Raw genomic sequence first — 112,027 nt, 5'->3', positions numbered from 1 at the left:
TTTCGAGGCAAAAAGATTGCCATTTTAGAGAGGGATAAAGTCTAGCGAATCTATCCCTCAGCCAGCGTCGCGAACCCTGGTCAACGCCACCGAAAGCTTGTCCTGCGCGTCGCGGTATTCGGCGAGCTTTTCACGCTCGGCGTCGACGATCTCGGCCGGCGCGCTGGCGACGAAACGTTCGTTGGACAGCTTCTTGTGCAACCGGGCGATTTCCTCGGTCACCTTGGCCAGTTCCTTCTGTAGCCGGGCGGCCTCGGCGGTGAGATCGATCAGGCTGCCGAGCGGCAGGCAGATCGTCGCCTCGTTGAGGACGATCTGCGCCGAGCCTTTGGGGGCTGTGTCGGCCAGCGAGATGTCGCCGACGCGCGCCAGCCGCTTGATCGCGGAGTCCTCGCGAAGCAACCGCTCGCGCGTGACATCATTGGCGCCGACCACGACCAGCGGCGCGATCGCCGCCGGCGGCACGTTCATCTCGGAACGCACCGAGCGGATGCCGGAGACGAGGTCGACCAGCCAGTTGATGTCGGCGGCCGCTTCCGCGTCCTCGAAGTCCGGCGACGGCCAGGCGGCGTGGCAAAGCAGCGAGGAGCGCTCCTTGCCCTCGCCCGCCGTCTGCGCCCACAGCTCTTCCGTCATGAACGGCATCATCGGATGCAAGAGCTTGTAGATCTCGTCGAGCACGAAGGCGACGCAGGCGCGGCTTTCGGCCTTGGCAGCCTCGTCCGTGCCCATGAACACCGGCTTCAGCAGCTCCAGATACCAGTCGCAGAACAGGTTCCAGACAAAGCGGTAGGCAGCACCGGCCGCCTCGTTGAAGCGGTATGAGGTGATGCCGTCGGTGATCTCGCGTGCGGCTCGCGTGAGCTCGGTCAGGATCCAGCGGTTGACCGCAAGTTTGGCGTCGTTCAGCCAGAATTCGTCATTGCGGGCGACTTCGTTCATCTCGGCGAAGCGCGTCGCGTTCCACAGCTTGGTGCCGAAGTTGCGGTAGCCGGCGATGCGCGCCGGGTCGAGCTTCACGTCACGCCCCTGGGCCGCCATCACCGTCAAGGTGAAGCGCAGCGCGTCGGCGCCAAACTCGTCGATGAGATCGAGCGGATCGATGACGTTGCCTTTCGACTTCGACATCTTCTGCCCGTTCTTGTCGCGCACCAGCGCATGCACATAGACGGTGTGGAACGGCTCCTCATCCATGAAATGCAGGCCCATCATCATCATGCGGGCAACCCAGAAGAAGATGATGTCGAAGCCGGTCACCAGCACGTCGGTCTGGTAATAGGTTTTCAGTTCCGGCGTCTGGTCCGGCCAGCCCAAAGTCGAAAACGGCCACAGCGCCGACGAGAACCAGGTGTCGAGCACATCCTCGTCACGGGTCAGGATCTCGCCAGGTTTGTAGTTCTCGAGCTTGTCCTCGACCCAGCCCTTCCACGGCCCTTCCAGCGCCAGATAGTATTCGATCGCCGCGCCCAGCGCCTCTTCCTCGGTCTTCTCGACGAAGACGCGCCCGTCCGGCCCGTACCAGGCCGGGATCTGGTGGCCCCACCACAGCTGGCGCGAGATGCACCAGGGCTGGATGTTCTCCATCCAGTCGAAATAGGTCTTTTCCCAGTTCTTCGGCACGAAATTGGTGCGGCCTTCGCGCACCGAGGCGATCGCCGGCTTGGCGAGTTCGGCCGCATTGGCATACCACTGCTCGGTCAGGAATGGCTCGATCGGCACGCCGCCGCGGTCGCCATGAGGCACGGCGTGGCGATGCGGCTCGATCTTTTCGAGGAAGCCGCCGGCCTCCATCAGCTCGACGATCTTCTTGCGTGCGACGAAACGGTCGAGGCCGTTAAGCTCATCCCAGACAGCCTGGCGTTCCGGCGTCACCTCGAGCCCGGCGAGGAAATCCTCATTGTCCTTGAGGTTTATCGCAGCCTCGATGGTGAGAATATTGATCGCCGGCAGCTTGTGCCGTTTACCGACCTCGAAGTCGTTGAAATCATGCGCCGGCGTGATCTTCACCGCGCCGGAGCCTTTTTCCGGATCGGAATACTCGTCCGCCACGATAGGGATTTTTCTGCCGACGATCGGCAGCACGACATTCTTGCCCACCAGATGCCGATATCGCTCGTCGTCCGGATGCACGGCCACCGCCGTATCGCCCAGCATCGTTTCCGGGCGCGTCGTCGCGACGGTGATGAAGGTTTGCAGATTTTCCGCGTCGAAGGTCTCGCCCTCGATCGGATAGCGGAAGTGCCAGAGATTGCCGTTGACTTCCTGCGGCTCGACCTCGAGGTCGGAGATCGCGGTCAACAGTTTGGGGTCCCAGTTCACAAGGCGCTTGTCCTTGTAGATCAGGCCTTGCTTGTAGAGGGTGACGAACACTTCGAGCACGGCCTTGGACAGGCCCTCGTCCATGGTGAAGCGTTCGCGCGACCAGTCGGCCGAGGCGCCGAGCCGCTTCAGCTGGTTGAAGATGGCACCGCCGGATTCGGCCTTCCACTCCCACACTTTCTCGATGAATTGTTCGCGCGTGAGATCGCGGCGGTGGATCTGCTTTTCCATCAGCTGGCGCTCGACCACCATCTGCGTGGCGATGCCGGCATGGTCCATGCCCGGCTGCCACAGCACGTTCTTGCCGCGCATGCGCTCGAAGCGCACCAGAATGTCCTGCAGCGTGTTGTTGAGCGCGTGGCCCATATGCAGCGAGCCGGTGACATTGGGCGGCGGGATGACGATGGTGAAGGCTTCAGCCCCCTCCTCGGCGCCTGCGCCGGCGCGAAATGCGTCGGCCTCTTCCCAGACTTTGGCGATCTTCGGCTCGACGGTCTTGGCGTCGTAGGTCTTTTCAAGCATGGGAAAATGGTCCGCGCTGTCGGGATTTTTGCTGGTTCGGTGTAAATCGGAAGGTCTGGGCCAAGTCAACCGCAAGGGCCGCCTCGGTTCATGAGAAGCAAATAGGCGTGGCCCTGCTTATTTCAACGGAATACCGTGTCCGCACTCGGCGCAAAACTTCGCTCGCGGCGTCCGGTAGGGCTTTGCGCAGGACGGGCAGTCGGGGCCGTAGTCGGAACGGCGGACATGCAGGAGCCATAAAGTATGATGAAGTGTTACTCCGGTCCGCTCGCGATAGCGATCGGCCGCCGGATGCTTCATTTCTGTCCATTGTCCGTGCCGGGAAATGAACCTATTGACCTGAAAATATAGCGCTGCTGGGTCGCCGACGACATCCCGATACTCTTCATCGGTCAGCATCGGAACCATCGCCCGCAATCGGTAGCTATACGTCAACTGTCGGTTCATCGGCCAAAGGGAGCAATCGTACATGGCTTTAAAAGGGCAATCTTTTTGCCATGATTGTCGCGAGCCGACCCTGCCAACAAAAACGCCGCCAAGGAGGCGGCGCTTTGTCAGAGGGATGGGCTGTGGGCCTTACTGGGCGCCGCGCGCGACGCGCTCGATTTCCTCGCGCACCAGTCTTTCGACCAGCGTCGGCAGATTGTTGTCCAGCCAGTCCTGCAGCATCGGCCGCAGCATCTCTTCGGCCATCTCGTCGAATGTCTTCTTGCTGCGGCTGGCAAAGGCATCGGAAAGCTCGCCAAAGGCCGCTGCCACCTGCCTGCCCGTATGTTCGGAAAGGATTGCGGCGCGGACCGCGGGCGCTTCATTTGCCGCACGTGCCTGCGCGGTGGGTGCCGGAGCCTCGCTTGAAGAAGGCCGCTCGACCGCTGCCTCCACCACCGGTTCGCTCGTTGGCGCCTCGAACTGGGGCGCCACGAGCTGGGGCACCTCGGGTTGGGCGGCCGGCCTGCGGACGCTCCTGTCCGGTATGGCTTTCGCCTGCTCTCCGACTGCCGCGATCTCGCGCCGCCAATCGGCAACGATGGCATCGCTCGTCGCGCTGGCCTGCGGTGCCCCAGCCTGCGGAACCATTGCCGCGTCGGCCCTGACGGCGGGCACCGGCTCGGCGGCGATCCTGGCGCTGACCTCGGCAAGCGTCATCGACGGCTTGGCAGGCACTGGATCGGCACGCGTCTGCGATTCCATATGCACGGGCTCGGGGCGCGTGGGCTCTGGCGAAGGCGCCTGGACTTCCGCGAGCGCAACCGGGTTCCTGACTTCGGGGGCAGCATGTAGCTCGGCGCGAAACGCATCGACATCGGCGGCCGGAGCCTCGCTCGGCGATGGCTCCAGGTCCTGGCGCAGCTCATCAGCCTCGCCCGGCTGCTTGCGGCCGGTGTCGCTATCCTCGATGATCCTCCTGATGGAAGCCAGTATCTCTTCCATGGAAGGTTCGCGCTGTGCGCTGCTTGCCGTTGCCATCGTCACATCCGCCGCCCTTGTGACCTCTGTGGTCTTCCGCCGCCGGCACCAGCCGGATTCGAATCATGGCGACAGCGTAACCGACGGATCGCCGCACGAGAATCCCCAATCTGGGGACATGTGGGATTTCAACAGATTAGAGCGCGAAGCCGAAGTTTCGAAAAATCGCGTCCTGCGTGGACACGAGACTTCCAACCGGCGGCCTAGCGGCCGTCCGGGGTGCGCAGGCCGATCCACTTGTCCTTGACGGCATTGTAGTGCTCTTCGGGCTTGTACTTGGTCACCGCCAAGGCAAGCCGGTCGACCGACAGGCGGCCCACCGCCGACAGGATGGCATAGCTCGCCACCACCACATCGTGTTCGGAATTGGCCATGTTGATCTTGGCTGTGATGACGGTGGCCTGCGCGTTGAGCACATCCAGCGTGGTGCGCTGGCCGACATTGCGCTCTTCGATGACACCGTTCAGCGCCAGTTGCGCCGCGTCGATCACCTGCTTGTTGGCCGAGACGCTCTGTTGTGCCGCGGTATATTGCGACCATGCCGTGGCAACAGCCTGGCGTACCTGGTCGCGGCTGACATCGACCTGGATGCGGGCCTCGCCCAACGATTCCTTGTTCTGCCGCACGAGCGCCGACTTCCGTCCGCCCGAATAGATCGGAATGGTCAATGTCGCGCCAATATTGGCCGAGGTCGAATTGCCGTTCTGTCCGGCATTCGGATTGCGGTTGAGATAGTCATCCGAGATGCCGGCCGAGGCGGTAAGCTGCGGCAGCAGTGCGCCTTCCGCCGACTTCACCGAAAACGCGGCGGCGTCGACCAGATGCTGGGTGGAGAGAATGGCCGGATGTTCGGCCGAACCAATGGCAATCGCCGAATCGAGGCTCGACGGCAACAGCTTCGCCAATGGCGCAGCCGGCTTGAGTTTACCCGGCTCGTCGCCGACCACCTGGTGATAGGTCGCGGCGCTGGCCAATGCCTGCGCGCGGGCGGCACTGAGCGAGGCGACCGCCGAGGCGCGCGACGCGTCGGCCTGGGCGACGTCGGTGCGCGTGCCTTCGCCAACCTCGAAACGCGAGCGCGCGGCGCGCGCCTGCTCGGTCAGGAATTGCAGGTTCTGTTCGGTCAGCACAGCGATCTGCCGGTCGCGGATCACGTCCATATAGGCGGTGGCCGCATTGAACAGGGTGTTCTCTTCGGTGTTGCGCAGGCTCTCCACCGAGGCTTTCACCTGGGCTTCCGCAGCCGCAACATTATTCCGGGTCTGAAAACCGTCGAACAGGCTCTGGTTGATGACAATACCGACACTGGCCGATGATGTCTTGCTGTTGGCACCGCTGGCGCGCGTGTTCACATAATTCGCGTCGGCAGTTCCGGTGATGGTTGGGCGCCCGGTCGACTTGGCAATGGCCACGCCCTCGTCGGTGACGCGCACACCGGCGCGGGATAAATTGAGCGAGGAATTGTACTGATAGGCCTTGGCGAGTGCGCCGGAGATGGTTTCCGCCGAGGCGGTCAGGGGGGACAGCGCGGTCGCGGAAACGAGGACAGCGGCAAAAAGGGTCTTGGACACAGACGGCACGGGTATATCCCTCATTCGTTTTCCATGGGAACCGCGCCGCGCCAGCTTCTCACAGGAGTAGCCGGAGTGGCGTGTTTTAATGTTCCCTGTCGCTCGGTCCCAAAGTGCCCCCAGTCTGGGATCAGCAACGATTGTTCAAATGCAAGCGACCATGACAAAGCCTCTGCTGCAAGGCCAAATCATTCAGAATTCGAAAGCATGCTCACGTTCGAATCCGGGTAGTGGCTTAATTGCCGCATTAAATGCCCGTCTCCCGGTTACAACCCCCCCCCCCTTGAAAAAAAGTCGCGCCACGGCGGAATTGCCCTGCCCTTCGACTGCGACCAGGCGGCCGCCCTCGGCAAGCTGATCGAGCAGCGCCGCCGGCACTTTCTCGACGCTGCCGCCGACAAAGATGACGTCATAGGGTGCCTTGGCCGCATGCCCCTGCGCCAGTGCGCCCTGGACCACGGTCACATTGCCGCAGCCAAGGCCGGAAAGGGTCGATGTTGCGGTTTGCGCCAGCGCCGAATCGTTTTCGAGCGCGACGACGGACCTCGCCAGCCGCGACAGGATGGCCGAGGCGTAGCCGCTGCCGCAGCCGACATCGAGCGCCGAATCGGTCGGGTTGATCTCGGCCAGTTGCATCAGCTTGGCCAGAGGCGAGGCTTCCATGAGATAGCGCGCGCCATCGGCGCCGTCGGCAATGCGGATGTCTTCGTCGATATAGGCAAGATCGCGCTGGCGCTCGCCGACGAAAGCCTCGCGCGGCACGGAAAGCATGGCGTCCAGCAGCGGGGCGCTGGTCACGTCGGTGGTGCGAACCTGGCCATCGACCATCTTGACGCGAAGCTCGGCAAAATCAGCGCTCATGTTCAAACCAATCTGCTTGCCGCGTCAGAACCGCGGTTCATTTCGATGAGAACGTCAGGCTCCGGCGCTGAGCGCGCGGGAGCCCGGGTATTGGAGGCCTCGCCCGGAATCGAACCGGGGTGCAAGGATTTGCAGTCCTCTGCGTAACCACTCCGCCACGAGGCCTCGTTGCTCCCGGCGTTCCACCCGGTTCCAATAGGTTGCGGCGAAAATGGCGTCAAGCGGCCACCACGCATTCCGCGCGGTTTCCTCATGAATGAATCCCATCCCTGCGCATCGAGGGTCGTGGCCACAGCGGTCATGACGCACATTAGCAGACTGTTAAGGATAGCAGGAGGTCAGGAGAAACTCCACGCCCCGGCCACCGTTGAGAAACGAGGAGGACTGCGCCATGCGGCCGGCAAGCCCGAACGACGGAACGAGCGCCTGGGACGGCCTGTCGCGAGCGGGCTGCGAGGCATTGCTGCGCCATGCCATCGATTGCCTGGCCATAGACGGCACCGCCAGGCTTTCGCCGCGCGATCGCGCGGCGCCTTGCCTCGGCTGCCGCCGTTCTCAAGGAAATCCGCGAGGATCTCGGGAGACGTGCGAACCAAAAAGCCGATTCGCGAAAATCCGGAACCCGAACAAGGGCATAACGCAAGGGAAGGATGGCGCGGTCAAAGGCGCGGCTTGGTGCCTGTCGTTGCATCCGGCCGTCGCCGCCGCTCCCACCAGACGACGAAGCGGCGCCGGTGGCGGCGCACCATGGCGAATTCATAGGAAAGCACTAGCAGTCCGATCGGCACCATCCAGAAGCCGAGAATCGGCAGAAAGCCGAGAATGCCGCCGATGGTCAAAAGAATGCCGATCGCGATTCTGAGACCTCGCGACTGCGGCATGGTGAACTCGCGCCCGAAAATCGAGATCTTTCGTGCCGGTATCCGGTTTTCGTCTGCTGCCGTCATCGCCAATGGCTGCCTGTGTGGTCGCTTGTCTGGTCGCTCGAAAATATCATTTTACGAAAGCCGCGACCGCCCTTTCGGTTCCGCGCCCGTCGCCAAGACGGCTAATATGAGGGCGCACGCCGCCGATTGCGAGAAACGCCTGAGCGAAAAAGTCTCGGAAAAAAGCGAAATGCTTCTTTGCAAAGCCGAAAGGTGTTTGCTATAGGCTGCGCCACTTGCTCAAAGAGCCTCCGTTCCCCGGTAGCTCAGTGGTAGAGCAACCGGCTGTTAACCGGTTGGTCGCTGGTTCGAATCCGGCCCGGGGAGCCAAATCTTTTCACACACTTAGCAATCTCGTAAAACCGGAGATTTTTCGGTTATGCACGGCAGATGTACGCGAATTGCCCAGCCTCCGGGAATCGACACGAAAGGCGTTTCGTTCCAGCGAGACCAAATCAAGCGATTGAAGGTGGCGGATCACGAGGCCCGATAGCCAGAAGGTAACCCGAGAGACTGCCGGCCTCTTCACCTTCGAACGAATGTCGGCTTCCAGTCGCGGTGTTGCGCGTGCAGCCCGTTTTTGTAAATGCGCGTGAGCACGTCGCGAGCAGACTCGGCGCGCTCCCGGGTGCAGCCGATCAGTATTTTCCCGCCCAAGTTTGCCGGCTCGCCGGTGACTTCATCCCAAACCGTCCAGTCGCCTGTCGGCTCGAGAAAGCAACTAAATCTACCTGGGCTTTCTTCCATCGCCCCATTCCCCAATATGGGCGGAGCGTTTCATTATATTAGCAATCACGCAAGTAATGACTGGCGATAGATCACTGCCTCCTTCGGTCAAGGTTAATTTGCGAAACGGTGGGAAGCTTAGCACTTCTTCACCTTGCCGCCGATCTCCTTGGCCATATCGAAGGCCCCCTGTTCGTCCTTGGTGGTCAGCACCGTGCGCCAGTGCGGTTTCTCCAACACGCTCAAGATGCCGGTTGTGGCTGGCTTGTCGGCCGCGTGTTGCCTTACATCACCTTTCAAACCCTGCGCAGCTTTAATCACGGCCTTGCGGCTGTTACCGTGTTTTAGGATTAACTCCCAAGCCAGGTCCGGCGTTAAACCGTTCTCTGAGGCGAAATATTCGACCTGATGGTCGTGAATAGCATCCTGCCTGCGCTTGTCGCCGGCCATTTGAGCCTCCGCGCTGTCCAGTTTGAGCTACGAGCGCCGGTTTGGGTGAAGCGAGCCGCACCGGCCATAGCGGGTCAGTCCTTTTGGATCGTCCCGGCATTGCCCAAGCTAAATGTATATTAGCAATAGCTCAACTAAGACTGAAGTCCCTAAGGTTTCCATTCGCGATTACGCTCCCGCTGAATCAGGAATGCATGTGAAGAACACCGGCCGACGATGGTGGCCAGCGGCCTTGCAATCCGAGCGGCCGAATAGCCCGACGATATCCTGATGCATTGAGGCCAACAATTCCAAAAAGTCCAATCTGGCAGTATCCACAAGTGCTTGGCAGTGCTTGCGCGAACTTGTCCGCCGAGCGATAGATGCGTCGGTTCAGGGAGGAATCATGCGCAAAATCCTGGTTTCGGCACTCTTGGCCGCTGCTACACTTTATGCAAATTGCGCTCTGGCGCTCGACAGCGGCGGCACGCCTGTCGTCGTGACACCCCTAGCATCACGCACGACCACCGCGTCCGGCCAGCCGATCACGCTGCCGCAGAAGAATGTGCAGGTGCTGGTGTCGACCTATGACATCGCGGTCGGCGCAACCTTGCCGGTGCACAGGCACCCTTTCCCGCGCTACGCCTATGTCGAGGCTGGAACGCTGAAGGTCACCAATGTCGAGACCGGCAACAGCAACACCTACAAGACGGGCGATTTCATCATCGAAATGATCGGGCAGTGGCATCAGGCCACCAATATCGGCGATGGTCCGGTCAAGCTCCTGGTCATCGACCAGGTCGAGGAAGGCGCCAAGAATACGGAATTGCGCCAGTAGCCACCAAGGCTATGCCTGAGGGCGGGAAGGCAATGTGCCGCCCGCCTTCATGCGCTGTAGTTGATAACCACCCTGCCCCAGGCGTGTTCAGCCCCAGGTGCCGACCATCTGGCGGGTCGTCGCGTTCAGCCGGTTGAAGGCGTTGATCAGGGCGATCTGGACGACCAAAACGGCAAGCGCCTTTTCGTCATAGTGACGGGTGGCTTCGTCCCAGACATCGTCCGGCACGGCGTCCGGGCGGTCGGCGAGCCTCGTGCCGGCCTCCGCCAGCGCCAGGGCCGCCCGTTCGGCATCGGTGAAGTATGGTGTCTCGCGCCATGCCGCCAACGCGAAGATGCGCTCGTCCTTCTCGCCGGCCGTCTTCAGTTCGCGCGCGTGCATGTCGACGCAAAGGGCGCAGTTGTTGATCTGGCTGGCGCGCAGATGGATGAGTTTGCGCGTGATATAAGGCACATCGGCCGCCTCCGTCGACTTGTCCAGCGCCAGCAGCGCCTGCAGCGCGCCTGGGATCAGCATCACCGGATTCTTGATTCTCGCTTGCATGGTCTTTCTCCTTTCGAGGGCGTGTTTTGCCGAGCCCGGAGGCAGCGCATCCAGGTTTCAGTAGATGGGATTTTCGGCTGTCGCCGCGACGCCAACGATCAATCAATAACCTGTCAGCTATGGGTTAACTCATAACCAAAGAGTTATAGGACTGTCAAGCCGGGAAATGTCGCCTGGTCCAAATGGCGGTGCACCGTTCACGCTTTCGCGCCAGCCGCCCGGGTGCTAGGGCTTTGCGCAACATCATGAACTGGATAGCCCCTTGACCACGGAAAACCGCCCGCCCCTGATCGAAATTTGTGTCGAAGGCATTGATGGCCTGCTCGCCGCGCAGGCGGCCGGCGCCGACCGGGTCGAACTGTGCGCCAGCCTTATCGAAGGCGGCATCACGCCGAGCCTTGGCACGGTGCGTGCCGCGCTGGATCAGGCAACGGTGCCGTTCCATGTCATGGTGCGGCCGCGCGGCGGCGATTTTCTCTACAGCGAGACCGAATACCGCTCGATGCTCGCCGATGTCGCAGCACTCAGCGATCTCGACGTACCCGGCGTGGTGTTCGGCTGCCTGAACGCCGACGGCACCATCGACGAGAAGCGCATGGGCGAACTGACGGAGGCCGCCGGCTCCCTGAACGTCACCTGCCACCGCGCCTTCGACATGACGCGCGATCCGGCCGAGGCGCTGGAAGCGCTGATCCGCTGCAAGGTCGGCCGCGTGCTGACCAGCGGCCAACGCGACACCGCGATCGAAGGCCTGCCGTTGCTGGCGGATCTGGTGCGGCAGGCCGGCGACCGCATCATCATCCTCGGCTGCGGCGGGCTCGATCTCGCGAACATCGCTGAGGTGCGCAGAAAGACCGGACTGGCCGAAATGCATTTCGCGGCGCTGAAGGACGTGCCGAGCACCATGCGCTACCGCAATCCCAAGGTCGGCATGGGCGGTTCCGATCTTGATCGCGAATACCGCAACACATTGACCGACACGCCGCTGGTGGCGGCGACGATCACGGCAGCCAAGGCATGACCTCTGAGATAGACCGCATAGCGCAAGCCGACGAAGCCGACATATTGGCGCTCAACAATGAGCATGCCGCTGAACTGTCCTGGCTCGAAGCCGAGCGGCTGTCGTTCCTGCTTAGCGAAGCATTCTATGCGCGCCGCATCGGCGATCTCGAAGCCTTCATCATGACCTTCGACCAGGAGGCCAACTACGACAGCCCGAACTTCGTCTGGTTCCGTGAGCGCTACGAACGCTTCGTCTATGTCGACCGCGTCGTCGTGGCGGCACACGCACGGGGTCGCGGCCATGCGCGCCGGCTCTATCAGGACCTGTTCGAGCATGCTGAACGCGCCGGCCACAGGCTGGTCACCTGCGAGGTCAACGCCGACCCGCCCAACCCCGCCTCGGATGCCTTCCACGCCGCTCTCGGCTTCACTGAGGTCGGCGACGCGGTGATCCATGGCGGCAAGAAAGCGGTGCGTTACTACGTCAAGCAGATCGTCGCCTGATCGCTGGCTACACAAAGAAGCCGCCCCTAATATAGGCGTTCCGCCAACCGGAGGAACCGCGATGCCAAGCAACGTCTTCCGCTTCGACGAAAGCTGGAAGATTCCCGAAGGCACGCCTCGGCAAGTGTGGGACGTGCTCTCCGACGCCGAATTGCTGCCGCTGTGGTGGGGCGACGTCTACAAGGAAGTGGTGCCGCTCGACGGCAAGGGCAAGGCGTCAGTCGGTTCGCGGGCAAGGGCACGGGCGCGCGGCGCCCTCCCCTATGAGCTGAACTTCATCATCGAGGCCGCCGAACTCGAACCCAGCCGGCTGGTGGTGGTGAAAACCTTTGGCGATTTCGACGGGCTGTGGCGGGCCGAACTGTCGCCGTCGGGCACCGGCACCCATGTCCAGTTGACCTGGCAGGTCACGGTCGAGAGGCCGATCCTCAAATTCCTCGCGCCGCTGCTGCGGCCGGCCTTCGCCTGGAACCATCGCTGGACGACGCCGCGCGGCGAAGCCGGCCTGAGGCGCTATCTCGGGGCACGGAAAAACAGCCCCTCGTCCTGATGATGCCGATGGCACTTACCAGTTGCGGTTGAGCCATTCCCGCGCCGGCCGCTCGATGAGGTAGTAGCTGCAGAGCGCGCAGGCAAAGACCCCGGCCAGCATCGGCCATGGGTTGCTGCCTTGCTCGTAGACGAATTTGTAGAAGGGCTGCTGCCAGAGGTAGAGCGAGTATGACCACAGGCCCAACGTCGCCATTGGCCAGGACGACAGCAAATTGGAAAAAATCGGCGTGCTGAAATCAAGCGCGTTGACGGCCAGCGCCAGCAGCGGCACCGCCAGGAGATAGTGGATTGGCGTCGGCACCGGGTCCATGAACAGCAAAACCGCGGCGATCGCCGCGGCCAGCGCGACATAAGGGCCCTTCAGCACGGCCGGCAGCCGGCCTTCGGCCTTGAGCAGGCAGATCGAAGCCGACAGCAGGATCGAAGCGATGTGCACATCGGTGCGCCAGTAAGTGGCCTCGTAGTCCAACTTGAACACCCAGTACGAAATCGCGCCGTTGGCCATGGCGAGCAAGGCCAGCGCCACCAGCAGCGGGATGACGCGGTTGCGGCTGGAGACGAGTGCGCTGATCAGCGCCAGGATGATGTAGGCATGCTCCTCGACGCAAAGCGACCAGATATGGTCCAGCGCCCCGGCCCGGGTGACAAGAATTCCGGCGTAGTTGTAGGTGAATGTCAGCGCCGTCAGCGCCGCCTTCCACTTGAAGGCGATGAACGTGCCGGAGAGCGCGACCATGGCAACGATGACGAACACCAGTAGTGCCGGGTAGATGCGCGAGAAACGGCGCTTGAAGAACTTCTTCAGCGGGTAGCGCTCGATGAACAGGATTTCGCCCATCAGCCGGCCGCTGAGCACGAAGAAGAATTCGACGCCCAGCACGCCAAGATTGATTCCCGGAACAGGAAAAAAGTGCCCGATCAGCACCAGGGCGATCGACAGGCCGCGCCAGCCATCGAGATAGGCCAGTCTTGTCCGGGCCGATCTGTCGACGACGGATCGGGACGGAACCATATGGGTCGCGGAAATTTCGGACATGCCGATCCCTTCGCATTGGCATGCGAAAGGGCACGGCGATACGCTCTCCGAACCCAGCTCGCATTCCCGCCCAAAATCATATTGCAGTGCAATATTTGTTTGTGCAAGTGCGAGATTGCCGCTGATGCAGTTTCCGGACGAGCACGCGCCGGAATTGCTTCAAGCAACGGGATGGGGCGCTGAGGCGATTCCACCAGGAATTGGGTGGCTACAGGTCGCCACAGACGAAAAAGGGGCCACTACGGCCCCTCTCCTTGTCCACGACTGCTGACTCGCGTCAGGCGTTGGCAGCTGCCACGGCACGCTTGGCCATGACCGCGATCAGATTGGCGCGGTAGTCGGCGGAAGCGTGGATGTCGCTCATCAGGTTCTTCGCCGGCACTTTCACGCCGGCGAGCGATGCAGCGTCGAAATTCTTCGCCAGTGCCGCCTCGATCTCCTTCGAGCGGAAGACACCGTCATCGCCGGCACCGGTGACGGCTACGCTGACGCCATCCTTGCCCTTGGCCACGAACACGCCGACGATCGCATAGCGCGAGGCCGGGTTACGGAATTTTTCGTAGGCCGCCTTTGCCGGTGCGGTGAAGGTAACAGCCGTGACGATCTCGCCATCCTTCAATGAGGTTTCGAACAGCCCCTTGAAGAACTTGTCTGCTGATATTTCGCGCTTGTTGGTGACGATGGTGGCGCCGAGCGCCAGAAGTGCCGCCGGATAGTCCGCCGCCGGATCATTGTTGGCGATCGAACCGCCGATCGTGCCTTTGTGGCGCACTGCCGGATCGCCGATTAGCGACGCCAGATGGGCAAGCGCCGGACAGGCCTTGCGCAGCTTCTCGTCATTGGCAACGTCGAAATGCGTGGTGGCGGCGCCGATGGTGACCGTCTTGCCCGACACTTTTATCCCCTGCAGATCCTTGATGCGTGACAGATCAACAAGGTCGGAGGGCGCGGCAAGCCGCGTCTTCATGGCGGGGATCAAGGTCATGCCGCCGGAGAGCAGCCTGGCGTCGCCGCTCTTCACGAGCTTGGCGGCGTCAGCGACCGAGGCGGCACGGTGATAGTTGACCGAGTACATGGCTTTTCCTCCTCAGTGCTTCGTCGTGGCGCGGATCGCTGCCCACACGGTGGATGGCGATGCTGGCATGGCGAGATCGTTGCTGCCGATGGCATCGGTGATGGCGTTGATCACCGCCGGCGGCGAGCCGATGGCGCCGGCCTCGCCACAGCCCTTGATCCCCAACGGATTGCCCGGACATGGCGTGTTCGAGGTCGAGACCTTGAACGACGGCAGGTCGCCGGCGCGCGGCATGGTGTAATCCATGTAGCTCGCCGTCAGCAGCTGTCCGCCGGCGTCGTAGTGAGCGCCTTCCAGCAGCGCCTGGCCGATCCCTTGCGCGATGCCGCCATGCACCTGGCCTTCGACGATCATCGGATTGATGATGTTGCCGAAATCGTCGGCCGCCACGAACTGCACGATCTCCGTCGTTCCGGTCTCCGGATCGATTTCGACCTCGCAGATGTAGCAGCCTGCCGGGAAGGTGAAATTGGACGGATCGTAAAAGGCCGTTTCCTTCAGCCCGGGCTCCATGCCTGCCGGCAGATTGTGGGCGGTATAGGCGGCAAGCGCCACCTGGAACCACGGCACGTTCTTGTCGGTACCGGCAACCTTCAGCGCGCCGTTCTCGATGACGATGTCGCCCTCGTCGGCCTCGAGCAGGTGGGCTGCGATCTTCTTGGCCTTGGCCTCGACCTTGTCGAGCGCCTTGACGATGGCCGACATGCCGACCGCGCCCGAGCGCGAACCGTAAGTGCCCATGCCCATCTGCACCTTGTCGGTGTCGCCATGGACGATCGAAACAGAATCGATCGGCACGCCGAAGCGCTCATTGACGAGTTGCGCGAACGTCGTCTCGTGGCCCTGGCCATGGCTGTGCGAGCCGGTCAGCACCTCGATCGTGCCGACGGCGTTGACCCGCACCTCGGCCGATTCCCACAGGCCGACGCCGGCGCCGAGCGAGCCGACCGCCGCCGACGGCGCGATGCCGCAGGCCTCGATGTAGCAGCTCATGCCGATGCCGCGCAGCAGCCCTTGCTTGGCGGCGGCAGCCTTGCGCTTGGCAAAGCCGGCATAATCCGACGCCTTCATCGCGGCATCGAGAGAGGCCGCGTAGTCGCCGGCATCATAACACATGATGACCGGCGTCTGGTGCGGGAAGGTGGTGACGAAATTCTTGCGCCGCAAGTCCGCCGGCGAAACGCCGAACTGGCGCGCGGCGGTTTCCATCATGCGTTCCATGACGAAAGTTGCTTCCGGCCGCCCTGCCCCGCGGTAGGCATCGACGGGTGCGGTGTTGGTGTAGATCGCCTTCACATTGGCGTGGATCGCCGGGATGTTGTACTGGCCCGACAGCAGCGTCGCGTAGAGATAGGTCGGGGTCGCCGACGAGAACAGCGACATGTAGGCGCCGAGATTGGCCTTTGTTTCGACCTTGAGGCCAAGGATCCTGTGGTCCGCGTCGAAAGCCATTTCGGCATGGGTGTGGTGGTCGCGGCCATGCGCGTCGGTGAGGAAGCTTTCGGTGCGGTCAGCCACCCATTTCACCGGAACGCCGGTCTTCTTCGAGGCCCACAGGCAGACGATCTCTTCCGGATAGATATAGATCTTCGAGCCAAAACCGCCGCCGACATCCGGCGCGATGACGCGCAGCTTGTTTTCCGGCGCGACATTGTAGAAGGCGCTCATCACCAGCCGCGCGACATGCGGGTTCTGCGACGTCGTCCAGCAGGTGTAATGGTCCTCGGCCTTGTCATAGTGGCCGAGAGCCGCGCGCGGCTCCATGGCATTGGGAACCAGCCGGTTGTTGATGATGTCCATCTTGATGACATGGGCTGCCTTCTTGAACGCGGCGGCGGTGTCGTCGGCATTGCCGATGTCCCAATCGAAGATCAGGTTGTTTTCGGCCTCCGGATGGATCTGCGGCGCGCCCTTGTCCATTGCTTTGGAAGCATCGACGACGGCCTTCAATTCCTTGTAGGTGATCTCGACCGCCTCGGCCGCATCGCGTGCCTGGCCCTTGGTCTCGGCGACGACGATGACCACTGCGTCGCCGACATAGCGGACCTTGTCGAAGGCCAGTGGCGACCACGCGCCCATCTTCATCGGCGAACCATCCTTGGAATGGATCATCCAGCCGCAGATAAGGTTGCCGATGCCGTCGGCCTTGAGTTCCTTACCGGTCAAGACACCGATGACGCCAGGCATGGCTTGCGCCTTCTTGACGTCGATCTTCTTGATCTGCGCATGCGCGTGCGGACTGCGCACGAAGGCCGCATGCTTCATGCCGGGAACCACCATGTCGTCGACATAGCGGCCGGCGCCGGTGATGAACCTTTTGTCTTCCTTGCGCGCGACCCGAGCGCCAACACCTTCAATACCCATAGAAATTCCTCCCGAGATTGTAGGGGGAGTAGGTGAGTAGGGCAGTACGGCAGTGGGGAAAAATTGGTTCCGGTTCCCTACTGCCCTACTGCCTTACTGACCTACTGCTTCGTTCACGCAGCTTGTTTCGCTTTGGCCTTGGCGGCCCCCTTCGACATCGTCTTCGATGCGGCGAGGATCGCCTTGACGATGTTGTGGTAGCCGGTGCAGCGACAGATGTTGCCTTCCAGCTCGGCCCGCACCGTCGCCTCGTCGAGGCCCTCGGGATGGCGGGCGATCATGTCGGTTGCCGTCATGATCATGCCTGGCGTGCAGAAGCCGCATTGCAGGCCGTGATGTTCCTTGAAGGCGGCCTGCACGGGATGCAGGTCGGCGCCGTTGGCAAGGCCTTCGATCGTTACGACGGTCGACCCTGAGGCCTGGATGGCGAGCATCGAGCAGGACTTGACCGCCCTGCCGTCGACATGAACGACGCAGGCCCCGCATTGCGAGGTGTCGCAGCCGACATGCGTGCCGGTCAGGCCGAGATTCTCGCGCAGGAAGTGAACCAGCAGCGTTCGATCCTCGGCGACCCCGCTGACCCTTCTCCCGTTCACCATCAACGAAATATCAGACATGAATCCTCCCTGGGTATCAACCTTGGTCATCACGCTGCCGACGCGCCGCTGGCACTTCGGCCATGCGTTATTCGTACACCGCACAACGCACAAAAAACAGCGCGACGGAAAAGGCGGATCATTGTACTTTCGGTCATGGCCACGGCCAAAGGCGCGTTCCCCTCGCCCCATTGCCAAAACGCCTATTGGAAGCAACAATACCCTTCGACGCCCGCGCGCCAGAAGCTTGAAAAACAGCGCATAAAACAGCGTCGGAGGAAATGCGGGAGAACGCCGCTGACCAGTTCAACGACGCGCTACGCCTGCGGCTTGTCGGCGCTGACCACGGACGAGCCCGACCCGGATGTTTTCGCACGCGCGGTGGCCGCCGAGGCTGCCGCTATCGACGCCGGCTTCGCGCTCCTGTTCTTTTCCCAGAGCCTCGTCGAGGCAGGCGCCCTGTCACAGGCACTCTCGGCGCATGCGCCGGCGCTCCACCATGCCGGCTGTTCCACCGCCGGCGAGATCACGCCGCAGGGCCTCGAGGAAGGCCATATGCTGGCGATGCTGCTTCCCTCGGCCTCGTTCACCGCGGTCAGCACCATGGTCGACAATCTGTCCTCGTCGGGCATGGACAGGATCACCGGCGAGGTCGAGGCCTTGCGGCGCACGCTACGCGGCCGGCTTGGCTGCGAGCAGACCAGCAACACCTTCGCGCTCTGCTTCATCGATGGACTGTCCTATGCCGAGGAAGCGGTCAGCTCGGCCATCCACTGGGGTCTTGACGACATACCGCTGCTCGGCGGCTCGGCCGGCGACGATTTGAAATTCGAGACGACGCGCCTGATCTCGAATGGCGCCGTCACCTCGGACAGCGCCATCATCGTGCTGATATCGACGGAAATTCCGTTCCACGTCTTCAAGACCGACAATTTCGTTCCGACCGACGAAAAGCTGGTGGTGACGGCGTCCGATGCCGATCACCGCATCGTGCGCGAGTTCAACGCCACCAATGCGGCGGAGGAATATGCCGCTTCCGTCGGCATCCTGCCGCAGACCCTGACGCCGCTGAGCTTCGCCTCGCATCCGGTGGTGGTGAAGGTGGGCGGCGAATATTACTGCCGCTCGATCCAGAGGATGCACGCGGATGGCTCGCTGTCGTTCTTCTGCGCCATCGACGACGGCGTCGTGCTGTCGATCGCCCAGCCCAAGGACATGGTGGAATCGACGCGCGCGGCGCTGCGCGAGGTCGAGGACAGACTGGGCGGTATCGACCTGATCCTCGGCTTCGACTGCGTGCTGCGCCGGCTCGATGCGCGCAACCGGCAGGTCTTCCGTGACATTTCGGAGCTCTACCGGGTCAACAATGTCATCGGCTTCGGCACCTATGGCGAACAGTACCGGTCGATGCATCTGAACCAGACCTTCACCGGCATTGCCTTTGGCGAACGGCAAGCGGCGGAATAGGGGGCCGCGGAATAACAAGATGCCGCTCAAGGACATAAACGACCTCGAAAAGCTGAAGAAGATCAACGCCGCCCTGGTCAGCCGCGTCGAGCGGTCTATGGACCAGCAAGGCAATGCCTTCTCGCTGTTCCAGACCGCGATCTCGCTCGAGAACCGCGTGCGCACGCGCACCGAGGAACTGCATTCGACGCTGCGCCGGCTGGAGCAGTCCAACATCGATCTCAGCGCCGCCAAGGAAAATGCCGAGCTGGCGAACCTGTCCAAGACCAGGTTCCTCGCCGCCGCCAGCCATGACGTGCTGCAGCCTCTGAACGCGGCCCACCTCTCCGTCTCGGCGCTCGCCGAGGTGCAGACCAGCGACGAAGGCAGGAAGCTGGTTCGCCAGGTCGAGCGCTCGCTCGAAACGATGGAGGACCTGCTGCGCACCCTGCTCGATATTTCAAAGCTCGACGCCGGCGTGGTGCAGCCCGATATCGGCGACGTCAGCCTCGAGGCGCTGTTCTCGTCGCTGCGCTCGGATTTCCAGCCGGTCGCGGAAATGAAACGGCTGTCGCTGAAATTCCGGCCGGTCAATGCCGTGGTCCGCTCCGACCGGACGCTGCTGCGCCGCATCCTGCAGAACATCCTCTCCAACGCGTTGGGCTATACCCGTTCCGGTGGCGTCCTTGTCGGCACCAGGCATCGCGGCGACACGATCCGCATCGATGTCGCCGACACGGGCTGCGGCATTCCCGAGGACCAGCGCGAGGCTGTGTTCGAGGAGTTCCATCGCGGCACCTCACCGGCCAGTTCGGAACGTGACGGCAACGGCCTCGGGCTCGGGCTTGCCATCGTGCGCCGCATGGCCGGCGCGCTCGGCCATCCCGTGACCTTCTCGTCGAAGGTCGGGCGCGGCACGATCTTCCACATCGATGTCCCCGTCGGCATCGGCGCCCCCGCCGACGCCATCGCCAGCGCCACCAGCCTGGAGCGGTCGCGCGGCTACGGCCTGTTCGGCACCAAGGTGCTGCTGGTCGAGAACGACATCGAGGTGCTGGAGGCCATGACCTTCCTGCTCGAGCGCTGGCAGTGCCTGGTGCGGTCCGCAACCTCGACCGACGACGCAATGGACCTGCTCGGCGACACCGACTGGGTGCCCGACATCGTCATTGCCGACCAGCATCTCGACGGCGGCGATCTCGGCACCGCCACCATATCGGAAGTCCGAGACTATCTCGGCCGCGCCGTACCGGCGCTGATCGTCACCGCCGACAGTTCCGAGGAAGTCGCCAAGGCAGCCCGCGCCGGCGGCATCGAACTGATGCGCAAGCCGCTGAAGCCAGCGCAGCTAAGGGCGCTGCTGGCGCATTTGTTGGCTTAGCTCCATACCCTCCCCTTGATGGGGAGGGTCGGCGCGCAGCGCCGGGGTGGGGTGCGGCGCCAAGCTCCCCCACCCCGCTCCGCTTCGCGGATCGACCCTCCCCACAAGGGGGAGGGTAAAAGCTCAAAACCCCGCCTGATCCCGAAACAGCTCGGCATTATCCAGCTTCGAAACCTCGATGACAGCCTGCGTGCGGCTATACACATTGAGTTTGCGCAATATCTCCGAGACATGCGCCTTCACCGTCGTCTCACCGACCTGCAGCTCGTATGCGATCTGCTTGTTGAGCAGGCCCTGGCGCAGCATCTGCAGCACGCGCAGCTGCTGTGGCGTCAGCTTGGACAGGCGCTGGACCATGTCGGCGCGGTCGATGCTGTCGGCGTCCGCCGGCTGTCCTTCATAGGTTTCCGGCACATAGATCGCACCATCCATCACCGAGCGGATGGCGGCGGCCAGATCGCTCTTGCGCGCCGATTTCGGGATGAAGCCGGCAGCACCATAGGACAAGGCCTCGGAAATGATCCGCGGTTCCTCGTAGCCCGACACGATCACCACCGGCAGCCGCGGATAGCGCGTCCTGAGCTGCAGCAGCCCGTCAAAGCCATGCACGTCGGGCATGTTGAGATCGAGCAGCGCCAAATCGAACGGCTTTATCCCTGCCAGGAGATCGAGCGCCTCGGCGATCGAGCGCGCCTCGACCGTGTCGACTTCCGGATAGGCCATCTGCACCGCGCTGTGCAGCGCCTCGCGAAACAGCGGATGGTCGTCGATGATCAGGAACCGGGCGCGATCATTGGATACTGTCATGTGGCTCGTTCCGGTTTACCCGCCACACCATAGTCCTGTGACCATGGCCGGATTATTGGCAAATAGTCTATCGCCAGTTGATAGGATGCACTGCTGCAAAAGTGATGGGAACCCTGAATTCCTTGTACAGCATGGGCAAAGCCCGTGCTTTATGAAAAGCGACGCCTTGTCCGGTCCCCGAAATCGGTCAAAGGTGCCATCGGCATCCCATATTCAACGCAGAGACCGTCATGACCGCCTTCGTCCTTCCCGTGCCGCCAACGCCTTCCGTCGCCATCAGCGGGTCGCCAGAGCGTTTTGCCGTGCGGCGTATTTTCTGCGTCGGCCGCAACTATGCGGCGCACGCGCGCGAACTCGGCAATGATGAGCGCGATCCACCCTTCTTCTTCACCAAGCCGGCCGATGCGGTGGTCGATTCCGGCACAGAGATCCCCTACCCGCCGCTGACGGCCAATCTGCACCATGAAATCGAACTGGTGGCCGCGATCGGCAAACCGGGCTTCCGCATTGCGCGAGACCGGGCGCTCGATCATGTCTGGGGTTATGGCGTCGGCATCGACCTCACCCGCCGCGATCTCCAGGATGAGGCCAAGAAGGCGGCGCGACCTTGGGACTGGTCGAAAGCCTTCGACCGCTCCGCCCCTTGCGGCCCGCTGGTTCCCGCGCAGGAATCCGGGCACCCAACGAAGGGGCGTATCTGGCTCGCCGTCAACGGCGCGGTGAAACAGGATGCCGACCTCACCGAGTTGATCTGGCCAATTGCCGATATCGTCTCGATCTGCAGCGAGGCGATGGAATTGCAACCCGGCGACCTGATCTTCACCGGCACGCCGGCCGGCGTCGGCGCGGTCAAGCCGGGCGAAACGATGACCGGCGGCGTCGACGGCATCGGGACGATCGAAGTGACCATCGGCCAACCGAAGTGAGCCCATGAGCGAACTCATCCTGCACAACTACTATCGCTCCTCCACTTCTTATCGGGCGCGGATAGCGCTTGAGATGAAGGGACTGAGCTATGACTATGTCCCGCATCATTTGCGCCACGGCGATCATCTGGAACCGGCCTATCTCGCGGTCAATCCGCAGGGGCTGGTGCCGGCATTGGTGCTCGACGACGGCACGCTTTTGACGCAGTCGCTGGCAATCATCGAATATCTCGACGAGATCCAGCCGGCGCCGCCGCTACTGCCCAGGGACGCACTTGGCCGGGCGCGCGTCAGAATGCTGGCGCAGATGATTGCCTGCGACATCCATCCGGTGAACAATCTGCGCGTGCTGACCTCGCTGCGCACCTTGTTCGGCGCCGGCGACGAGGACATCACCAACTGGTTCCGCCACTGGGTCAACGAAGGCTTTCAGCCGCTTGAAAAGATTCTGGCTTCCTCGTCTGAGACCGGAACATTCTGCCATGGCGAAGCGCCGGGGCTCGCCGACATCTGCCTGGCGGCGCAAATCACCAGCAATGCCCGCTTCGGCGTCGATCTGACGCCCTACCCGACGATCACCCGCATCAACGCCGCCTGCATGGCGCTGCCGGCTTTTCAGAAAGCAGCACCGCAGAATCAGATCGACGCGGAGTAGATCTTCATCGGGCCACGCGCAGCGTCAGCGCCCAGAACGCCAGCGCCAACAGGCCGATGCCGCCGCCCAACATACAGACGCCACTCCAGCCCATGGCGCCATAGACCATGGTCGAGGCGATCGAGCCGAGCGCGCTGCCGAGCGAATAGAAGATCATGTAGCCGCCGACCAGACGGCTGCGCGCATCCGGCCGGCGGGCGAAAATCAGGCTCTGGTTGGTGACATGGACGGCCTGGATCGCCAGATCCAGCATGACGATGCCGACGACAAGCAGCCACAGCGACTGGCCCATGAAGGCGATCGGCAACCAGGCGGCCGTCATCAACAACAGGCTGAGGCCGGTGACCAGTTGGCCGCGCCCGCGATCGACAAGGCCGCCCGTCCAGCGGGCACCGAGAGCGCCTGCGACACCGGCCAGGCCGAACAATCCGATCTCGGTGTGCGAAAGTGAAAACGGCGCGGCACTCAGCGGCAGCACCAGCGGCGCCCACAGCACATTGAAGGTGGCGAAGATCAGCATGGCGAGCACGGCGCGCACGCGCAACAGCGGCTCCTGCACGAACAACAGCACCACCGAGCCCAACAGGCGCGGATAGGATGTGCGTGGCCGCTCCGCCTCGTGACGTGGCAAGATGAGGAAGAGAACCACCGCCATGACGAGCGTCAGCGCCGCCGAGATCAGATAGACCCAGCGCCAGCCGGCAAAGTCGGCGACGACGCCGGCGACGAAGCGAGCGAGCAGGATGCCAAGGATGACGCCGCTGGTGACGGTGCCGACCGCCCGCCCGCGCTCGGACGGCACGGCGAGATCGGCGGCGTAAGCCACCAGCACTTGAACCACCACGGCAAGCAGCCCGACAACCGCGAGGCTTGCCAGCAGCATCGCGGCATTCGGCGCAATCCCGACCGCGATCAGCGCCACGGCCGAAAGGATAGCCTGACCGGCGATCAGCTTGCGGCGATCGAACAGGTCGCCAAGCGGCACGATGAAGAACAGGCCGAGCGCATAACCGATCTGGGTGACCGTCACCACGATGCCGACCGAGGCCGGCGCGATGGCAAAATCATGGGCCATGGCATCGAGCAGCGGATGGGCGAAATAGACATTGGCGACGCTCAGGCCGCAGGCGACGGCGAAGACCAGCGCGGTCATTGCCGACAGTCCCGGTGGTGACGCCGGCGTGACCTGCGGCAGTCCATCAGAGCGCTCCGCGCCTGTTGCGTCGCTGTTCACCACCCGCACATTCATGTCGCTCTCCGCAAAAGGTTTCAACTTGAAACCACTTGCTGGATAGACGGAAGGGTTTTATCTTGCAACCGAAACAACAATCCTGGACCAACGATTGCCATGGTGAAACGAACGAGCCACCACGAAGCGGATTGCCTCATCGCCCGGCCGCTCGACGCGATCGGCGACTGGTGGTCGCTGCTCATCGTGCGCGATGCTTTCGACGGATTGCGCCGCTTCGGCGAGTTCCAGAAGAGCCTCGGTGTCGCCAAGAACATCCTGTCCGCGCGGCTGCGCAATCTGGTCGCGCACGGCATCCTGGAAACGGTTCCCGCCCCCGACGGCAGCGCGCACCATGAGTATGTTCTGACGCAAAAGGGACGCGGCCTGTTCTACGTCCTGGTAGCCTTGCGGCAATGGGGCGAAACCTATTTCTCCGGACCGGGCGAGCCCTACACTTTCATGGTCGACATCGAGAGCGGCCGGCCGATCAGGCGCCTGGAAGTGCATGCCGAGGATGGACGGTTGCTCGTTCCCGGCGACACACGGCTCGCCGATTTCCGCAACCAGGAAAACAGCTGACCGCCCTTGCTGGTTCGGCGGACCGGTCTGCCTGGCGGAGTCGATTTCCGCTTGACCGGACAGGGAATCGGCTATCGTTTCTGATAGCGCATGCTGTTTTAGGGTGGAGTAACCAATGAAAGCCGTCGTCTTCGAGAAATTCGGCGAAGCGCCGACGATCCAGACCGTTCCCGATCCGAAGCCGGCGGCCGATGGAGTCGTCATCAAGGTCGAGGCGACCGGGCTCTGCCGCAGCGACTGGCATGGCTGGATGGGCCATGATGACGGCATCACCTTGCCGCATGTCCCGGGACACGAGCTGGCCGGCGTCGTCGTCGCCGCCGGCAAGCAGGTCAGCCGCTGGAAGGCCGGCGACCGGGTAACCGTGCCATTTGCCGTGGGCTGCGGCCGCTGCTTCGAATGCACCTCGGGCAACCATCAGGTCTGCGAACACCAGACGCAGCCCGGCTTCACCGGCTGGGGCTCGTTCGCCGAATATGTCGGCATCGAGCATGCCGACACCAATCTGGTGCGCCTGCCGGAAGAAATGGAATATGCCACCGCCGCCAGCCTCGGCTGCCGCTTCGTCACCTCCTTTCGCGCCATCGTCGACCAGGGGCGGGTCAAGCCCGGCGAATGGGTGGCGGTGCATGGCTGCGGCGGCGTCGGCCTGTCGGCGATCATGATCGCCAGCTCGATGGGCGCCAATGTCATCGCCATCGACCTCACCGACGAGAAGCTGGAATTTGCCAAAAAGATCGGCGCGGTGGCGACCATCAACGCGTCAACGACGCCGAATGTGGTCAAGGCCGTCAAGCAGATCACCAATGGCGGCGCGCATATGTCGATGGACGCGCTCGGCCACCCCACCACCTCGTTCAACTCGATCGCCAATCTGCGCCGGCGCGGCCGCCATGTGCAGGTCGGCCTGATGCTGGGCGAACACGCCCGCCCGCAAGTGCCGATGGACAAGATCATCGCCTTCGAACTCGAAATCCTCGGCAGCCACGGCATGCAGGCCTATCGCTACCAGGCGATGATGGACATGATCCGCAACGGCAAGCTCAAACCCGAGCTTCTGGTCGGCAAGAAGATCAGCCTCGACGAAGCGCCCGCGGCGCTAATGGCGATGGGCGGTTTTGAGGGTATCGGCATTGGGGTGGTGACGAAGTTCTAGGCGCGGGATTCGCTTACCGAACTACCGCGCAAACTTCTTCGCCCCGAACACGCACGCGACGACGCCGAGCGTAACCACCACCATCAGCGGGCTGACCTGCTCGTGCAGCAGCGTCGCCGCCAACGCGAGGCCGAAGAAGGGCTGCAGCAGTTGCAACTGTCCAACGGCGGCGATGCCGCCCTGGGCGAGGCCGCGATACCAGAAGACGAAGCCGATCAGCATGCTGAACAGCGAGACATAGGCGAGACCAATCCAGGCATGCGAGCCGACGGCGGCAAAGGACGGTGGCAGCGTCGCAACGGTCAGCACCAGCATGATCGGCAGTGACAGCGTCAGCGCCCAGCAGATCACTTGCCAGCCACCGAGCCTGCGCGACAGCGCGGCTCCCTCGGCATAGCCCAGGCCGCAGACGACGATGGCGGCCAGCATCAGGCCATCGCCAACCGGCGAGGCCGTCACGCCTTGCATCAGCGCGAAGCCCGCGACCAACGCGCTGCCGATGCAGGAAAACAGCCAGAACGCCGGTCGTGGACGCTCACCGCCGCGCAGCACGCCGAAGATCGCGGTTGCCAGCGGCAGCAGGCCGACAAAGATGATCGAGTGGGCGGAGGTGACGTGCTTGAGCGCCAGCGCGGTCAGCAAGGGAAAGCCGACCACCACGCCCAGCGCGACGATCACCAGCGACAAGAGATCGCCCCGCTCCGGGCGTTTCTGCCGGAACAAGAGCAGCATTGCCAGGCCAAGCAGTCCTGCAATCGCGGCGCGGGCCGATGTCACGAATGTCGGGTCGAAGTCCATCACAGCCACGCGCGTCGCCGGCAGCGAGCCGGAGAAGATCAACACGCCGATAAATCCGTTCAGCCAGCCGCTCGTGCTCTTGTCCATTCCAGGCTCCATGTCTTTCGCCCTCTATCGGGCAGATGCCATGGCGCAGCCAGCGACAATGGGGTACAATTCAGCGAAACTGTAATGGAAGACTGAGCAGTACAGATTGCGGACTTAGCCTTGGAAACCGACGGTGCACGAACCCTGGGCGCCCCCACCCTCGTCGAAAGCGTCATGGCGACCATCCGCCAGCGGATCGCCGCGCGCAGCCTGACACCGGGAGCCCGACTGCCCTCAATCCGCGCCTTCGCCCAATCCATGCAGGTGTCGAAATCCACCGTGGTCGAAGCCTATGAGCGGCTTGCCGCCGAAGGCACGATTCGCTCCCGGCCAGGGTCCGGTTTCTATACCGCCGGCTCGCTGGCGCCGCTGTCGCTGGCCGAGATCGGTCCCCGGCTCGACCGCGCCGTCGACCCGCTCTGGGTCTCGCGCCAGTCGCTGGATGCCGGCGACGAGACCCTGAAACCCGGCTGTGGTTGGCTGCCGGCCGCCCGGATGCCGCAGGCCGGGCTGCGCCGGGCGCTGCGCACGGTGGCGCGTGCCGACGATGTCGCGCTGGCCGATTACGGCACGCCGCTCGGCCTGCCGCCGCTGCGGCAGCTGCTGGCGCGGCGCATGGCCGGGCACGGCATCGAAGTCTCGCCCGAGCAGATCATGCTGACGGAATCGGGCACGCAGGCCATCGACCTCTTGTGCCGGTTTTTGATCGAACCCGGTGACACCGTGCTGGTCGACGATCCCTGCTATTTCAATTTCCACGCTCTGCTGCGCGCCCACCGGGCCAAGGTCGTCAGCGTGCCCTACACACCGTCGGGGCCCGATATCGAGCTGTTCGCGCAGGCGCTCGCCGAGCATCGGCCGCGCCTCTACATCACCAACTCCGCCATCCACAACCCGACCGGCGCCATCCTGTCTCCGGTCACCGCGCATCGTTTGCTGAAGCTCGCCGACCAGTCGGACCTGACCATCGTCGAGGACGACATCTTCGCCGATTTCGAACATGCCCCTGCCCCGAGGCTCGCGGCCTTCGATGGCCTCAGCCGCGTTGTGCAGATCGGCAGCTTCTCCAAGACGCTGTCAGCATCGATCCGCTGCGGTTTCATCGCCGCGCCGCGCGACTGGATTGAAGGCCTGACCGACCTCAAGATCGCCACCACCTTCGGCGGCGGACGGCTGGCGGCCGAACTGGTGCTGACGCTGCTGAAGGACGGCAGCTACCGCAAGCATATGGATTTGCTGCGCGCCAAGCTGGCGCGCGCCATGGCCGAGACCGGCACCCGGCTGAAGGCGCTCGGCATCACGCCGTGGATCGAGCAGCCGGCCGGCCTGTTCCTGTGGTGCAGCCTGCCCGATGGCGTCGACGCGGCCGAAGTCGCACGCCGGGCGCTTACCGATAATGTCGTGCTGGCGCCCGGCAATGCGTTCAGCCTGTCCCAGACGGCCAGCCGCTTCCTGCGCTTCAACGTCGCCCAATGCGAAGACAAGCGGATATTTAAGGTGCTTGAGGCGGCGATGGCGCGCTGATCTTAGCGCCCCGCACAGACCTCCCGCACACAGTCGCGCAACCAGCGTTGCGCGGGATCGGCATCGAGGCGCGGATGCCAGAGCATGGAGATGGTGACCTCCATCGTGGCGACCGGCAGCGGAAAACTATGCATGCCTGTGCGGGCACCAGCCGTGTGCCGCTCCGGCACGCTGGCGATCAGGTCCGAGGCGCGCGCCATGGCGAGCGCGGCCGAGAAACCCGAGACCATGCACGCAACCGTCCGCTGCAGGCCAAGCCCGCTCAAAGCCTGGTCGATCGGCCCCTTCTCGCGGCCACGCCGCGAAACACTGATATGCCGGCAAGCCGCATAGCGCTCGGGCGTCACCGTGCCCTTGCTCAGGGGATGACCGGCTCGAACGGCGCCAATGAAGCGATCGCGAAACAGCGCCTGGATGCGCACTTCGGGCCCGGTTTCACCGGCAACGCCGATTTCGAGGTCAATCGCCGCTTCGCGCAGCGACATCACATCCTTGTCGGATTTTGGCGCGAAACGCAGCCGCACTCCTGGCGCATCGGCCTCGATGCGGGCGACCAGACGAGGCCCGAATTCCTCGACGAAGCCCTCATTGGTGCGCAGCGTGAAGACCCTGTCCAGGCTAGCGGGATCAAGCAGCTCGGCAGGGCGCAGCAGCGCCTCCGCATCCTGGACGACAGGGCCGACCTGCCGCCGCAATTCCTCCGCGCGCGGCGTCGCCACCAGGCCGCGCCCAGCGCGGACCAGCAAAGGATCGCCCGTTGCCTCGCGCAGCCGCGCCAGTGTCCGGCTCATCGCCGAAGGGCTGAGACGCAGGCGGCGCGCGGCGCGGGCGACGCTGCCTTCCTCCAGCAAAACGTCGAGGGCGAAAAGCAGGTTGAGATCGGGCGATGTCATCAGCGGACCATAGCATGATGTGGCGTTTGATACACGAATATGATGCAAATGCTGCGCCTTCCGCCATATCGATCACAAGACTAGATCTCCGACAGTTCCGGTTCCGGAGCCAATAAAAAGGAGATCGCCATGGAAGTCGCCGCGCAAAATAGGCTGACATCAGCGCCGCAACAGAAGGAATCCGCCGGCTGGGCGCTGGCAAGCCTGTCGCTCGCCACACTGCTGTCGTCGCTCGGAACCAGCATTGCCAGCGTCGGCCTGCCCTCGCTGATGCAGGCGTTCGGGGCGTCGTTCCAGGCCGTGCAATGGGTGGTTCTCGCCTATCTCCTTGCCATCACGACGCTGATCGTCAGCGCCGGGCGGCTGGCCGACATGTTCGGGCGCCGCCCCTTGCTGCTTGGCGGCATCGCGCTGTTCACAGCGGCGTCGGTGCTCTGCGGCTTGGCGCCGACGCTGTGGCTGCTGATCGCGGCACGGGCCGTGCAAGGGCTCGGCGCGGCGCTGATGATGGCGCTGACGCTGGCCTTTGTCGCGGAGACGGTAAGCAAGGAGCGGACCGGCAGCGCCATGGGCCTGCTCGGCGCCATGTCGGCGATCGGCACGACGCTCGGCCCCTCGCTCGGCGGTCTGCTGATCGCCGGCCTTGGCTGGCGGGCGATCTTCCTCGTCAATGTGCCGCTGGGCCTCCTGACCTTTGCCCTCGCCTGGCGCGCCTTGCCCGCCCACGGCAAGAGCGCGCAGGCCGCTCAAGGCAAGTTCGACGCGACAGGCACTGTCCTGCTGGCCCTAACGCTCGCCGCTTATGCACTGGCCATGACGCTTGGTCGGGGTAATTTCGGTCCGCTCAACATCGGCCTGCTGGCCGCGACCGCTGCCGGCATCGGTCTATTCGTCATCGCGCAGAGGAGCGTGAAGAACCCCCTGGTCCAGCTTGCCAGCTTCAGGGATCCGCGGCTCAGCGCCAGCCTCGTCATGAGCCTGATCGTTGCGACCGTGATGATGGCGACCCTGGTGGTTGCCCCTTTCTATCTGTCGCGGGGGCTGGGGCTCGATGCCGCGATGGTCGGCGTGGTGCTTTCGACCGGGCCGCTCGTCTCGACCTTGTCGGCGCTGCTGGCCGGGCGGCTTGCCGATCGATTCGGAGCCAACAGGATGATGGTCGCCGGCCTGTTCAGCCTCGCCATAGGCACATTCCTTTTGTCACTTGCCCTGACCAGACTCGGCATTGCCAGCTATGTCATTCCCATCACCGTCACCTGCTTCGGCTATGCCCTGTTCCAGACCTCCAACAATGCGGCCGTCATGAGCGGTGTCGGCGCCGGCGAGCGCGGCGTCATATCAGGCCTGCTCAACCTGTCGCGCAATCTCGGCCTCATCACCGGCGCATCCCTGATGGGCGCCATCTTCGCGGTGGCATCGGCCGGTGCTCGGCAAGGGGTTGGCCAGGAGCTTCTGAGTTCCGGCGCGGCAGCGCGCGGGATGCAGGTCACCTTTCAGGTGGCGACAGCGCTGGCCGCGATTGCGCTAATCCTTGCGCTGCTTTCGGCAAATACGGCAGTCAGGCGTCAACGATCCGAGCAATCGCCATGAAAGTCCTGACGTCGAGGCCACAGCTCAAGGCAGTGCCGCTCAGGCCCCTGCCCGCTTGCGGCGCTCATAAAGCATGACCAGCGTTTCCGCTATCAGTGCCGGCTTTTCCTCACCTTCGATCTCGACCGTGTTGGCTGCCTTCATCAGATACTGGCCCGGCCCCCTGTCTTCCATGGAGAGCAGGACCGTGCGCAGCCTGATGCGCGCACCGACCCTAACCGGCGCCAGGAAACGCACCTTGTCGAAGCCATAGTTGAACGCGGCTTGGGTGTTTTCCGGCACGATGCCCATGCCGAGCGCCAGTGCACCGATGATCGACAGTGTCAGATAGCCATGCGCGATCGTCGTGCGGAACGGGCTTTGCCGCCGCGCCCGTTCGGGGTCGACATGGATCCATTGATGGTCGCCAGTGCATTCGGCGAACTGGTTGATGCGGTCCTGGTCGACCGTTGTCCATTCCGAGACACCGAGCTCCTGCCCGGACATCGTTCTCAACTGCTCGTAGGTCGGCGGCGTTTTAGGCCGTACTTCTGTCATTCCTGCTTTCCCGATAGCTTGCCGCGCCTCCGGACCACGAACGGACGGCCCCTGTCAATTCGCCCTGCGTGAATCCGTTCCGCCGAATTCCGGCTGAATCGTGCCATGCCTTACCCAGCAATGGCAGACCGAATTCGGATTCTTGGACGTTCCAAGACTGCCGGGAGCCTATCCGTGGCGCGAATGCAACTATGGGCAAGGTTGCAAAGTCGGGAGGCCGCGTGCCCTGCGAAGGCGAAACGGCAGGCTGCAAGAGCCTATTTCTGCCCATAGCCGGCGCGCACTTCCTCCATCGCCTCTTTGATGCGCGCGCGCAGGATTTCGATCGATTCGGTGCCGGATTTCCGGGCCAGTTCGGCCACCTCGCCGGCATTCTTCAGCGCAGCCTCGAAGGATTTGCGGGCGAACTCCGTCTGTTTGGCCATCAACTCCTGCGGATTGCCCGGCGCCCGGTAGCTCTGCGCCATGTCGGCAACCTCGCGCAGCGTGTCCTGCAGCAGTTCACGTTGCCTCGACAACAGCGAGGTTGCGCCGGCGGCGCCGGCCCGCGCCGATTTCTCCAAGGCTTCGAGGTTCTTTCGGTGGTGGGCAAGGATCGCCTCGACATCGACATTGGGCACCTTCAGGTCACGGCCAAACCTGCCGAACATGTCCATGAAGGAATCGGATTCCGGTTGTTTTGCCATGATGTCTTCTCCCCTTTGCCGCAAATGCGGGTGCCCTCGCCGGGGAGCATAGCACTCGCGTGCCGCGTGTCCATTTCGAAGCTGGCGATCGATGCGCATCAATGGACCGGGAGCAGCAGTTCGATCGTGTAGAGCACGATACCCGCCAGCCCGCCGATGATCATGCCGTTGAAGCGGATGTATTGCAGGTCCCTGCCGATGTTCATCTCGATCAGCCGCGTCAGCTGCGCCAGGTCCCAACGCTTGACCTGGTCGGCGATGAATTTCGACACGCCGCTCTTCTGGCTCTCGACGAAGGAGGCCAGCGCCACGACGAAGCCCTGGTTCATGTCGGCCCGGATCTGCGCATCACCGGCGAGATGACGGCCGACCTCGACGAACATGTTGGCGAGATGCGCGCGGATCACCGAATTCGGCGCCTTGGCGTCCTGCTCGATGAACAGGCTGAGGCTCTCCCACATGTCGCCGGCCAATCCCTTGACCTCCGGCCGAGCCAGAAAATCCCGCTTCATCTGCTCGGCGCGTTTGGCATATTGCTTCGATGTTCTGAGTTTTTCGATGAAGCCCTGCGCGAAACGGTCGAACTCGGCGCGCATCGGATGGTCGGGATCGGCCCGCACCTCATCGAGCAAGGAACCCGCCGAAGCGACGATCTTCTTCAGGAGGTAGGCGTCGGCCCGGAACAGGTTGAACAGCGACGGCAGCTCCTCGCGGATCTTTTCGCGCATTGTCGCCAGTGCCTGTTCGTCGTTCAGGAAGCGGCCGATCACCTTGGTGAACTCGTCGAACAGCTTCTGGTGGCGGCGGTCGTCGGTAAGCGCCGACAACAGTTCCGCCGCCAGCGGGGCCAGCGGCACTTTTTCGATCTGCTCGAGCATGCGGCTGGTGACGAAGCCGCGCAGGCCGGATTGCTCGACCGCGGCAAGCGTCTGCGGCACCAGCCGCACGACGAAACGCGACAGGCCGGCGGCACGCTCGGCATCGGCCAGCCAGTCGGCGACAAGTGCCGCAAAATCGACCTCGGCAAGTTTCTCGCGCACCGGCTCCGGCGCCAGGAAATTGGCCTCGATGAAGCGGCCGAGATTATCGGCGATGCGGTTCTGGTTTTCCGGAATGATGGCGGTGTGCGGGATCGGCAGCCCGAGCGGCCGCCTGAACAGCGCCACCACCGCGTACCAGTCGGCCAGCCCGCCAATGGTCGCCGCCTCGGCGAAGGCAGCGACGAAGCCCAGCCATGGGTAGGAGCCCTCGAACGACTTGGCCAGGGCAAACACCAGCACGAAAAACGCCAGCGCGGCCGTGGCGATGAATTTGGTGCGCCGCAGCGCGGAGAGCTTGGCGGCCCCGTCGGCATCGAAACGGACAGGCGCCAGGGACGGAGCCGATTGTGACATAGATGAACTGTTCCTCGTCGAACTCTGGTCGACCTCTGGTCGATCTCGGGGCTATCTCGGACCTATCTAGTGCCTCGACCGCCGAAATGCCCGTGACAGCCCGCTTTCCCGGCATTTTGCCGGGTTGCGCACATAAAGTTGACGAGAATATTCATCTATCACGCCCGGCTAGTCTGGAATTATTCCAAGGTATAGGCCATATTCGCCTCAGGCCAGTGTGGCGAATCCGAAATTCCGGGTCAGAGCCGCGCCAGCAAAGTTCTGGAATCCGGCGTGGTTGCACCGCGCCGGCCCCTAGTGAGGACAAAAATGCGGCTTACACGCCAGACCAATTATGCCATGCGCATCCTGATGTATTGTGCCGCCAACAATGACCGGCTGAGCCGCATTCCCGAAATCGCGGCCGCCTATTCGGTGTCGGAACTGTTCCTGTTCAAGATCCTGCAGCCACTGGTCGAGCATGGCTTGGTGGCGACGGTGCGCGGCCGCAATGGCGGCGTCCGGCTTGGCCGTGCCGCGGAGGCGATCAGCCTCTTCGACGTCGTGCGCGTGACGGAAGAGAGCTTCGCCATGGCCGAATGCTTCGAGAACGATGCGGCCGAATGCCCGCTGGTCGACAGCTGCGCGCTGAATTCAGCGCTGCGCGAGGCTCTCAATGCCTTCTTCGCCGTGCTTGCCCGCTACACAGTCGCCGACATGGTGGCGGCGAGGCCGAATGTCCGAAACCTGCTCGGCATCGACATGCTGGAGCGCCGCGCCCCGGCCGCCTGACCTGGACAGGCCGGCCCCACTCGGAACGTCAACCGACCGACGATTGCGGCAAGACGAAGGGAACGTTCCCTGTCGGCAGCACGCCGACCCTGAGCCGGCAGTCGAACACCTTTTCGATCAGATCGTCGCTCAGCACATCCAGCGGCGACCCGGTCGCGGCCAGCCGGCCGCGATGCATGACGAAGATGCGGTCGGCATACATCGCGGTCAGATTGAGGTCGTGCAGGATGGCGACCACGCCGCCGCCCCTTCGGGCAAAATCGCGGGCGATGTTCATGATGATCAGCTGGTGCTTGATGTCGAGGCTGGAAACCGGCTCGTCGAGGAACAGATAACGCGGCTTGCCGTCGAGCACCGGCGCCCAGACCTGGCACAGCACGCGTGCAAGCTGGACGCGCTGCTGCTCGCCGCCCGAAAGCTCCTGGTAGAAACGCCCGGCAAAACCATCGAGATCGACGCACGCCAGCGCCCGCTCCGGCAACCGCGCATCCTCGCCCGGTAAGGCACCCGAGCGTCCGCCGACAAGGCCAAGCTTGACCACCTCGCGAACCGTGAACGGGAAGGACAGCGTCGTCGCCTGCGGCAGCACCGCGCGATGCACCGCAATTTCGACCGGCTTCATTGTCGCAAGATCGCGTCCGTTGAGTGCGACGCGTCCGGTATAGGCGAGCTCGCCCGACAAGGCCTTGAGGAAAGTCGTCTTGCCGGAGCCGTTGGGGCCGACGATGGCCGCGATCTCGCCGGGCCGCGCATCGAAATCGACCCCGCCGACGATGCGCTTTCCAGCAATCGCCACGGAAACGTCCCTTGCCTCGATCATCCCAGCCTCACAAAAAGTCTCACAGATCCAGAGCTTTACAGATCAACGACACCGCGCTTGCGCAGCAGGATCCACAGGAAGAACGGCGCGCCTGATATCGCGGTGACGATGCCGATCGGCAATTCGGCCGGCGCCACGATGGTGCGGGCGACAGCATCCGCCAACAACAGCAGCGAGGCACCGAGCAGCGCCGAGGCCGGCAGCAGGTAGCGGTTGTCCGGACCGATCAGCAGGCGCAGCAGATGCGGCACGACAATGCCGACGAAGCCGATGCCGCCACTGACGGCGACGGATGCACCGACCGCCGCCGAGACACCGATGATGGCCGTGTATTTCAGCCGCTGCACCGGAATGCCGAGATGGCCGGCGGTCGCCTCGCCCAATGCCAGCGCGTTGAGGCCCCGCGCCAGGAACGGCAGCGCCGCCAGTGCCAGTATGATGATCGGCCCGACAGAACCGATCTTCTGCCAGGTCGCGCCGCCGAGCGATCCCAATTGCCAGAAGGTCAGGTCGCGCAGCTGGCGATCGTCGGCCATGAAGATGAGGATGCCGGTCAAGGCCATGGCGAGCGCCGCCAGCGCGATGCCGGCGAGCAGCATGGTGGCGACCGAGGTTTGCCCCCGTCGCGTGGCGACCTGATAGAGCACCAGTGTCGTGGCAAGGCCGCCGAAGAAGGCGGCCAGTGGCAGCGCGAGCGTGCCGAACAAGGCTGTCACCGGCGCCAGCACCGTGGTGCCAAGCACGATGACGGCGACCGCGCCGAGGCTGGAGCCGGCGGAAACGCCGATCAGGCCGGGATCGGCCAGCGGATTGCGGAACAGCCCCTGCATGACGGCGCCGGACACTGCGAGGGCCGCGCCGACCAGCATGCCGAGGATGATGCGCGGCAAGCGGATGTCGTAGACGATCAGGCTGTCACGCGCGTTCAGCGCCGCATCACCCGGGACGGCTCCAAGCAGCCAGTCCCTGAGAACGTTGACGGCCGAAGCATCCGATGCCCCAGACGTGAGCGACAAAAGCGCGGCAGCCGTGAGCCCCAGGCACAGCAGCAGGATGACGATGCGGGCGCGACCCGAGCGGTCGCCTTCAGATGCACTCGCCATCGCCTTCACCGGGCCGGCGATCGATTGGTCGACCATGATGCTCAGTCCGTGACTTCAGCGCCATAAAGCGAGACAGCGAGGTCGTGGATGGCTTCAGCCGTGCGCGGCCCGAAGCCGAGCAGATAGCCGCCATCGATGCGGATCAGCTTGCGTGCGGTTCCGGCCGGCGTCGAGGCAACAGACGGATTGCCGAACAATTCGTCCTCCGACACCGGCGGACCGGCGTTGCTCATCATCAGGATCACATCCGGCCTGGCGGTGATGATCGCCTCGTCGGACATCTGCTTGTAGCCGGAGAAGCCTTCGACGGCATTGACCCCGCCCGCCAGCTTGACCATGCCGTCGGCTGCGGTATCGCCGCCGGCCGCCAGGATCTTGCCGCCCTGTATCGAGAGCACGAACAGGATGCGCTTGCGCTCCTTGATCGAGGCGGTCTGCTTTTCGGCCGATGTCAGCTTGGCATCGAGCTCTTTGGCCAGGATCTCGGCCTTGGCGTCGACGCCGAGCGCTTTGCCGACGATGCGGACCTTATCGAGGATGCCTTCGTGGCTATAATGCTCGGGCACTTCGATGAACGGAACGCTGCTCTTCTTCAGCACGTCGACGGCTTCCTTGGGACCGCTGCCGTGCAGCGCCAGGATGCCGGTCGGATTGACCGACAGCACACCTTCCGGCGACAGCGCGCGCATGTAGCCGACATCGGGCAGATCGAACGCCGCCTTCGGATAGCGGCTGCTGGAATCGCGCGCCACCAGATGTTTCTCTTCGCCAAGCGCATAGACGATCTCGGTGATCGAACCGCCTATGGCGACGATCTTCGAGCTGTCCGTGAAAATCGAGACGCCTTCGGTGGCGGCAGCCGGCTGCGGCATGGCAAAAACGAGGGAGAGGCCGACCATTGCGCCACGCACGGTCGGCGATTTCGAAAGAAAAGACATCGTTTTGTTCCTCAGGCTGCCGTCGGGTTCGGGATGCGCGGCAGGTTCTCGGCCAGGAAGCGCCAATCGTCGCGCTCGCTTTCGCCTTCATGGCGCTTGCCGAAGAACTGGATGATCATCTCGCCATTGGCGGCATAGACCTCCAGCGAGGTGACATGGCCGTCCTTGGTCGGCTTGCGCACCGCCCAGACTTCATGGATGTGGTCGGTGCGCAGGTGCAGGTGGAAGGTCTCATCCAGCACATTGATCCACGGCCCCATCGGCTTGATCGACTTGACCGGTCCGGAATGGATCTGGATGCAGCCGCGGTTGCCGACGAAGCACATGATCGGCATCTCGCCTTCGGAGGCATGGTGGAACATGGCCCTCACAGCATCATTGTCGAGCAGCCAGGCATAGTCCGTTCCGACCATGCGCACCGCCTGGCGGCGACTGAGCTTGAGCGTTTTCAGCATGCCGAAGAACTGGTGCACGTCAGTCAGCCGGCTCCAGCGGTCGCGCAGATCGTCAAGGTTGGCGGTCGTCGCCGTGGCTTCGCCCTCATCGTCGAAGGCTTGCCCTGTAATGGCGACCGTCGGTTCCTGGTTGGACGATTCCAGCGCGGCGACCAGCTTCTGGTAGGCATAGAGGCTGGAGGCCGGCCGCAGATGCACCTTGTGCACCGCCTCGCCTGCCGCATCGAAGAACTGCAGGCTGCGGCGGATGTCGTCGCCCTCGCGCTTCTCCACGGCAAAGCCATGCGCCCAGACCTTTGGGAAGATGCGCAGGTCGATGTTCTCGCCAAGCACCATGGCATTGTGGTTACCGGTGACGACCTTGTCGTAAACGCCGATCTTTTCGTGCACCGCGCTTTCGTTACGGGTCAGCGCCATCACCTCACCGACGGCCTCGAGACCGGTCAAGAGGTCGTTGACGCGCGGCTCGACGCGGATGACGCCGTCGCCGCAATGCGCGGCGACCAACTCGGCTTCCGAAATGCCGAGTTGGGCGGCCAGGTCACGCTCGCGCGTTTTCGGATTTTCCGTCCGTGCCCGCCGGACTTCATGCGGGGCGGGTTTTACGCGCTGGTCCATGTCTCGTCCCTACTGCCATACCTTACTTGCTGAAATGGGCCTTACTTGTTGAGAATGAGCTTGCCCTGGCGGGTGATCTTCAGCCGGTAGAGCGCGCCGTGATGCTCGATGCCGATCTCATGCTCGCCCTGGAACAGCGTGTTGCTGGACAATGTTCTGACCGCCAGCGGAACCCGATCGAAACGGGTGACGGGCGCTTCGTCGGAACGGCGGACGCGGTAGCGAAAGTCATTGGGATTGTGCGTGTTCATCTGGGTCGATCCCTTTCCTGTGCCGGGCGTCTGGCTAGGCGTTGCGAAGATCCGATTCATTTCTTGACTTTAATAATCATGTTTACTAGTCAGTGCAATACCGGATTAAATGAGTCAACATTTAACACGCCGGACACGATCAAAAATGCCAGCGAGCCACGGGCCAGCCAGCACGAAACCTGGAATCTGGAGTTGGGGCATGGGGTTGTTGGTGAACTGGGAATGGCGCGGCCGGTCGGCGGCGAACGGTGTGGCGGCTTTGTTGGCAAGCGTGGCGGCGATCGCCCTGTCCGCGCCATCGGCGCATGCCCAACAGGCAACACAGCCGGCAGGCGAGCAGACGGATCAATCGAAGAAGGCTGACCAGGAGAAGGCAGCCCCTGCAGGCGCGACGCTGCTCGACAAGATCCTGGTGCTCAGCCGCACCGGCGAAACAGCGATCGAATCGCTGGCCTCTGCCAGCCATGTCGACCAGGAACAGCTCGACCGCCGCATGGCGACGACGCCGAACGAGATGCTGCTGGGTGTGCCCGGTGTCGCGACACAGGCCGACGCCAGGCGCGTCAGCACCAGCATCAACATTCGCGGCCTGCAGGATTTCGGCCGCGTCGCGGTCATCGTCGACGGCGCGCGCCAGGATTTTCAGCGTTCCGACCACGGCACGCAGTCGACCTTCTACATCGACCCCGAGCTCGTCAAATCCGTCGACGTGATCCGCGGTCCTGTCGCCAACACCTATGGCTCGGGCGCCATCGGCGGCGTCGTCTTCTTCGACACCAAGGACGCCGCCGACTTCCTCAAGCCGCAGGAAACATGGGGCGCTTCGGTAACCGGACGCTATGAGAGCAACGGCAAGGGCTGGACCACCAGCGCCACCGGCGCCTACCGCGTCAACGAGAACTGGGACGTCTTGGGCAACATCGTCTACCGCAACTATGACGACTACAAGGATGGCGGCGGCGACACCGTCAAAGGCACAGGCTTCGACGTATTGAGCGGCCTGCTCAAGACCACCATCCGCCCGACCGACAACAGCGAGCTGAAGCTCGGCTGGGTCGGCTCAAGCGACAGCTGGGACGAAACCAGCAGCGGTGTGCCGGTGAATGACGTCGACCTGAAGTCGAACACCTTCACCGCTCGCTACAACATCACGGACGAAGACAAGAGCTGGCTCGATCTCCACATCAACACCTCCTACAACAAGACCAATCTCGACCTGACCAGCCTTGTTCCGCAAAACCGCTTCGATCCGGTCACAGGTCTTCCGGTGGTGCTGCCAACAGGCTCGACGTCGACTTTCGATGTCGGCACGGCCGCAATCGACATCTGGAACACCTCGCGATTCGAGACCGGTGGCGTTGCGCACGAATTGACCTATGGCGGCGACTGGGTGAATGACGACGTCAAGACTGGCGGCACCGCCGGCGGCGACAGTTTCTACACGCCGTCGGGTAAGCGGAATGTGTCCGGCGCCTATGTCCAGGACAAGCTCACCTGGGATTGGCTCGAGGTCATCGCCGGGCTGCGTTACGACAGCTACAACCTCAGGGATGACACCCACGATACATCGGGTGACCGGTTGTCGCCGCGCATCACCGTCGGCGTCTCGCCCTTCGACAACGCCAGCCTTGCCGGCTTGCAATTCTATGGCACTTACGCGGAGGGCTACCGTTCGCCCTCGCTGACGGAGACGCTGATCAGCGGCAACCATCCGGCGGGTGTCACCTTCCCATTCCTGCCCAATCCGAACCTGCGGCCTGAGACCGGCAAGACGACCGAATTCGGCATCAACTACAAACAGAACGATATATTGGAGGCTGGCGACGCACTCCGCATCAAGGCGGCCTATTTCAACAACGACGTCGACGACTATATCGAAGGCGTGACACTGTCGCCGTTCGCCCCAGGCAGTGGTTGCCCGTTCGGCCCCGGCATTCCGATCTGCTATCAGTACCAGAATTTCGCCAAGGCCAAGATCCACGGCTTTGAGTTTGAAAGCGTCTACGACGCCGGATGGGGCTATGCCGGGCTGTCGGCATCGATCACGAATGGCCACACCATTTCCTACAAGGGTGTGGAAGCCGATCTCGCCACAATCCCCTCTTCGGAGGTCACCGCCCAACTCGGCCTGCGCTTCCTCGAGGACAAGCTGACCGTCGGCGGCGAGGTGCAATACAACGGCAAGCCGAAAGGCAATGCGGTGGCCGAGGACTACACGCTGGTCAATGCCTTCGCCAGCTACCAGGCGACCGATAATCTGAAGGTCGATTTCCGCGCCGACAATCTGTTCGATGTCAAATACGCCAACCCGCTGAACGGCACCACGACGGTCGCGGTCTACGAGCCGGGCATCACGCTGAAGCTGGCGGCGACCATGCGGTTTGGAGGCTGATGGCCATGACGAGCTTGACGACATCCCTTCGTCTGCTGACCTCGACGCTGGCGATGTCGCTTGCGATGGTTCCGGCGTGGGCTGAAGGGTCCGCGCCGGTCCCCGCGCTGACCTTGGAGCTTAATGCCGCGCAACCTTCCGATAAGGGCTGCCGGCTGACCTTCCTGGTCAACAACAATCTTGGCGCCGACCTCTCCAAGGCGGCGTTCGAGATCGCCCTGTTCAACGAGACCGGCGTCGTCGACCGGCTGACCGTGCTCGATTTCAAGGATCTGCCGGCAGGCAAGACCAAGGTGACACGCTTTGATCTGGCCGGCACCGACTGCGCCAAGATCAGCCGCGTGCTGATCAACAGCGCGACGGAGTGCACCGGCAGCGGCGTCGAACCGGCGGCTTGCATGCGCAAGCTGAAGACAGACACCAAGACCGGCATCGCTTTCGGCGTCTGAGAACGGCGTTGGGACTGCATCCCGCTTTCACAGGAAAGACCGTGGCTTGGTCGCTGGCCGGCCACGGTTCGTCGATACCGGGGGCAACCGATCTTGATTTGACTTTTGCCCGCTGGTCACTGCAATTTCCGGCCCGCGACATGCAGGAAATCAGTCCCCTCCCCGACGCCGGCAGCGAGCTGGCGATAGCGCCGGCCGAACCGCTTGCGCAAACTCGACTATCTGCGGGGAATGGCAAGTGGACAGCGGCGATCGTTATTTCCTGCGTGCTCCATGCCGCAGTAGCGGCGGCCTTTCTGATCTCGCCCGCCGGCAGATTCGCTTCCCAGGACACCATGCAGTCGGAAGGCAGCGATCAAACCGGCGACAAAGTCGCCGGCAGCGCGCTGGACAAGGACCCGGCGGCAGTGAATGTCCGGCTGGTGCCCAATCCGCAGCCGCCGACAAAACCTTCGCAGCCTGAGCGGCAAGCTGCCGAACCCATCCAGGAAGCAGCCAAGCCTTTGCCGGAAGCTGTCAAGCAGCCAGCGGTAACGCCGGACATACTGGTGGCTGCAAGCCCGCGCCCTGATAATCAGAGCGTGCCTGCAAAGGTCGAAGCGTCGGCACAGCCGAGTGTCCAGGTTGAGAGCACCCAGATGCCCGTCGCTGTCCCAGAGCAACCGCCAATCCCAAGCGCCAGGCCAACGCCGGCGGCGGTCCCTTCAAAAGCAGTGGCCGAGAAGCGCGGCACAGCGGACGGCAACGAAACCAAGGCGGCAATTGCGAGCAAGGGCCGAAAGCAAGCCGATACCGGGAACGCGGCGGCGTCCCGCTATAGCGGCGAGGTAGCCAGCAAGTTGGCTCGCGCCAATCGCCGCGTATCGAAGTCCGCGCAGACGACAGCCCGCAACAACGCGTTGGTGGCGTTTGTCGTGCTGGCCAATGGAAACATTGCCGACCTGCAGCTTGCCAAAAGCTCAGGCTCGCCCGAACTCGATCAATTCGCTTTGGAGCTGGTGCGAAAACAGGCACCGTTCCCGCCGATTCCTCCCGAGACCGGGCTGATGAACTGGCGTTTCAAAGCGCCAATCGGCCCCTTCTCGCCGTGACCGCTCAGGCAACTACCCAAACATCAACGCTCGCGAAGAGCCGAAAGGAACCGCATGTACATCGCCATGAACCGCTTCAAGGTGCAGAACGGCTCGGAGGCCGATTTCGAGGCCGTGTGGAAAAACCGCGATTCCAGCCTTGCCGAGATGAAGGGCTTTCGGGAATTCCATCTGCTGCGCGGCCCGGTCAACGAGACCGAAGGCTACACGCTCTTTGCCTCACACACGGTATGGGCGAGCCAGGACGATTTCGTCGCCTGGACCAAGTCTGAAAACTTCCGCGCCGCCCACAGGAATGTCGGCACGACGAAAGTCCACTATCTCGGCCATCCGCAATTCGAGGGTTTTTCCGTCGTCGAGGGCGCGTGACAAATGGCATCGCTGGCAGAGGATCCCGCACGCAGCATCCCGATCCTGCCCTCGCCCGACATTATGGCGACCCGTGATTTCTACTGCGACGAACTCGGCTTCGGTGTCGTCGGGCCGGAGATGGACGACTATCTGATCGTGCGCCGGGGCGAGATCGAGATCCATTTCTGGAATAGCGACGACCGCAAGCTGCCCGAAGTCTCGTCCTGCTATATCAGGGGCGGCGAAGTGCCGTCGCTGCACGCCGAATTCTCGGCGCGCGGGGTCAAGGCGCTCAGCCCGTTCACCGTGCGGCCCTGGAACATGAAGGAATTCTACATCCGGGATCCGCACGGCAATCTGCTGAAATTCGGCTGCGCCCCGGAAGAGGTGTAAGACAAAGCGCGCCGGACGGACGCGAGCCGCCGCTCACCCAATCCACAGGCAACAAAGGCGGGCCACAGGCAACAAAGGCGGGCCACAAGCGTCGCCGGCTGGCTGGCCAGCGACGCTTGCGCCAATCAGCTATCCTGGAACTGGTTCTGTTCGGTGAACACCACCGTACGGTCGGTCACGCCCTGGAAGACCACCTGGAAGGCATTGGACGAGGTGGCCGTGTCGATAACTTGGCCCTGAACGAACGAGCCGGCAATGATGTAGTAGGTCGGCTTCGGCGTGAACTGGTAAAGCAGGTTGGGCAGTGCCTGCACGGCGATGGTCGGCTTGGCATTCATCGCGATACCGACATTGACGCTGACAGACTGGCTCGCCTGAACGATTGCCGTCGGGATCGTGCCATCCGACTGCACGCCGATCAGGCCCGCCTTGCCGTTCGTCGGGCCGGCCGGAAAGGCCGGCGCACCGTAGGGGAACGGCCCGAGATACGTAACGCCGATCGAGTTCTGGGTGTTGATCATCACGTCGGCGTTGGACGCCGTGGTGAAGCGTCGGGGGTTGGTCGTTGTTCCCTGATCCTGGATGTAGCCAGTGTTGACCTGGTAGTTGATTTCCCACGAAAATACCGACTGGCTCGGATTGCTGATGCTGCCGGGTGCTGCCCCGCCGAGCATCCACGCCAGGGACACCGGATTGACCGAGGGCCCGACGATATCCGGGATCGTCTGGAAAAGGGCAAACTGCTGGAATTTGCTGTTCTGGTTAAGGACGGTCAGCGAATAAGGCTGCCCGGCCTCGACCTTGGCATTGACCATGGTGCCCATCAAGAATCTCATTCTGGTAGCTCCTCGTTGTTGGGTTTGACCGCGGTGTCACCGGCGGCCGATGCAGCCAGTCCGGTCACTTTGGGTGCAATCCGCCACAATCGAAGATTGCGCAATCTGGCTTGCACAAGAACAAGGTATTCAAAGTTATACTATTTACCTGTATCCTAGGTGACACAAAAATATTCTTTTTCAATACTAAACTCGCCATGTATATTTATGTTGTCTAAAGTTAAATCTCGCTGACATAGGTCGGGCATACATGTCGTATAGCGCGAAGAATGCGGTTCGGATCTCGGGGCTTCTATCCGCCAATATCTTTGGGGACTTCGATCAGAGCCAGCTAATGGAAATCGCGCAAACGGCCCACGAATACCGTTATGAATCGGGCCAGGTGATTTTCCAGCCGGGTGACCCGTGTAACCAGCTCTCGATCATCACATCCGGAAGCGTCAATGTTTCCTTCAATTCTGAAGACGGCAAGGAAGTGATCGTTGCCGAATTGCAGGTCGGCGATACGATCGGCGAGACGGAACTGCTTTCGAATTCGAGACGGCTGACCAATTGTGTTGCCAGCCGCAAGACGCATCTCCTTGCACTCGACAAGCCGATCTTCGAAGGGCTGCTGACCAATCCGGCCTTTACCAAGGGGCTTCTCGAAACGATCTGCCGGCGGCTTCAGCAATCGCTTTTGTTTGCCGAGGGCCTGTCAATTCATTCCCTGGAGACGAGGCTCGCTCGCCTGCTGGTTTCCATGAGCGAGACACATGGCCGACGTGTCGGCGATGGCGTTGTCATCGACCGCGCCATATCGCAAAGCCTGATCGGTCAGATGATCAACGCCAGCCGACCGAGGATCAACGTTCAACTTCAATCCTGGAAACAGGAAAAGCTTATCCGGCTCAGCGGTAACCGTATCACCATTCTCGATGAAGGGGCGATACGAACCATTTCGCGATCGCCCCTAGCCGGCAGCTAGAACCTCTCAGTTGCACCCGCCCTTGACGAAGGCGATCATCGCCTCTGTGGTCGCGGTAAGGGCCGGACCAGTCATCGCCAGCGTCTTGCCCTGCATGATCTGCGCGGACACCACGCTGACGAGGCTGTTGTCGGGCGTGAACCATGCCCCGCCACTGGCCCCCGTTCCGAATTCAGTTGGCGCGGCGAGATAGGTGCCGCCAACTTGCGCCAGCTTGGTCGAGTCCTGCTTGTACATGTACTTCCCGTCGCCAAAATTGCCGGGATACCCAATCATGCTGACGGCGGTGAAACTGCCATCCTGGCTGAGCACGAACTTTCCGGCATCTGAGTTTGCCGTGGTACGCAGCGCGGCGTAGTCGAGAGCGCTTTTCTCCGCGCTTGGTGGATTGGGGCTGATCGGAATCCAATCCGTCAGCACCGCGGCCTGGTCGACGACAAACCTCACCCCGGCGCCGTCTTCATAAGCGCGGTAAAACACGACATTCACCGCATGCTTGTCGCCGCGCCACATGCTGTGCGCCGCGGCAAGCAGAACGTTGTCTTCCGAGGCGAATTGCGCGCTGGACGTATAGTCGACTCCGTCGCGGGTGTAGAAGAGCTTGCCGCCATATTCATAGGGCGGCTGAGTCACGTCGACCCGTGCTGTGGCCGCAAGCCCCTCAGGTTTGGGTGTGGTCAGATTGCCGCCGTCGTTTTCGGAAACGGCCCGGTCGCGCCGCTCCTTTGTCCAGTAGCCTTCACCCGCGGCATCAGCAGCCAACAGCGTCTTGTTGGGTTGCCAGCAAGCGAAATCGGCGGCCTCGGCACCGTTGCAAAAAATCAGCCCGCCCAGCAACGCCAATGAGCCTGATACGATCGACCTTGAAGCCATCTTCGTCTCCTCGTCCTTGCCTCAACCGGATTGGCGCCCCATCGCGATCTGGCGATGGGAAACCCCGGTTGGTGTCGGACCATCCGACATCGACAAGACTAGGTGGGGACCGAGACGATCGGCAGTTCCGCAGGCTACATCGGAAACGAATTTCGGGTCTTGCATCCGAAGTCGCCAAGCCGGCAACGCTTTATGTTTGCCGGCTTCTCTCCTTGCGGAGCCAAATAACCGCCGGCTCTCTAGCAGCAAGGCGCAGAGCGGCTCGGAGGCCGATTTCGAGGCCGTGTGGAAAAACCGCGATTCCAGCCTCGCCGAGATGAAGGGTTTCGGGAATTCCATCTGCTGCGCGGCCCGGTCAACGAGACCGAAGGCTAACACGCTGTTTGCCTCGCACACTGTGTGGGCGAGCCAGGACGATTTCGTCGCCTGGACGAAGTCGGAGAATTTTCGCGCCGCGCACAGGAATGTCGGCACGACGAAAGTCCACTATCTCGGCCACCTGCAATTCGAGGGCTTTTCCGTCATCGAAGGCGCCTGACGTGGCTTTGCCGGAGTAAATGCAGGTACCTCCGGCACCCTCGTCATGATCGCGTGGAACCGCGCCCACCCAGCCGACGCAGCCACTGGGCAAAATGCAGGCGCAGCCATTGCCAGGGCCGTCCCCGGGTCAGGTGTCGCATCAGCCGCGGATCGTCGGCCAGTTCCCTGAACTGACGCACATGCTGCGTCAGGAATGTGGGTATGAATTTGCGCCCGTTGACATCGCCGAGCCAGGCTGAATTCTCCAGCACATAGTCGGCGACATCCGCCGCCAATGTGCTCCTGTAGGCCCGGTAGGCAGGCGTTTGCCGCACATGGCCGCCGGCAAAGCCAGCGCCGGTGGAGGAGACGTTCGACCCATGCAGGCGATAGAGGCCGAGGCCTTCGGACAGGATGAGGCTGCCGCCGGCCAGATGCGCGCACGTGGCTGTCAGATAATCCGTCCCCACCCTGGCCTTGAACGGGAAGGACAAGACCGACTCCAGCGCGCCACGCCGGTACATGATCGCCGAGCATGGCGACCATAGCCAGCCGGTTGTCGCAGGCGTGAAATAGGTCACCGGATGCTCCGATGCGAAGGCAATCCCGGACGCTATGCCGGCAAGCTGGCCACCAGGCGCGATGGCAACGCCATTGCCATCGGACCCGGAGCGCGGTTTGCGCAAAGGAAGGAAAGTGCCGCTCAGCAAGGTGCCGCTGCCGTCGACCAGGAACACATCGGAGCTCGACAGCGCGGCCGAATATGTTGCGTTGAGGTGGGCGGACAGATGCGCCAGGAGAAAATCCGGCAGCCAGGCATCGTCGGCATCGAGAAATACCACAAAAGGCGCGTCGGTCGCGGCAAAGCCATCCCGGAATCCCGCGATCTGCCCGCCATTCTGTGAGCGCGCCAGCAGGCGCAGGCGCGGATCGTCGATGGCTGCCAGAAGCTGGCGGATATGGTCGGCCGAACCGTCGGTCGAGGCGTCGTCGACGATGACGCAGTCCCAGTTCCGGTAGGTCTGCGCCAACACCGAGCGGATCGCCTGTTCGACGTAAGGCCGGTAATTGTAACAGGTGATGACCACCGCCACGCACGGCAACTCAAACGGTGGGGACTTGTCGTTCATCTGATCGGTCGCCCCGCTCGAATTGCCGCGCATGCTTATCCCCGGCAACTCGACACAAAGCAAGCAAGGCGCGAACAGTCCTTATGCCGCAGCCAGCAGGCTGGCATTACCGCCGGCCGCTGTGGTGTCGACGCAGACGGCCCGCTCATGCGCATAGGCCGCTGGGTTGAGCACCTCGCTGACCAGCGGCACGATCGGGCCGGTCCTGTCGGCGATGACCTTGCGCACGATGCGCGCGGCTTCCGGTGTGCCTGAAAAAGCGACGACATCAACGCGCAACGAGCGCGCCTCGACCGGATCAGGCCGGCCATCTATAGCAGCCAATGGCAGGCCCTTCCCTGTCAATGCAGAGAGGGCAGCCGGCGCTCCAGGCGCCACAGCCAGGACCGCATTGCCGGCGGCGAGCGCCTGGATCGTCTGGGCGAGCAGCGTGTCGCCGTCCGGGCCGAGGCACAGCACGCGGCCGCGCGGCGACAGCGACAGCGTGTTGGCCTCGCCGGTTGGTCCGGGCAGGTCGACCTGGCCGAAATCGATCGCAGCGGCGGCGCCAATGGCGGCCGCACCCTTGCCGCGCAGATGTTTCCTCAGGATGGCGATCCGGTCCGGGCGGGTCGACCAGCCGCCCAGCGTTGGATCAGGCAGATTGTCGGCCAGCTCGGTCGCCGTCACCTTGTGGCCTTCTCCCACAGGCGTGCCGGCCTCCGGCCCCTTGCGGAAACGCCGGAGATAATGCGGGCCGCCGGCCTTCGGCCCGGTGCCGGAAAGCCCCTCGCCGCCGAAGGGCTGCGATCCGACCACCGCACCGATCTGGTTGCGGTTGACATAGATGTTGCCGGCATGAATGCCGTCGACGAAATGCTGGACGCGGCCTTCGATGCGAGTGTGCAGGCCGAAGGTCAGGCCATAGCCCTTGCGGTTGATGGCGGCGATGACCGCATCGATCCCGTCGGCGTCGAAGGTGGCGACATGCAGCACCGGCCCGAACACTTCGCGGTCCATCTCCTCGATGCCCTTGACCCTGAAGACATGCGGCGCGACGAAGCGGCCGTCTTTCGGTGCCTCGAGCTTGGCGATCAGCCGGCCCTCGAGACCCTTCTTCGTGCAATAGTCGCGGATCGAGGCCTGCGCCTCATCATCGATGACTGGACCGACATCGGTTGAGATCTGCCAGGGATCACCGATGTTGAGCGCCTCCATGGCGCCCTTCAGCATCTCCAACATCTTCTTCTCGACGTCCTTCTGCACATAGAGCACGCGCAGCGCCGAGCAGCGCTGGCCGGCACTCTGGAAGGCCGAGGCCAGGATATCGCGCACCGCCTGTTCGGGCAGCGCGGTGGAATCGACGATCATGGCGTTGAGGCCGCCGGTCTCGGCGATCAGCATGGCGTCGGGCGCGGCGGTCTCGGCCAGCTGCTTTTCGATCAGCTTGGCGACCTCGGTCGAGCCGGTGAAGCAGACGCCGGCAATGCGCGGGTCGGCGGTCAGCGGGCCACCAACCGATGGGCCGTCGCCGGGCAGCAGCTGGATGACGTCTTCCGGCACGCCGGCCTCGCGCAGCAGTTCGACGGCGCGGAAGGCGATCAGCGGCGTCTGCTCGGCCGGCTTGGCGATGACCGAATTGCCGGTCACCAGTGCCGCCGCGATCTGGCCGGTGAAGATGGCGAGCGGGAAATTCCACGGCGAAATGCAGACGATCGCGCCGCGCGCCTGCGTGCCGGCTTCGTTGCTGGCCGCTTCGGCAGCATAGTAGCGCAGGAAGTCGACGGCCTCGCGCACCTCGGCGACGCCGTCAGCCAGTGATTTTCCGGCTTCACGGGTGGCCAGCGCGAAGAACTCGACGGCGTTGGCTTCATAGAGGTCGGCGGCACGATCGAGGATGGCGGCACGCTCGGCAACCGGACGTTTTGCCCAGGCAGGCTGTGCCTCCACGGCGAAGCGTACTGCGGTCGCCACCTGCTTAGCGGCGGCCTCGTTGACCGTGCCGACCACTTCCGAAGGCTTGGCCGGGTTGACGACCGGGCGCTGCTTGCCGTAGCCGGCGGCGCGCGTGATCGGCTTGGCATGCCAGCGGTCCGGCCCGGCAAAGGCCAACCTGGCCTTGTCGATCGCCGCCAGCGTCACCGTGTCGGTGATGTCAAATCCCCTGGAGTTGCGGCGGCCGGAGCCAAATATCTGGGACGGCCGGGCAATCGCCGGATTGGCGGCGGGCCCCTGGTCCTCGACTGTCTCGAGCGGATCGCGTGCGATGTCCTCCGGCTCGACATCCTCGTCGGTCAATTGGTGCACGAAGGAAGAGTTGGCGCCGTTCTCCAGCAGCCGGCGAACCAGATAGGCCAGGAGGTCGGAATGTGCGCCGACCGGCGCATAGATACGGCAGCGCGTGCCTTCGGCCCGGCGCACCGTCTCATGCAGCGCCTCGCCCATGCCATGCAGGCGCTGGAACTCGAAGGAGTCGCGATTTCCGGCCATCGACAGGATGGCAGCGACGGTATGGGCGTTGTGGGTGGCGAATTGCGGATAGATGCGGTCGGTCATGCCAAGCAGTTTTTTCGCGCAAGCCATGTAGGAAACGTCGGTATTGGCCTTGCGGGTAAAGACGGGATAGCCCGTGAGCCCCAGCGTCTGCGCCCGCTTGATCTCGGTGTCCCAATAGGCGCCCTTGACCAGCCGCACCATGATGGTGCGATCGTATTTCTTGGCCAGCGCGTAAAGCCAGTCGATGGCGAAAGCCGCGCGCGGGCCATAGGCCTGGACGACGACACCAAAGCCGTTCCAGCCGGCAAGCTCCGGCTCGGCCAGCACCCGCTCGATAACGTCGAGCGACAGGTCGAGGCGGTCGGCCTCTTCGGCGTCGATGTTGAGGCCCATGCGCGAATGGCGCGCGGCGAGCGCCAGCGACAGCAGACGCTCGGCCATGACCGGCAGCATCTCTTCCTTCTGCGCCACCTCGTAGCGCGGATGCAGCGCCGAAAGCTTTACCGAGATGCCGTGGTTCTGGCGGATGTCTGGGCCGTTGGAACCCGAGTCGAGCGAGGAAATGGCGTCGGCATAGGCCTTGAGGTACCGCAAAGCGTCGGCCTCGGTGCGGGCCGCTTCGCCCAGCATGTCGAAGGAATAGAGATAGCCCTTCTGAATCATCGGCCGGCCGCGCTTGACGGCTTCGGCGATGGTGCGGCCGAGCACGAACTGCTCGCCCATTTCGCGCATGGCGGCCGCGACCGCCTTGCGGATGACCGGCTCGCCCAGCCGGCGCACCATCGAGCGCAGCGTGCCTTCGATGCCGCCCTCACCCTCGTCCAACACACGGCCGGTCAGCATCAGCGCCCAGGTCGAGGCATTGACGAAGATCGAACTGGAGCCGCCGGAATGCGCCGACCAGTCATGGGGCGCGATCTTGTCGGCGATGAGATCGTCCATCGTCTCGGTGTCGGGCACGCGCAGCAGCGCCTCGGCCAGGCACATCAGCGCCACGCCTTCCTTGGTCGAAAGCCCGTAGGCGGAGAGAAAGACTTCCATCAGTCGGGGATCGGACGAGCCGCGCACCGCCCGCACCAGATCGGCGGCTCGCGCCGAGATCGCATCGCGATCCCCAGCCGAAAGCCCTGTCGCCTCGGCCAGTCGCTTCACGGCTTCGTCTTCGTCTGGAAGATAGTTGGCACGGATCTGCTGGCGGATGGTGTCGAGCGGCATGGCGGGTCCTGTGGAGCGAGCATCAGGGAGCGGCCGGCGGTCACCGGACCGAATGGCGCAAGCTAGCACAGGCGCAGATTTCAGTCGGTCCAAAGAAATCGACATCACAAGCCATCTGATCCATCATAGCAGCACAAACTCAACAAATGGACTGCCCTTTCGATGACAGAAGACCAATTGGACCGCATCGACCGGAACATCCTGTCGGCGCTGGCAAGCAATGGCCGGCTTTCCATGTCCGAACTGGCGACAAAGGTCGGCCTGTCGAAGACGCCGGTGCAGGCGCGGGTGAAGCGCCTTGAGAAGGACGGCTATATCAGGGGCTACCAGGCGATCATCGACCGCGAGCGCATGGGCGAAGGTCATGTCGCCTTCGTCCAGGTGAAACTGTCCGACACCCGCTCCGCCGCGCTCGACGCTTTCAACCGGTCGGTGCAGGCCGTGCCGGAGATCGAGCAGTGCCACATGATGGCGTCGAGCTTCGACTATCTGCTGAAGGTCCGCACCAAGGACATCGCCGCCTACCGCCGCGTTCTGGGCGAGCGCATCTCGGCCCTCCCCCATGTCGCCCAGACCTCGACCTTTGTGGCGATGGAGACAGTGAAGGATCGGTAGCTCACTCCGACAGCGTCTTCAGGAACGCCACGAGTGCCGCGCGCTCGCGGTCCGACAGCTCCAGCGGGTGAATCTCGGAAGTGCCCTCGACGCTGGGCGCAGCCTTGGCGTAGTGCGCCACCACCTCGTCGAGCGACGAGAATTGCCCGGCATGCATATAGGGCGGCCGCGTGGCCGCGCCACGCAACGACGGCGTCTTATAAGCGCGGATCAGTTGCGGCGCATCCTTGACCATGAAACGCAGTTCGCCGCAGGCACTGACGTCGCCATCCCGATAGGCGCCGAAGCAGTTGAATGGATCGGCTTCGACCTGTGCCACCGCATCGACGCGACCGCGGTCCGGCGGCAGGTCCGCGACCGGCGGCACGCCGGTGTTGTGAAAACTATTGTCGGTGAAACGCGGGCCATCATGGCAGGTCACGCAATTGGCCTTGCCGATGAACAGTTTCAGCCCAAGGATTTCTTCGCGCGTAAAGACCGCATCGCCCTTCGGCTCGGCGCCGGTGGCGAGGTCCAGCGCAAAGCGGTCGAAGCGCGTCTGCGCCGGCTCGATCGAGCGTTCGAAGCCCGCGATCGCCTTGCCGATATTGGCGAAAACGCGGTTGATGGCGTCGCGCTGCGCATCGCTTATCGCGTTCCAGGCAGCCCTTTCGGTATCGTTTCCAAGCGGGCTGGCATTCAACGGTATGCCGGCAAAGTCGGGCAGCGGCCCAAAAATGCGCTCATAGCGCTCGCCGAAGCGCGCCTTGATGTAATGCGCGTAGGCGGTGCGGTTTCCAGCCTGCTCCAGCGGGTTTTCAAGCGGCGTCAGCGCTTGCGCCCACAGGCTGTCGCGGCGACCGTCCCAGAAGAACCAGGGGTCGCGCGCCACGCCCGCCAGCGGCATGGTGCGACGGTTGGTGCGGCCGACGCCGACGGCTTGCGGCAAGTCGTCCTGAAACTGGCGGTCGATCTTGTGGCAGGTCGAGCAGGACACCGTGCCGTCACGACTCATGCCGAGATCGAAGAACAGTGTCGAGCCGAGCGCCGCGGCGGCCGGCACGTCGGCGAACCGGTTGGTGGTGTCGGGTTTCAGCGACGGCAATGTGTTCAGCGCCAGCGAAGCGATGGTCTTCTTTTCGGCGTCGGAGAAATCCGGCTTGCCGCAGCCGACGAGGATGACGGCGACCATCAGCGCCAGAAAGCAGAAAAGGCGCTTCATCGATCGCTCACAGCACCACGTTGAACAGCACTGTGTCGGAGCCGGCGCCCGACGAAATGGCGAAACGAAGTTGCCACCAGCCGCTCATCGTGAACTTGACCCCTTCGATGCGGTAGCGTCCGTCGCCCAGGTAATCGGTGACCTGCGGGCTGGTCGGCAGGCCGTGATCGTGTTGCGGCATGCCGCCGGAGATGGCGATCGCAGCGCGCTCCACCGAAGCCCCTGTCTTTGTTTTCAGGGTCAGCAGCCAGGATTCCAGTTCGCCCTGCCGCACCACGCCCCGTTCCGGCACGAAGCTGGCCATGTAAAGCCCGTTGTCGGTTTTCTTCGTCCGCGAGACATCCGGGCCGGCAAGCTGCGCCGATTGCGGAGCGGTCAGATAGACGACCGCGAGCACGCCGACCAGCAGAGCAGCCAGACCTAAACCCGCCAGGAGATAACGCCATATCGATGCCAAACCGGTTCCTCTTCTGCGGATAACGTTCTGCCGGGTGGATCGCGTCCCGCCAGCCTGTGGGAAAACGCTGTGGCGCAAAAAAGCCTGCTTGCCAAGCATGGCGCTGCCGCCGGCAAAAAGCTACAGCACCGAAATCACTGGAGGATTGCAGATGGCGGGAAACGGCGTCGCCTCGATCGGCGAATGCATGCTCGAACTGTCGGGCCAGACCGGCCCGAACTGGCGCATGGGTTTCGCCGGCGACACGTTCAACACGCTATGGGCGCTGCATGCGCTGAGCGGCGACCGGCCGGCGACCTATGTCTCGGCCTTCGGCGACGACCCCTTCTCGCAAGGCCAGATCGGCTTCTTCGCCGAAAACGGAATCGGCATCGGTTCCAGCCCGGTGATCCCGGGTGCAAGGCCCGGCCTCTATGCGATCACGCTGACCGGTGCCGAGCGCTCCTTCACCTACTGGCGCGGCGACGCCGCCGCGCGGCAGCTTGCTTCCGACCCCGCAGCACTGTCGAAAAACCTGGAAAATCAGGCGCTTGTGTACTTTTCCGGAATCACTTTGGCAATTCTGGACGATGCCGCGCGCAAGACACTGCTGGCCGCCGTGGCCAAGGCGCGCGCGGCAGGCTCGCTGATCGCCTTCGACCCTAACTACCGGCCACGGCTCTGGCGCCGGCGCGAGGACGCGCAAACGGCTATCGTCGAGGCGCTCGGCGTTACCGACATCGCACTGCCGACCTTCCCCGACGAGCAGATGCTGTTTGACGATCCAACGCCGCAGGCGACCGCCGAGCGGCTTGGACAATGGGTCGGCGAAGTCGTCGTCAAGAATGGCGAGCAGCCGGCGCTGATTGCCGAAAGCGGGACACTGCACGACGTGCCGGCGATCCATGTCGCGGTCCCCGTCGACACCACCGGCGCCGGCGATTCCTTCAATGGCGGCTATCTCGCGGCGCGTCTTGCCGGCCATGGCCCGCGGGAAGCTGTCCGCCGAGCCCATCGCGTGGCCGCCGCCGTGGTGCAGGTCCGCGGCGCGCTGGCGCCGTTCGAAACGCTACGGGCGGCGTTCGAAAACTAGCCCTCTGGAAAACTATGGTAGGCGGAACCGATATTCCGTCACGTGGTGATAAATGGCGCCCGGCCACAGCGTCGCCTGCGGGAAATACGGCCGGTTCGGTGCATCCGGCCATATTTGCGGCTCCAGACAGAAGCCGGAAAAAGCCTTGTAGTCCCGCCCTTCCAGCCCCTTGCGCGGCGTCACATACTGTCCGGTGTAGAGCTGGACGCCGGGCTCCGTGGTCCAGACCTCCATCTCGACGCCGGAACTGGCTCCTTGCGCCCATGCAGCTTGCCGGAGCGGCCCACGCGTCGAGGCAAGGCAGAAATTCTGGTCGTAAGGCAGTTGCTCGCCCTCGGTCTCCATCCGCAGTGGCCGCGCCTGGCGGAAGTCGAAAGGCGTGCCGTCAACCGGCTTGACCACGCCGGTCGGGATCATGTCGCCGTCGACAGGCAGATAGGCGCCCGCATTCAGCATCATCCTGTGGTCGAGAATGTCGCCGACGCCGCCATCGTCGAGGTTGAAATAGGAATGCTGGCTGAGATTGCACAGCGTCGGCTCCTCGCAGGTCGCCGTCAGCTCGACACTGAGCGTGCCGGGAATCTTCAGCCGATAGGTGCAAGTGACGTCGAGCGCGCCGGGAAAACCCATCGTGCCGTCGGGATCGTGCAGCGTCAGCGTGACAAAGTCCCTGCCGTGCAAAGACACTGTCCACGGCCGGTGCGAATAGCCTTGCGAGCCGCCATGCAGCGTGTGCTTTTCGAGGAAGTTCTGTTCGGTCTGATAGCGATTGCCGGCGATGGTAAAACGGCCATCATGGATGCGATTGGCGTAGCGACCAACGACCGCGCCAAAGAACGTGTTGTTGGTCTCATAGGCTTGCAGATTGTCATAGCCGAGCACCAGCGGCGCATCGTGTCCGGTCAGGCGCAAATCCTGGATGACAGCACCGAGCCCGATGATGTTGGCAGTGATACCGCCGCCCCTGATGGTGAAGCGGCGCACCGCCTCTCCAGCCTGCGTCGTGCCGAAAACCTCGCCGTCCTTCATCGTCATGCCCGCAAATGCCAGTAGATCCAAAGGACTTCGGCTGGTTTTCCCATAAGAGATGGGCTGGCCATCGGCCTGCCCATCTCAGGACCAGTCTATCAGAGGCCGAGGCCGCCGATGCACACATATTTGGTATCGAGGTAATCCTCGATGCCCTGATGTCCGCCTTCCTTGCCAAGGCCTGATTCCTTGACGCCACCGAACGGCGCTTCCGGCGTGGTGATGAGGCCTTCATTGACGCCGACCATGCCGTATTTCAGCCCTTCCATGACGCGGAAGGCGCGGCCGAGATCGCCGGTGTAGAAATAGCAGGCAAGGCCGAATTCGGTGTCATTGGCGAGCGCGATTGCTTCCGCTTCGGTCTCGAACTTGAACACGGGCGCGACCGGGCCAAATATCTCTTCCTTCATGAAGCGCATCTTGGGCGTCGCATTGGCGATGACCGTCGGCTGGAAGAACGAGCCGCCGAGCGCATGGCGCTTGCCGCCGGCGACGATCTTGCCACCCTTCGAGGTGGCGTCGGCGATCAGCTCCTCGACCTTCTCGACCGCCTTCTCGTCGATCAGCGGTCCCTGCTGGACGCCGTCTTCGAGGCCGGAACCGACCTTCAGCCCGTTGCTGGCCGCGGCCAGTTTCTCGACGAACTTATCATAGACGCCGGCCTGGACGAGGAAACGGTTGGTGCAGACGCAGGTCTGGCCGGAGTTGCGGTACTTGGCGGTGATCGCGCCGGCCACGGCGCGCTCAAGGTCGGCGTCGTCGAAGACGATGAATGGCGCATTGCCGCCAAGCTCCATCGACACCTTCTTGACGGTGACCGACGACTTCTGGATGAGCAGCTTGCCGACCTCGGTCGAGCCGGTGAAGGTGATCTTCGACACCAGCGGGTTGGCGCAGATTTCGTCGCCGATCTCGCTGGCCGAACCGGTCAGGATGTTGACGACGCCCTTGGGGAAGCCGACTTCTTCGGCAAGCGCGCCCCAGGCAAGACCCGAGTACGGCGTCTGCGAGGCCGGCTTGACGACGGCGGTGCAACCGGCGGCGAGCGCCGGGCCGAGCTTGCGGGCCAGCATCGAGGACGGGAAATTCCACGGCGTGATCGCGGCGATGACGCCGACCGGTTCTTTGGTCACCAGGATGCGGCGGTCCGCCCATGGCGAGGGCACGACGTCGCCATAGGTGCGGCGGCCTTCCTCGGCAAACCACAATATGTAGGCCGCGGCCGAGCCGATCTCGCCCTTCGATTCGAACAACGACTTGCCCTGTTCGATGGTGAGCAACTCGGCCAGCACGTCCTGATTGTCCATCATCGCGTCATGCAGCTTGCGCAGCAGCTTCGAGCGCTCGAGCGCGGTCGTCTTGCGCCAGGTCTTGAAAGCATCCGCTGCGGCTTCGATGGCGCGGCGCGTCTCGGCCTTGCCCGACTTCGGCACGGTGCCGATCTTGAGGCCGGTGGCCGGGTTGTTGACGTCGACCGTCTGGCCGCTGTCGGCCTGCACCCATTCGCCGTTGATGAGATTGGCCTGCCGCATGAAATGGCTGGTTTTCTGAAGCATGGTCTATCCTCCGTTTCGGTACCCTGACGGGCCGGTCTGTGAATTCTTCGGTGAGCGTGCGTAACGGGCGGAAGCCGGCACGCCGGAGCCACTGCTCTTTACCTAGGGCAAGGCCCGCAAGCAATCGCAAGATGGCATATAGGGGTTGGGCCAGCCCGAGACGAGGGCCTCACAAGGGCATATTCCCATTTGGTGGCGCGCCCTAGCCAAAAACATGAACCACCACCGTCAGCCAGAACGTCGTGGTAAGAGYAGCGCACGCCGTGGCGATGGTCATCTGGTTCGACGCCAGAGCCTGGCCGGTGTTGAACTGCACCGCGATCAGATAGGAATTGACGCCGGATGGCATCGCGGCCACCATCACGGCCACCTTGGCCGTCAAGGGCGGCAGGCCGAGCAACCAGACGAAGACCAGGACCAGCGCCGGCATCAGGAACAGTTTCAGTGCCGAAAGCGCCAGTGCCGGTCGGACATTGCCCGAAATGCCGAAGCGACGCAGGCTGAGCCCCATGGCGAACAACGCCACCGGCCCCGCCGTACCGGCCAGCGCATCGACCAGGCGCATGGCGACACCGGGCAGCGGCGTACCGGTGATGCGCCATGCAAGCCCCGCCAGAATGCCGATAATCAACGGATTCATGAACAGCCGCCTGAGGAAGCTACGGACAACCCGCAAAAAATGCACGGGTTCGCTGCCGCCGCGGCCGAACACTTCAAACAGCACGATCGAGGCCATCAGCATGATCGGCAGATGCACCGAGACCAGCAGAGACAGCACCTCGAAGCCATCCGCTCCGAATATGCCGAGAATAAAGGGCGCGCCAAGCAGCACGACATTGGAAAACGCCGACGACACGCCGCCGACGACACCGGCACGGGCATCCCTGCCGAAGACACGGGTGGTGACCAGATGGCCAGCGGCCCAGGTGATGGCGACCGCCGTGAAATAGGCGAACCAGAGCGGCCATGGCGCCAAGCCATGGAAGTCGGACCTGACCATCGTCTGGAACAGAAGCAGGGGCATCGCCACGTTGACGGCGAACTCCGATATGCCCTCGCCGCTCGCCGGTCTGAGATAGCCGGTCAACCCGGCGAGATAGCCGAGCGCAACCAGGCTGAAGACGAAAAGCACGGTTTCTGTGAGCGGAGACATTTTTCAGGGATAGGCGAGCCACGCGCGCGGCGCAATCGCGCCCGAATTTGACCTTGCCCGAATTTGATCATGCCCAAATTTGATCATGGTAGACTGGCAGCGTTATAGAGGGTTTGGAATATCAGGGCGGACACGAACGACAAATGACCTTTGTCGAAACCTCGGGACGCAATTTTTTTGCGCGGATGTCGCTGACGGCCTTCGTCGCCGCACTGTTTTGTCTTGCCGCGACGGCGCTTGCACTTGCCGAGACGAAAAGCCTGAAGGGCGTGGCGCTGATCATCGGTCAGTCGAATTACCTGCACATCGCCGTTCTGCCCAACCCGGCCAACGACGCCCGCGACATGGCAAAGATGCTGACGGACCTCGGCTTCGACGCCCGCAACGTCACCGATCGCGATGCGTCGAAATTGAAGCGCGACCTCGAACGCTTCGTCGAGGATGCCGAAGGCGCTGACGTCGCCTTCATCTATTACTCCGGCCACGGCATCGAGGCCGGCGGCGAGAACTATCTGGTTCCGGTCGATGCCGATGTCTCGTCGCTCAAGGATGCAGGCCAGGCCCTGGTGCCGATATCCGCCGTCATGGACGAATTGAAAAAGACTGTGCCGGTAACGATCATGCTGCTCGATGCCTGCCGCACCAATCCGTTTCCGGCGGACGCCGTGGTGCGCCGCGCGCCGACCGCTTCCGCCGAGCCGATTGGCACTGGCGGGCTGGAACCGGTGCGTGGCGCCAAGGCGCTCGCCAATGCGTCGGCGCAAGATGCGAGCCTCGGCACGGTGGTCGGCTTCGCCGCCGAACCGGGCCGCCCGGCGCTGGATGGTGCGGCCGGCGAAAACAGCCCCTATGCGGCAGCCCTGCTGCGCCACCTTGCGGCGATGAAAGGCACGGAGTTTGGCTCGGTCATGCGCATGGTGACCGAGGAGGTCTATCTCGACACCAAGGCGAAGCAGCGCCCCTGGGTCAATGAAAGCCTGCGCCGGCTGCTTTATTTTGGCGTCGCGCCGCCGGAGCCGACCGGCGATGACGGGCTGATCACCGGCGAGCGGCGGCAACTGCTGTTGACCATTTCCGACCTGCCCGACCCGAAGCGGGCGCAGGTGGAACTGGCCTCGCTGCAGGATGGCGTGCCGCTCGACGCACTCTATGGCGTGCTCAGGGCACTCGGCACCGACAATATCCCCGAAGATCCGACCGACCTGCAGAAGGTGCTCGACGGCCAGGCCGAGCGCCTGAAGAAGATGATGTCCGAGCGCGCCGCACTGCGCACCGACGATCCCGAGATAAAGCGCCTGGTCGCCTCCGCCGACAAGGCCATTGGCCAGGGCGCCATGGTGACGGCGCGCAAATTCCTCGACGACGCGGTCGGCAGGGTCGAGCAGAACAGCGGTGCTGTCGACGATGCCGAGGAAATGGTCAGGCAGAAACGCATCGCCGACGCGGCCATCTATGCCAAACGCGCCGACGCCGCCGCACTGGTCTTCGACTACAAATCCGCCGCCAACGATTACGCCAAGTCCTTCTCGCTGGTCGAGAAATGGGACGACAAGCTGCGCTGGAACTACAAGAACCAGGAAGCCGAGGCCCTGAACTCTTACGGTTACGCCACCGGCGATCTCGATGCGCTGCAGCATGCGATCGAAGCCTACCGCGTCATCCTGAATTTCATTCCCAATGGCCAGCAGAACAGAGATTGGGCGATCACCCGCAACAACATGGCGGTGGTGCTGCAGACCATCGGCGAGCGCGAGACCGAAACCGCGCATCTGGAAGAAGCAGCCCAGATTTTCAGCGATTCGCTCGTCGTCTTCGAGCGCGAGAAGGACGACCGAAACTGGGCCGCCGCGCAGAACAACCTCGCCAATGTGCTTTTGAAGATCGGCGAACGCGAGAGCGACCCGAAGCGCCTCAATGAGGCGGTGGCGGCGATGCGCGCCGCGTTGGAAAAGCGTCCCCGTGACAAGCTGCCGCTCGACTGGGCCGCTTCACAGAACAATCTCGGCCTGGTGCTCTTTGCTCTCTCCGAGCGCGAGCCCGCCGGCGAGCATCTGAAGGACGCGGAGGCCGCCTACCGGCTGGCGCTCGAGGAATACACGCGCGAGAAAGCCCCCGTGGAATGGGCGATGGTCGAGAACAATCTCGGCAACACGCTGGTGACGCTTGGCATCCAGCTTAACGACAAGGCGAAGATCAACGAGGCGGCCGATGCCTTCCGCGCCGCGCTGAAAGTACGAACCCGCGAGACCTTTCCGGTCTCCTGGGCGACCAGCCGGCTCAACCTCGGCAACGCGCTGAGCGGCGTTGCCCGTTTCGACATGGGCACCGACACGCTCGAAGAGGCAGCCGCGGCCTATGATGATGCGCTGACGGTGTTTACCCGGCAGCGATTCCCGATGGACTGGGCGTCGGCGCAGAACAATCTCGGCTCGATCTACCAAACGCTTGGCCAGCGCACACGTGACGCGGCCAAACTCGAACAGTCGGCGGTAGCCTTCCAGGCAGCCCGGCAGGTCTATGTCAGGCGGAAATTCCCGCAGGATTGGGCGATGAGCTACTACAATCTCGGCAACACGCTGCAACTGCTTGGCGGCGTGACGGACAAGGCCGAGCATTACAACGAGGCGGTCGACGCCTACGGCAATGCCTTGCGCGAGTACAAGCGCGAGACCAACCCGCGGCAATGGGCGCTGGCCCAGGCCGGCCTCGGCTCAACTTTACACTGGCTGAGCATGAGCAATGCCGATCCGAAAACCCTGCGGGATTCGATCGCCGCCCGGCGGGCGGCCCTCGAGGTGCTGACCCTCGAGACGGCGCCCGTCGACTGGGCCAATGCCCAGAACGGCATCGGCATGAGCCTGCTCAACCTCGGCAACATCGAAAGGACCGGCAAATATCTCGACGAGGCCGAGGCTGCTTTCACCGCGACGCTGAAAGTGTTCACCAGGGAAAGCCAGCCCATGCAGTGGGCCTTCGAACAGAACAATCTTGGCGACATCCATTGGAACCGGGCCACCTATGGCGGCGGCAAGGCGGAATATCTCGAGGCCATCGCGTTCTTCGAGAACGCCAAACAGGGTTTTACCGAAGCCGGCTACACCCTCCCCATCCCGCTGACCGACCAGAAGATCGATCTGGTGAAAAAGCAGATCGCCAAAAAGTGAGACTCGAGACGCGGCCGGCTTCCGGCTTGTCTTTGTGCCCGCTTTCCAATCCCTATATGCGAATGGTCGGAGTCTGATGCCAGGCTCCTGGAAGGACTGCGATGATCAGATTTGCCTTGGCCTTGTTCCTGCTCGTCACTCCCGTCGCGGCCCATGCCACGGATGCCGGCTGGGCGTTGCTGCGCGATGGCGGCCATGTCGTGCTGCTGCGCCATGCCATGGTCACCGGCACTACCGACCCGGCCAATTTCGATATCGACAGCTGCGCCACACAGATGAACCTGTCGGCGCGCGGCAAGCAGCAGGCGAGCAAGATCGGCGCCTTGTTTGCCGCCCGCGCCGCGCCCATCGAGCGAGTCCTTTCCAGCCGCTACTGTCGCTGCCTCGACACCGCCCGCATCGCCTTCGAGGCCGAGCCGGAGCTGTTTGCGCCACTCGATCTGCTGAAAGGCGACGATGCCCAGAAGGCGGCGCAGATCGCCGCGATCATGAAGGAAATCCGCGCCTATTCCGGCTCCGACAATCTGGTCATGGTCACCCATCTGGAAGACATCGTGGCCCTGACCGGTGTTTCGCCGCGCGAGGGCGAGGCCGTGGTCGTCGAGCCGCAGGGCGACGGTCTGCGCGTGCTCGGCCGCGTCACCTTCTAGAGCAATTCCAGGAAAAGTGTGAAACGGTTTCCGTCCGGAATTGCGTCAAACAAAGAGTTAGAGCGGTTCGCCATTTCCGTGAAACGGTGAACCGCTCTAATGATGATCAGTGCCAACTGACGTCTCAGTGAGCAGCCACGCATCGATGCGAACTTTCCAGGTCTCGATCATGTGCGCGAAGGCATCCTCCGTCAGTTCGGACAGATAGGATTCTCCCGCCGCGTTCAGAGCCGTGAACGTATAGGCAATCGATGCTTCGGTGCCGCCATCGGCAGCCGAACGGCAGGCCACTTCGACAAATCCGAAGCGCGAGTCCGGGGTGACCCTGACATAGCGGACACGATGCGCGGTTGGATCTCAGTCGGCGCAGGCCCAGAGCGTTGTCTCCTCACCGTGAGCGGTTCGGAAGACCATGCCTTGCCGCGTTTCTCCGCTTTGCGGATGCAGAAATTTCGGATCCCAGCCCTCCACCCACAAAGTCTCGCCGATCGGCGTGAACAGCGGGAAGACGCGGTCGACCGGACCGGAAAGGACGATGCTGTGGCTGCGTTCAAGGTGGTTCGTCATTCGCCTTCCCTTTCCATTCAGTTTGAGGATGGCGCTTCGGTCAGACGGTGGCTGTCCGCCGCGCCAAGCTCCAACCCGTAGATGCGCTTCAGTTGGCTGATCGTTTCAAGCGTCGCCGGGGAAAACGGCGTCTGCCCTTCGAAGGCGTGCAGCACGATTCCTTCGATGAGATCGCCGAGGCTCATGTCGCGATGTTCGGCCAGGGCCTTGAGCACCTTCACCAACCGCTTTTCCAGGCGGACCCCGGTCTGCACGCGTTCTATTTCCATAGTTTGGTTTGTACCATGGTACATTGGTACATGCAATTGCCGATCGGCTAGTGTTGCCGAAATGCCACCGCCGAAAGAAGCCGCAAATTCGCCGCGACAATGCCGCTTGCGACAACCCGTCGCAGGGGCTATAGGCGCGCTCCCGGTCACGAGAACCGAAGCGAGCACAGCGGTTGGAGCTTTCGTCTCAGCCCGTGCAGGCGGCATTGCCGCCCTGTATACGGTGCCGCTTTGGGGATTGGGATCGCGGATGTAGCTCAGGGGGAGAGCGCCGGATTTGGGTCCGGAGGTCGCAGGTTCGAATCCTGCTGTCTGCACCACGGATAGCTCAGTTTGGTTAGAGCATCAGATTGTTAATCTGACTGTCGAAGGTTCGATTCCTTCTCCATTGGCCTGATAAGCCAGCACCCTGCCACGGTGTTATCTGAAAACGGTCCGGGGACTGGAATGCTGACGACCTGACGGATGGCCGAAGCCTTCGGGCCAAGGCCGTACCGAAAGGTCCGACGCCATCGGCTCGCGGCCAGGCCCGCGGTGACGATCAAGGCGCAGCGTCGCCGGCAAGGGAGGCCAAGGCTTGCCGAGCCCGCTTCGCTGCCCCGCGATCCGCTCCCGAAGGCCCGCTGCGATTTGATGCCACCAGTCCCCGGATCATTCGTGCCCGGACTATGACGCTAGAAACGATGTGAAACGAGAAACGAAGGGAAGATCGACGCATGAGTTGACGCCTCGCATGGGGCCATGCCCGACAGGAGTAAGACAATGACTGTTCTCGATAAGGTTCTTGGGCGCGAGCGCGTCCTCGTAAAGGAAAACGAACGTGCCCTCACCCTCTACAAGGGGGAGATCAAGGCTGTCCTGCTGCCGGGCGAGCATTGGCTCGCCAACCGGGGTGGAAGCCTTGAAGTGTCGCGGCACGATCTGAAGAACCCGGAATTCGTTTCGGCGTACGAGAAGGCGTTGTTCGACAAGCTCCCGGATGTGGCCGCGCGTCATCTCACCGTCGTTCGCACCGGGCGCACGGATGTCGCCGTCATCGAGCGTGACGGCAACCTGCATGCCGTGCTGGCGCCGGACCGCAAGCTGGTGCTGTGGACGGACGCCGGGCCGTGGAAGGTCACGGTGGCCGACACCTCGGGTGACCTCGCCATCGATCCGGCGATCATGCGCCGGCTCGGCCAGGCTCGGAAGGCGGAATTGATGTCGGTCCATCCGGTCGTCGACGGCCAGGCTGGATTGCTGTTCGTCGACGGTGTCCTGGTGCGGACATTGACGGCGGGCGTGCATGCTTTCTGGAACGTCGGACGCATGGTGCAGGTGAAGGTCGTCGACCTCAAGCGCCAGTCGCTCGACGTCGCCGGGCAGGAAGTGCTGACCAAGGATCGCGTCACGATCCGCGTCAACATCGCCGCCGAATACCGGGTCGTCGATCCGGTCAAGGCGGTGAGCGCTGTGAAGGACTTCTCCGAAGCCCTCTACCGCGCCCTGCAGTACGCCTTCCGCAAGACGCTTGGCGGGCTGACGCTTGACCAGATCCTTGAAAAGAAGGTGACGGTCGACGAGGAAGCCGCGGCCAAGGTCCGTGCCGACATGGCCGAGATCGGGGTCGAGGTCAGCGATATCGCGCTCAAGGATGTCATCCTGCCGGGCGAGATGCGCGAGATCCTCAACCAGGTGGTGTCGGCCGAAAAGCAGGCCGAGGCCAACGTCATCCGCCGCCGCGAGGAGACGAACGCCACGCGTTCCCTGCTCAACACGGCCAGGGTGATGGCGGAGAACCCGGTGATGCTGCGGCTGAAGGAGCTCGAGGCTCTGGAAAACATCGCCGGCAAGGTCGAGCGGCTGACCGTCCACAACGGAACGGGCGGACTGCTGAACGACCTGGTCAAGCTTCGCGAAAGCTGAGCTGACGTAACGGTAACGGGAGGGACCGCCGGGTTGACCGGCGGCCCTTCTTGCGTTTCCTAGGCACGCTTCCCATCTGCGCCCGGCGTATCAGGCCTTTTCCTGCCGGGAAAAACCAATTAGACAGCGCCCAAACAAGATGCGGACAGATTCCGCCCGCAAAGAAGGAAAAGCCCTTGTCCACCACGTTCGACAAAGTCGCCAAGATCATTGCCGACACCAGCGAGATCGATATCGACACCATCACGCCCGAGAGCCACACGATCGACGATCTCGGCATCGACAGCCTCGATTTCCTCGACATCGTCTTTGCCATCGACAAGGAATTCGGCATCAAGGTGCCGCTGGAAAAGTGGACCCAGGAAGTCAATGACGGCAAGGCTTCGACCGACGACTACTTCGTCATGAAGAACCTGTGCGCCAAGATCGACGCGCTGGTCGCCGCCAAGACCGCCTGACGTCAGTTGAGCGCGCGACCTTGACGCGCTCCACCACCTGACCCACAAAGCCGCTCATGAGCAGCCCTCGCGACGTCGTCATCACTGGTATCGGCCTTGTCTCCTCGCTGGGAGAAGGCCCTGACGCCCACTGGCAGAAGCTGGCGCAGCCGGGCCTGCAGCCGGTGATTGAGGCCGCGCGCTTTGCGCCCTACACTGTCCACCCGCTGCCGGAAATCGACTGGAACCTGCAGATCGCCAAGCGCGGCGACCAGCGGCAGATGGAAACATGGCAGCGGCTCGGCACCTATGCCGCCGGGCTTGCGCTCGACGACGCCGGCATCAAAGGCAATGACGAGCTCTGCACGACCATGGACATGGTTGTCGCCGCCGGCGGCGGCGAGCGCGACGAGGCTGTCGATGCCGCCATTCTGGCCGCTTCCGAGAGCCGCAACGACCGCGACGTGCTGCTCAATGAGAAGCTCACCACCGAATTGCGGCCGACTTTGTTCCTGGCTCAGCTTTCCAACCTACTCGCCGGCAACATCTCCATTGTTCACAAGGTCACGGGCTCGTCACGTACCTTCATGGGCGAAGAAGGTGCCGGTGTTTCCGCAGTCGAGACCGCGGCTGCTCGCATCCGCTCGGGCCAGTCGACGCACGTCCTGGTCGGCGGCGCCTTCCAGACCGAACATTCCGACATGCTGCTCGGCTACGAGCTCGCCGGCTATTTGCATCGCGGCCCGTGGAAGCCTGTCTGGCAAAGACAAGGCACCGAAGGCGGCGGCGTTGTAACCGGCTCCGGCGGTGCCTTCCTGGTGCTGGAACAGCGCGAACACGCGATGAGCCGCGGGCGCAAGATCTATGCCGAGCTCGGGCCAGTGGTCTCCGGCCGCGCCAGGCGTTCGCGCGGAGAACTCGACGCCGAGATCGCCGCACTGCTCAGCCAGGTGGCGCTGCCAAACGGCAAGCTGCTGGCACTTTCGGGCGCCTCTGGCGCGCATGCCGCAACCACTGCCGAGAAGGCAGCGCTCGATGCCAATACGGCGATCGCCACGCGCGGTTTTGCTACGCTGACCGGGCACATGAAGGAAGCGCAGTTTCCCTTCGCCGTGGCGCTGGCGGCACTCGCCGTCGAGCGTAAGGCCGCCTACCCCGTCTTTGATGCCGCAGCCGAGAAGCCATTCGAAGGCATCCCCGAAAGCGTCCTTGCAACGGCGATCGGCTATCACCAATTCGAGGGCATGGCGCTGGTCAAGTCAGCGTAAGGCGGCATCCACCATGCTGTTAGAGATAAATCGCTCGAGGGCTTCCCGATGACCAATTTCAGAGATCACATGGGCAGGCCGATCGTCGCCGTCACCGGCATCGGCGTGGTCACATCGCTTGGCGTCGGCAAGTCAGATAATTGGGCGGCGTTGACCTCCGGCAAGTCGGGCATTCACCCGATCACCCGCTTTCCCATCGATCAACTAAACACCCGCATCTCCGGCATGGTCGATTTCCTGCCGTCGAGTTCGAAAGGTGCCAGCCCGCTCACCTACGAGTTGGCCGAGCTTGCGGGCCTCGAAGCGGTGACCGAAGCCGGTGTTGATTCCAGCGATTTCCGCGGACCGCTTTTCCTCGCATCGCCGCCGGTCGAACTCGACTGGGCCGAGCGCTTCTCGCTCTACAATTCTGACAAGGACAAGGATGACGCCGCCGCCGAAAGACTGCTTCGGGTGGCGCGTAGCCTGAAAGAGCTGGATATTTTCGAGACCACCCAGTTCGGTTCGATCGCCGACCGCCTTGCCGATCGCCTTGGCACACGCGGTCTGCCGATCACCCTGTCGACGGCTTGCGCTTCAGGTGCCACCGCCATCCAGCTCGGTGTCGAGGCGATCCGCCGCGGCGAATGCGATCGGGCGCTATCGATCGGCGCGGACGGTTCTGCCACCGCCGAGGCATTGATCCGCTTCTCATTGCTTTCGGCGCTCTCCACGCACAACGATGTTCCCGAAAAGGCATCGAAGCCTTTCTCCAGGGATCGCGACGGCTTCGTGTTGGCCGAGGGTTCCGGGGCGCTGGTGTTGGAATCGCTTGAGGCGGCATTGGCTCGCGGCGCGACAATTCTCGGCGTCCTGGGCGGTTGCGGCGAGAAGGCCGACGACTTCCACCGCACCCGCTCGAAGCCGGACGCTTCGCCGGCCATTGCCGCGGTTCGCGCCGCCCTCGCCGATGCCGGCATGAGTGAAGACGAGATCGACTATGTCAACGCCCACGGCACGTCGACCCCCGAGAACGACAAGATGGAACATCTGGCGCTGTCGACCGTGTTCGGCGAGCGGATCGGCTCGATGCCGGTCTCGTCGAACAAGTCGATGATCGGCCACACCCTGTCTGCGGCCGGCGCTGTCGAGGCGGCATTTTCGCTGATGACGATGCGTGAAAGCGTCATTCCGCCGACCATCAACTACGACAATCCCGACCCGGCGATCGTGCTCGACGTGGTGCCCAACAAGAAGCGCAATGCCGAGGTTCGCAGCGTTCTGTCGAACTCCTTCGGCTTCGGCGGCCAGAACACTTGCCTTGTCATGGCGCGGGAACCGGTCTAAGCGAGCGCTTTCCGCCAATGCATGTCGCGCAAAAGTGACCTCGGTTTTGCGACAACGACATGCATAAAACAAAGAACTAAAGCGCGTCGCGCTTTAGAGCAGAACCGACAGGCCTTATGCGCGCACTGCAACTTATCGAGGACCGCCGTCTTGAAACGGTGGACCTGCCGCCCCCGCCGCCGCCCGCACTCGGCGAAGTCACGCTGCGCATCAAGGCGGTGGCGCTGAACCATATCGACGTCTGGGGCTGGCGCGGCATGGCCTTCGCCAAGCGCAAGCTGCCGCTGGTCGTCGGCGCGGAAGCCTCCGGCGAGGTCGAGGCGGTCGGTCCCGGCGTTTCCAGCCTGCTGCCTGGACAATTGGTGTCGATCTATGGCGCGCGCACCTGCGGCCTCTGCCGCGCCTGCCGCGAAGGCCGCGACAATCTCTGCGAACATGTTTCGGGCGTTCATGGCTTCCATCTCGACGGCTTCGCGCAGGAAAAGATCAACCTGCCGGCGCGCCTGCTGGTCCCCGCCCCGCCCGGCGTGACGGACATCGGCGCCGCTGTCGCGCCCGTCACCTTCGGCACCGTCGAGCACATGCTGTTCGACAATGCGAGGCTGCAGCCGGGCGAGACGATCCTTGTCCATGCCGGCGGCTCCGGCATCGGCTCGGCGGCGATCCAGCTGGCCAAGCGGATGGGCTGCACCATCATCACCACGGTCGGCTCCAACGACAAGATCGACAAGGCCAAGGCGCTGGGCGCCGACCACGTCATCAACTACCGCGACGACCGTTTCGAAGGCGTCGTGCGCAAGCTGACCAAGAAGAAGGGCGTCGATGTCGTCTTCGAACATGTCGGCGCCGACACCTTTGCCGCCTCGATGCTGTGCCTGAAGCGCGGCGGCCGCCTGGTCACCTGCGGCTCGACCTCGGGCGTGTCGACGCAGATCAACTTGATGCAACTCTTCCAGCAGCAGTTGAAGCTTCTCGGTTCCTTCGGCTGCCGCATGGAGAACATGGCCAACGCCATGCAAAAGATGGCGGCCGGTCAGGTCGCACCGGTCGTCGACACCGAGGTCGGCTTCAGCGACATCGATGCCGCGCTGAAGCGCATGGAAGGCCGCGACGTCTTCGGCAAGATCATCCTGCGGGTCGGCTAACGCCTGTGTTCAAGAAGCTTCGCCGGGACTTGAGGTATCGCTACGGCCGGCAACTGCGCCAGTTGAACTACTGGGTGGTTGCGCGCGCGGCGATGATGATCATCTCGGTGCTGCGCCTGCTGCCGGCTGATAGTGCCCTGAATTTCGCCGACCGCGTGGCGCGCCTGATCGGCCCCAGGGTGGGGCGCCATCAGGTTGCCGTCGACAATCTGCGCAAGGCCTATCCGGAAAAGAGCGAAGACGAGATCCAGGCCATAGCCTCCGACATGTGGGGCAACATGGCCCGCCTTGCCGCCGAGTATATTTTCCTGGACGCCCTGTTCGACTATGACCCCGCGGCAACCAAGCCCGGCCGCGTCGAGGTCAAGGGAACGGAGCATTTCGTCGAGATCGCCGCCGAAAAGCGGCCGCACATCGTCTTCACCGGCCATCTCGGCAATTTCGAGCTGCTGCCGGTGGCAGCGGCGACCTTCGGCATGAACATCACGGCGCTGTTTCGCCCGCCCAACAACCCCTACCTCGCCGACTACATCCTTTCGACACGCCGCTCGACCATGGGATCGCTGCTGCCGTCGATGGCCGGCGCCTCATTCGCCTTGGCAGGCGTCCTGGAAAACGGCGGCAATATCGGCGTCCTTGTCGACCAGAAATTCTCCAACGGCCTCGATACGACCTTCTTCGGCCGTCCCTGCCAGAGCAACCGCGTGCTGGGCACCCTTGCCCGTCACTATGACTGCGACGTCTATCCGGCGCGTTGCATCAGACTGCCAGGCAACCGCTTCCGGCTCGAGATCGAGGACAGACTGGTCTTGCCGCGCACGGCCGACGGCAGCGTCGACGTCCACGCCACCACCCAGATGCTGAACGACGTGGTCGAGCGCTGGGTGCGCGAGGATCCCGGCCAGTGGATGTGGTTCCACAAGAGGTGGGAGATCAGCAACTGGCGGCGCAAGAAGCGGTCGAAGCCGGCTCCTGTGCCAAATACCTGAGCAAGCAGCCGGCGAGAATGCGAGTTCCACGCCAGCCGATAGGGCCCGCCTGAGCGAACCAGTAGCCGCTGCTAGTTCGTCACGACAATGCGCGTATTGCCGAAGCCCACTTCCCGCACCATCGAATAGAAGGCCGCGGCATTGGCCGTGTGCAGCCGCACGCAGCCATGCGAGGCCGGGCGGCCGAGTTGCCTGACGGCGCCAGTGCCATGAATGGCATAGCCGCCATGGAAGAACACCGAATACGGCATCGGCGACATATGGTACTTTTTCGAATACCACATCCGCGCCGTGCGCTGCGGCCGGTAGGTGCCGCGCGGCGTGAAATAGCCGGGACGCGCGGTAGACACGGTCCACCGATAGACCTCCAGGCCATATCTGACCGTCATCGTCTGCGACGACACGTCGATACTCGCTTCCAACATGGCCGCTTGGCTTGCGGCCGGCGCACCAAACAGCGCGGTTGCCAACATCGCCGCTGCGACTAGAAAAGACTTCTTCATGCGACCAAACCCCTTTGATTGCCCTTGCCTGTCTGCCCTCACGATGTTTTTCATCTTTTTAATGGCAGGTGAACGGGATAACACACACTCCTTGATCAATTCGCCAATCCGAAGCAGCGAATTTGAACGATTTCCCGCGATAGTTGCCGCAACGACACGTCGCACGGACTTGATTGCTGGCGGGCTTGCAATGCAACGTCGTTCTTTGCTCAACTCTCCTGATGAACGAACGACTCCTGCAAGCAATCGATAACAAGCGCGATGCAGTCGTGGCGCTGACCGCCGACCTCATCCGTTTTCCAACCATCAATCCGCCCGGCGAGGCCTACCGGCCATGCGCCGAATATATCGGCGAGCGGCTGAAGAAGCGCGGCTTCGAGACCGAATTCATCCGCGCCGAAGGCACACCCGGCGACACCGATCGCTACCCGCGCGTCAATGTCGTGGCCCGTTTCGACGGCCGGTCACCCGGCGCCTGCGTCCACTTCAATTCGCATATCGACGTGGTCGAGGCCGGCGACGGCTGGACCGTCGATCCCTTTGCCGGCGTCGTCAACGACGGCAGGGTCTATGGCCGCGGCGCCTGCGACATGAAAGGCGGCCTGGCCGCCTCGATCATCGCCGCCGAAGCCTTCATGGAAGTCTATCCCGACTTTCCCGGCGCCATCGAAATATCAGGCACGGTCGACGAAGAATCAGGCGGCTTCGGCGGCGTCGCCCATCTGGCCAGGCTGGGCTATTTCTCCAAACCCAGGGTCGACCACGTAATCATCCCCGAGCCCTTGAACAAGGACCGTATCTGCCTTGGCCATCGCGGCGTCTGGTGGGCGGAGATCGAGACCAAGGGCGAGATCGCGCACGGTTCGATGCCGTTTCTCGGCGACAATGCGGTGCGCCATATGGGTGCCGTGCTCAGGGCTTTCGAAGACGAGCTGTTCCCGGCGCTCGACCGCAAGATGACGCGCATGCCGGTCGTGCCCGAGGGCGCAAAACGCTCGACCATGAACATCAATTCCATCCATGGCGGCCAGACGGAGGATTTCCGGCCCGGCCTGCCCTCGCCCAACGTGCCCGATTCCTGCCGGCTTACCATCGACCGCCGCTTCCTGCTCGAGGAAGATCTCGCCACGGTCAAAGGCGAAGTGACCGGCATTCTCGAGCGGCTGAAGCGCGAGCGCAAAAAGTTCGATTATGAAATCCGCGACCTGATGGAAGTGCTGCCGCTGATGACGGAGCGCGATGCGCCGGTGGTCAAGGCGGTGGCGCAAGGCATCATGGCCATCTTCGACCGTGAGCCCGATTACGTCATCTCGCCCGGCACCTACGACCAGAAGCACGTAGCCCGCATCGGTCACATCTACGATTGCATCGCCTATGGCCCCGGCATTCTCGACCTCGCCCACCGGCCGGACGAATGGGTTGGCATCGAGGACATGGTGGAATCGGCCAAGGTCATGGCGATCGGGCTCAACGTGCTGCTGCGCGGCACAACTGAATGAGCGGCCTGCGGCGCAAAAACATTTCTCCTGGCGCGGCGCGACAGCACGAAACGCAATTTACTCCCGCGCGAAATCACGCTTCTATCCGCCGGCTTGAGCATTTGAGCACATAGGGAGTTGAGCGATGAAACTTTGGAAGACCCTTCTGGCCGCTGCCTTGCTGGCGTTCGCAACCGCCACTTCGGCGTTTGCCGCCCGGACCGATCTTGTCATCGGCATTCCGCTCGAGCCCCCGCATCTCGACCCGACGGCGGGAGCGGCCGCGGCAATCAGGGAGGTCACCTACGCCAATGTGTTCGAGGGCCTGACCCGGATCGGCCCCAATGGCGAGGTTCTGCCGGATCTTGCCGAAAGCTGGACCATTTCCGATGATGGCAAGGTCTACACCTTCAAGCTGCACACCGGCGTGAAATTCCACGACGGCGCCGATTTCAGCGCCGACGACGTGAAGTTCTCGCTCGACCGTGCCCGCGCGGAAAACTCCCTCAACGCGCAAAAGCAGCTCTTTGCCGCCATCGACAAGGTCGACGTGGTCGACCCCGCCACAGTGAAGGTGACGCTCACCCACCCGCAGGGCTCTTTCCTCTACAATATGGGCTGGGGCGACGCGGTGATCGTGTCGCCGAAATCCGCCGACACCAACAAGGAAAAGCCTGTTGGCACCGGCCCCTTCAAGTTCGAGAGCTGGGCCAAGGGCTCATCGGTCACCCTGGTGAAATCGGATCATTACTGGGGCACCCCCGCTTTCCTCGAAAAGGTCGAGTTCCGCATCGTTCCCGATGCCGCGGCGGCGGTGCCGGCGCTGCTTTCCGGCGACATACAGGCTTTCCCCTTCTTCGATCCCGACAGCGTTTCCCAGGTCAAGGATGATCCGCGCTTCAAGGTGGTGGTCGGCGCGACCGAAGGCGAGACCATCCTGTCGATCAACAACAAGCAGCAGCCCTTCGACAAGCTGCAGGTGAGGCAGGCGATCTCCTATGCGCTCGACCGCAAGGCGATTATCGACGGCGCCTCGGCCGGGCTCGGCCTGCCGATCGGCTCGCATATGTCGCCGGCAAATAAATACTATGTCGACCTCACCGGCCGCTATCCGCACGACGTGGCCAAGGCCAAGGAACTGCTCAAGCAGGCGGGACTGGAGAACGGCTTCAAGGCCACGTTGAAGCTGCCGCCGACGTCCTATGCACGGCTCGGCGGCGAGATCATCGCCTCGGAGCTCCGCGACGTCGGCATCAACCTCGAGATTATCCCCGTCGAGTGGGCGCAGTGGCTGGACCAGGTGTTCACCAAGAAGGACTACGACCTGACCATCGTGTCGCATACCGAGCCGAACGACATCGATATCTACGCGCGCAAGGACTATTACTTCAATTACGACAACCCGACCTTCAACAAGGTCATCGCCGATCTGGACCTGACGTCGGATGAGGCCAAGCGCAAGGAATTGTATGCACAAGCGCAAAAGATCCTGGCCGACGATGCCGTGGTCGGCTTCCTCTACGAGCTGCCCAAGGTCGGGGTCTGGGACGCCAAGCTGCAAGGCCTGTGGGAAAACGCGCCGATTCCCGCCAACGATCTGACCAAGGTGAAGTGGAGCGAGTGATTTCGCCCTTCCGAGAAATGCGTGGCTCCGGGAGTAAACCAGCTTCCGGAGCCTGCCTTTTTCCGGCACGTTGGAACGGATGACTGCCTATCTCCTCAAGCGCCTGGCCATCTCTCTCGCCACGCTGGTCTTGGCCTCCATCGTGGTGTTCGCCGTGCTCGAAATCCTGCCCGGCGATCCGGCGCGGCTGATGCTGGGCATGAACGCCAGCGCCGACCAGATCGAACTCCTGCGCAACCAGATGGGTCTCAACGCGCCGCTTGCCCTGCGCTATTTGCACTGGGCCGGCGGCCTGCTGAGCCTCGATTTCGGCCGCTCCTACACCTATTCGGTGCCGGTCATCGATCTCGTGCGCGAACGGCTTGCCGTCTCGCTGCCACTGGCACTGATCGCGCTAGCGCTCTCCACCATCATCGCCATTCCCGTCGGCCTGTTTTCCGCCAGCCGGCGCGGCCGGGCCGGCGATACGATTTCCATGGGCGCGGCGCAGCTTGGCGTCGCCGTGCCCAATTTCTGGTTCGCGCTGATGCTGATCTATGTCTTCGCCGTCTGGCTGCGGCTGGTCCCCGCCGGCGGCTTTCCCGGCTGGGGCGCCGGCATTTGGCCGGCGCTGAAATCGTTGCTTCTGCCGGCGATCGCCCTTGCCTTGCCGCAGGCTGCGATCCTGGCGCGCGTCACCCGCTCGGCGCTGATCGAGGTGCTGAACGAGGACTATATCCGCACCGCCCGCGCCAAGGGCCTGCCCTACCGCGCCGTGCTGTGGCGGCATGCGCTGCGCAACGCCATGATCCCGGTGCTGACCATTCTCGGCCTGCAATTCGCTTTCCTGCTCGCCGGTACCATCATCATCGAGAATGTCTTTTACCTGCCCGGCCTCGGCCGGCTGGTGTTCCAAGCGATCACCCAGCGCGACCTGATCGTCGTTGAAAGTGTCGTCATGCTGCTGGTCGCCGCCGTCATTGCCGTCAACCTCATCGTCGACCTTTCCTATGCGGTCGTCGATCCGCGCCTGAGAAGCCGGCAATGACGCTGCACATCGACATTCCTGAGGAGACGTTCAGCTCAATCCTGGCCAAGGCATTCAGGAACACGGCTTTCGTCACCGGATTCGTCATCACCTTGCTGATCCTAGCGATGGCTGTCGTCTCCTATATCTGGACGCCTTACGACGTGACGAAGCTGGTCATAGCGGACAAGACGCAAAGCCCCTCGCTGGCGCATTGGTTCGGCACCGACCATTTCGGCCGCGATATCCTGTCGATGATCATGGTCGGTGCCCGCAATTCGATTGCGGTGGCATTTGTCGCGGTCGGCATCGGCATGGGCATCGGCGTGCCGCTCGGCGCTTTTGCCGCGGCGCGTGGCGGCTTGGTCGACGAGGCGCTGATGCGCATCAACGATCTCGTCTTCGCCTTCCCTGCGCTGCTGTCGGCGATCATGATCACCGCCATCTTCGGGCCGGGCGCCGTCAACGCCATCATCGCCATCGGCATCTTCAACATTCCGGTGTTTGCCCGTGTTGCCCGCGCCGGCGCGTTGGCGATCTGGCCACGCGAGTTCATCCTTGCCGCGCGCGCCGCGGGAAAAAGCAGCACGCAGATATCGATCGAACATGTGCTGCCCAACATCGCCACGCTGCTCCTCGTGCAAGGCACCATCCAGTTCGCGCTCGGCATCCTGGCCGAAGCCGGGCTTTCGTATCTCGGCCTCGGCGTGCAACCGCCGATGCCGAGCTGGGGCCGTATGCTGTTCGACGCGCAGACGCGCATGGTGGTGGCGCCCTGGATGGCGGTCTTTCCCGGCATGGCGATCGTCATCACCGTGCTAGGCCTCAATCTCCTGGGCGATGGTATCGCCGACATCCTCGACCCGAAATCGCGGCGGCAGCGATGAGCTTGCTGGAGATCGAAAACCTGTCGCTGGCGATCGGCGACACGCCGATCCTGAAAGGCATCGAACTCTCCGTCGCGCCCGGAGAGGTGATGGGGCTGGTCGGCGAATCCGGCTCCGGCAAGTCGATGACCGCGCTGACGCTCATGCAGCTGCTGCCACACGCCGCGCGCGCCACCGGTCGCGTCACCTTCGATGGCATCGACATTCTCGGAGCAACCGAGGACCAGATGTGCGCGCTCCGCGGCGACGACATCGGCATGGTGTTCCAGGAACCGATGACGGCGCTCAATCCGGTCAAGACCATCGGCGAACAGGTCGCCGAAGGCATACGCTGGCACACCAAGGCCACGCGTGCGGCGGCTGAAGAGCGGGCGCGCAAAATGCTTGACCGTGTGGGCCTGCCCGAAGCGAAATTCCCGCTGTCACGCTATCCACACGAACTCTCCGGCGGCCAGCGCCAGCGTGTCGTCATAGCCATCGCTTGCGCGCTGAAACCCAAGCTCTTGATCGCCGACGAGCCGACGACAGCGCTCGACGTGGTGCTACAGGGGCAGATCCTCGACCTCTTGCGCGACCTCGTCGCGGAGAGCCGCATGGGCCTGCTGTTGATCTCGCACGACCTCGCCGTGGTGACCGAGATGGCCGACCGCATCACCATCCTGCGCCATGGCGAGGTGATGGAAGCTGGCGACACGGCGCGCACGCTGTCGGCGCAACTCCACCCCTACACGCGCCAGCTGGCGCAAGCCTCGATGCATGTGCCGGCGCGCGCCAAGGTTCACGCCGTTGGATCGGCCAAGCCGCTGCTTGAGGTCGAAGGCGTGACGCGCGACTATCCGGGCCGGCGCACCTCTCTGTTCCGGCGCGCCGCACCGATCCGCGCCGTTGACGACGTGTCGCTGTCGCTGGCGCCGGGCCAATCTGTGGCGCTGGTCGGCCGCTCCGGTTGCGGCAAGTCAACGCTTGCCCGCATGATCCTGGCGCTCGACAAGCCGACCTTGGGGGCTATCCGCTTTCGCGGCGAAACGATCACCGGCAAGAGCGAAGCCGAATTGAAGCCGGCGCGGCGCGACATGCAGGTTGTGTTCCAGGACCCCTACGGCTCCTTCGATCCGCGCCAAAAGGTCGAAAAACTGGTCGCGGAACCTCTGCATGTGCTGGAGAAGAAACCGACGCGCGCCGAGCGGCGTGAGATGGTGGCGCATGCGCTGCATGAGGTCGGCCTCGATCAGCGCGATATGGACAAGTACCCGCACGAATTCTCAGGCGGCCAGCGCCAGCGCCTATCGATCGCCCGCGCCATCATCACCCGCCCCAAGCTGGTCGTTGCCGACGAGCCGGTCTCGGCACTCGATGTCTCGATCCGTGCCCAGATCCTCGACCTGTTCGCCGAGCTCAACCAGAAGCTCGGCATCGCCTATCTCTTCATCACACACGACCTGACCGTCGCTCGGGCCATCACCGACGAGGTGCTGGTCATGCATGACGGCAAGATCGTCGAGCGCGGCAAGACGAGCGAGGTGCTGGATCATCCGCAATCCGAGGCCGCCAAGGCGCTGGTCGCCGCGGCTCCTGATCTGCATCGGGCGATCGCCCGACGGATGCAGGAACAGGGGTAAGGCCCTCAAACCCCGTATTCGCAAGATCTTGCGGATCGGATGTACCAGGCGCAGAAATCCAAATATGGTTTGGAGAACCAACCAGCCGGGGGACTCCATGCGGTCGCGTCGAATGATTGTCGCCGGATTGTTCGGATTGTTGATGGCAGGGGCGGCCTTTGCCGATCAACCGACCGAGTGCGACAGACTGGCGGGCTCGCCCACCGATCCGAATCGGGCCGGCGTAGGGATCGGCCTCTACGGGATCGACCCGGACGACGCCATCGCGGCTTGCGAAAAGACACTGGCCGCCGATCCGAACAATCCGCGCCTGCTGTTCAACCTCGGCCGGGCGCATGAAGCCGCCGGGCGGGTCGGGTCGTTATCAGCCGATGAGATGGCCCTGGCCGGTCGAAGCTATAAGGATGCCGCAGACCATAACTATTCCGCGGCACAAGTCGCGTTGGCCGCTTTCTACTGGCACGGCAGCGATGGTTTCCAGCAAGACGCCAGCCAGGCCATGCTTCTCCTGAAAAAGGCGATGGCGTCAGACGCCATGGAAGCCAAGTCGCAGCGCCGGAACCTGTTCGCGGATACGACCTTCGCCACCGACCCCCGCGAAGCGCAGATCCAGTTTATCAAAGAGGCAGCCGACGCCGGCGACGCGGACGCACTCTATGCGCTCGGCCTGCCATTGAGCCTGGCTGAAGACAGGCAGGCAGACGTCGTCCAGCTCTGGCACCAGGCGGCGGCGCTCGGCAGCGCCCAGGCGGCGTTTGATCTCGCCAGGATGTATTTCAGGGGCAAAGGCGGCCTGTCGGCGAATCCGGAAGAGTCGCTGCGGCTGATCCAGAAGGCCGCGGCCGGCGACGATCCCCAGACGTGGGACTTCGCGGCAAAGGCCTATGAGCGCGGCAGCTACGGCCTGCCGAAGGACGACAAGCAGGCGGCCCAACTCTTCAGGCAGGCGAGCGATGCCGGCAACAAATACGCGCTGTACGATCTCGGCGGGTTCTACGAGGACGGCAAAGGCGGACTACCAAAAGATTCGCGTGAGGCGGCACGCCTTTACAGGCTGGCGGCCGATCAAGGCAACGAAGACGCCGTTGTCGCCCTCGCCCACGACATGGCGGACGGTCGAGGCGGCTACGAAGCGGACAAGGCCAAGGCGATCGCGTTTTTGAAGCGTGCCGCACGCTGGAGCAGGCAGGCGAAGGACGAACTGACGAAGATGGGCGGGTGACACGGCACGCGAGGAAGGTCCCCTCGGTGCCGGGGAACCCGTTGCTCAGGGCAGCGTCTTACTCTTCCGGCTTCACCACATCGACCGGGCTGATGTCGAGCAGGTCGAGCGTGCGGCGCAGCAGGCGCACCTCGCTATCGGCCAGTTGCGAATCCGCCTTGGCGATCTCCGCCATGTGCTGGGCCAATTGCTTGCGCCGTTCGACGTCGAGATCGCGAAACAGCGCGATCGCTTGCGAGCCGTTGGTCTCGTAGCCGAACTCATTGAGATATTCGATGACAGCGTCGATGCTGGTTTCCGGAATGCCGAAGGCATCCTTGCAGATGCGCCGGAAGGCAACCATCTCGCTCTCGCTGACCGTGCCGTCGGCCAGGATCATGCGGAACAGCATCAGAAGTTCAGCCGACAGCACCGGATCGTCCGCGACCTTGCGCACGCCCGGGTCGCCGTCGAAGATCGAGCGTATCTGGTCCAGCAATGCGAATGCCATCGGGGCCTCTTTCCGGGGTTAACTGCGCACAAATACAAATCCAAGCGCGATGCGTTTGGATAGAGGTAGCGCGGAATCGGCCTTGCGCAAACAGGGCGGTCGTGGTCGAACGCCGTTATCCCGCCGACCGGACGTTTCCGCACATCAGATGATCGACCTCACCACCCAGACAATCGCCATGCTCGCCTTCGCCGCCTTTGCCGCGGGCTTTGTCGATTCGATTGCCGGCGGCGGCGGACTGATCACCATTCCCGCCCTGCTGCTTGCCGGCTTCTCACCGGTCGAGGCGCTTGGAACCAACAAGCTGCAAGGCATGTTCGGCTCCGGGTCGGCGACTATCCACTATGCATCCAAGGGCCACGTCGACCTGCGCCGACAATTGCCCTCGGCATTGCTGGCACTTGTGGGAAGTGCCATCGGCGCCTTGCTGGCCACCATCGTTCCGGGCGATCTCCTGCGCGCCCTGCTGCCCCTGGTGCTGATCGCCATCGCGCTCTATTTCGCCCTCAAACCCAACATGAACGATGTCGACCGGGCCGAACGTCTGTCGCCATTCCTGTTCGGACTGACCGTGGTGCCGGCCATCGGCTTCTATGATGGCCTGTTCGGCCCCGGCGCCGGCTCCTTCTACATGCTGGCCTTTGTCGCGCTTGCCGGCTACGGCGTGCTGAAGGCGACGGCGCACACCAAATTGCTCAACTTTGCCTCCAACATCGGCGGCTTCATTGTCTTTGCCGCTGTCGGGGTCATCTCCTGGAAGATCGGCCTGATGATGGGCGTTGCCCAGTTCCTCGGCGCCCGCGTCGGCGCGAGCCTCGCCATGCGCATCGGTGCCAAACTGATCAAGCCGCTGCTGGTGATCGTCTGCGTGGCGCTGGCGGTGAAGCTGCTGGCCGATCCGGCCAATCCGCTGCGTGTGATGATTGGTGTGTGATAGACTGCCACTGTTCGAATCATGTTGAGGAGGAGCCAAACATGAATCTCAGCGCACCCACACAGATCGTTTTCATCATTGCAGTTGTTATCGCCATTATCGGCGTTCTAGCAGCCCTCGGCATTCTTGCGTTCATACCATTGGCCTCGGTCTGGATCGTGACCATCGCTTTCGTCGTGCTGGCCGGCGGCTGCCTGATGCGCGGCGCCTGACAGGTTTCCCTTGAAGTGGGGACTGAAAGCGCTCGGCCAAAAGCCGGGCGCTTTTGATTCCGGTCACGGGTCTGCTAGATTTGGCTTGGCGGAAGGATGGCCAATGCCGATCGAGATGCAGCGCCGGAAGGAACAGGACCACTCCATCGCGGGGCGTTTCGAGATGCGCCGGCGCCTTGCCGATCCTGCACTTGATGGCATCGTGTCAGACATTTGCGGCTATCGCGAAACGGCTGCCGGCCATTTCCGCAATGTCGAATACGCCTCGCTGACCGTGCCGCTGGTGATCAGTTTCGCCGAGCCCTTCGCCATCGGCCTCGGCAAGACGCCGGGCGACAATGACCGCTTCGCCAGTTTCGCCGCCGGCCTCTACGCCGGACCGGTGATGATCGAATCCTTCGGTGCCGCTTGCTGCGTGCAGGTCAACTTCACCCCGCTTGGCGCGCGCCGCTTCTTCCGCCTGCCGATGAGCGACCTGGCCGACAGCATGGTCGTCCTCGACGACGTGCTGGGCTCTGAGGGCATGGCGCTGCGCGAACAGCTTGGCAACGCGCCGGACTGGTCGACGCGTTTCGATCTGGCCGAGGCCTTCGTCACCGCTCGTCTCGCGAACGCTGCCGAAACGCCACTGGAAGTCGCCTGGGCCTATGACCGCATCATCACTTCGGGTGGCCGCACCCGCATTGCATCGATCGCCGAAAGGCTGGGCTGGAGCCGCAAACACCTCGCCGAAAAATTCACCGACGCAACCGGCATCGGCCCCAAGGCGCTGTCGCGCATCGTGCGCTTCAACCGGGCGCTTGGCCTGTCGCGGCAGCAGACGGTGGACTGGGCCGATATCGCGGCCGATTGCGGCTATGCCGACCAGGCCCATCTGGTGCGCGAATTCCGCGACCTTGCCGGCGAGACGCCGACGGCACTTCTCAGCAGGTAACATTTCTTCAAGACGCTGGAACGGCCTTCGAACAGAGTGATGCATGTCGCCCAAAAGTGCGCAGCGGTTTTGGGACAACGACATGCACAAACAGGATTCATCGACCAACCCAGATGAAGGAGTTCCCATGCCCACCACCACCGAAGCCCCCCGCCTCTACCCCGCTTTGCGCTATAAAAACGCGGCGAAAATGATCGACTGGCTGGGCGAAGCCTTCGGCTTCAGCGTCCGCGCCCGCTATGGCGAAGGCGATGTCGTGCACCATGCCGAACTGGTCTTCGGCTCCTCGATGATCATGCTGGGCAGCGCTCGCGACGACGACTACGGCAAGATGGTCGGCGAACCCGGTCCAGGCGGCGGCAAGTCGATCTATATCGCCGTCGACGATGCCGATGCCGCCTACGCCAAGGCCAGGAAAGCCGGCGCGACGATCATCCAGGAATTGACGAACCGCGACTATGGCAGCCGCGAATTCATCTGCCGCGATCCGGAAGGCAGCGTCTGGTCTTTTGGGACGTATTGGCCGAAGGCGGGTGAGAAGGGCTGAGCACCGGCCTGAGGCGTGTTGAGATTCAGGTCAGGCCGTGCCGAAAATGGTGGCTACCGAGAACCGGAGCGGAGCGTACTCAAGTACGTGAGCACCGGAAGCGCAGGAAGCCGCCGTTTGCAGGCCGGCCTCACCTGAATATCAGCACGCCTCAGCGAGCCAGCCCGAAAATCGCGTCACAGTCGAGGTGGCTCTCCAGCTCTGCGGCGACATCGTCCAGCGCCCGTTCGACTTCGGCGCGATAGTCAATGCCACCGCCCTTGATGCCGAGGCTTTCGAGGAATTTCCCGCGAAAAGCGTCAGCACCGAACAGGCCATGCATATAGGTGCCTAACACCTTGCCATCGGCTGAGATCGCGCCGTCCTCGGCACCATTGATGATCGCCGACGGCCGCATGGTGTCCGGGCCGGTGGTGCGGCCGAGATGGATTTCGTAGCCTTCGAGCGGCAGATCGAATTGGACCGAGCGCGCGCTGACATTGCGCACCGTCTTCTCCGGCTCCATCACCGTTTCGATATCGAGCAGGCCGAGCCCTTCGGCCTCGGTGACGCTGCCTTCGATGCCATCGGGGTCGCGCACGCTGCGGCCAAGCATCTGAAAACCACCGCAAATGCCGACGACATGACCGCCGCGCTTGCGATGCGCGGCCAGATCCCGGTCCCAGCCATTCTCGCGGAACTTTATGAGATCGCTGATCGTCGATTTGGAACCGGGAATGACCACCAGCCCGGCGTCTTGCGGCAGTGGCTTGCCGGGCGGCACGAACACCACTTCGACCTGCGGCTCGGCCTTGAGCGGGTCGAGATCGTCAAAATTGGCGATACGGCCGAGCATCGGCACCGCCACCTTCAGCGCGCGCGCCTCACCGGACGCTAGCCGCTCCAGCACCACCGAATCCTCCGAAGGCAGCCGCGCCGCTGCCTTCAGCCACGGCACGACGCCGAAGCAGCGCCATCCCGTGAACTTTTCGATCGCCCTCAGGCCGTCGTCGAACAGCGAGACATCGCCGCGGAACTTGTTGATGAGATAGCCGACGATCATGCGCCGGTCTTCTTCCGGCAGGATCAGATGCGTACCGGCGACCGAGGCGATGACGCCACCGCGGTCGATGTCACCGACCAACACCACGGGCACATCGGCACGCGTGGCAAAGCCCATATTGGCGATATCGCGGCTGCGCAAGTTGATTTCAGCTGGCGAACCGGCGCCCTCGACGATGACCAGATCGGCGCCCTCGCCCACCTTCGCCCAGGAGTCCAGCACGGCATCCATCAGCCGGCCCTTCAGCGCCTGGTAGTCGCGCGCCCGCGCCTCGCCGAACACCTTGCCCTGAACGATGACCTGGGCGCCGACATCGGTCTGCGGCTTGAGCAGCACCGGGTTCATATGGACCGATGGCGCCACACCGCAAGCGATCGCCTGCAGCCATTGCGCGCGGCCGATTTCGCCGCCGCCATGATTGTTGTCACCGGGAATGTCGGCGACGGCGGCGTTGTTCGACATGTTCTGCGGCTTGAACGGCCGCACCTTCAGCCCACGCTTTTTCGCGGCACGGCACAGGCCGGCGACCAGCACCGTCTTGCCAACATCCGAACCCGTGCCTTGCAGCATGATTGCCCTGGCCATCAGCCCCGGCCCTGCGTCGCGGTTCCGGTGATGGTGGATTTCGCCGCCAGCGGCCCGCCGCGCCAGATGTAGAGCGCCAGCAGCGGCTCGTTGCCGGTTCGCATGGCGTGGTTGACATTCGAGGCGTGGTGCACGACCTCGCCGGCCTCCCGCTTGCGAAAGCCGCCCTCGCCCATGCGCCATTCCGTACCGCCCGTCAGCGGAATGTAGATCTCCTCGGCGACGTGATGGTGGTCGGGATAGACGATATCAGGCCCAAGGATCAGCAGGCCGGCCGCCACCGCGTCATTGGCGAAATGCCCGCGCGTGCCGAACACTTCCAGCCAGCCGTAATTGTCGATGAAGGCCTTGCCGAAATCAGCCTTGGTGTAGGTCTGCCCCCAGTGCAATTCGTTGCGCTGCGCCGCCAGCACTTGCACCAGCGGCTTCGCATCGGATGGTGCCAGTTCGGCGGCGCGATCGAGATGGCGCAGGCAGCCGAGCGGATGCGGCTCCAGCGCGCGGGCCGGCATGTCCCAACCGATGCGCGCCACGGCGTCGCGCACCAGGGCGTTGTCCACGGAAGCGAGATAGGCGTGGAAGCGTCGCAGCAGTTCATCGAATTTTGTCGTCACATCTCGCTCCGGACATGCATTGATGCACAGCCGCTCCGCAGGGGATCGGGTTGCGCGGCGGCATCATTGGTCTAGATTGGTGCGCGCGCAAAGCCAAAAACGACAGGCCAGCGGGCTAGCTGACCAGCACATAGGGAGCACGCCATGGACGCCGCGGTGGATGCGAGCACCAGCCAGTTCGAACTCAATGAGGAGCAGCGCGCCATCCAGGAGATGGCGCAGGCCTTCGCCGCCGACCGCGTCGCGCCGAACGCGCTCGACTGGGATCGCAGGAAGTACTTTCCTGCTGATGTGATCCGCGAGACCGGCCCGCTCGGCCTAGGCGGCATCTATGTCAGGGACGATGTCGGCGGCTCCGCGCTGGGCCGCCTCGACGCCGTGCTGATCTTCGAGGCGCTGTCGCATGCAGATCCTGCCTTTTCGTCCTTCATCTCGATCCACAACATGGTGGCCTCGATGATCGATCGTTTCGGCAATGAGGAGCAGCGCCAGCGCTTCCTGCCTAAGCTGACTTCGATGGAATGGCTGGCAAGCTACTGCCTGACCGAACCAGGCTCCGGCTCCGATGCCGCGGCGCTCAAGACACGCGCGGTGAAAAGCGGCGGCGACTACATCCTCAACGGCGCCAAGCAGTTCATCTCGGGTGCCGGCGACAGCGATGTCTATGCCGTGATGGTGCGCACCGGCGCCGACGGGCCGAAAGGCATTTCCACCATCGTCGTGCCAAAAGATGCTCCCGGCCTCTCCTTCGGCGCCAACGAGCACAAGATGGGCTGGCATATGCAGTCGACCCGCCAGGTCATCTTCGAGGACTGCAAGGTGCCGGCGGAAAACCTTTTGTCGGGTGAAGGCGCCGGTTTCGGCATCGCCATGGCCGGACTCGATGGCGGCCGGCTCAACATCGCCGCCTGTTCGCTGGGCGGCGCGCAATCGGCGCTCGACAAGGCGCTGTCGTACACGGCTGAGCGCAAGGCCTTTGGCTCGAAGATCAACCAGTTCCAGGCGCTACAGTTCAGGCTGGCCGACATGGAGACCGAGCTGCAGGCGGCGCGCATCTTCCTCTATGCGGCGGCCTCCAAACTCGACCGCAAGGCGCCCGATGCCGGCAAATGGTCTGCCATGGCCAAGCGATTCGTCACCGATACCGGCTTCACCGTCGCCAACGATGCGCTGCAATTGCTCGGCGGCTATGGCTATCTGCACGATTACGGCATCGAGAAACTGGTACGCGATCTGCGCGTCCACCAGATCCTTGAAGGCACCAACGAGATCATGCGCGTCATCATCGCGCGCGCGCTGATCGGCCGCTGAAGCCAGCAAACTCCGGGAGAGAGACAATGACGACGATCGCCTTCATCGGCCTCGGTAACATGGGCAATCCAATGGCCGCCAATCTGGTCAAGGCGGGGCATGCGGTGCACGGTTTCGACCTCATGCCGGAAAACCTCACCGTCGCCAAAGAACATGGCGTGACGATCATGGCGAATGCCTTGGCGGCGGTGAAGGACGCCGACGTGGTGATCACCATGCTGCCGGCCGGCAAGCACGTGCTGTCGGTCTATGCGGACATCGCGCCCGAGGCAAAAAAGGGCGCGCTGTTCATCGATTCCTCGACGATCGACGTCGATTCGGCGCGCAAGGCACATGCAATCGCCGCAAAGCACGGCTTGCTGTCGATCGACGCGCCGGTTTCGGGCGGCACCGGCGGAGCGACGGCTGGCACGCTGACCTTCATGGCCGGCGGCTCTGACGATGCCTTCGCCGCCGCCGGACCTATCCTGAAGCCGATGGCCGGACGCATCGTCCATTGCGGCGGCGACGGTGCCGGCCAGGCGGCAAAGATCTGCAACAACATGATCCTCGGCATTTCGATGATCGGCGTCGCCGAGGCTTTCGTGCTGGCCGAAAAACTCGGCCTGTCGCATCAGGCGCTGTTCGACGTCGCCTCGACCTCGTCGGGCCAATGCTGGTCCTTGACCACCTATTGCCCGGTGCCCGGCCCGGTGCCCACTTCGCCCGCCAACAGGGATTACAAGCCGGGCTTCGCCGCGGCGCTTATGCTGAAAGATCTGAAATTGTCCCAGGAAGCAGCACTTGGCGCAGGCGCGGTGACGCCGCTTGGCGCCGAAGCAGCACAGCTCTACGCCCTGTTCAACGCCCAGGGGCATGGCGGCGCCGATTTCTCCGGCATAATTAATTTTCTCAGAGGTGACGCAGCGTAACCAGAGGATTTGATGGGCTTTTCCGGAATCGTCGGGCAGAAAATCCGCAAATTTAGATTTGCTTAAGCTCTCGATAACTTGGCGGTAACGATGTCCCTATAAAACGGATGGTGAGGCGGACATATCGCATCCGCCCGGCGCTCCGGATCAGGTCTCGCGTACCGGAGCCCGTAAGTTTCGCAGTGTTTCAGTAGCGAAGCGCCATGCGTATCTGGCAAAGCCGCGTTCCCGATGGAGCGCGGTTTTTGCGTTTCTGCCGCGCACAATCAAGCCTGACGTCTATATTCCGATCGCCGCGTTCGGAATTGGCACATGATCTTCGTTGGTCAATACAATCGGCGCGTCCACCCCATCCACCCTGACCACCAGCAGCCGCATGCTCCATGTGCCTGCATTGCGAACCAGGCGGGAAAAGACGGTGCCCTTACCCTTGGCGCCATGGACCGGAATGCTGAACTGGGCGTCGCCCGCGCCGTTCGCGTTGACGTTGAGACTGCCGCCAACCCAGAAATTGTCGGTCACGTCGTCGCCGATCGCGGCCTTCACGCGTGTGTCGGCGCGAATGGCATCCATGGTCATGTGATAGGCATCACTGCCTTTCAGGATGTAGGGGACGCTGCCTACTGTCGCCGCGCAACCGCCGATCCCCACCACCCAGACGACCAGCCCGGCGATTGCCCAGTTGCGTTGCGTCTTGCGGAATTGCTCGGCATCGCGCCAGGCCCGGTTCTGCCAGGCCCAGCGGCTGCCGCGCGCGCCAAGCACGAAGATCATGATGAGGTTGACGACCGGGATCAGTGCCAGCAACGCGATGAAAGTGCTGTTGCCTATGCCCCAGATCCAGTTGAGGAAGAAGGCGCCCCAATTCCAGCGGTCGAGTTCGGGAGGAATTTCAGCCGGCTGGTTGAGCGGTTGTCCGGCCATGATGTCCCCCATCGGTGCGTATGCCGATCGGTTCTAGCCTATGATCTCGACAATGCGCAAAATCAAAGTTTCCGCAGCGTCCACTTCACGCCTTTGTCGACAGCCGGCGAAAATTCGCCTTCACCGCGCGGCTGGCTGGCTTCAGCCCGGCATTGATCGACCGTTCCGCCGCGACGCCGTTGAACAGCGACGGCGTACGACCGGAAAGCAGTTCCGGCCAGAACCGCGATGCGGACTGCAGGAAGGACATCTGCGCCGCGAACGCGCCCTCGGCGATTGCCGCGGTCTTCTCGTTCACCGCACGCGCGGTTTCGGTGCCCCAGGGCTGGCTGCTGCCGGCGTCCATTGCCATCAACGGCAGGCGCATCATTGCCACCAGCGGCGCCAGCATCAGGTCGGCGCCGATGCTGGCTGCTTCTTGCGCGCGTCGGCTCTTGCCGGTTTTTCTCATGGAAATGAACCCCTTGTCGCAGCCGGGCCGGCTGCTGCCTCACACACTACGCGCGGAGGATGAAGTAGTTCCGCATTGCGGCAGCATGTTTCTCGAGGCCGGGCGTTCCCTCTAGGAAACGCCCGGGTCGAGGTTCGCTTAGAGCAGTTCACCGTTTCACGGAAAACGGCGAACCACTCTAACTCTTTGTTTTGACGCAATTCCGGACAGAAAACCGTTCACACTTTTCCTGGAATTGCTCTCAGCGCTTGCGCAGATCCGCCTGTGCCAGATCCAGCGCTTTGCCGATACGCTCGCAGGCCATGTCGATCGTGTCGCGGGTCCAGATCAGCGGCGGCGACAGGATCATGGTGTCGCCGGTCGCGCGCAGCATCATGCCGTTGGCAATGGCATGGTCGCGCACCGTCACCGCCGCACTTCCCGACGGCAGGAAACGTTCCTTGGTCGCCTTGTCCTTGACGATCTCGATCGCGCCCATCAGGCCGATCGAGCGCACCTCGCCGACGAGATCATGCCCGGCAATGCGCTCCTGCAGGGCCTTGGCGAAATAAGGTCCGGTGTCGTCCCTGACGCGGTCGACCAACCCTTCTTGCTCGATGATCTCCAGGTTCTTCAGCGCCACGGCACAGGCCACCGGGTGGCCGGCATAGGTGTAGCCATGGTTGAACTCGCCACCCTTCTCGACCAGCGTCGAGGCGATGCGATCACCGACCAGCAATGCCGACAGCGGCTGATAGCCTGACGTCAGCGCCTTGGCCGTGGTGATGGTGTCGGGCTCGATGCCGAAGGTCTGCGCAGCGAACCACTCGCCCGTGCGGCCATAGCCGGTGATGACCTCGTCCAGCATCAGCAACACATCGTATTTGCGGCAGATGCGCTGCACTTCGGGCCAGTAGCTGGCCGGCGGGATCTTGACGCCGCCCGCGCCCATCACCGGCTCGCCGATGAAAGCCGCGACCTTGTCGGCGCCGGCCTCAATGATGGCGTCCTCGACCGACTTAGCCGCGCGCAGGCCGAAATCATGATCGCTTTCGCCCGGCAGCGCCAGCTCATAGGCATAGGGCATCATCACATGGACGATGTTGGGCACCGCCCCGTTGAGCTGCTTATGCATGGAATCCATGCCGCCAAGCGAGGTGCCGGCGATGGTCGAACCGTGATAGGCCATCTTGCGCGAGATGATGCGGTTCTTCTCAGGCTTGCCTTCCAACACCCAGTAGTGACGGACAAGACGCAATGCGGTGTCGTTGGCTTCCGAACCGGATGAACCGTAGAAGACCTGGTTGACGTTCTTCGGCGTGATTTCGGCCAGCTTCTTGGACAACAGCACCGGCGTCGGCGTCGAGCATTTGAAGAAGGAATTGTAGTAGGGCAGTTCCTTCATCTGGGCGTAAGCGGCCTCGGCCAGCTCGTGGCGGCCATAGCCGATGTTGACGCACCACAAGCCGGCCATACCGTCGAGTAACTCAGCCCCTTCGGAATCGTAGATGAACGGGCCGTTGGCGTGGGTGATGATGCGGGAACCCGCTTCGCGCAATTCCTTGTGGTCGGTAAAGGGATGCAGATGATGCGCGGCGTCGATCTGCTGAAGCTGCTTCAGCGAATAATTCTGATAGGTCATGTCTCTGATCTTTCCTCTGAAATCATTCCGGCGGTGCCGGGGCGAATTCGTCAGAGGATGGCAGGCGGTGAATAACCGATGCGGGCGCACAGCCGCAAAAGCTCCGCCCGCAGCGTGCGCGATGACGGTGTCACCGCAACCCGGAATGCGCGAACTGATAGCCTAGCGAGAGCCATGGCAGGCACCTTAGAGCAAAGGGTGGTCAAGGTGAACCACCCTTTGCTTGGCCCATGGCAGAATACCTCTAGGCCTTGGCGCTCAGCGCCCGTTGCAGGAACACGTACTTCATCGCCGTCTGCGCCGCTTGCGGCCGGCGGTCACCGCGACCGCCATGTCCGCCCTCGGTCTCCTCGAAGAACAGCGTCCTGGCATGGCCTGCCTCCTGTAGGCGGGCCGCCATCTTGCGCGCATGGCCGGGATGGACGCGATCATCGGCGGTCGAGGTCGTCAGAAGCACCGGCGGATAGGCCGCATCGCCCCGGACATGCTGGTAGGGCGAATAGGCCGACAGCCACTTGGCGTCTTCCGGCTGTGATGGATCGCCATATTCGGCCATCCAGGAGGCGCCGGGCGGCAATTGCGTGTAGCGCAGCATGTCGAGCAGCGGTACCTCGATGATGACCGCACCGAAGAGTTCCGGATGCTGCGTCAGGGAAACACCCGTCAGCAGGCCACCATTCGAGCCGCCCTGGATGCCGAGCGAGCTTGCCGTCGCGATGCCGCGTCTGACGACGTCTTCGGCCACCGCGGCGAAATCGTCGAAACCGTTCTGGCGATTGCCTTTCAGCGCCGCCTGGTGCCAGGCCGGCCCGAACTCGCCACCGCCACGGATGCAGGCCTGGACATAGGCGTTGCCCTTCTCCAGCCACAGCCTGCCGCGCACGCCGGCATACCCCGGCAGCAACGGCACTTCGAAGCCGCCATAGCCATAGAGAAGCGTCGGCACCGGACCTTTCTGGTCGCGGCGCCTGACGACAAAGTACGGGATCATCGTGCCGTCCTTCGAGCGCGCCTCGAACTGTTCCGAGATCAGCGGCGCGGCATCGAAACGCGCCGGCTGCGACTTCACTGTGGCGAGCGTCTCGCCATTGTCGTCAGACCAGATGATCGAGCTCGGCGTCAGGAAATCCGTGAAGGAGAACGACACGCTGGAACCGAAATGCTCGGCGTGGCTGATGCCGACAGTGCCGTTTTCAGGCAGCGCAACCGGCTTCATCGACCAGGCGCCATCCCTGCGCTCGCAGACAAGAACCTTGCCGCGCACATTGTCCATAAGGCTGATGAACAGCCGGTCCTGCGTGCGGGCAATGCCGGCGATGGACACCCGATAGGCCGGCGCCAACAAGGTTTCGATGGCGCCGAAACTGCCGGTTTCGATCCAGTGCGCGAAATCGAGCGAGTAAAGCCCGTCCGGCTGGCAGGCCGTGCCGTCCGGCGCCGTCCACGGTGTACGCACCCCGAACAGCAGCTGGTCCTTGAACAGCGATGTGTCGGTGACATCGTCGGGCAGCGGAACGCGCCTGTTTTCGCCAGAAGGCAGATACAGAAAACTGTGCGATGCGAAGAAATTGATTGCCCGGGCCAGGAACACGTGACGCTTGTCGCCGTCGAACTCGACGCCGGCTCCGGCGGCGAGATCGTCTTTCTGTGCCTCGAAGATCGGCGTCGCCTCTTCCAGCCTGGTGCCACGCTTCCAGAGCTTGATCACGCGCGGGTAGCCGGACTCGGTCTTGTCAGCGTCCTCGATGGCCGCCGAGACGATGACCGTGTCCTTGTCCAGCCAACCGAAACCCGACTTCGACGCCGACGCGCGAAACCCGCCCTCGATAAACGATCTGGTCTCTATGTCGAATTCGCGCATCTCGCTGGCGTCGCCGCCATCCGGTGACATCGACAGCAGGCAGCGGCTAAAATCTGGATAGAGCCGGCTGGCGCCGCTAAACACCCATTTGATCCCCTCCTTCGCCGCGAGCTGGTCGAAGTCGATGATCGTTTCCCAGACCGGCTTTTCGGTCTTGTAGGAGGCAACTGTCGTGCGGCGCCACAGGCCGAGCGCATTGGTCTTGTCCTGCCAGAAATTATAGACATGGCCGGCAATTGCCGCGCCGACGGCGATGTTGTCCTCGGCCGTCATCAGGTCGAGCGCCGTTTGGAACGACGCCTGATAGGACGGATTGCCCTGCAATTCGCCAACCGAGACCTCGTTCTGGCGATGCACCCAGTCGAGAGACTGTTTGCTGGTCCTGTCCTCCAGCCAGAGGAAGGGATCGTCAGCCGTGGAATTTGGCAGGCTCAGTGAGGTCGACTTGGTCATATGGTCTCCGATAAACTCATCAAGGCGCGGTGTCGCAAACATCGTCATGCCACTACCGAAATTCAATTGGAACGCACGAAAGAAGCGATCCCGCCACACAGCGTCAACTGAGACGCCTTATCGAGGGATGAGTCGCCACGAGGAAACCTCATGCAATTTCTCTACATTGCGAAAGAGAGATTTGGACCGTCCAGCGGCACGGAATGGACGAAGTACGTCGAGTGGTCTGGCCTCACTCAACTGACCGAGGTGGTCACGCTGGATGGCATGCTCGGCCCGATTGCACTTGAGGAGACGAAAGACAATTACTGGCCTCACATTGTGAATGAGGACTGGATGCTCGATTTCTTTGTAGACTTGGATTTCCTGCTTTCGGAACTGACGGATACGAGCGCATGGAACATTTTAAGCGTCATCCGAAGACCGCAGGCTGACGTGGGTTCGGCTGACTGGGGCGGCTTCACCTTCCTGGGCTACGACTTGCTGGATCAGGAAGCTGCCACAAGTGCATTGACCAATTGCGGCGGATTTCCCGATGTGTTTGCCAATTCAGAACTGTCCCACCTTGGGCTAATACCCGACTTTGATCGTGCAGCCGAAATTCAAGACATGCTGCGCAGAATGCACCCCGAGGAACGCCACGCCAATTGCGATATGTGGGCAATTTCCAGATGGCAAGGCAGTGACAGACCTCAAAATCCCGCTGTCGCTTCACGCTGATCTGCGGCCAAAAACACTCGCCACCGCCAGCGCCAGGCACATCAGGCCAAGCGTGATCGGCAGTCCGCCCGCGCCCAGTATATCCATGGCGGTCCCTGCCAGTGGCGGCACGGCGATGCCACCAACGCCCCACATCAGCGAGAAGGCGGCGTTGCCGGCGATCAATGTCGAGCCGGTGAAGCGCTCGCCAAGCTCGATGATCGACATCGTGTAGATGCCGTAGGAAACCGCACCCCAGACGAAGATCATCGGCCAGATCAGCGGCGTTTCGATGAGAAGCGGCAGCAGCACGCATCCGAGCACCGTCAAGAAGACACAGCCAAGCCGCACCAGGCGTGCGGTCAGCCTCTCCGCCAGCAGGCCGAGCGGCACCTGCATGGCGATGTTGCCGGCGATCATCATCGACAGCAGCGCCGACATGCGGACTTCCGCGATGCCGTGATGGGTGCCATAGACCGGCAGCAAGGCCAGCGCGCCCTGTTCGAAACCCGCGGCCACGATAACGGCGAACAAGAGCAGCCACGCCATCGGCACGAAGCCCAGGACGGACACCTGATGCCCGGCCTCGTCCACCTTTGGCAGGCGCGGCAGCACCGACGCCAGGCAGATGCCGCACAGCACGAAAGCGCAGATGCCGACGAGAAAGGGCGGCCACCCCTGCGTGCCGACGGCAAGCAGGCAAAGCGGCCCGGTCGCAAATCCGGCCGAGATGATCGTCGAATAGACGCCCATGATGCGGCCGCGCCGGGCCGGCGGCGCCAGTGCGATCACCCAGATTTCGCTTAAGACATAGAGCGGATTGGTCACCACGCCGATCAGGAAGCGCAGCGGGAACCACAAATAGACATTCTGTGTCCAGCCGATCAGCGCCAGCACGATTGCCGAAAGGGCCGCACAGGTGAGCGCCGTGCGCCCTGCCCCGAACCACCGCGCCAGCGCCGGGATCAGGGGCGACGAGACAATGAAGCCGATGGGGGTCATGGCCGCCGACAGGCCGATCATCGCTGGCGAGACGTCCTGGCGCTGCAGGATGAAGCTCAACAGCGGATAGGACAGCCCCTGCGCGATGGCGAACACCGAGACGGTCGCGATCACGCCGGTGATCGCTGCCCACTGCATGCGGGTTTCGCTTTTGTCCGAACCCGCCGCGGTCATGCCTTGCTGCTCCGGCGGACCGATGAGCGATAGAGCGCGAAGATCACCAACAAGGCATCGAGGCCGATGATCACCACAGGCAGCCCCAGCGGACCGATGCCTTGCATCAGCAGGCCGGCGCCCGGTGGGCCGACAATGCCGCCAACACCCCACAGCAAGGCAAAAGCCGCATTGCCGGTGACCAGCAGCGTGCCCTTGAAGCGGCTGCCGAGTTCGACCAGCGCCATCGTATAGACGCCGTAACCGACAGCACCCATCACCAGCAGCACGCCCCAGATCAGCGGCGTCATGATCAGCAGCGGCAGCAGCGCCGCGCAAACCATTGTCGCCACCGCGCAGGCCAGGATCATCGGGCGGCCGCCGAACCGCTCGGCGAGCAGGCCGAGTGGGATCTGCAGCAGGATGTTGCCGAGCGACAGCGCCATCACCAGCGCGGCGAGGATCGCTTCCGGCAGGCCATAGCCAGCACCGAAGACCGGGACCAGCGCATAGGTGCTTTGCTGGACGGCGGCCGAGACCAGCACGGCCAGCAGCAGCGCCGGCGCCAGCCGGGCAAAACCGACAAAGCTGCCGGCAGGCTGGCCATCATCCTCGAAGCCGGTGAGTTTTGATGAGACAAGGCGCAGAATGACGGCACAAAGCAAGAAGCCGCCGACACCGACGCTGAACGGTGCCCAGCCCGATGTGCCGATGAAGGTCAAGGTGAAAGGTCCCGCCGCATAGCCGGCGCCCATCAGCGTGTTGAACACCCCCATCACCCGGCCACGCCGCGAAGGCGGGGCCAGTGACAATGCCCAGACCTCGCCAAGGATATAGAGCGGGTTGATGACGACGCCGACAATGAAGCGGATAAGGTACCAGGCCACCCAGTTCTGCAGATAGCCGATCGCCAGGAAGCACAGCGCACCAATCAGCGAGCAGCCGACCGCCAGGTTGCGTGCACCGACCAGCCGCACCGCGGCCGGCACGAACGATGCTGACAGGATCAGCCCGAGCGGCATCATAGCCGCCGACAGGCCGATCAACCCCGGCGACATGCCTTGCTTCTGCATCAGAAGCGTGAACAGCGGCGAGCTCAACCCTTGCGCGGCGCCGAACATGGCAAGTGCTGCGGTGACGCCGGCGAGCGCTGCCCACTGCGTTCCCGCTTCGCCTTCGCTCGAGCCGGTTGCCACCATTCCGTCATTCCATATGAGGTGCCGGCAGACCTCCCGGCCGGCAAGGTCACTGCTACGGGTTCAATCCGGGGAAAGAAAGGGCCGGCAGGGGAAATCCGCTTGCGCCAACCGGACGGTGATCAGGCGAATGTCGCGGCCACGCAGCTGCCGTTCCGGCATGTCGCTTCCCTCGCCCTAGTGGTCGCCGCCTCCGCAATGGCCGACGGGCCGCCGGTCCATTATGCCGCCCGCTATCGCATCCTACGAGGACCATCATGACCGCCGCCCTACAACCCTTGGAATCGGCACAGGCGCCCGACCGTGCCCGCCGTGGCGGCCGCGCCGGAAAGCGCGCCGGCGGCTCGGCCGCCTTTGAGCAGCCGGCTTTCCGCCAGTTGAGAAACCCGCTGACGCCGACCAAACTGGTTTCCGAAGACGAACTGGAATCGATCCACCTCGCGTCCTTGCGCGTACTCAGGGAAATCGGCGTCGACGTCCTTCACGACGAGGCCCGCCGTATCATGAAGGCGCATGGCGCCGACGTGCGTGAAGGCTCAGAGCGCGTGCGCTTCGACAGCGATATGATCCTGGACCTGGTGTCGAACTGCCCGTCCGAATTCACCATCCATTCCCGCAATCCCGCGCACAATGTGCGTTTCGGCGGCGACAATGTGATCATCTCGATGATGGCCTCGGCGCCCAATTGCTCGGACATCGATCGTGGTCGCCGGCCTGGCAACCAGCAGGACTATCGCAACTTCCTGCGCCTGGCGCAGATGCACAACATCCTGAACTGCACCGGCGGCTATCCGGTTGAGCCGACCGATATCCATCCGTCGGTCCGCCACCTCGAGTGCATCCGCGACCTCGCCACGCTGACCGACAAGGTGTTCCACATCTATTCGCTCGGCAAGGAGCGCAATGTGGACGGCATCGAGATCGCCAGGATCGCGCGCGGCATCAGCCATGAGCAACTGCTCGAGGAACCGTCCGTCTTCACCATCATCAACACCAATTCTCCGCTCAAGCTCGACGTGCCGATGATGGAAGGCATCATCCAGATGTCGAGCAAGGGCCAGGTCGTTGTCGTCACGCCCTTCACCCTGTCGGGTGCGATGGCGCCGGTCACCATCGCCGGCGCACTGGTGCAGCAGAATGCCGAGGCGCTGTCCGGCATCGCCTTTGCCCAGATGGTGAGGAAAGGCGCGCCTGTCGGCTATGGCGGTTTCACCTCCAATGTCGACATGAAGTCCGGCTCACCGGCCTTCGGCACGCCGGAATACATGAAGGCGCAGCTTGTCGGCGGCCAACTGGCCCGCCGCTACAACATCCCCTACCGCACCTCCAACACCTGCGCCGCCAACACGGTCGACGCGCAGGCAGCCTATGAGAGCGTGTTCTCGCTCTGGGGCGCCATCCAGGGCGGCGGCAATCTGATGATGCATGCCGCCGGCTGGCTCGAAGGCGGCCTGCGCTGCTCCTACGAAAAGACTATTCTCGACATCGACCTGTTGCAGATGGTAGCCGAATTCCTGACCCCGCTCGACATGTCCGACGAGGCGCTCGGCTTCGACGCCATCCAGTCGGTCGGCCCGGGCGGCCATTTCTTCGGTACCCAGCACACGCAGGACCGCTACAAGAACGCCTTCTACTCGCCAATCCTGTCCGACTGGCGCAATTTCGAGACCTGGGCTGAAGCCGGCTCGCCGACCGCGCTGGAAAAGGCCAACAAGGTGTGGAAGGAACGGCTGGCGTCCTACGAAGAACCTTACATGGATCCGGCGATCCGCGAAGAGCTCAACGACTTCGTCCAGAAGCGCACGGCCGAAGGCGGCGCGCCGACCGATTTTTGATCGTCTGTACTGGTTTGATGAATAGTCGACCCCCACTCCGTCGAGCTTCGCTCGCCACCTCTCCCCCGATCGACGGGGGAGAGGAAGGGCGCGAGCTGATGCAGGCTGGCTCCCTTCCTCTCCCTCCGGAGGGGGGAGAGGTGGCGCCGCGAAGCGGCGACGGAGTGGGGGAAGGCGCTGGTCAAACCCGCAGTCGCCGCAAGACAGGCACAACCCACCGTACGCGTAATCTCCGGCAAGCAGGCAATCAAGCGGAAGCCTTGCTTTGGCTTGAACTGAAGGGGCGAAAACTCGGCGGCTATCGCTTTACGCGTCAGTTCTCCATCGGCCCCTTTTTCGCAGACTTCGCCTGCCGCGAGCGATGGCTCGTCGTCGAGATTGACGGCTCACAACACGCCGACAGTTCCTATGACCGCCGCCGCGACGACTTTATGCGCGATCAAGGCTATTTGATACTGCGTGTCTGGAGCCATGATGTCCTGAAACATCGTACTTCCGTCTGTGAAACCATTCTTGCCGCGCTTGATGGCAGGCTGGCCGAAAACGTCGCAGTTTCCGACCTACAGTTTGTTTTCGCGCAGCGCTCATCCGATTCAATTTCTCTAAAAACGGACCTATCTTCATGAAATCCCACGTAAAAGCGGTTGTCATCGGCGGCGGTGTCGTTGGCTGCTCGGTACTGTATCACCTGGCCAAGGCCGGCTGGACCGACATCATGCTGATCGAGCGCTCGGAGCTGACCTCCGGCTCGTCCTGGCACGCGGCGGGCGGCTTCCATACGCTGAACGGCGACCCCAACGTCGCCAAGCTGCAGGCCTATACGGTTCAGCTTTACAAGGAGATCGAGGAAATCTCCGGCCAGTCCTGCTCGCTGCATCTGACCGGCGGTGTGATGATGGCCGATACGCCGGAGCGCATGGATTTCCTCAGGCTGGCCCACGCCAAGGGCCGCTATCTCGGCATGGACACCGAGCTGATCACGCCGTCCGAAGCCAAGGCAATGTTCCCGCTGATGGACGAGAGCAACTTCGTCGGCGCCATGTGGGACCCGGTTGAAGGCCATCTCGATCCGTCCGGCACCACCATCGCCTATTCCAAGGCGGCCAAGAAACTCGGCGCCGAGATCGTGCTGCGCAACCGCGTCGTCGACCTGACGCAGCAGCCGGACGGCACCTGGAACGTCGTCACCGAACAGGGCACGGTCCACGCCGAGCATGTCGTCAACTGTGGTGGCCTGTGGGCGCGCGAGATCGGCCGCATGGTCGGCGTCGAACTGCCGGTGCTGGCCATGGAGCACATGTATTTGCTCACCGAGCCGATGCCGGAGGTCGAGGAATTCAACAAGTCGACCGGCCGCGAAATGATCGGCGTGCTCGACTTCAAGGGCGAGATCTACACCCGCCAGGAGCGCAACGGCATCCTGCTCGGCACCTATGAAAAGGCCTGCAAGCCGTGGTCGCCGGTCAACACGCCATGGGATTTCGGCCATGAACTGCTGCCGCCCGATCTCGACCGCATCGCGCCGTCGCTGGAAATCGGCTTCAAGCATTTCCCCGGCATCGAGAAGGCCGGCATCAAGCAGATCATCAACGGCCCCTTCACCTTCGCGCTGGACGGCAATCCACTGGTCGGCCCGGTGCAGGGCCTGACCAATTTCTGGTGCGCCTGCGCCGTCATGGCCGGCTTCAGCCAGGGCGGAGGCGTCGGCCTCGCGCTGTCGAACTGGATGGTGCATGGCGATCCCGGCTTCGACGTCTGGGGCATGGATGTCGCCCGCTTCGGCGAATGGGCCGGCCTGCGCTACACCAACGCCAAGGTCCGTGAAAACTATTCGCGCCGCTTCTCGATCCGCTTCCCCAACGAAGAACTGCCAGCGGCACGCCCGGCGCAGACGACGCCGCTCTACGACACCATGCTGGCCAACAACGCCGTCATGGGCGACAGCTGGGGCCTCGAGACGCCGCTCTGGTTCGCACCGAAGGGCAAGGAGCCCAGGGATATCGTCTCCTTCCACCGCTCCAACGATTTTGGGCCGATCGGCGAGGAGGTGCGCGCCACGCGCGAGCGCGTCGGCGTCACCGAAATCGCCAACTTCGCCAAATACGAAGTGTCGGGACCGGGCGCGGAAGAATTCCTCAACCGGCTGATGACCAACCGCATGCCGAAGACCGGCCGCATCGTGCTCACCCCGATGATCAACGAATTCGGCAAGCTGATCGGCGACTTCACCATCGCCAAGGCCGGTGAAGACCGCTTCATGATCTGGGGTTCGTCGGCCGCGCAGAAATACCACATGCGTTGGTTCGAGAAGCACTTGCCGAAGGATGGTTCGGTGCGCATCCATCGCTTCGACCAGACGCTGGTCGGCCTCTCGATCGCAGGACCGAAATCCCGCGACCTCCTGCAGAAGCTGGTCGACGTCGACATCTCGACCAAAGCCTTCCGCTTCATGGATTTCCGCGAGATGGCGGTCGGCGGTGCACCGTGCCTGGTCAACCGCATCACCTATACCGGCGACCTCGGCTACGAGATCTGGATGGCGCCGGCCTATGAGCGCCTGGTGTACAAGGCGATCAAGGATGCTGGCGAGGAATTCGGCGTGGTCGATTTCGGCATGCGCGCTTTGCTCTCCATGCGCCTCGAAAAGAACTTCCCGACCTGGTTCCGCGAGCTACGGCCGATCTACGGCCCGTTCGAAGGTTCGATGGACCGCTTCATCAAGCTCGAGAAGAACGATTTCATCGGCCGCGAAGCCGCCGCCAAGGAACAGGCGGAAGGCCCGAAACTTCGCCGCGTCTCCTTCATCGTCGACGCTGCCGATGCCGATGTGATGGGCGACGAGCCGATCTGGGCCAAGGTCAGCAAGGATTACGGCACGGTGGAAAAGCCGCATGGCTACGGCGCGCCGCGCTTCGACACATCAGGCAAGGAAATCCGTGGCTCCAAGGCCGCTGAAGGCGCATCCGCCGTGCGCGGTATCGTCGATGGCGACTGGCGCGTGGTCGGTTGGGTGACCTCGGGTGGCTATGCCCACTATGTCCAGAAGTCGATGGCGCAAGGCTATGTGCCGGCGGCACTGGCCGAGGATGAAAGCGTCGGCCTGTTCGAGATCGAGATCCTCGGCCAGCGGCGTCCGGCCCGCATCAATGTCGAGGCGCCGTTCGACCCGAGCGGCGAGAAGATGCGGAGCTGAGGTTCGACCATGGACAGCGCGGGACCAAAGGGTAGCTTCGGTCGCCACCGCAAGATCATGCCGTTCGAGCCAGGCTCGATCGAAGCCCTGCGCGACGCCTCACGCCAGAAGGCGGCTTCGCTCAACCAGCATGTGCTGGGCTATGGCGCCCAGGCGGAGGCTGAATGGGCTGCGGCAGGCATTGTCGCGCCCGACCTTCCGGCGATGCGGAAATACCGGTTGGAGCGCATCCGCGCCGAGCTGAAGCGCCGCAACTATGCCGGCGCCCTGCTCTACGACCCGGTCAACATCCGCTACGCCACCGACTCGACCAACATGCAGCTGTGGGTGGCGCACAACCCCACACGGCATTGTTTCGTCGCCGCCGAAGGGCCGGTGGTGCTGTTCGATTATTTTTCCTGCGAGCATCTGTCCGACCATTCCGGCGTCGTCGACGAGGTGCGGCCGGCTATCTCGTGGATGTATCTCTATGGCGGCGAACTGACGGAGCAGAAAGTCCGCCGCTGGGCCGCCGGCATCGCCGATCTGGTGAAAGAACATGGCGGCGGCAACAGCCGCATCGCCGTCGATCACATCAATCCGGAAGGCGTCGAGGAACTGGCGCGGCTTGGTGTCTCCATCGGCAATGGCGAAGCGGTGATGGAGAATGCTCGGCTGATCAAATCACCGGACGAAATCCTCGCCATGCGCCGCGCCATCGTCGCTTGCGAGGCGGCGATGGGGGAGATGGAACAGGCGCTGAAGCCGGGCATCTCCGAGAACGAATTGTGGGCGGAGCTGCATCGCGGCAACATCGCGCGCGGCGGCGAGTGGATCGAAACGCGGCTGCTGGCATCGGGCCCGCGCACCAATCCGTGGTTCCAGGAATGCTCGTCGCGCGTGATCGAAGCGGGCGACCTCGTTGCCTTCGACACCGACCTGATCGGCCCCTACGGCTTCTGCGCCGACCTGTCGCGCACCTGGCTGTGCGGCGACGGAAACCCGACCAACGAGCAGCGCGATCTGTTCCGCATTGCCGCCGACCAGATCACGCACAACACTGAATTGATGCAAGCCGGCATCTCGTTCCGCGATCTTGTCGAGCGCTCGGCGGTGCCGCCTGGGGACTGTTTCCCGACACGCTATGGCGTGCTTTACCACGGCGTCGGCCTGGCCGACGAATACCCGACCTTGCCACATGCCAGCGACTGGACGCCGGACACGCCGGACGCCGTGCTGGAACCAGGCATGGTGCTGTGCGTGGAAAGCTATATTGGCAGGCTGGGCGGGCGCGAAGGTGTCAAGATCGAGGAGCAGATCCTGATCACCGAGACCGGCAACGAGCAGCTGTCAACCTACCCGCTGGATGCGAGGCTGCTCGGCTAGGCTGGCAAGGGCTTCGCGCATTGCCTTGACTGTTTTTTCCGGAGTCGCCCTGGCGGTGATGAAGGGCAGGCCCTTGCGCCGTGCCGTCCAGCCGACGATCACGACCTTGCCGGCCGCCGGCTCGAAACGCTGCGCCAGCGCCCAGCTTTCGCAGTCGATCGCGGCGACATCCGCGCTACCCTCGGCGACCGCGACGATCGAGCCGCGATGGCCGCCGCTTTCGGCGCGCGAGGAAAAGATATCGAGGCTTTCCCCGGCCGCCTGCAGATCGCGCGTCAGCCCAATGCTGCCCGACATCGAATCGAGACTGTTGAAGGTGAAGCGCTTGCTACGCATCAGGTCGAGTGGCAGCACCGCCTTGCCGTCCGCGGGTGACCGAACCTCCGGGCCCTCGCCTGTCCGCATCACCAGTGCGCTGGAATAAAGCTCGCTTTGCCCGCCTTCGTAGGCATCGTAGCTCGGCTGGCCGACAACCTGCACATGGCTCGACAGGCCAAGCTCCATCGGCCCCCAGCAGGTCTGTGCGAACAGCAGCGCCGGGTGCAGCCAGAGCTTGTGATAATCGAGTTCGTCCGGCGACAATGTCGCCGGATCCGGTGCGATCAAGGCGCCCTGAACATCAAATATGCCGCCAAGCACGGGCGGCATATCGCCATTGCGGCGCACGATGGTTTGCGGCGCATCGATGCCCCTTTGCCGGAAAGCGTCCCGCAACCGTACCCATTGCGCGTCGACCTCAGCGCGCACTTCAGGCCAGTCGTACATCGGCAACGCCGCAATCAGTTCGCTCATCCCGGTATCAAATCACCACGTCTGGAGAAAGGATCGCAAAAACGCGGCGTCCAATCAGAATTGGCCGACACGGGACCCAGGGTTGCCCGAATTATTCCTTGGGCGGCTCGGCGGGCACCGGCGCGGTGCCGAGCCCACTGACATTGCGCGCCCGGATGCGCGGCTGGAACGCCCGGCCGTGCTCAGGCGCACGCCGCAGCACCGGATGCACGATCGGCTCCTTGGCCTTGAACGCGTAGGCTTTGATCAGCGCGAAATAGTTCGGATAGGCATAGCCATTGTTCATCCGCAGCCATTCCTCACGGCGATCGCGAAACAGTTTGGGCAGTCTGTACCAGGCCACGGCAGGCGTCTTGTGGTGGACGAAGTGCAGATTGTTGTTGAGGAACAGGAACGACAGCGGCGAGCGTTCGATGATCACCGTGCGGCCTTCCGGATGCTCGGACCACTGATGCTCGGCGAAGGTGCGGATAGCAATCAGCGACTGGCCGAGCCAGACCGGCGCCAGAATGTAGAGCCAAAGCGGAATGCCAAAGCCGAACTGCACGATCGGCGCCACAATGGCAAGACCGATCGCATGCAGCAGCCAGGCTTTGCGGATCGCCTTGTCGCCGGCCATGATCTGCTTGGCGTCGTCGATGAAGAAGCCGATGCAGGACAGCCAGGGGCCAAGGAAGAAACGGCCGGCCATGGTGTTGTTGAGCTTGAGCAGGAATTTCATCGTCGGCGGCAATTCGTCATGCTGCCACATCGCCTGGTAGTAGCTTTCCGGGTCATCGAGCGGATCGGTCAGCCGCTCATCGGCATGGTGGCGCAAGTGCAGCGTCTTGAAGCGGCGGAACGGCCAGACCAGGCCGATCGGCAGGAAGACGAAAGCTTCGTTGATCAGCGCGCTGCGCGTCGGATGGCCATGCAGAACTTCGTGCATGATCGACGACTGCAGTGCCAAGATGAAGCCAAGGATGGCGAGGGCGAGGATGGGATGGGATGGCCAGAGCAGGAAACCGGTGGCGAGCCATGTTCCGTAACAGAAGAAAGCGAGAACCACGGTTGGCCATTCGATGGCCGGTGCGTTGCGTCGCTTGATGCTCTTGCCTGTCATGCTATCGACCACTGTCCCTCAGTCGCCGGAACCCCCAGTGGTTCCTGACAGCATAGTGTCAGGAGAAGTGATTCCACTCAACGAGACAAAGTGTACAAAATGTTGCGATTGCGCATATTTGACCGCACATGTTACACATTGTAAACAACCTTAGGGATTCATTTACGCCTAGAGAGCCGGTTCGACGTCTCGGGCGCAAATTTTTCCTAAGAGATGGCGGAGAACGAACAGTGGACAAACGCGACCTGTCAGCAATCTTTCGGGAACGTTTGAAGCTGCTCCTGACACGCTCCGACCTCAACCAGTCGGCATTCGCGTCAGCAGTCGGCATCGATCGGTCGGCGCTGTCGCAGCTCATGTCCGGCGCCTCGACGCGCCTGCCACGCGCCGAAACGCTGCTCAACATCGCCGCCGAATTCAAAGTGTCGCTGGACTGGCTGCTCGGCCTCAGCCAGGACGAAGGCGTCACCGGCGAAATCCGCGAAAGCCTGGAGATCGAGGAAGCGCCCGACGGTTTCGACCGCACGCTGCTCGCCAAATGGTTCGCCGAAGCCGCAGGCACCAAGATCCGCTACGTGCCGGCCGGCATTCCCGATCTCCTGCGAACCCGCGCGCTGGTCGACTACGAGGCCAACATCACCAACAGGAGCCGCTTGGCCCAGGCCAGCGAAACCCAATACCGCATCGAATACAACCGGCGCCCGGAAACCGACATGGAAGTCTGCATGCCGCGCCACACGCTGGAGATTTTTGCACGCGGCCTCGGCGTCTGGGACCGTTTTCCCGAAGCCGACCGGCGGCAGCAGCTCGCCCATATGGCGACGCTGCTCGACGACCTGTACCCGACCTTCCGCCTGTTTCTCTACGACGGCCGTATGCGCTATTCGATCCCGCTGACCATCTTCGGCCCCTACCGCGCCGCCATCTATGTCGGCGACATGTATGTGGTGCTGAACGCCACCCAACCGATCCAGGCGCTGACCCAGCATTTCGACAATCTGATCCGCGCCGCCGACATCAACCCACACGAGGCCGCCGCCTACGCGCGCAATCTGGCCGGCATGTCGTTCCCGTCAGGCTCTGTCTGATCGACCGCAATCGTGGTCATTGGCCCCGACATGATCGAGGGCCAAGCCACTCGCCCAAGTCAGTTGCCCAAGTCGATGGCATGCCCAGAGGACAGCCCATGTCAGACCCACGTCGCATCGTCGTCCCTCCCCAATCGGGCCGCTCGATCCATGTCAAACGCGGCGATCTCATCCGCATCATCGACACGAAGGGACAGCAGGTCGCCGATCTCTGGGCGTTCGCGACCGGAGATCAGTTCGACTGGCTGAGCACGTCGCAGACCCGCGACATCACCGAGCGCCTATTCCCCGGCATCGGCGACCATTTCTATAGCGCCGCCGCCAGGCCGATGCTGACATTGGTCGAGAACGCCTCGCCCGGCCCGCATGACATGCTCTACCCCGCCTGTGACTCGGCCCTCTACGAGCGTGCCGGCTTCCCCAACCACCCCAATTGCCGGGACAATCTGATGCAGGCGCTGGCTGCCGAGGGCATATCGCTGCCCTTCGCCCCCGACCCCGTCGATCTCTTCCAGAACTCCCTGCCGCAGCCGGACGGCAGGCTGGTGGTCGAGGCATCGATCAATCCGCCCGGCGGCAATGTGACGTTGCTTGCCGAACAGGACCTGCTTCTGGTGGTCACCGCCTGCTCGGTCGACTATTACCCGACCAATGGCGGGGTCTGCACCGAGATCGCCGTCGAGATCACGTCCGGATCGTGAGCAAGCGCTTCAATCCAGCAGGAAGGTCGTGGCAAATCATTGACTGGACATAAAGACTTCTTTATATCCTTATTCGAATTCGAAACACGAAAGCCAATCCGATGACGACGACCAATCCGATCGATGCCCTGCTGGCTGAAAAGGGTGTGCTGCTGGCCGATGGCGCCACCGGCACCAATCTGTTCGCCATGGGCCTGGAGGCCGGCGAGGCACCGGAATTGCTGAACGAGACGGCGCCCGACACCATCACCAGCCTGCACCAGAACTTCGTCGATGCCGGCGCCGACATCATCCTGACCAACTCCTTCGGCGGCACCCGCCACCGGCTCAAGCTCCACCACGCGCAGGACCGCGTGCATGCGCTGAACAAACGCGCCGCCGAGATCGCCCGCGCCGTCGCCGACAAGGCCGGCCGCAAGGTGATCGTCGCCGGCTCCGTCGGCCCGACCGGCGAATTGCTGGTGCCGCTTGGCGCCATGACCTATGACGAGGCGGTCGACGCTTTTGCCGAACAGATCGAGGGTCTCAAGGAAGGCGGCGCCGAAGTCGCCTGGATCGAGACCATGTCGGCGCCCGACGAAATCCGCGCCGCCGCAGAAGCCGCCATCCGCGTCGGCCTGCCCTACACCTATACCGGCTCCTTCGACACCGCCGGCCGCACCATGATGGGCCTGTTGCCGAAGGACATCCACGGCGTCGTCGACGGCCTGTCTGAAGCACCGCTCGGCGTTGGCGCCAATTGCGGTGTCGGCGCCTCCGACATCCTGGCCTCGCTGCTCGACGTGACCGAGGCGAAGCCGCAGGCGACCGTTATCGTCAAGGGCAATTGCGGCATTCCCGAATTTCGCGGCACCGAGATTCATTACTCCGGCACGCCGGAACTCATGGCCGACTATGTCCGTCTCGCTGTCGATGCCGGCGCGAAAATCGTCGGCGGCTGCTGCGGCACCTCGTTCCAGCACCTTGCTGCGATGCGCAAGGCGCTCGACGCCCATACCAAGGCGGATCGTCCGACGGTTGCGGCGATCGTCGAGCGCATCGGCCCGATGCGCAACAAGGTGGCGACGGAAAACACCGCCGAGACCAGCGAAGCCCGCCGCGAACGGCGCCGCAGCCGGGCCTGACTCGATATTCTCGATTATTCGCTGTTGTCGGCGTAGCTCGACTGCGCCGACTTGAAATCGACGACGTTGTCGCCGCGCATCGTCATCAGCGTGCCGGATGAAGCGGGATCGCTGATCTGTTCCAGCATGGCGCGGAAGCGGTCGTTGGTCAGCGCCGACATGGCGGTATGACGCGCCTGCGCGACATCGTCGCTGATGCGCCTGGATTCGGATGATGGGGCCGAAGAAACCGCGGAAGCGTCTCGTGCCGGCGGTATCGAGTTGGGTATAGTCCTGATCTGCAATTCCGGCTCCCTCAAGCCCTGTAAACATGATCGGTGTAACAAGAGGACATTGCGATCCGGTACCGGAAATGCCGCGCAATTTAACGATCGTGCCGGTATCGCCGCCCGAGGATCCGTTGAGATTCAGGTCAGGCCGAGGCGAAAACGGCAGGTTCCGAGAACCGGAGCGGAGCGTACTTTTCGTACGTGAGCACCGGAAGCGGAGGAAGCTGCCGTTTGCAGACCGGCCTCACCTGAATATCAACGGATCCGAAAAAAAAGGCCGGCAAGGGAATGACCCCTCGCCGGCCTGCCTCACCCGCCCGTAGGCCGGTTTCCCGTATCAGAACGATCCCATCTGAAAGAAACCGGCCGTCATCGCCACTACCGGTTACCGCCCAGCGCCGAGGCAAGGCGCACAAGCGAAAGGAACTCGGACCTGTACCCAAACGGGTCGGCTCCTCGGGCGGCAGTGGCAATCTCCATGATCTTGTCGTAACCGAACTTCGCGGTCGCATCCTCGTCGCGCAGTTTTTGGCCAAAGGCGGCAACGGCGACGGAGAAGCGCTGGTCGGTGCTGGCCTGGTCGAAGGATGCCACCTCGTTGGCCGATGTCACCGGCGTGGTGATCAGCTTCGAGATGTCTTCATTCGGCAGCTTGTAGCGGATCTTGACGAAGGCATATTCGTCCGCATTGGCGACGCCGCCATTGTGGACCGTAGCCTGGCCATAGCGCAGCGGGTCGATCTGCTCGCCGCCGCTGCCCTTCGGCGTGACCTCGTAGATCGCGGTGACTGAATGGCCCGAGCCGATATCGCCGGCATCGACGCGGTCATTGTTGAAGTCCTCGCGGTTGAGCGCCCGGGTCTCGTAGCCGATCAGGCGATATTCGGAGACCTTGTTCGGGTTGAACTCGACCTGGATCTTCACGTCCTTGGCGATCGGGAACAGCGTCGAGGAGGCATCCTCGACCAGCACCTTTTCAGCCTCGGCCAGCGTGTCGATATAGGCTGCCGTGCCGTTGCCGTTCTGGGCAATGGTCTGCATCATCTGGTCATTCAGATTGCCGCGGCCGAAGCCGAACACCGACAGGAAGACCCCCGTCTTGCGCTCGCTTTCGATCAGCCGCTTCAGGTCGTCGTCGTCGGTCTGTCCGACATTGAAGTCGCCGTCGGTGGCCAGCATCACCCGGTTGATGCCGTCCTTGATGAAGGATTGCTGGGCAAGCTTGTAGGCCTCCTTGATGCCGGCCTCGCCGGCGGTCGAGCCACCCGGCGTCAGATTGTCGATGGCGTTGAGGATCTTGTCCTTCTCGGCAACCTTTGTCGGCATCAGCACGGTGCCGGCGTCACCGGCATAGGTGACGATCGAGATCGTGTCGTCGGCCTTCAGCTTGCTGACCAGCAGCCGGAATGCCGATTTGAGCAGCGGCAGCTTGTCCGGCTCGTCCATCGAGCCCGAGACGTCGATCAGGAAGACCAGATTGGCTTTCGGCTGCTCGGTCGGCTTGATGTCGAAGCCCTTGATGGCGACATGCATCAGCTTGGTGTGCGCGTTCCACGGCGTCGGCATGACGCTGACGGTCGAGTTGAACGGCGTCGACGCCGAGTCCGGCCCCTTCCAGTCATACGGAAAGTAATTGATCATCTCCTCGACGCGCACCGTGTCGGCCTGCGGCACGAAGCCTTGCTTCAGCGAACTGCGCACGAAGGAATAGGATGCCGTGTCGACATCGATCGAGAAGGTCGAGACCGGATCTTCGAGTGCGGCGTGCACCGGATTGGTCTTGAAATCCTGGACGCGGTCGCGGTTTTCCTCCTGCGGCGCGATCTGGTCGGCCGGCGCCGTGGCCGGTTGCTGCGGCGCCATCAGCTTGGACTCGGCGGCTGCCATACGGTCAACCCGCGAGGTGCTGGGCGCGTTTACAGTTCCATCCAGCGCGAACTCACCTGTCGGCGCCGGCGGTGCCGGCTCGGCCACCACCCCGCGCCCCACCGCAGTTTGCTGAGCGGTGCCACCGGCCTCGGCCGATTCGGATTTCGGTGGCGAGGCCGGCGCCACAAGCGCATCGCTCGCATCGCGGCTTTCCACATCCGCGTCGGCCTTCTTGTCCTTTTCCAGCGCCGTGGGGGCTGGCTTCGGTTCGGCGATTGTCGGCTTCAAGGTCGCCGGCTTATCGGCCAGCGTCTCGGTGATCTTTTCGTCGCCGCCGAATTTGGGCGGCTGTTCCCTCAGCAGATGGAAGGTGGCGTATCCGGCGATCGGCAGGGCGACGAGCCCGGCAATGGCCGGCGTGGCAATGAGTTTCTTTTGCATGATCTCGCTCCAGAGCTTTTGTGCTCGCTCTGTGAGACGAAGGCCGCCGACCGATCCTTGGGTGACGGCAGAAATATTTTCCTGATCATAGGCGCGCAGGGCAGCTTCGAAGGCGCGCGCCTTCGCGCTCTCGCCCGGCGCCGGTGCCGCGATATCGCGCAGTCTGTTGAGTTCGTTGTCGTCGACCATGGTCACACTTCCCCGGCCGAGCGCATCAGCGTCTTCAGCCGTTTCTTCGCTTCATGGATGTGCCAGGAAACCGTCGTCTCCGAGATCGCCATCGCCTCGGCGGCGGCCGCGTGGCTCAAACCCTCGCCATAGACAAGCAGCACGGCATCGCGCTGCTTGTCCGGCAGCTGCCGCACCGCCGCCCACAGTGCCTCGGCCGGATCCTCGCTCTCGGCCGGCGCCTCGCCGGAAATCAGCGCATGAACGCCATAGGCCTCGGTCTTCACCGTCTCGCGCGCGGTCTTGCGCATCATGTCGCGCGCCGCGTTCATCGTCACGGAATAGAGCCATGTCGTGAAGGCGCCGCCACCGCGATAGTCGCGGATCGCCTTGCCGAGCCGGACGCAGACTTCCTGGGCGATGTCTTCGGCATCGGCCTTCTTGCCGCACCAGCGATAGGCGGCGCGATAGACGAAGTCGTAGTGACGCTCCAGCAATGTGCCGAAGGCCCCCCTGTCTCCGCCCTTCGCCCGCCCGATCAGTTCGGCGTCGGAGGCTTCGGTCTCATCCAGCATCATCGCCATCATTTGTCAGTTGGACGAAGGCTAATGGCTAATCCTTGGGGTGATGCAAAGATTTTTTTCAGCCCAGTGCTTTGACGCTCGGATGGCCCACCGGGACGGCTTCACGATAGACGCAAAAAAGAGTGACCTGTGGTCATCCGTATGGCGCTGGCAAATCCATCTCGACTCGGGTCTCTGGTTCCCTCACCAACGGCTGCGGCCAGAACGTTGAACATGTCGACACCGGAAATAGCACCCGCCCCCAGTTGCTCGCAGCTGTTCTGGATTTTCACCCGTATCGCCTTGACGAGTTTCGGCGGTGGAGTGAGTGGCTGGCTGCTGCGGGAATTTGTTCAAAACCGCAAGTGGATAACCCAGGAAGAATTCCTCAACGGCCTGTCGATCTCCCAGGCGCTGCCGGGTGTGAACGTCAAGAACATGGCCGTCTGGATCGGCTACAGGCTGCTTGGCTGGCGTGGTGCCATCATTGGTTTTGTCGGCATCATCGTCCCGCCTGCCATCGTCATCGTCCTGTTGGGAACGGTATTCTCCGCGTTGTCGCGATATCCGCTGACGCATGTGGCGTTGACAGGAGCCGCGGCGGCGGCTGTTGGCCTGTCGCTATCAATGGGCATCACGGCCGCGCGAGCGGTGCCTCGAAACGTTGTTCCCATTGCGATCATGGCCGGCACATTCATTGCCGTCGCACTTCTGCACTGGCCGCTTTTCTGGATCGTTCTCGTCGCCGGGTCGGTAAGCGTCGCCGACACCTACGCCAGGGCAAAGTGATGAGCGAGAGCCCGCATACATCGTTGTTGCTGAGCTTGCTGGCGGTATTTGCTCCGCTCTCCCTCGTTACGATCGGCGGCGGGCAGAGTGCGATTGCCGATATCAACCGGCAGGTCGTCGACGTTCATCAGTGGCTGAGCCAGGCGCAATTCGTCGATGCGTTCGCCATCTCGCGGATGGCGCCTGGGCCGGGATCCCTGCTGGTGACGTTGATTGGCTGGCAAGTCGCGGGTTTTTGGGGCGCCGTGGTTGCAACGATTGCAATCTTCGGCCCAACCACCTTCCTTATCTACGCGGTCGCCCATATGTGGTCCCGCAATGGCGGCGCGCGCTGGAAGCGAGCGCTGGAGGCAGGGCTCCGGCCAGTCGCCGCGGGCATGATCCTTGCCGCGACCTATGTGTTGCTGCAGGCCATCGATGGCGGCTGGTTTGCACGCGCCGTGGCATTCGCGTCAACGGCAACGCTTCTGCTGACTAAGGTGAACCCGCTGCTTTTGATCGGCGCAGGCGTGGCTATTTTCATCGGACTTCACGCGATGACCCTGGTTTAGGCAACCGCCAACCTCTGCAGCCCACAGCTTAGGCCGCCTGGCCCGCCACCCAGCCCGATGACCATGCCCACTGGAAATTGTAGCCGCCAAGCCAACCCGTCACATCGACCACTTCGCCAATGAAGAACAGGCCCGGTACCGATTTCGCCTGCATCGTCTTCTGGTCCAGTCCGTTGGTTTCGACCCCGCCCAACGTCACTTCGGCGGTGCGGTAACCCTCGGAACCCGCCGGCTTGATGCGCCAGTCATTGACCGCGGCGCCGACGGTTTTGATCTGGCTATCAGAAAGATCGGCGAGATTGCCGTCGAACCCGGTGCGCTCCGCGATCGACTGTGCAAGCCGTTTCGGCAGGTGATTTGCGAGCACTGTCTGCACCGCCTGCCGCCCATTGGCGCGCTTGGCCGTGCGGATGAGATCCGCCACATCGACCCCGGGCAGCATGGCGATGCGGATTTCGTCGCCCTCGCGCCAATAGGATGAGATCTGCAGGATGGATGGCCCGCTGACGCCACGATGCGTGAACAGCATGGCCTCTGAAAATCGCGTCTTGCCACAGCTGACTTCCGCGTCGACTGCGTTGCCGGCCAAGGGAGCCAGCCGCTCGAGCGTTTTTTCGTCGAAGGTCAGCGGCACCAGCGCCGGCCGCGTCTCGACAATGGCAAGGCCAAACTGCTCGGCGACCTCGTAGCCGAAACCCGTCGCTCCCATCTTGGGGATCGACTTGCCGCCGCACGCCACCACCAGGGACTGGCAAGTGACCGTACCCGTGGAGAGAGCGAGCACGAACCCCTCCACGGTTTTGCCGACATCCCTGACCTCGGTCGACAGGGCCAGCTCGACGCCCCTGCCCTGCATTTCCGAGACCAGCATGTCGATGATCTGCCGGGCGGAGCCGTCGCAGAACAGCTGCCCCAGCGTCTTCTCGTGATAGGCAATGCGGTGACGCTCGACGAGCGCAATGAAATTGCGCTGGGTGTAACGGCTGAGCGCCGAGATGCAGAAATGCGGATTGCCCGAGATAAAATTCTTCGGACTGGCGTGGATGTTGGTGAAATTGCACCGGCCACCGCCGGAGATGCGGATCTTTTCGCCTGGCATCGCAGCGTGATCGAGGATCAGCACCGAACGACCCCGCTTGGCGGCCTCCATGGCACACATCATTCCGGCGGCGCCAGCGCCGATGATCACGACATCGTAGGATTGCATCAGGCCAGTCGTTCCCGCTCGGCCCCCGCTCAATTCAAGGGGCCGTCATTCAGGCTGCCTGATACCGCGAACGGTTCGGTCAGCCAACAGGCAAGAACAGCCGCGCGAAACTCAGACCAGCGTTTCGGCGAACAGCGTGATCAGCCTTTGCCAGTGTCGTTCGGCGCCGGCTTCATTGTAGACGCTGTGATCCGGCACGCACCAACCATGTGCCATGCCGACATAGTTCTCGATCGCATGATCGACCTCTGCTTCCCTGAACGCCTCGGCCAATCGCGTCGACTGCTCCGGCGGGAAACTCCTGTCGACGCCCGCCATGCCGACATAGACACGCGCCTTGATGGTGGCGGCGTGGCGATGCGGGCTGTCGGCGGCATCGCTGGCGAGATTGCCGCCATGGAAACTGGCGGCGGCCTTGATCCTGTCCGGGTAAGCCGCGGCGGCGTTCATTGCCCGGGCGCCACCCATGCAATAGCCGACGGTGCCAATCGGCCCGGTAACACCCTCAGCAGCGAGCGCTTCGAGAAAGGCGGCGCTGTCGCTGATGGTCATCTCCTGCGTCGTGCCGGTGACCAGCGCCATCAGCGCTGCCTTGGTCTTTTCCTCGGTGAAGGCGGTCTTGGCGTCGAAGGGACCGTAAGGCGCGTTGCGATGGAAGAGATCGGGCACCAGCACCGCATAGCCCTCGTCCGCCAGCCGCTCTGCCATGCCGTCGAGCGCCGGGCGCGGACCAAAGGCGTCCTGGTAGAGAATGACACCAGCCTTGGCCGGGGACGTCTTGGCCGAGCGGAACAGGCCCGCCTTGGCCGTACCGTCACGGGTCTTGATCTGAAGGTCCTGCTTCGTCATTGCCTGCTCCGTTGGTCAGATGCGCGATACATATCCGCACGGCCTGCCACGGCAAGGCATTCCCTGAAGATAGCCGTCAACATTTCGTGCAGGAACGCGTGACGTGTTCGCGGGCTCCCGAGACTCGAGGAGGAAGGCCTGGATCAGCCTTCCTCCTCGATGCGCATGGTCCGGGCGCCGACATGCAGCGCACGTCCGGCACCAAACCCCATGATGGCCGCCCCCAGTCCAAGCGCGACGAACAGGAAAGCCGATTCCGAAAAACTGCCGGTCCAGCCGCGGATCAGGCCGACCAGCAGTGGGCCGGTTGCCGCAAGCACATAGCCGACACCTTGCGCCATGCCCGAAAGATGCGCCGCGACATGCGAATC

At 63.1% G+C, this 112,027-nt stretch carries 106 protein-coding genes and 4 tRNA genes (1 of these 110 running past the window's edge); 55 read left to right on the top strand and 55 right to left on the bottom strand.

Features of this window, described 5'->3' with window-relative positions:
* Positions 1-57: 57 nt before the first annotated feature.
* From AC1DX4_RS21845 to AC1DX4_RS21820, 6 genes are all read right to left on the bottom strand, one after another.
* Complete coding sequence (locus AC1DX4_RS21845; protein WP_477222253.1) at positions 58-2,841, bottom strand: valine--tRNA ligase; 2,784 nt, start codon at positions 2,839-2,841, stop codon at positions 58-60.
* A 576-nt stretch (positions 2,842-3,417) separates the two neighbouring features.
* Positions 3,418-4,308 carry a PopZ family protein gene (locus AC1DX4_RS21840; RefSeq protein ID WP_477222252.1) on the bottom strand — a complete coding sequence of 297 codons (891 nt, stop codon included), beginning with the start codon at positions 4,306-4,308 and terminating at the stop codon, positions 3,418-3,420.
* 203 nt (positions 4,309-4,511) lie between these two features.
* Positions 4,512-5,888 (bottom strand): TolC family outer membrane protein, encoded by a 1,377-nt coding sequence (locus AC1DX4_RS21835; protein WP_477222251.1) that lies wholly within the window; start codon positions 5,886-5,888, stop codon positions 4,512-4,514.
* A gap of 183 nt (positions 5,889-6,071) precedes the next feature.
* Complete coding sequence (locus AC1DX4_RS21830; RefSeq protein WP_477222250.1) at positions 6,072-6,740, bottom strand: protein-L-isoaspartate O-methyltransferase family protein; 669 nt, start codon at positions 6,738-6,740, stop codon at positions 6,072-6,074.
* A 91-nt stretch (positions 6,741-6,831) separates the two neighbouring features.
* Positions 6,832-6,905: transfer RNA gene (locus AC1DX4_RS21825), tRNA-Cys, on the bottom strand.
* A 494-nt stretch (positions 6,906-7,399) separates the two neighbouring features.
* Positions 7,400-7,687, bottom strand: coding sequence for a hypothetical protein (locus AC1DX4_RS21820; protein ID WP_477222249.1), 288 nt, complete (start codon positions 7,685-7,687; stop codon positions 7,400-7,402).
* 234 nt (positions 7,688-7,921) lie between these two features.
* Between AC1DX4_RS21820 and AC1DX4_RS21815 the strand changes: the two genes are divergently transcribed.
* Positions 7,922-7,996: transfer RNA gene (locus AC1DX4_RS21815), tRNA-Asn, on the top strand.
* A 195-nt stretch (positions 7,997-8,191) separates the two neighbouring features.
* Here the strand turns inward: AC1DX4_RS21815 and AC1DX4_RS21810 are convergent.
* Both AC1DX4_RS21810 and AC1DX4_RS21805 read right to left on the bottom strand, forming a co-directional pair.
* Positions 8,192-8,413 carry a hypothetical protein gene (locus AC1DX4_RS21810; protein WP_477222248.1) on the bottom strand — a complete coding sequence of 74 codons (222 nt, stop codon included), beginning with the start codon at positions 8,411-8,413 and terminating at the stop codon, positions 8,192-8,194.
* Between the two features lie 117 nt (positions 8,414-8,530).
* Complete coding sequence (locus tag AC1DX4_RS21805) at positions 8,531-8,842, bottom strand: hypothetical protein (protein WP_477222247.1); 312 nt, start codon at positions 8,840-8,842, stop codon at positions 8,531-8,533.
* 385 nt (positions 8,843-9,227) lie between these two features.
* Here AC1DX4_RS21805 and AC1DX4_RS21800 point away from each other — a divergent pair, with 385 nt between their 5' ends.
* Complete coding sequence (locus AC1DX4_RS21800; protein WP_477222246.1) at positions 9,228-9,659, top strand: cupin domain-containing protein; 432 nt, start codon at positions 9,228-9,230, stop codon at positions 9,657-9,659.
* An 87-nt stretch (positions 9,660-9,746) separates the two neighbouring features.
* Here AC1DX4_RS21800 and AC1DX4_RS21795 read toward each other — a convergent pair whose 3' ends face one another.
* A complete protein-coding gene (locus AC1DX4_RS21795) occupies positions 9,747-10,202 on the bottom strand; it encodes a carboxymuconolactone decarboxylase family protein (RefSeq protein WP_477222245.1) in 456 nt (151 codons plus the stop codon).
* 262 nt (positions 10,203-10,464) lie between these two features.
* On the opposite strand from AC1DX4_RS21795, the gene AC1DX4_RS21790 reads away from it, so the two are divergent.
* The 3 genes from AC1DX4_RS21790 to AC1DX4_RS21780 all read left to right on the top strand — a co-directional run bounded on the left by AC1DX4_RS21790 (position 10,465) and on the right by AC1DX4_RS21780 (position 12,258).
* A complete protein-coding gene (locus tag AC1DX4_RS21790; protein ID WP_477222244.1) occupies positions 10,465-11,223 on the top strand; it encodes a copper homeostasis protein CutC in 759 nt (252 codons plus the stop codon).
* Entirely contained in the window at positions 11,220-11,708 is a 489-nt protein-coding gene (locus AC1DX4_RS21785; protein WP_477222243.1) for a GNAT family N-acetyltransferase, read from the top strand. The genes AC1DX4_RS21790 and AC1DX4_RS21785 overlap by 4 nt, the downstream gene beginning before the upstream one ends.
* Positions 11,709-11,769: 61 nt before the next feature.
* Complete coding sequence (locus AC1DX4_RS21780) at positions 11,770-12,258, top strand: SRPBCC family protein (RefSeq protein WP_477222242.1); 489 nt, start codon at positions 11,770-11,772, stop codon at positions 12,256-12,258.
* Positions 12,259-12,273: 15 nt separating this feature from the next.
* On the opposite strand, the gene AC1DX4_RS21775 is transcribed toward AC1DX4_RS21780, so the two are convergent.
* The 4 genes from AC1DX4_RS21775 to AC1DX4_RS21760 form a co-directional block, all read right to left on the bottom strand.
* Positions 12,274-13,296 carry an acyltransferase family protein gene (locus AC1DX4_RS21775; protein WP_477222241.1) on the bottom strand — a complete coding sequence of 341 codons (1,023 nt, stop codon included), beginning with the start codon at positions 13,294-13,296 and terminating at the stop codon, positions 12,274-12,276.
* A gap of 277 nt (positions 13,297-13,573) precedes the next feature.
* Positions 13,574-14,371, bottom strand: coding sequence for an FAD binding domain-containing protein (locus tag AC1DX4_RS21770; protein ID WP_477222240.1), 798 nt, complete (start codon positions 14,369-14,371; stop codon positions 13,574-13,576).
* Positions 14,372-14,383: 12 nt separating this feature from the next.
* A complete protein-coding gene (locus AC1DX4_RS21765) occupies positions 14,384-16,735 on the bottom strand; it encodes a xanthine dehydrogenase family protein molybdopterin-binding subunit (RefSeq protein ID WP_477222239.1) in 2,352 nt (783 codons plus the stop codon).
* Between the two features lie 113 nt (positions 16,736-16,848).
* Positions 16,849-17,352, bottom strand: a complete 504-nt coding sequence (locus AC1DX4_RS21760; RefSeq protein WP_477222238.1) for a (2Fe-2S)-binding protein — start codon at positions 17,350-17,352, stop codon at positions 16,849-16,851.
* A 309-nt stretch (positions 17,353-17,661) separates the two neighbouring features.
* Between AC1DX4_RS21760 and AC1DX4_RS21755 the strand changes: the two genes are divergently transcribed.
* Positions 17,662-18,798 carry an FIST N-terminal domain-containing protein gene (locus AC1DX4_RS21755; RefSeq protein WP_477222237.1) on the top strand — a complete coding sequence of 379 codons (1,137 nt, stop codon included), beginning with the start codon at positions 17,662-17,664 and terminating at the stop codon, positions 18,796-18,798.
* A gap of 19 nt (positions 18,799-18,817) precedes the next feature.
* Positions 18,818-20,158 (top strand): hybrid sensor histidine kinase/response regulator, encoded by a 1,341-nt coding sequence (locus AC1DX4_RS21750; protein ID WP_477222236.1) that lies wholly within the window; start codon positions 18,818-18,820, stop codon positions 20,156-20,158.
* Positions 20,159-20,281: 123 nt separating this feature from the next.
* On the opposite strand, the gene AC1DX4_RS21745 is transcribed toward AC1DX4_RS21750, so the two are convergent.
* On the bottom strand, positions 20,282-20,965 hold the full coding sequence (locus AC1DX4_RS21745; RefSeq protein ID WP_027043803.1) for a response regulator: 684 nt from the start codon (positions 20,963-20,965) through the stop codon (positions 20,282-20,284).
* A gap of 230 nt (positions 20,966-21,195) precedes the next feature.
* Here AC1DX4_RS21745 and AC1DX4_RS21740 point away from each other — a divergent pair, with 230 nt between their 5' ends.
* Both AC1DX4_RS21740 and maiA read left to right on the top strand, forming a co-directional pair.
* Positions 21,196-21,891 (top strand): fumarylacetoacetate hydrolase family protein, encoded by a 696-nt coding sequence (locus tag AC1DX4_RS21740; RefSeq protein ID WP_477222235.1) that lies wholly within the window; start codon positions 21,196-21,198, stop codon positions 21,889-21,891.
* 4 nt (positions 21,892-21,895) lie between these two features.
* Complete coding sequence (gene maiA, locus AC1DX4_RS21735; RefSeq protein WP_477222234.1) at positions 21,896-22,546, top strand: maleylacetoacetate isomerase; 651 nt, start codon at positions 21,896-21,898, stop codon at positions 22,544-22,546.
* A 4-nt stretch (positions 22,547-22,550) separates the two neighbouring features.
* Here the strand turns inward: maiA and AC1DX4_RS21730 are convergent, their stop codons facing one another.
* On the bottom strand, positions 22,551-23,795 hold the full coding sequence (locus AC1DX4_RS21730) for an MFS transporter (protein WP_477222233.1): 1,245 nt from the start codon (positions 23,793-23,795) through the stop codon (positions 22,551-22,553).
* Between the two features lie 99 nt (positions 23,796-23,894).
* Between AC1DX4_RS21730 and AC1DX4_RS21725 the strand changes: the two genes are divergently transcribed.
* Together AC1DX4_RS21725 and AC1DX4_RS21720 are read left to right on the top strand one after the other, a co-directional pair.
* On the top strand, positions 23,895-24,356 hold the full coding sequence (locus AC1DX4_RS21725) for a winged helix-turn-helix transcriptional regulator (protein WP_477222232.1): 462 nt from the start codon (positions 23,895-23,897) through the stop codon (positions 24,354-24,356).
* 115 nt (positions 24,357-24,471) lie between these two features.
* Entirely contained in the window at positions 24,472-25,512 is a 1,041-nt protein-coding gene (locus tag AC1DX4_RS21720) for a zinc-dependent alcohol dehydrogenase family protein (protein ID WP_477222231.1), read from the top strand.
* Positions 25,513-25,533: 21 nt separating this feature from the next.
* Here AC1DX4_RS21720 and AC1DX4_RS21715 read toward each other — a convergent pair whose 3' ends face one another.
* Complete coding sequence (locus AC1DX4_RS21715; protein WP_477222230.1) at positions 25,534-26,397, bottom strand: DMT family transporter; 864 nt, start codon at positions 26,395-26,397, stop codon at positions 25,534-25,536.
* A gap of 174 nt (positions 26,398-26,571) precedes the next feature.
* Between AC1DX4_RS21715 and AC1DX4_RS21710 the strand changes: the two genes are divergently transcribed.
* Positions 26,572-27,921: an aminotransferase-like domain-containing protein gene (locus AC1DX4_RS21710; RefSeq protein ID WP_477222229.1), complete on the top strand. Its 1,350-nt coding sequence runs from the start codon at positions 26,572-26,574 to the stop codon at positions 27,919-27,921.
* A 2-nt stretch (positions 27,922-27,923) separates the two neighbouring features.
* Here the strand turns inward: AC1DX4_RS21710 and AC1DX4_RS21705 are convergent, their stop codons facing one another.
* A complete protein-coding gene (locus tag AC1DX4_RS21705) occupies positions 27,924-28,814 on the bottom strand; it encodes a LysR family transcriptional regulator (protein ID WP_477222228.1) in 891 nt (296 codons plus the stop codon).
* 129 nt (positions 28,815-28,943) lie between these two features.
* Here AC1DX4_RS21705 and AC1DX4_RS21700 point away from each other — a divergent pair, with 129 nt between their 5' ends.
* Positions 28,944-30,404 (top strand): MFS transporter, encoded by a 1,461-nt coding sequence (locus AC1DX4_RS21700; protein WP_477222227.1) that lies wholly within the window; start codon positions 28,944-28,946, stop codon positions 30,402-30,404.
* Positions 30,405-30,443: 39 nt separating this feature from the next.
* Here the strand turns inward: AC1DX4_RS21700 and AC1DX4_RS21695 are convergent, their stop codons facing one another.
* The 3 genes from AC1DX4_RS21695 to AC1DX4_RS21685 form a co-directional block, all read right to left on the bottom strand.
* On the bottom strand, positions 30,444-30,941 hold the full coding sequence (locus AC1DX4_RS21695) for a MaoC family dehydratase (RefSeq protein WP_477222226.1): 498 nt from the start codon (positions 30,939-30,941) through the stop codon (positions 30,444-30,446).
* Between the two features lie 257 nt (positions 30,942-31,198).
* Positions 31,199-31,627 carry a phasin family protein gene (locus tag AC1DX4_RS21690; RefSeq protein WP_477222225.1) on the bottom strand — a complete coding sequence of 143 codons (429 nt, stop codon included), beginning with the start codon at positions 31,625-31,627 and terminating at the stop codon, positions 31,199-31,201.
* 98 nt (positions 31,628-31,725) lie between these two features.
* Positions 31,726-33,021 (bottom strand): DUF445 domain-containing protein, encoded by a 1,296-nt coding sequence (locus AC1DX4_RS21685; RefSeq protein WP_477222224.1) that lies wholly within the window; start codon positions 33,019-33,021, stop codon positions 31,726-31,728.
* 309 nt (positions 33,022-33,330) lie between these two features.
* Here AC1DX4_RS21685 and rirA point away from each other — a divergent pair, with 309 nt between their 5' ends.
* A complete protein-coding gene (gene rirA, locus AC1DX4_RS21680; RefSeq protein ID WP_477222223.1) occupies positions 33,331-33,792 on the top strand; it encodes an iron-responsive transcriptional regulator RirA in 462 nt (153 codons plus the stop codon).
* A 28-nt stretch (positions 33,793-33,820) separates the two neighbouring features.
* On the opposite strand, the gene AC1DX4_RS21675 is transcribed toward rirA, so the two are convergent.
* The 5 genes from AC1DX4_RS21675 to hemP are packed head-to-tail and all read right to left on the bottom strand — an operon-like array spanning position 33,821 to position 37,977.
* On the bottom strand, positions 33,821-34,612 hold the full coding sequence (locus AC1DX4_RS21675; RefSeq protein ID WP_477222222.1) for a heme ABC transporter ATP-binding protein: 792 nt from the start codon (positions 34,610-34,612) through the stop codon (positions 33,821-33,823).
* A gap of 35 nt (positions 34,613-34,647) precedes the next feature.
* Positions 34,648-35,751, bottom strand: coding sequence for a FecCD family ABC transporter permease (locus AC1DX4_RS21670; protein ID WP_477222221.1), 1,104 nt, complete (start codon positions 35,749-35,751; stop codon positions 34,648-34,650).
* Positions 35,752-35,756: 5 nt separating this feature from the next.
* Complete coding sequence (locus AC1DX4_RS21665) at positions 35,757-36,653, bottom strand: heme/hemin ABC transporter substrate-binding protein (RefSeq protein WP_477222220.1); 897 nt, start codon at positions 36,651-36,653, stop codon at positions 35,757-35,759.
* Positions 36,654-36,664: 11 nt separating this feature from the next.
* On the bottom strand, positions 36,665-37,726 hold the full coding sequence (locus AC1DX4_RS21660; protein WP_477222219.1) for a hemin-degrading factor: 1,062 nt from the start codon (positions 37,724-37,726) through the stop codon (positions 36,665-36,667).
* Positions 37,727-37,767: 41 nt separating this feature from the next.
* A complete protein-coding gene (hemP, locus tag AC1DX4_RS21655; RefSeq protein ID WP_027043821.1) occupies positions 37,768-37,977 on the bottom strand; it encodes a hemin uptake protein HemP in 210 nt (69 codons plus the stop codon).
* Between the two features lie 199 nt (positions 37,978-38,176).
* Here hemP and AC1DX4_RS21650 point away from each other — a divergent pair, with 199 nt between their 5' ends.
* Genes AC1DX4_RS21650 through AC1DX4_RS21630 form a run of 5 tightly spaced genes read left to right on the top strand, consistent with a single transcriptional unit; the run spans position 38,177 to position 42,653 of the window.
* The gene (locus AC1DX4_RS21650) at positions 38,177-40,369 is read left to right on the top strand and encodes a TonB-dependent hemoglobin/transferrin/lactoferrin family receptor (RefSeq protein ID WP_477222218.1); all 2,193 of its coding nucleotides are present in this window, start codon (positions 38,177-38,179) and stop codon (positions 40,367-40,369) included.
* A 5-nt stretch (positions 40,370-40,374) separates the two neighbouring features.
* Positions 40,375-40,818 (top strand): hypothetical protein, encoded by a 444-nt coding sequence (locus AC1DX4_RS21645; protein ID WP_477222217.1) that lies wholly within the window; start codon positions 40,375-40,377, stop codon positions 40,816-40,818.
* Between the two features lie 8 nt (positions 40,819-40,826).
* Positions 40,827-41,909: an energy transducer TonB family protein gene (locus AC1DX4_RS21640; RefSeq protein WP_477222216.1), complete on the top strand. Its 1,083-nt coding sequence runs from the start codon at positions 40,827-40,829 to the stop codon at positions 41,907-41,909.
* 54 nt (positions 41,910-41,963) lie between these two features.
* A complete protein-coding gene (gene hmuQ, locus AC1DX4_RS21635; protein ID WP_019858631.1) occupies positions 41,964-42,278 on the top strand; it encodes a heme-degrading protein HmuQ in 315 nt (104 codons plus the stop codon).
* A gap of 3 nt (positions 42,279-42,281) precedes the next feature.
* Positions 42,282-42,653, top strand: coding sequence for a bleomycin resistance protein (locus tag AC1DX4_RS21630; RefSeq protein WP_477222215.1), 372 nt, complete (start codon positions 42,282-42,284; stop codon positions 42,651-42,653).
* A gap of 125 nt (positions 42,654-42,778) precedes the next feature.
* On the opposite strand, the gene AC1DX4_RS21625 is transcribed toward AC1DX4_RS21630, so the two are convergent.
* Positions 42,779-43,489 carry a hypothetical protein gene (locus AC1DX4_RS21625; RefSeq protein ID WP_477222214.1) on the bottom strand — a complete coding sequence of 237 codons (711 nt, stop codon included), beginning with the start codon at positions 43,487-43,489 and terminating at the stop codon, positions 42,779-42,781.
* Between the two features lie 250 nt (positions 43,490-43,739).
* Between AC1DX4_RS21625 and AC1DX4_RS21620 the strand changes: the two genes are divergently transcribed.
* Positions 43,740-44,456, top strand: a complete 717-nt coding sequence (locus tag AC1DX4_RS21620) for a Crp/Fnr family transcriptional regulator (protein ID WP_477222213.1) — start codon at positions 43,740-43,742, stop codon at positions 44,454-44,456.
* A 6-nt stretch (positions 44,457-44,462) separates the two neighbouring features.
* Here the strand turns inward: AC1DX4_RS21620 and AC1DX4_RS21615 are convergent, their stop codons facing one another.
* On the bottom strand, positions 44,463-45,329 hold the full coding sequence (locus AC1DX4_RS21615) for a hypothetical protein (RefSeq protein ID WP_477222394.1): 867 nt from the start codon (positions 45,327-45,329) through the stop codon (positions 44,463-44,465).
* Between AC1DX4_RS21615 and AC1DX4_RS21610 the strand changes: the two genes are divergently transcribed.
* Positions 45,226-45,867, top strand: coding sequence for an antibiotic biosynthesis monooxygenase family protein (locus tag AC1DX4_RS21610; RefSeq protein ID WP_477222212.1), 642 nt, complete (start codon positions 45,226-45,228; stop codon positions 45,865-45,867). The two genes, AC1DX4_RS21615 and AC1DX4_RS21610, sit on opposite strands and share 104 nt — an antisense overlap.
* 43 nt (positions 45,868-45,910) lie before the next feature.
* Here the strand turns inward: AC1DX4_RS21610 and AC1DX4_RS21605 are convergent, their stop codons facing one another.
* Complete coding sequence (locus AC1DX4_RS21605) at positions 45,911-46,978, bottom strand: glycosyltransferase (RefSeq protein ID WP_477222211.1); 1,068 nt, start codon at positions 46,976-46,978, stop codon at positions 45,911-45,913.
* 81 nt (positions 46,979-47,059) lie between these two features.
* On the bottom strand, positions 47,060-50,668 hold the full coding sequence (gene putA / locus AC1DX4_RS21600; protein WP_477222210.1) for a bifunctional proline dehydrogenase/L-glutamate gamma-semialdehyde dehydrogenase PutA: 3,609 nt from the start codon (positions 50,666-50,668) through the stop codon (positions 47,060-47,062).
* Between the two features lie 162 nt (positions 50,669-50,830).
* Here putA and AC1DX4_RS21595 point away from each other — a divergent pair, with 162 nt between their 5' ends.
* Positions 50,831-51,283, top strand: a complete 453-nt coding sequence (locus tag AC1DX4_RS21595) for an Lrp/AsnC family transcriptional regulator (RefSeq protein WP_477222209.1) — start codon at positions 50,831-50,833, stop codon at positions 51,281-51,283.
* Between the two features lies 1 nt (position 51,284).
* On the opposite strand, the gene AC1DX4_RS21590 is transcribed toward AC1DX4_RS21595, so the two are convergent.
* Positions 51,285-52,484, bottom strand: coding sequence for a cytochrome-c peroxidase (locus AC1DX4_RS21590; RefSeq protein ID WP_477222208.1), 1,200 nt, complete (start codon positions 52,482-52,484; stop codon positions 51,285-51,287).
* A gap of 7 nt (positions 52,485-52,491) precedes the next feature.
* Positions 52,492-52,941, bottom strand: a complete 450-nt coding sequence (locus AC1DX4_RS21585; RefSeq protein WP_477222388.1) for a FixH family protein — start codon at positions 52,939-52,941, stop codon at positions 52,492-52,494.
* Positions 52,942-53,092: 151 nt separating this feature from the next.
* On the opposite strand from AC1DX4_RS21585, the gene AC1DX4_RS21580 reads away from it, so the two are divergent.
* Positions 53,093-54,013: a sugar kinase gene (locus tag AC1DX4_RS21580; RefSeq protein ID WP_477222207.1), complete on the top strand. Its 921-nt coding sequence runs from the start codon at positions 53,093-53,095 to the stop codon at positions 54,011-54,013.
* Between the two features lie 12 nt (positions 54,014-54,025).
* On the opposite strand, the gene AC1DX4_RS21575 is transcribed toward AC1DX4_RS21580, so the two are convergent.
* From AC1DX4_RS21575 to AC1DX4_RS21565, 3 genes are all read right to left on the bottom strand, one after another.
* On the bottom strand, positions 54,026-55,048 hold the full coding sequence (locus AC1DX4_RS21575; protein ID WP_477222206.1) for an aldose epimerase family protein: 1,023 nt from the start codon (positions 55,046-55,048) through the stop codon (positions 54,026-54,028).
* Between the two features lie 92 nt (positions 55,049-55,140).
* On the bottom strand, positions 55,141-56,598 hold the full coding sequence (locus tag AC1DX4_RS21570; RefSeq protein WP_477222205.1) for an NAD-dependent succinate-semialdehyde dehydrogenase: 1,458 nt from the start codon (positions 56,596-56,598) through the stop codon (positions 55,141-55,143).
* Between the two features lie 202 nt (positions 56,599-56,800).
* Positions 56,801-57,751, bottom strand: a complete 951-nt coding sequence (locus AC1DX4_RS21565) for an AEC family transporter (protein WP_477222204.1) — start codon at positions 57,749-57,751, stop codon at positions 56,801-56,803.
* Positions 57,752-57,894: 143 nt separating this feature from the next.
* Between AC1DX4_RS21565 and AC1DX4_RS21560 the strand changes: the two genes are divergently transcribed.
* Both AC1DX4_RS21560 and AC1DX4_RS21555 read left to right on the top strand, forming a co-directional pair.
* The gene (locus AC1DX4_RS21560) at positions 57,895-60,915 is read left to right on the top strand and encodes a caspase family protein (protein WP_477222203.1); all 3,021 of its coding nucleotides are present in this window, start codon (positions 57,895-57,897) and stop codon (positions 60,913-60,915) included.
* Between the two features lie 101 nt (positions 60,916-61,016).
* Positions 61,017-61,565: a histidine phosphatase family protein gene (locus AC1DX4_RS21555; protein ID WP_477222202.1), complete on the top strand. Its 549-nt coding sequence runs from the start codon at positions 61,017-61,019 to the stop codon at positions 61,563-61,565.
* 96 nt (positions 61,566-61,661) lie between these two features.
* Here the strand turns inward: AC1DX4_RS21555 and AC1DX4_RS21550 are convergent, their stop codons facing one another.
* From AC1DX4_RS21550 to AC1DX4_RS21540, 3 genes are all read right to left on the bottom strand, one after another.
* A complete protein-coding gene (locus AC1DX4_RS21550; RefSeq protein ID WP_477222201.1) occupies positions 61,662-61,856 on the bottom strand; it encodes a hypothetical protein in 195 nt (64 codons plus the stop codon).
* 66 nt (positions 61,857-61,922) lie between these two features.
* Positions 61,923-62,132, bottom strand: coding sequence for a hypothetical protein (locus AC1DX4_RS21545; protein ID WP_477222200.1), 210 nt, complete (start codon positions 62,130-62,132; stop codon positions 61,923-61,925).
* Positions 62,133-62,149: 17 nt separating this feature from the next.
* Positions 62,150-62,353, bottom strand: coding sequence for a hypothetical protein (locus tag AC1DX4_RS21540; RefSeq protein WP_477222387.1), 204 nt, complete (start codon positions 62,351-62,353; stop codon positions 62,150-62,152).
* A 294-nt stretch (positions 62,354-62,647) separates the two neighbouring features.
* Between AC1DX4_RS21540 and AC1DX4_RS21535 the strand changes: the two genes are divergently transcribed.
* The 8 genes from AC1DX4_RS21535 (at position 62,648) to AC1DX4_RS21500 (ending at position 69,471) form a co-directional block, all read left to right on the top strand.
* A tRNA-OTHER gene (locus tag AC1DX4_RS21535) sits at positions 62,648-62,721 on the top strand.
* A 2-nt stretch (positions 62,722-62,723) separates the two neighbouring features.
* Positions 62,724-62,793, top strand: a tRNA-Asn gene (locus AC1DX4_RS21530).
* Positions 62,794-63,163: 370 nt separating this feature from the next.
* A complete protein-coding gene (locus AC1DX4_RS21525; protein WP_477222199.1) occupies positions 63,164-64,306 on the top strand; it encodes a slipin family protein in 1,143 nt (380 codons plus the stop codon).
* A 176-nt stretch (positions 64,307-64,482) separates the two neighbouring features.
* Positions 64,483-64,764, top strand: coding sequence for an acyl carrier protein (locus AC1DX4_RS21520; RefSeq protein WP_010909964.1), 282 nt, complete (start codon positions 64,483-64,485; stop codon positions 64,762-64,764).
* 56 nt (positions 64,765-64,820) lie between these two features.
* Complete coding sequence (locus AC1DX4_RS21515) at positions 64,821-66,011, top strand: beta-ketoacyl-ACP synthase (RefSeq protein ID WP_477222198.1); 1,191 nt, start codon at positions 64,821-64,823, stop codon at positions 66,009-66,011.
* 48 nt (positions 66,012-66,059) lie between these two features.
* Complete coding sequence (locus tag AC1DX4_RS21510; protein ID WP_477222197.1) at positions 66,060-67,337, top strand: beta-ketoacyl-ACP synthase; 1,278 nt, start codon at positions 66,060-66,062, stop codon at positions 67,335-67,337.
* Positions 67,338-67,453: 116 nt separating this feature from the next.
* Entirely contained in the window at positions 67,454-68,482 is a 1,029-nt protein-coding gene (locus AC1DX4_RS21505) for a zinc-binding dehydrogenase (RefSeq protein ID WP_477222196.1), read from the top strand.
* 5 nt (positions 68,483-68,487) lie between these two features.
* Positions 68,488-69,471, top strand: a complete 984-nt coding sequence (locus AC1DX4_RS21500) for a lipid A biosynthesis lauroyl acyltransferase (protein WP_477222195.1) — start codon at positions 68,488-68,490, stop codon at positions 69,469-69,471.
* Positions 69,472-69,542: 71 nt separating this feature from the next.
* On the opposite strand, the gene AC1DX4_RS21495 is transcribed toward AC1DX4_RS21500, so the two are convergent.
* The gene (locus AC1DX4_RS21495; protein ID WP_477222386.1) at positions 69,543-69,974 is read right to left on the bottom strand and encodes a L,D-transpeptidase; all 432 of its coding nucleotides are present in this window, start codon (positions 69,972-69,974) and stop codon (positions 69,543-69,545) included.
* 221 nt (positions 69,975-70,195) lie between these two features.
* Between AC1DX4_RS21495 and AC1DX4_RS21490 the strand changes: the two genes are divergently transcribed.
* The 6 genes from AC1DX4_RS21490 to AC1DX4_RS21465 all read left to right on the top strand — a co-directional run bounded on the left by AC1DX4_RS21490 (position 70,196) and on the right by AC1DX4_RS21465 (position 77,810).
* Positions 70,196-71,473: an acetylornithine deacetylase/succinyl-diaminopimelate desuccinylase family protein gene (locus tag AC1DX4_RS21490; protein WP_477222194.1), complete on the top strand. Its 1,278-nt coding sequence runs from the start codon at positions 70,196-70,198 to the stop codon at positions 71,471-71,473.
* Positions 71,474-71,597: 124 nt separating this feature from the next.
* Positions 71,598-73,076 carry an ABC transporter substrate-binding protein gene (locus AC1DX4_RS21485; RefSeq protein WP_477222193.1) on the top strand — a complete coding sequence of 493 codons (1,479 nt, stop codon included), beginning with the start codon at positions 71,598-71,600 and terminating at the stop codon, positions 73,074-73,076.
* Positions 73,077-73,155: 79 nt separating this feature from the next.
* Positions 73,156-74,103 (top strand): ABC transporter permease, encoded by a 948-nt coding sequence (locus tag AC1DX4_RS21480; RefSeq protein WP_477222192.1) that lies wholly within the window; start codon positions 73,156-73,158, stop codon positions 74,101-74,103.
* Complete coding sequence (locus AC1DX4_RS21475; RefSeq protein WP_477222191.1) at positions 74,100-74,969, top strand: ABC transporter permease; 870 nt, start codon at positions 74,100-74,102, stop codon at positions 74,967-74,969. Before AC1DX4_RS21480 ends, AC1DX4_RS21475 begins: the two co-directional genes overlap by 4 nt.
* The gene (locus tag AC1DX4_RS21470; protein WP_477222190.1) at positions 74,966-76,588 is read left to right on the top strand and encodes an ABC transporter ATP-binding protein; all 1,623 of its coding nucleotides are present in this window, start codon (positions 74,966-74,968) and stop codon (positions 76,586-76,588) included. The genes AC1DX4_RS21475 and AC1DX4_RS21470 overlap by 4 nt, the downstream gene beginning before the upstream one ends.
* A gap of 112 nt (positions 76,589-76,700) precedes the next feature.
* Complete coding sequence (locus tag AC1DX4_RS21465) at positions 76,701-77,810, top strand: tetratricopeptide repeat protein (RefSeq protein ID WP_477222189.1); 1,110 nt, start codon at positions 76,701-76,703, stop codon at positions 77,808-77,810.
* Between the two features lie 58 nt (positions 77,811-77,868).
* Here the strand turns inward: AC1DX4_RS21465 and AC1DX4_RS21460 are convergent, their stop codons facing one another.
* Positions 77,869-78,300, bottom strand: a complete 432-nt coding sequence (locus AC1DX4_RS21460; protein WP_477222188.1) for a TerB family tellurite resistance protein — start codon at positions 78,298-78,300, stop codon at positions 77,869-77,871.
* A 148-nt stretch (positions 78,301-78,448) separates the two neighbouring features.
* Between AC1DX4_RS21460 and AC1DX4_RS21455 the strand changes: the two genes are divergently transcribed.
* From AC1DX4_RS21455 to AC1DX4_RS21440, 4 genes are all read left to right on the top strand, one after another.
* Entirely contained in the window at positions 78,449-79,234 is a 786-nt protein-coding gene (locus AC1DX4_RS21455) for a TSUP family transporter (protein ID WP_477222187.1), read from the top strand.
* Between the two features lie 41 nt (positions 79,235-79,275).
* Positions 79,276-79,446 carry a hypothetical protein gene (locus tag AC1DX4_RS21450; RefSeq protein WP_081850490.1) on the top strand — a complete coding sequence of 57 codons (171 nt, stop codon included), beginning with the start codon at positions 79,276-79,278 and terminating at the stop codon, positions 79,444-79,446.
* Positions 79,447-79,549: 103 nt separating this feature from the next.
* Positions 79,550-80,380 (top strand): helix-turn-helix domain-containing protein, encoded by an 831-nt coding sequence (locus AC1DX4_RS21445; protein ID WP_477222186.1) that lies wholly within the window; start codon positions 79,550-79,552, stop codon positions 80,378-80,380.
* A 127-nt stretch (positions 80,381-80,507) separates the two neighbouring features.
* Positions 80,508-80,927 carry a VOC family protein gene (locus AC1DX4_RS21440; protein ID WP_477222185.1) on the top strand — a complete coding sequence of 140 codons (420 nt, stop codon included), beginning with the start codon at positions 80,508-80,510 and terminating at the stop codon, positions 80,925-80,927.
* Between the two features lie 151 nt (positions 80,928-81,078).
* Here AC1DX4_RS21440 and AC1DX4_RS21435 read toward each other — a convergent pair whose 3' ends face one another.
* Both AC1DX4_RS21435 and AC1DX4_RS21430 read right to left on the bottom strand, forming a co-directional pair.
* Positions 81,079-82,554 carry a cobyric acid synthase gene (locus tag AC1DX4_RS21435; RefSeq protein WP_477222184.1) on the bottom strand — a complete coding sequence of 492 codons (1,476 nt, stop codon included), beginning with the start codon at positions 82,552-82,554 and terminating at the stop codon, positions 81,079-81,081.
* Complete coding sequence (locus AC1DX4_RS21430) at positions 82,554-83,168, bottom strand: dimethylsulfonioproprionate lyase family protein (RefSeq protein ID WP_477222183.1); 615 nt, start codon at positions 83,166-83,168, stop codon at positions 82,554-82,556. Before AC1DX4_RS21430 ends, AC1DX4_RS21435 begins: the two co-directional genes overlap by 1 nt.
* A 144-nt stretch (positions 83,169-83,312) precedes the next feature.
* Between AC1DX4_RS21430 and AC1DX4_RS21425 the strand changes: the two genes are divergently transcribed.
* Together AC1DX4_RS21425 and mmsB are read left to right on the top strand one after the other, a co-directional pair.
* Positions 83,313-84,479, top strand: a complete 1,167-nt coding sequence (locus tag AC1DX4_RS21425) for an isobutyryl-CoA dehydrogenase (protein ID WP_477222182.1) — start codon at positions 83,313-83,315, stop codon at positions 84,477-84,479.
* Between the two features lie 26 nt (positions 84,480-84,505).
* Positions 84,506-85,390: a 3-hydroxyisobutyrate dehydrogenase gene (gene mmsB / locus AC1DX4_RS21420; protein ID WP_477222181.1), complete on the top strand. Its 885-nt coding sequence runs from the start codon at positions 84,506-84,508 to the stop codon at positions 85,388-85,390.
* Between the two features lie 279 nt (positions 85,391-85,669).
* Here mmsB and AC1DX4_RS21415 read toward each other — a convergent pair whose 3' ends face one another.
* The 4 genes from AC1DX4_RS21415 to AC1DX4_RS21400 form a co-directional block, all read right to left on the bottom strand.
* Positions 85,670-86,314, bottom strand: a complete 645-nt coding sequence (locus AC1DX4_RS21415) for a cytochrome c oxidase assembly factor Coa1 family protein (protein WP_477222180.1) — start codon at positions 86,312-86,314, stop codon at positions 85,670-85,672.
* A gap of 85 nt (positions 86,315-86,399) precedes the next feature.
* On the bottom strand, positions 86,400-86,765 hold the full coding sequence (locus tag AC1DX4_RS21410; RefSeq protein ID WP_477222179.1) for a hypothetical protein: 366 nt from the start codon (positions 86,763-86,765) through the stop codon (positions 86,400-86,402).
* A 241-nt stretch (positions 86,766-87,006) separates the two neighbouring features.
* Complete coding sequence (locus AC1DX4_RS21405; protein ID WP_477222178.1) at positions 87,007-88,386, bottom strand: aspartate aminotransferase family protein; 1,380 nt, start codon at positions 88,384-88,386, stop codon at positions 87,007-87,009.
* 244 nt (positions 88,387-88,630) lie between these two features.
* Complete coding sequence (locus tag AC1DX4_RS21400) at positions 88,631-90,700, bottom strand: prolyl oligopeptidase family serine peptidase (RefSeq protein WP_477222177.1); 2,070 nt, start codon at positions 90,698-90,700, stop codon at positions 88,631-88,633.
* A gap of 150 nt (positions 90,701-90,850) precedes the next feature.
* On the opposite strand from AC1DX4_RS21400, the gene AC1DX4_RS21395 reads away from it, so the two are divergent.
* A complete protein-coding gene (locus AC1DX4_RS21395) occupies positions 90,851-91,420 on the top strand; it encodes a hypothetical protein (RefSeq protein WP_477222176.1) in 570 nt (189 codons plus the stop codon).
* Here the strand turns inward: AC1DX4_RS21395 and AC1DX4_RS21390 are convergent.
* Positions 91,412-92,575: an MFS transporter gene (locus AC1DX4_RS21390; RefSeq protein WP_477222175.1), complete on the bottom strand. Its 1,164-nt coding sequence runs from the start codon at positions 92,573-92,575 to the stop codon at positions 91,412-91,414. The genes AC1DX4_RS21395 and AC1DX4_RS21390 overlap by 9 nt on opposite strands.
* Complete coding sequence (locus AC1DX4_RS21385; protein WP_477222174.1) at positions 92,572-93,753, bottom strand: MFS transporter; 1,182 nt, start codon at positions 93,751-93,753, stop codon at positions 92,572-92,574. The genes AC1DX4_RS21390 and AC1DX4_RS21385 overlap by 4 nt, the downstream gene beginning before the upstream one ends.
* A 254-nt stretch (positions 93,754-94,007) precedes the next feature.
* On the opposite strand from AC1DX4_RS21385, the gene AC1DX4_RS21380 reads away from it, so the two are divergent.
* From AC1DX4_RS21380 to AC1DX4_RS21365, 4 genes are all read left to right on the top strand, one after another.
* Positions 94,008-95,585: a trimethylamine methyltransferase family protein gene (locus tag AC1DX4_RS21380; protein WP_477222173.1), complete on the top strand. Its 1,578-nt coding sequence runs from the start codon at positions 94,008-94,010 to the stop codon at positions 95,583-95,585.
* Between the two features lie 140 nt (positions 95,586-95,725).
* Positions 95,726-96,211, top strand: coding sequence for an endonuclease domain-containing protein (locus AC1DX4_RS21375; RefSeq protein WP_477222172.1), 486 nt, complete (start codon positions 95,726-95,728; stop codon positions 96,209-96,211).
* Positions 96,208-98,778: a GcvT family protein gene (locus tag AC1DX4_RS21370; protein WP_477222171.1), complete on the top strand. Its 2,571-nt coding sequence runs from the start codon at positions 96,208-96,210 to the stop codon at positions 98,776-98,778. Before AC1DX4_RS21375 ends, AC1DX4_RS21370 begins: the two co-directional genes overlap by 4 nt.
* Positions 98,779-98,787: 9 nt before the next feature.
* Positions 98,788-100,143 carry a M24 family metallopeptidase gene (locus AC1DX4_RS21365; RefSeq protein ID WP_477222170.1) on the top strand — a complete coding sequence of 452 codons (1,356 nt, stop codon included), beginning with the start codon at positions 98,788-98,790 and terminating at the stop codon, positions 100,141-100,143.
* Here the strand turns inward: AC1DX4_RS21365 and AC1DX4_RS21360 are convergent.
* Positions 100,108-100,935, bottom strand: coding sequence for a phosphate/phosphite/phosphonate ABC transporter substrate-binding protein (locus AC1DX4_RS21360; protein ID WP_477222169.1), 828 nt, complete (start codon positions 100,933-100,935; stop codon positions 100,108-100,110). The genes AC1DX4_RS21365 and AC1DX4_RS21360 overlap by 36 nt on opposite strands.
* 91 nt (positions 100,936-101,026) lie before the next feature.
* On the bottom strand, positions 101,027-102,037 hold the full coding sequence (locus AC1DX4_RS21355; protein ID WP_477222168.1) for a fatty acid desaturase: 1,011 nt from the start codon (positions 102,035-102,037) through the stop codon (positions 101,027-101,029).
* Between the two features lie 230 nt (positions 102,038-102,267).
* Here AC1DX4_RS21355 and AC1DX4_RS21350 point away from each other — a divergent pair, with 230 nt between their 5' ends.
* The 3 genes from AC1DX4_RS21350 (at position 102,268) to bmt (ending at position 104,950) form a co-directional block, all read left to right on the top strand.
* Positions 102,268-103,125: a helix-turn-helix domain-containing protein gene (locus AC1DX4_RS21350; protein ID WP_477222167.1), complete on the top strand. Its 858-nt coding sequence runs from the start codon at positions 102,268-102,270 to the stop codon at positions 103,123-103,125.
* Positions 103,126-103,223: 98 nt separating this feature from the next.
* Entirely contained in the window at positions 103,224-103,826 is a 603-nt protein-coding gene (locus AC1DX4_RS21345) for a DUF1989 domain-containing protein (RefSeq protein ID WP_477222166.1), read from the top strand.
* 101 nt (positions 103,827-103,927) lie between these two features.
* Positions 103,928-104,950, top strand: coding sequence for a betaine--homocysteine S-methyltransferase (gene bmt, locus AC1DX4_RS21340; protein ID WP_477222165.1), 1,023 nt, complete (start codon positions 103,928-103,930; stop codon positions 104,948-104,950).
* A 14-nt stretch (positions 104,951-104,964) separates the two neighbouring features.
* Here bmt and AC1DX4_RS21335 read toward each other — a convergent pair whose 3' ends face one another.
* From AC1DX4_RS21335 to AC1DX4_RS21325, 3 genes are all read right to left on the bottom strand, one after another.
* A complete protein-coding gene (locus AC1DX4_RS21335) occupies positions 104,965-105,234 on the bottom strand; it encodes a hypothetical protein (RefSeq protein WP_477222164.1) in 270 nt (89 codons plus the stop codon).
* Between the two features lie 363 nt (positions 105,235-105,597).
* Positions 105,598-107,718, bottom strand: a complete 2,121-nt coding sequence (locus AC1DX4_RS21330; protein WP_477222163.1) for a vWA domain-containing protein — start codon at positions 107,716-107,718, stop codon at positions 105,598-105,600.
* 2 nt (positions 107,719-107,720) lie between these two features.
* Positions 107,721-108,281 carry an RNA polymerase sigma factor gene (locus AC1DX4_RS21325; RefSeq protein ID WP_477222162.1) on the bottom strand — a complete coding sequence of 187 codons (561 nt, stop codon included), beginning with the start codon at positions 108,279-108,281 and terminating at the stop codon, positions 107,721-107,723.
* Positions 108,282-108,494: 213 nt separating this feature from the next.
* Between AC1DX4_RS21325 and AC1DX4_RS21320 the strand changes: the two genes are divergently transcribed.
* Both AC1DX4_RS21320 and AC1DX4_RS21315 read left to right on the top strand, forming a co-directional pair.
* Entirely contained in the window at positions 108,495-109,049 is a 555-nt protein-coding gene (locus AC1DX4_RS21320; RefSeq protein WP_477222161.1) for a chromate transporter, read from the top strand.
* Entirely contained in the window at positions 109,049-109,600 is a 552-nt protein-coding gene (locus tag AC1DX4_RS21315; RefSeq protein WP_477222160.1) for a chromate transporter, read from the top strand. The genes AC1DX4_RS21320 and AC1DX4_RS21315 overlap by 1 nt, the downstream gene beginning before the upstream one ends.
* Before the next feature lie 28 nt (positions 109,601-109,628).
* Here the strand turns inward: AC1DX4_RS21315 and AC1DX4_RS21310 are convergent, their stop codons facing one another.
* From AC1DX4_RS21310 to AC1DX4_RS21300, 3 genes are all read right to left on the bottom strand, one after another.
* Positions 109,629-110,807 carry a BaiN/RdsA family NAD(P)/FAD-dependent oxidoreductase gene (locus AC1DX4_RS21310; protein WP_477222159.1) on the bottom strand — a complete coding sequence of 393 codons (1,179 nt, stop codon included), beginning with the start codon at positions 110,805-110,807 and terminating at the stop codon, positions 109,629-109,631.
* Positions 110,808-110,918: 111 nt separating this feature from the next.
* Complete coding sequence (locus tag AC1DX4_RS21305; protein WP_477222158.1) at positions 110,919-111,656, bottom strand: dienelactone hydrolase family protein; 738 nt, start codon at positions 111,654-111,656, stop codon at positions 110,919-110,921.
* 143 nt (positions 111,657-111,799) lie between these two features.
* Positions 111,800-112,027: the final stretch of a CynX/NimT family MFS transporter gene (locus AC1DX4_RS21300; RefSeq protein WP_477222157.1), read on the bottom strand. 1,080 nt of this gene lie beyond the right edge of the window; 228 of the gene's 1,308 nt are visible here — the last part of the coding sequence; its start codon lies beyond the right edge, outside the window; it ends in the stop codon at positions 111,800-111,802.

Source organism: Mesorhizobium sp. P3_A8 (genome assembly GCF_056402995.1).
The sequence above is the reverse complement of the archived record's forward strand: the minus strand, read 5'-3'. Positions and strand labels throughout refer to the sequence as shown.

What these genes read in the sequence shown, in the direction of transcription:
- AC1DX4_RS21845 (WP_477222253.1), bottom strand. Translation starts at nt 2,841, where the DNA reads ATGCTTGAAAAGACCTACGACGCCAAGACCGTCGAGCCGAAGATCGCC.
- AC1DX4_RS21840 (WP_477222252.1), bottom strand. Translation starts at nt 4,308, where the DNA reads ATGGCAACGGCAAGCAGCGCACAGCGCGAACCTTCCATGGAAGAGATA.
- AC1DX4_RS21830 (WP_477222250.1), bottom strand. Translation starts at nt 6,740, where the DNA reads ATGAGCGCTGATTTTGCCGAGCTTCGCGTCAAGATGGTCGATGGCCAG.
- AC1DX4_RS21820 (WP_477222249.1), bottom strand. Translation starts at nt 7,687, where the DNA reads ATGACGGCAGCAGACGAAAACCGGATACCGGCACGAAAGATCTCGATT.
- AC1DX4_RS21810 (WP_477222248.1), bottom strand. Translation starts at nt 8,413, where the DNA reads ATGGAAGAAAGCCCAGGTAGATTTAGTTGCTTTCTCGAGCCGACAGGC.
- AC1DX4_RS21805 (WP_477222247.1), bottom strand. Translation starts at nt 8,842, where the DNA reads ATGGCCGGCGACAAGCGCAGGCAGGATGCTATTCACGACCATCAGGTC.
- AC1DX4_RS21800 (WP_477222246.1), top strand. Translation starts at nt 9,228, where the DNA reads ATGCGCAAAATCCTGGTTTCGGCACTCTTGGCCGCTGCTACACTTTAT.
- AC1DX4_RS21795 (WP_477222245.1), bottom strand. Translation starts at nt 10,202, where the DNA reads ATGCAAGCGAGAATCAAGAATCCGGTGATGCTGATCCCAGGCGCGCTG.
- AC1DX4_RS21785 (WP_477222243.1), top strand. Translation starts at nt 11,220, where the DNA reads ATGACCTCTGAGATAGACCGCATAGCGCAAGCCGACGAAGCCGACATA.
- AC1DX4_RS21780 (WP_477222242.1), top strand. Translation starts at nt 11,770, where the DNA reads ATGCCAAGCAACGTCTTCCGCTTCGACGAAAGCTGGAAGATTCCCGAA.
- AC1DX4_RS21775 (WP_477222241.1), bottom strand. Translation starts at nt 13,296, where the DNA reads ATGTCCGAAATTTCCGCGACCCATATGGTTCCGTCCCGATCCGTCGTC.
- AC1DX4_RS21770 (WP_477222240.1), bottom strand. Translation starts at nt 14,371, where the DNA reads ATGTACTCGGTCAACTATCACCGTGCCGCCTCGGTCGCTGACGCCGCC.
- AC1DX4_RS21765 (WP_477222239.1), bottom strand. Translation starts at nt 16,735, where the DNA reads ATGGGTATTGAAGGTGTTGGCGCTCGGGTCGCGCGCAAGGAAGACAAA.
- AC1DX4_RS21760 (WP_477222238.1), bottom strand. Translation starts at nt 17,352, where the DNA reads ATGTCTGATATTTCGTTGATGGTGAACGGGAGAAGGGTCAGCGGGGTC.
- AC1DX4_RS21750 (WP_477222236.1), top strand. Translation starts at nt 18,818, where the DNA reads ATGCCGCTCAAGGACATAAACGACCTCGAAAAGCTGAAGAAGATCAAC.
- AC1DX4_RS21745 (WP_027043803.1), bottom strand. Translation starts at nt 20,965, where the DNA reads ATGACAGTATCCAATGATCGCGCCCGGTTCCTGATCATCGACGACCAT.
- AC1DX4_RS21740 (WP_477222235.1), top strand. Translation starts at nt 21,196, where the DNA reads ATGACCGCCTTCGTCCTTCCCGTGCCGCCAACGCCTTCCGTCGCCATC.
- maiA (WP_477222234.1), top strand. Translation starts at nt 21,896, where the DNA reads ATGAGCGAACTCATCCTGCACAACTACTATCGCTCCTCCACTTCTTAT.
- AC1DX4_RS21730 (WP_477222233.1), bottom strand. Translation starts at nt 23,795, where the DNA reads ATGAATGTGCGGGTGGTGAACAGCGACGCAACAGGCGCGGAGCGCTCT.
- AC1DX4_RS21725 (WP_477222232.1), top strand. Translation starts at nt 23,895, where the DNA reads ATGGTGAAACGAACGAGCCACCACGAAGCGGATTGCCTCATCGCCCGG.
- AC1DX4_RS21720 (WP_477222231.1), top strand. Translation starts at nt 24,472, where the DNA reads ATGAAAGCCGTCGTCTTCGAGAAATTCGGCGAAGCGCCGACGATCCAG.
- AC1DX4_RS21715 (WP_477222230.1), bottom strand. Translation starts at nt 26,397, where the DNA reads ATGGACAAGAGCACGAGCGGCTGGCTGAACGGATTTATCGGCGTGTTG.
- AC1DX4_RS21710 (WP_477222229.1), top strand. Translation starts at nt 26,572, where the DNA reads ATGGCGACCATCCGCCAGCGGATCGCCGCGCGCAGCCTGACACCGGGA.
- AC1DX4_RS21705 (WP_477222228.1), bottom strand. Translation starts at nt 28,814, where the DNA reads ATGACATCGCCCGATCTCAACCTGCTTTTCGCCCTCGACGTTTTGCTG.
- AC1DX4_RS21700 (WP_477222227.1), top strand. Translation starts at nt 28,944, where the DNA reads ATGGAAGTCGCCGCGCAAAATAGGCTGACATCAGCGCCGCAACAGAAG.
- AC1DX4_RS21695 (WP_477222226.1), bottom strand. Translation starts at nt 30,941, where the DNA reads ATGACAGAAGTACGGCCTAAAACGCCGCCGACCTACGAGCAGTTGAGA.
- AC1DX4_RS21690 (WP_477222225.1), bottom strand. Translation starts at nt 31,627, where the DNA reads ATGGCAAAACAACCGGAATCCGATTCCTTCATGGACATGTTCGGCAGG.
- AC1DX4_RS21685 (WP_477222224.1), bottom strand. Translation starts at nt 33,021, where the DNA reads ATGTCACAATCGGCTCCGTCCCTGGCGCCTGTCCGTTTCGATGCCGAC.
- rirA (WP_477222223.1), top strand. Translation starts at nt 33,331, where the DNA reads ATGCGGCTTACACGCCAGACCAATTATGCCATGCGCATCCTGATGTAT.
- AC1DX4_RS21675 (WP_477222222.1), bottom strand. Translation starts at nt 34,612, where the DNA reads ATGATCGAGGCAAGGGACGTTTCCGTGGCGATTGCTGGAAAGCGCATC.
- AC1DX4_RS21670 (WP_477222221.1), bottom strand. Translation starts at nt 35,751, where the DNA reads ATGGTCGACCAATCGATCGCCGGCCCGGTGAAGGCGATGGCGAGTGCA.
- AC1DX4_RS21665 (WP_477222220.1), bottom strand. Translation starts at nt 36,653, where the DNA reads ATGTCTTTTCTTTCGAAATCGCCGACCGTGCGTGGCGCAATGGTCGGC.
- AC1DX4_RS21660 (WP_477222219.1), bottom strand. Translation starts at nt 37,726, where the DNA reads ATGGACCAGCGCGTAAAACCCGCCCCGCATGAAGTCCGGCGGGCACGG.
- hemP (WP_027043821.1), bottom strand. Translation starts at nt 37,977, where the DNA reads ATGAACACGCACAATCCCAATGACTTTCGCTACCGCGTCCGCCGTTCC.
- AC1DX4_RS21650 (WP_477222218.1), top strand. Translation starts at nt 38,177, where the DNA reads ATGGGGTTGTTGGTGAACTGGGAATGGCGCGGCCGGTCGGCGGCGAAC.
- AC1DX4_RS21645 (WP_477222217.1), top strand. Translation starts at nt 40,375, where the DNA reads ATGACGAGCTTGACGACATCCCTTCGTCTGCTGACCTCGACGCTGGCG.
- hmuQ (WP_019858631.1), top strand. Translation starts at nt 41,964, where the DNA reads ATGTACATCGCCATGAACCGCTTCAAGGTGCAGAACGGCTCGGAGGCC.
- AC1DX4_RS21630 (WP_477222215.1), top strand. Translation starts at nt 42,282, where the DNA reads ATGGCATCGCTGGCAGAGGATCCCGCACGCAGCATCCCGATCCTGCCC.
- AC1DX4_RS21625 (WP_477222214.1), bottom strand. Translation starts at nt 43,489, where the DNA reads ATGAGATTCTTGATGGGCACCATGGTCAATGCCAAGGTCGAGGCCGGG.
- AC1DX4_RS21620 (WP_477222213.1), top strand. Translation starts at nt 43,740, where the DNA reads ATGTCGTATAGCGCGAAGAATGCGGTTCGGATCTCGGGGCTTCTATCC.
- AC1DX4_RS21615 (WP_477222394.1), bottom strand. Translation starts at nt 45,329, where the DNA reads ATGGCTTCAAGGTCGATCGTATCAGGCTCATTGGCGTTGCTGGGCGGG.
- AC1DX4_RS21605 (WP_477222211.1), bottom strand. Translation starts at nt 46,978, where the DNA reads ATGAACGACAAGTCCCCACCGTTTGAGTTGCCGTGCGTGGCGGTGGTC.
- putA (WP_477222210.1), bottom strand. Translation starts at nt 50,668, where the DNA reads ATGCCGCTCGACACCATCCGCCAGCAGATCCGTGCCAACTATCTTCCA.
- AC1DX4_RS21595 (WP_477222209.1), top strand. Translation starts at nt 50,831, where the DNA reads ATGACAGAAGACCAATTGGACCGCATCGACCGGAACATCCTGTCGGCG.
- AC1DX4_RS21590 (WP_477222208.1), bottom strand. Translation starts at nt 52,484, where the DNA reads ATGAAGCGCCTTTTCTGCTTTCTGGCGCTGATGGTCGCCGTCATCCTC.
- AC1DX4_RS21580 (WP_477222207.1), top strand. Translation starts at nt 53,093, where the DNA reads ATGGCGGGAAACGGCGTCGCCTCGATCGGCGAATGCATGCTCGAACTG.
- AC1DX4_RS21575 (WP_477222206.1), bottom strand. Translation starts at nt 55,048, where the DNA reads ATGACGATGAAGGACGGCGAGGTTTTCGGCACGACGCAGGCTGGAGAG.
- AC1DX4_RS21570 (WP_477222205.1), bottom strand. Translation starts at nt 56,598, where the DNA reads ATGCTTCAGAAAACCAGCCATTTCATGCGGCAGGCCAATCTCATCAAC.
- AC1DX4_RS21560 (WP_477222203.1), top strand. Translation starts at nt 57,895, where the DNA reads ATGACCTTTGTCGAAACCTCGGGACGCAATTTTTTTGCGCGGATGTCG.
- AC1DX4_RS21555 (WP_477222202.1), top strand. Translation starts at nt 61,017, where the DNA reads ATGATCAGATTTGCCTTGGCCTTGTTCCTGCTCGTCACTCCCGTCGCG.
- AC1DX4_RS21545 (WP_477222200.1), bottom strand. Translation starts at nt 62,132, where the DNA reads ATGACGAACCACCTTGAACGCAGCCACAGCATCGTCCTTTCCGGTCCG.
- AC1DX4_RS21525 (WP_477222199.1), top strand. Translation starts at nt 63,164, where the DNA reads ATGACTGTTCTCGATAAGGTTCTTGGGCGCGAGCGCGTCCTCGTAAAG.
- AC1DX4_RS21515 (WP_477222198.1), top strand. Translation starts at nt 64,821, where the DNA reads ATGAGCAGCCCTCGCGACGTCGTCATCACTGGTATCGGCCTTGTCTCC.
- AC1DX4_RS21510 (WP_477222197.1), top strand. Translation starts at nt 66,060, where the DNA reads ATGACCAATTTCAGAGATCACATGGGCAGGCCGATCGTCGCCGTCACC.
- AC1DX4_RS21505 (WP_477222196.1), top strand. Translation starts at nt 67,454, where the DNA reads ATGCGCGCACTGCAACTTATCGAGGACCGCCGTCTTGAAACGGTGGAC.
- AC1DX4_RS21495 (WP_477222386.1), bottom strand. Translation starts at nt 69,974, where the DNA reads ATGAAGAAGTCTTTTCTAGTCGCAGCGGCGATGTTGGCAACCGCGCTG.
- AC1DX4_RS21490 (WP_477222194.1), top strand. Translation starts at nt 70,196, where the DNA reads ATGAACGAACGACTCCTGCAAGCAATCGATAACAAGCGCGATGCAGTC.
- AC1DX4_RS21485 (WP_477222193.1), top strand. Translation starts at nt 71,598, where the DNA reads ATGAAACTTTGGAAGACCCTTCTGGCCGCTGCCTTGCTGGCGTTCGCA.
- AC1DX4_RS21480 (WP_477222192.1), top strand. Translation starts at nt 73,156, where the DNA reads ATGACTGCCTATCTCCTCAAGCGCCTGGCCATCTCTCTCGCCACGCTG.
- AC1DX4_RS21475 (WP_477222191.1), top strand. Translation starts at nt 74,100, where the DNA reads ATGACGCTGCACATCGACATTCCTGAGGAGACGTTCAGCTCAATCCTG.
- AC1DX4_RS21470 (WP_477222190.1), top strand. Translation starts at nt 74,966, where the DNA reads ATGAGCTTGCTGGAGATCGAAAACCTGTCGCTGGCGATCGGCGACACG.
- AC1DX4_RS21465 (WP_477222189.1), top strand. Translation starts at nt 76,701, where the DNA reads ATGATTGTCGCCGGATTGTTCGGATTGTTGATGGCAGGGGCGGCCTTT.
- AC1DX4_RS21460 (WP_477222188.1), bottom strand. Translation starts at nt 78,300, where the DNA reads ATGGCATTCGCATTGCTGGACCAGATACGCTCGATCTTCGACGGCGAC.
- AC1DX4_RS21455 (WP_477222187.1), top strand. Translation starts at nt 78,449, where the DNA reads ATGATCGACCTCACCACCCAGACAATCGCCATGCTCGCCTTCGCCGCC.
- AC1DX4_RS21450 (WP_081850490.1), top strand. Translation starts at nt 79,276, where the DNA reads ATGAATCTCAGCGCACCCACACAGATCGTTTTCATCATTGCAGTTGTT.
- AC1DX4_RS21445 (WP_477222186.1), top strand. Translation starts at nt 79,550, where the DNA reads ATGCCGATCGAGATGCAGCGCCGGAAGGAACAGGACCACTCCATCGCG.
- AC1DX4_RS21440 (WP_477222185.1), top strand. Translation starts at nt 80,508, where the DNA reads ATGCCCACCACCACCGAAGCCCCCCGCCTCTACCCCGCTTTGCGCTAT.
- AC1DX4_RS21435 (WP_477222184.1), bottom strand. Translation starts at nt 82,554, where the DNA reads ATGGCCAGGGCAATCATGCTGCAAGGCACGGGTTCGGATGTTGGCAAG.
- AC1DX4_RS21425 (WP_477222182.1), top strand. Translation starts at nt 83,313, where the DNA reads ATGGACGCCGCGGTGGATGCGAGCACCAGCCAGTTCGAACTCAATGAG.
- mmsB (WP_477222181.1), top strand. Translation starts at nt 84,506, where the DNA reads ATGACGACGATCGCCTTCATCGGCCTCGGTAACATGGGCAATCCAATG.
- AC1DX4_RS21415 (WP_477222180.1), bottom strand. Translation starts at nt 86,314, where the DNA reads ATGGCCGGACAACCGCTCAACCAGCCGGCTGAAATTCCTCCCGAACTC.
- AC1DX4_RS21410 (WP_477222179.1), bottom strand. Translation starts at nt 86,765, where the DNA reads ATGAGAAAAACCGGCAAGAGCCGACGCGCGCAAGAAGCAGCCAGCATC.
- AC1DX4_RS21405 (WP_477222178.1), bottom strand. Translation starts at nt 88,386, where the DNA reads ATGACCTATCAGAATTATTCGCTGAAGCAGCTTCAGCAGATCGACGCC.
- AC1DX4_RS21400 (WP_477222177.1), bottom strand. Translation starts at nt 90,700, where the DNA reads ATGACCAAGTCGACCTCACTGAGCCTGCCAAATTCCACGGCTGACGAT.
- AC1DX4_RS21395 (WP_477222176.1), top strand. Translation starts at nt 90,851, where the DNA reads ATGCAATTTCTCTACATTGCGAAAGAGAGATTTGGACCGTCCAGCGGC.
- AC1DX4_RS21390 (WP_477222175.1), bottom strand. Translation starts at nt 92,575, where the DNA reads ATGACCGCGGCGGGTTCGGACAAAAGCGAAACCCGCATGCAGTGGGCA.
- AC1DX4_RS21385 (WP_477222174.1), bottom strand. Translation starts at nt 93,753, where the DNA reads ATGGTGGCAACCGGCTCGAGCGAAGGCGAAGCGGGAACGCAGTGGGCA.
- AC1DX4_RS21380 (WP_477222173.1), top strand. Translation starts at nt 94,008, where the DNA reads ATGACCGCCGCCCTACAACCCTTGGAATCGGCACAGGCGCCCGACCGT.
- AC1DX4_RS21370 (WP_477222171.1), top strand. Translation starts at nt 96,208, where the DNA reads ATGAAATCCCACGTAAAAGCGGTTGTCATCGGCGGCGGTGTCGTTGGC.
- AC1DX4_RS21365 (WP_477222170.1), top strand. Translation starts at nt 98,788, where the DNA reads ATGGACAGCGCGGGACCAAAGGGTAGCTTCGGTCGCCACCGCAAGATC.
- AC1DX4_RS21360 (WP_477222169.1), bottom strand. Translation starts at nt 100,935, where the DNA reads ATGAGCGAACTGATTGCGGCGTTGCCGATGTACGACTGGCCTGAAGTG.
- AC1DX4_RS21355 (WP_477222168.1), bottom strand. Translation starts at nt 102,037, where the DNA reads ATGACAGGCAAGAGCATCAAGCGACGCAACGCACCGGCCATCGAATGG.
- AC1DX4_RS21345 (WP_477222166.1), top strand. Translation starts at nt 103,224, where the DNA reads ATGTCAGACCCACGTCGCATCGTCGTCCCTCCCCAATCGGGCCGCTCG.
- bmt (WP_477222165.1), top strand. Translation starts at nt 103,928, where the DNA reads ATGACGACGACCAATCCGATCGATGCCCTGCTGGCTGAAAAGGGTGTG.
- AC1DX4_RS21330 (WP_477222163.1), bottom strand. Translation starts at nt 107,718, where the DNA reads ATGGTCGACGACAACGAACTCAACAGACTGCGCGATATCGCGGCACCG.
- AC1DX4_RS21325 (WP_477222162.1), bottom strand. Translation starts at nt 108,281, where the DNA reads ATGGCGATGATGCTGGATGAGACCGAAGCCTCCGACGCCGAACTGATC.
- AC1DX4_RS21320 (WP_477222161.1), top strand. Translation starts at nt 108,495, where the DNA reads ATGTCGACACCGGAAATAGCACCCGCCCCCAGTTGCTCGCAGCTGTTC.
- AC1DX4_RS21315 (WP_477222160.1), top strand. Translation starts at nt 109,049, where the DNA reads ATGAGCGAGAGCCCGCATACATCGTTGTTGCTGAGCTTGCTGGCGGTA.
- AC1DX4_RS21310 (WP_477222159.1), bottom strand. Translation starts at nt 110,807, where the DNA reads ATGCAATCCTACGATGTCGTGATCATCGGCGCTGGCGCCGCCGGAATG.
- AC1DX4_RS21305 (WP_477222158.1), bottom strand. Translation starts at nt 111,656, where the DNA reads ATGACGAAGCAGGACCTTCAGATCAAGACCCGTGACGGTACGGCCAAG.